General features: G+C 42.0%; 94 protein-coding genes, 2 tRNA genes and 1 other RNA gene (2 of these 97 cut by a window edge). 40 read left to right on the forward strand and 57 right to left on the reverse strand.

Features of this window, described 5'->3' with window-relative positions; translation table 11 throughout:
- Positions 1-702, reverse strand: the 5' portion of a protein-coding gene (locus tag JW872_00835; protein ID MBN1549186.1) for a glycosyltransferase family 39 protein. It extends 693 nt beyond the left edge of the window; the window shows 702 of its 1,395 coding nt (coding positions 1-702); the start codon lies at positions 700-702; its stop codon lies off the left edge, out of view.
- A 1-nt stretch (position 703) separates the two neighbouring features.
- Positions 704-1,714, reverse strand: coding sequence for a UDP-glucose 4-epimerase GalE (gene galE / locus JW872_00840; protein ID MBN1549187.1), 1,011 nt, complete (start codon positions 1,712-1,714; stop codon positions 704-706).
- A gap of 143 nt (positions 1,715-1,857) precedes the next feature.
- On the opposite strand from galE, the gene JW872_00845 reads away from it, so the two are divergent.
- Positions 1,858-3,201, forward strand: a complete 1,344-nt coding sequence (locus tag JW872_00845; protein MBN1549188.1) for a UDP-glucose/GDP-mannose dehydrogenase family protein — start codon at positions 1,858-1,860, stop codon at positions 3,199-3,201.
- On the opposite strand, the gene JW872_00850 is transcribed toward JW872_00845, so the two are convergent.
- The 7 genes from JW872_00850 to wecB form a co-directional block, all read right to left on the reverse strand.
- Positions 3,198-4,457, reverse strand: a complete 1,260-nt coding sequence (locus JW872_00850; GenBank protein ID MBN1549189.1) for an ankyrin repeat domain-containing protein — start codon at positions 4,455-4,457, stop codon at positions 3,198-3,200. The two genes, JW872_00845 and JW872_00850, sit on opposite strands and share 4 nt — an antisense overlap.
- 20 nt (positions 4,458-4,477) lie before the next feature.
- On the reverse strand, positions 4,478-5,995 hold the full coding sequence (locus JW872_00855) for an NAD(P)/FAD-dependent oxidoreductase (GenBank protein MBN1549190.1): 1,518 nt from the start codon (positions 5,993-5,995) through the stop codon (positions 4,478-4,480).
- A gap of 32 nt (positions 5,996-6,027) precedes the next feature.
- The gene (locus JW872_00860) at positions 6,028-7,281 is read right to left on the reverse strand and encodes a glycosyltransferase family 4 protein (GenBank protein ID MBN1549191.1); all 1,254 of its coding nucleotides are present in this window, start codon (positions 7,279-7,281) and stop codon (positions 6,028-6,030) included.
- Complete coding sequence (gene asnB, locus JW872_00865) at positions 7,274-9,238, reverse strand: asparagine synthase (glutamine-hydrolyzing) (GenBank protein MBN1549192.1); 1,965 nt, start codon at positions 9,236-9,238, stop codon at positions 7,274-7,276. The genes JW872_00860 and asnB overlap by 8 nt, the downstream gene beginning before the upstream one ends.
- A 93-nt stretch (positions 9,239-9,331) precedes the next feature.
- Entirely contained in the window at positions 9,332-11,494 is a 2,163-nt protein-coding gene (locus JW872_00870) for a bi-domain-containing oxidoreductase (GenBank protein ID MBN1549193.1), read from the reverse strand.
- Positions 11,491-12,795, reverse strand: a complete 1,305-nt coding sequence (locus tag JW872_00875) for a nucleotide sugar dehydrogenase (GenBank protein ID MBN1549194.1) — start codon at positions 12,793-12,795, stop codon at positions 11,491-11,493. Before JW872_00875 ends, JW872_00870 begins: the two co-directional genes overlap by 4 nt.
- Entirely contained in the window at positions 12,792-13,994 is a 1,203-nt protein-coding gene (wecB, locus tag JW872_00880; GenBank protein MBN1549195.1) for a UDP-N-acetylglucosamine 2-epimerase (non-hydrolyzing), read from the reverse strand. Before wecB ends, JW872_00875 begins: the two co-directional genes overlap by 4 nt.
- A gap of 146 nt (positions 13,995-14,140) precedes the next feature.
- Between wecB and JW872_00885 the strand changes: the two genes are divergently transcribed.
- The 4 genes from JW872_00885 to alaS all read left to right on the forward strand — a co-directional run bounded on the left by JW872_00885 (position 14,141) and on the right by alaS (position 19,404).
- Complete coding sequence (locus tag JW872_00885; GenBank protein ID MBN1549196.1) at positions 14,141-15,616, forward strand: hypothetical protein; 1,476 nt, start codon at positions 14,141-14,143, stop codon at positions 15,614-15,616.
- A complete protein-coding gene (locus JW872_00890) occupies positions 15,613-16,125 on the forward strand; it encodes an HIT domain-containing protein (protein MBN1549197.1) in 513 nt (170 codons plus the stop codon). The genes JW872_00885 and JW872_00890 overlap by 4 nt, the downstream gene beginning before the upstream one ends.
- A 177-nt stretch (positions 16,126-16,302) precedes the next feature.
- Positions 16,303-16,707: a hypothetical protein gene (locus tag JW872_00895; protein ID MBN1549198.1), complete on the forward strand. Its 405-nt coding sequence runs from the start codon at positions 16,303-16,305 to the stop codon at positions 16,705-16,707.
- 102 nt (positions 16,708-16,809) lie between these two features.
- Complete coding sequence (gene alaS / locus JW872_00900; protein ID MBN1549199.1) at positions 16,810-19,404, forward strand: alanine--tRNA ligase; 2,595 nt, start codon at positions 16,810-16,812, stop codon at positions 19,402-19,404.
- Positions 19,405-19,412: 8 nt separating this feature from the next.
- Here the strand turns inward: alaS and JW872_00905 are convergent, their stop codons facing one another.
- The 8 genes from JW872_00905 to JW872_00940 form a co-directional block, all read right to left on the reverse strand.
- Positions 19,413-19,571, reverse strand: a complete 159-nt coding sequence (locus JW872_00905) for a hypothetical protein (GenBank protein MBN1549200.1) — start codon at positions 19,569-19,571, stop codon at positions 19,413-19,415.
- Between the two features lie 84 nt (positions 19,572-19,655).
- Positions 19,656-20,204 carry an aminoacyl-tRNA hydrolase gene (locus tag JW872_00910; GenBank protein ID MBN1549201.1) on the reverse strand — a complete coding sequence of 183 codons (549 nt, stop codon included), beginning with the start codon at positions 20,202-20,204 and terminating at the stop codon, positions 19,656-19,658.
- A complete protein-coding gene (locus JW872_00915) occupies positions 20,201-20,731 on the reverse strand; it encodes an OmpH family outer membrane protein (GenBank protein ID MBN1549202.1) in 531 nt (176 codons plus the stop codon). The genes JW872_00910 and JW872_00915 overlap by 4 nt, the downstream gene beginning before the upstream one ends.
- 66 nt (positions 20,732-20,797) lie before the next feature.
- Positions 20,798-23,467, reverse strand: coding sequence for an HAD-IC family P-type ATPase (locus JW872_00920; protein MBN1549203.1), 2,670 nt, complete (start codon positions 23,465-23,467; stop codon positions 20,798-20,800).
- A 317-nt stretch (positions 23,468-23,784) separates the two neighbouring features.
- Entirely contained in the window at positions 23,785-24,849 is a 1,065-nt protein-coding gene (locus tag JW872_00925) for a hypothetical protein (GenBank protein ID MBN1549204.1), read from the reverse strand.
- A 74-nt stretch (positions 24,850-24,923) separates the two neighbouring features.
- On the reverse strand, positions 24,924-25,613 hold the full coding sequence (locus JW872_00930) for a DNA alkylation repair protein (protein MBN1549205.1): 690 nt from the start codon (positions 25,611-25,613) through the stop codon (positions 24,924-24,926).
- Positions 25,614-25,686: 73 nt separating this feature from the next.
- Complete coding sequence (locus tag JW872_00935; protein ID MBN1549206.1) at positions 25,687-26,115, reverse strand: NUDIX domain-containing protein; 429 nt, start codon at positions 26,113-26,115, stop codon at positions 25,687-25,689.
- Between the two features lie 18 nt (positions 26,116-26,133).
- Positions 26,134-26,529, reverse strand: a complete 396-nt coding sequence (locus JW872_00940) for a hypothetical protein (GenBank protein MBN1549207.1) — start codon at positions 26,527-26,529, stop codon at positions 26,134-26,136.
- 373 nt (positions 26,530-26,902) lie between these two features.
- Here JW872_00940 and JW872_00945 point away from each other — a divergent pair, with 373 nt between their 5' ends.
- Positions 26,903-28,186 carry a dienelactone hydrolase family protein gene (locus JW872_00945; protein MBN1549208.1) on the forward strand — a complete coding sequence of 428 codons (1,284 nt, stop codon included), beginning with the start codon at positions 26,903-26,905 and terminating at the stop codon, positions 28,184-28,186.
- 16 nt (positions 28,187-28,202) lie between these two features.
- On the opposite strand, the gene ssrA is transcribed toward JW872_00945, so the two are convergent.
- Together ssrA and smpB are read right to left on the reverse strand one after the other, a co-directional pair.
- Positions 28,203-28,558: a transfer-messenger RNA gene (ssrA, locus tag JW872_00950) on the reverse strand.
- Positions 28,559-28,623: 65 nt separating this feature from the next.
- Positions 28,624-29,073, reverse strand: a complete 450-nt coding sequence (gene smpB, locus JW872_00955) for an SsrA-binding protein SmpB (protein ID MBN1549209.1) — start codon at positions 29,071-29,073, stop codon at positions 28,624-28,626.
- A gap of 85 nt (positions 29,074-29,158) precedes the next feature.
- On the opposite strand from smpB, the gene JW872_00960 reads away from it, so the two are divergent.
- Positions 29,159-29,845 carry a hypothetical protein gene (locus tag JW872_00960; GenBank protein MBN1549210.1) on the forward strand — a complete coding sequence of 229 codons (687 nt, stop codon included), beginning with the start codon at positions 29,159-29,161 and terminating at the stop codon, positions 29,843-29,845.
- Between the two features lies 1 nt (position 29,846).
- Entirely contained in the window at positions 29,847-30,872 is a 1,026-nt protein-coding gene (tsaD, locus tag JW872_00965; protein ID MBN1549211.1) for a tRNA (adenosine(37)-N6)-threonylcarbamoyltransferase complex transferase subunit TsaD, read from the forward strand.
- Between the two features lie 6 nt (positions 30,873-30,878).
- Here tsaD and rho read toward each other — a convergent pair whose 3' ends face one another.
- From rho to polA, 5 genes are all read right to left on the reverse strand, one after another.
- Positions 30,879-32,168 carry a transcription termination factor Rho gene (gene rho / locus JW872_00970; protein ID MBN1549212.1) on the reverse strand — a complete coding sequence of 430 codons (1,290 nt, stop codon included), beginning with the start codon at positions 32,166-32,168 and terminating at the stop codon, positions 30,879-30,881.
- A gap of 125 nt (positions 32,169-32,293) precedes the next feature.
- Complete coding sequence (gene secF, locus JW872_00975; GenBank protein MBN1549213.1) at positions 32,294-33,157, reverse strand: protein translocase subunit SecF; 864 nt, start codon at positions 33,155-33,157, stop codon at positions 32,294-32,296.
- A gap of 85 nt (positions 33,158-33,242) precedes the next feature.
- Positions 33,243-33,500 (reverse strand): 50S ribosomal protein L27, encoded by a 258-nt coding sequence (gene rpmA / locus JW872_00980; protein ID MBN1549214.1) that lies wholly within the window; start codon positions 33,498-33,500, stop codon positions 33,243-33,245.
- A 101-nt stretch (positions 33,501-33,601) separates the two neighbouring features.
- A complete protein-coding gene (locus JW872_00985) occupies positions 33,602-34,078 on the reverse strand; it encodes a hypothetical protein (protein ID MBN1549215.1) in 477 nt (158 codons plus the stop codon).
- A 70-nt stretch (positions 34,079-34,148) separates the two neighbouring features.
- Positions 34,149-36,869: a DNA polymerase I gene (gene polA / locus JW872_00990; protein ID MBN1549216.1), complete on the reverse strand. Its 2,721-nt coding sequence runs from the start codon at positions 36,867-36,869 to the stop codon at positions 34,149-34,151.
- A 107-nt stretch (positions 36,870-36,976) separates the two neighbouring features.
- On the opposite strand from polA, the gene JW872_00995 reads away from it, so the two are divergent.
- Positions 36,977-37,291, forward strand: coding sequence for a hypothetical protein (locus JW872_00995; protein ID MBN1549217.1), 315 nt, complete (start codon positions 36,977-36,979; stop codon positions 37,289-37,291).
- 36 nt (positions 37,292-37,327) lie between these two features.
- Positions 37,328-39,295, forward strand: coding sequence for a primosomal protein N' (gene priA / locus JW872_01000; GenBank protein ID MBN1549218.1), 1,968 nt, complete (start codon positions 37,328-37,330; stop codon positions 39,293-39,295).
- Here priA and orn read toward each other — a convergent pair.
- The 3 genes from orn to typA all read right to left on the reverse strand — a co-directional run bounded on the left by orn (position 39,292) and on the right by typA (position 42,295).
- A complete protein-coding gene (gene orn / locus JW872_01005) occupies positions 39,292-39,849 on the reverse strand; it encodes an oligoribonuclease (GenBank protein ID MBN1549219.1) in 558 nt (185 codons plus the stop codon). The genes priA and orn overlap by 4 nt on opposite strands.
- A 75-nt stretch (positions 39,850-39,924) precedes the next feature.
- Complete coding sequence (locus JW872_01010; GenBank protein MBN1549220.1) at positions 39,925-40,404, reverse strand: hypothetical protein; 480 nt, start codon at positions 40,402-40,404, stop codon at positions 39,925-39,927.
- 97 nt (positions 40,405-40,501) lie between these two features.
- Positions 40,502-42,295: a translational GTPase TypA gene (typA, locus tag JW872_01015; protein MBN1549221.1), complete on the reverse strand. Its 1,794-nt coding sequence runs from the start codon at positions 42,293-42,295 to the stop codon at positions 40,502-40,504.
- 266 nt (positions 42,296-42,561) lie between these two features.
- Between typA and JW872_01020 the strand changes: the two genes are divergently transcribed.
- On the forward strand, positions 42,562-44,775 hold the full coding sequence (locus JW872_01020; protein ID MBN1549222.1) for a hypothetical protein: 2,214 nt from the start codon (positions 42,562-42,564) through the stop codon (positions 44,773-44,775).
- Here the strand turns inward: JW872_01020 and JW872_01025 are convergent.
- A complete protein-coding gene (locus JW872_01025) occupies positions 44,742-45,356 on the reverse strand; it encodes a Holliday junction branch migration protein RuvA (GenBank protein ID MBN1549223.1) in 615 nt (204 codons plus the stop codon). The two genes, JW872_01020 and JW872_01025, sit on opposite strands and share 34 nt — an antisense overlap.
- Before the next feature lie 97 nt (positions 45,357-45,453).
- Here JW872_01025 and JW872_01030 point away from each other — a divergent pair.
- The 3 genes from JW872_01030 to mnmE all read left to right on the forward strand — a co-directional run bounded on the left by JW872_01030 (position 45,454) and on the right by mnmE (position 47,442).
- Positions 45,454-45,529: transfer RNA gene (locus JW872_01030), tRNA-Gly, on the forward strand.
- A 213-nt stretch (positions 45,530-45,742) separates the two neighbouring features.
- Positions 45,743-46,054 (forward strand): hypothetical protein, encoded by a 312-nt coding sequence (locus JW872_01035; GenBank protein MBN1549224.1) that lies wholly within the window; start codon positions 45,743-45,745, stop codon positions 46,052-46,054.
- 14 nt (positions 46,055-46,068) lie between these two features.
- Complete coding sequence (gene mnmE / locus JW872_01040) at positions 46,069-47,442, forward strand: tRNA uridine-5-carboxymethylaminomethyl(34) synthesis GTPase MnmE (GenBank protein ID MBN1549225.1); 1,374 nt, start codon at positions 46,069-46,071, stop codon at positions 47,440-47,442.
- Here mnmE and JW872_01045 read toward each other — a convergent pair whose 3' ends face one another.
- Together JW872_01045 and JW872_01050 are read right to left on the reverse strand one after the other, a co-directional pair.
- On the reverse strand, positions 47,443-48,066 hold the full coding sequence (locus JW872_01045; GenBank protein MBN1549226.1) for a hypothetical protein: 624 nt from the start codon (positions 48,064-48,066) through the stop codon (positions 47,443-47,445).
- Positions 48,067-48,217: 151 nt separating this feature from the next.
- Positions 48,218-48,832, reverse strand: coding sequence for an OmpA family protein (locus JW872_01050; protein ID MBN1549227.1), 615 nt, complete (start codon positions 48,830-48,832; stop codon positions 48,218-48,220).
- 255 nt (positions 48,833-49,087) lie between these two features.
- Between JW872_01050 and JW872_01055 the strand changes: the two genes are divergently transcribed.
- From JW872_01055 to JW872_01065, 3 genes are all read left to right on the forward strand, one after another.
- A complete protein-coding gene (locus JW872_01055; GenBank protein ID MBN1549228.1) occupies positions 49,088-50,602 on the forward strand; it encodes an Rne/Rng family ribonuclease in 1,515 nt (504 codons plus the stop codon).
- A 33-nt stretch (positions 50,603-50,635) separates the two neighbouring features.
- Positions 50,636-52,096: an Asp-tRNA(Asn)/Glu-tRNA(Gln) amidotransferase subunit GatB gene (gatB, locus tag JW872_01060; protein ID MBN1549229.1), complete on the forward strand. Its 1,461-nt coding sequence runs from the start codon at positions 50,636-50,638 to the stop codon at positions 52,094-52,096.
- 157 nt (positions 52,097-52,253) lie between these two features.
- Positions 52,254-53,975 carry a hypothetical protein gene (locus tag JW872_01065; GenBank protein ID MBN1549230.1) on the forward strand — a complete coding sequence of 574 codons (1,722 nt, stop codon included), beginning with the start codon at positions 52,254-52,256 and terminating at the stop codon, positions 53,973-53,975.
- A gap of 81 nt (positions 53,976-54,056) precedes the next feature.
- On the opposite strand, the gene JW872_01070 is transcribed toward JW872_01065, so the two are convergent.
- Together JW872_01070 and JW872_01075 are read right to left on the reverse strand one after the other, a co-directional pair.
- Complete coding sequence (locus tag JW872_01070) at positions 54,057-54,830, reverse strand: hypothetical protein (protein MBN1549231.1); 774 nt, start codon at positions 54,828-54,830, stop codon at positions 54,057-54,059.
- Positions 54,831-54,844: 14 nt separating this feature from the next.
- The gene (locus JW872_01075; protein MBN1549232.1) at positions 54,845-57,469 is read right to left on the reverse strand and encodes an insulinase family protein; all 2,625 of its coding nucleotides are present in this window, start codon (positions 57,467-57,469) and stop codon (positions 54,845-54,847) included.
- An 80-nt stretch (positions 57,470-57,549) separates the two neighbouring features.
- Between JW872_01075 and JW872_01080 the strand changes: the two genes are divergently transcribed.
- From JW872_01080 to JW872_01105, 6 genes are all read left to right on the forward strand, one after another.
- Complete coding sequence (locus tag JW872_01080) at positions 57,550-58,629, forward strand: ComEC/Rec2 family competence protein (protein ID MBN1549233.1); 1,080 nt, start codon at positions 57,550-57,552, stop codon at positions 58,627-58,629.
- 72 nt (positions 58,630-58,701) lie between these two features.
- Complete coding sequence (locus tag JW872_01085; GenBank protein MBN1549234.1) at positions 58,702-60,006, forward strand: hypothetical protein; 1,305 nt, start codon at positions 58,702-58,704, stop codon at positions 60,004-60,006.
- Positions 60,007-60,076: 70 nt separating this feature from the next.
- Positions 60,077-60,655: a uracil-DNA glycosylase gene (locus tag JW872_01090; protein MBN1549235.1), complete on the forward strand. Its 579-nt coding sequence runs from the start codon at positions 60,077-60,079 to the stop codon at positions 60,653-60,655.
- 462 nt (positions 60,656-61,117) lie between these two features.
- The gene (nusA, locus tag JW872_01095; GenBank protein MBN1549236.1) at positions 61,118-62,218 is read left to right on the forward strand and encodes a transcription termination factor NusA; all 1,101 of its coding nucleotides are present in this window, start codon (positions 61,118-61,120) and stop codon (positions 62,216-62,218) included.
- Positions 62,219-62,223: 5 nt separating this feature from the next.
- Entirely contained in the window at positions 62,224-64,179 is a 1,956-nt protein-coding gene (locus JW872_01100) for a translation initiation factor IF-2 (GenBank protein MBN1549237.1), read from the forward strand.
- 17 nt (positions 64,180-64,196) lie between these two features.
- Positions 64,197-65,183 (forward strand): undecaprenyl/decaprenyl-phosphate alpha-N-acetylglucosaminyl 1-phosphate transferase, encoded by a 987-nt coding sequence (locus tag JW872_01105; protein MBN1549238.1) that lies wholly within the window; start codon positions 64,197-64,199, stop codon positions 65,181-65,183.
- On the opposite strand, the gene JW872_01110 is transcribed toward JW872_01105, so the two are convergent.
- Positions 65,180-66,043: a deoxyribonuclease IV gene (locus tag JW872_01110; protein ID MBN1549239.1), complete on the reverse strand. Its 864-nt coding sequence runs from the start codon at positions 66,041-66,043 to the stop codon at positions 65,180-65,182. The genes JW872_01105 and JW872_01110 overlap by 4 nt on opposite strands.
- A gap of 112 nt (positions 66,044-66,155) precedes the next feature.
- Between JW872_01110 and JW872_01115 the strand changes: the two genes are divergently transcribed.
- The 4 genes from JW872_01115 (at position 66,156) to eno (ending at position 72,136) form a co-directional block, all read left to right on the forward strand.
- Positions 66,156-68,288, forward strand: coding sequence for a hypothetical protein (locus tag JW872_01115; GenBank protein MBN1549240.1), 2,133 nt, complete (start codon positions 66,156-66,158; stop codon positions 68,286-68,288).
- A gap of 258 nt (positions 68,289-68,546) precedes the next feature.
- Positions 68,547-68,975 carry a hypothetical protein gene (locus tag JW872_01120; protein ID MBN1549241.1) on the forward strand — a complete coding sequence of 143 codons (429 nt, stop codon included), beginning with the start codon at positions 68,547-68,549 and terminating at the stop codon, positions 68,973-68,975.
- Positions 68,976-69,053: 78 nt separating this feature from the next.
- Positions 69,054-70,814 (forward strand): aspartate--tRNA ligase, encoded by a 1,761-nt coding sequence (aspS, locus tag JW872_01125; GenBank protein MBN1549242.1) that lies wholly within the window; start codon positions 69,054-69,056, stop codon positions 70,812-70,814.
- Positions 70,815-70,867: 53 nt separating this feature from the next.
- Positions 70,868-72,136, forward strand: a complete 1,269-nt coding sequence (gene eno, locus JW872_01130; protein ID MBN1549243.1) for a phosphopyruvate hydratase — start codon at positions 70,868-70,870, stop codon at positions 72,134-72,136.
- On the opposite strand, the gene JW872_01135 is transcribed toward eno, so the two are convergent.
- The 11 genes from JW872_01135 to tpiA all read right to left on the reverse strand — a co-directional run bounded on the left by JW872_01135 (position 72,126) and on the right by tpiA (position 84,657).
- On the reverse strand, positions 72,126-74,435 hold the full coding sequence (locus JW872_01135) for a hypothetical protein (GenBank protein MBN1549244.1): 2,310 nt from the start codon (positions 74,433-74,435) through the stop codon (positions 72,126-72,128). The genes eno and JW872_01135 overlap by 11 nt on opposite strands.
- A 1-nt stretch (position 74,436) precedes the next feature.
- The gene (locus JW872_01140) at positions 74,437-74,994 is read right to left on the reverse strand and encodes a hypothetical protein (protein ID MBN1549245.1); all 558 of its coding nucleotides are present in this window, start codon (positions 74,992-74,994) and stop codon (positions 74,437-74,439) included.
- Positions 74,991-76,445, reverse strand: a complete 1,455-nt coding sequence (pilM, locus tag JW872_01145; protein ID MBN1549246.1) for a pilus assembly protein PilM — start codon at positions 76,443-76,445, stop codon at positions 74,991-74,993. The genes JW872_01140 and pilM overlap by 4 nt, the downstream gene beginning before the upstream one ends.
- Positions 76,442-78,754, reverse strand: a complete 2,313-nt coding sequence (locus JW872_01150; GenBank protein MBN1549247.1) for a hypothetical protein — start codon at positions 78,752-78,754, stop codon at positions 76,442-76,444. Before JW872_01150 ends, pilM begins: the two co-directional genes overlap by 4 nt.
- A 14-nt stretch (positions 78,755-78,768) precedes the next feature.
- A complete protein-coding gene (locus JW872_01155; GenBank protein ID MBN1549248.1) occupies positions 78,769-79,911 on the reverse strand; it encodes a hypothetical protein in 1,143 nt (380 codons plus the stop codon).
- Positions 79,912-80,108: 197 nt separating this feature from the next.
- Positions 80,109-81,095 carry a MoxR family ATPase gene (locus JW872_01160; protein ID MBN1549249.1) on the reverse strand — a complete coding sequence of 329 codons (987 nt, stop codon included), beginning with the start codon at positions 81,093-81,095 and terminating at the stop codon, positions 80,109-80,111.
- Between the two features lie 127 nt (positions 81,096-81,222).
- Entirely contained in the window at positions 81,223-81,891 is a 669-nt protein-coding gene (locus JW872_01165; protein ID MBN1549250.1) for a pentapeptide repeat-containing protein, read from the reverse strand.
- Positions 81,892-81,977: 86 nt separating this feature from the next.
- Entirely contained in the window at positions 81,978-82,745 is a 768-nt protein-coding gene (locus tag JW872_01170) for an ATP-binding cassette domain-containing protein (protein ID MBN1549251.1), read from the reverse strand.
- Between the two features lie 9 nt (positions 82,746-82,754).
- On the reverse strand, positions 82,755-83,534 hold the full coding sequence (locus JW872_01175) for an ABC transporter permease (protein ID MBN1549252.1): 780 nt from the start codon (positions 83,532-83,534) through the stop codon (positions 82,755-82,757).
- Between the two features lie 28 nt (positions 83,535-83,562).
- Complete coding sequence (gene secG / locus JW872_01180) at positions 83,563-83,883, reverse strand: preprotein translocase subunit SecG (GenBank protein ID MBN1549253.1); 321 nt, start codon at positions 83,881-83,883, stop codon at positions 83,563-83,565.
- 24 nt (positions 83,884-83,907) lie between these two features.
- Complete coding sequence (gene tpiA / locus JW872_01185) at positions 83,908-84,657, reverse strand: triose-phosphate isomerase (protein ID MBN1549254.1); 750 nt, start codon at positions 84,655-84,657, stop codon at positions 83,908-83,910.
- Between the two features lie 83 nt (positions 84,658-84,740).
- On the opposite strand from tpiA, the gene JW872_01190 reads away from it, so the two are divergent.
- Entirely contained in the window at positions 84,741-85,217 is a 477-nt protein-coding gene (locus JW872_01190; protein ID MBN1549255.1) for a hypothetical protein, read from the forward strand.
- Here the strand turns inward: JW872_01190 and JW872_01195 are convergent.
- Entirely contained in the window at positions 85,214-86,464 is a 1,251-nt protein-coding gene (locus tag JW872_01195; protein ID MBN1549256.1) for a GIY-YIG nuclease family protein, read from the reverse strand. The two genes, JW872_01190 and JW872_01195, sit on opposite strands and share 4 nt — an antisense overlap.
- 122 nt (positions 86,465-86,586) lie before the next feature.
- Here JW872_01195 and JW872_01200 point away from each other — a divergent pair, with 122 nt between their 5' ends.
- Positions 86,587-86,937: a hypothetical protein gene (locus JW872_01200; protein MBN1549257.1), complete on the forward strand. Its 351-nt coding sequence runs from the start codon at positions 86,587-86,589 to the stop codon at positions 86,935-86,937.
- 64 nt (positions 86,938-87,001) lie between these two features.
- Here the strand turns inward: JW872_01200 and JW872_01205 are convergent, their stop codons facing one another.
- From JW872_01205 to JW872_01215, 3 genes are read right to left on the reverse strand one after another with little or no spacing between them, the layout of a single operon-like run.
- Complete coding sequence (locus JW872_01205) at positions 87,002-91,033, reverse strand: hypothetical protein (GenBank protein MBN1549258.1); 4,032 nt, start codon at positions 91,031-91,033, stop codon at positions 87,002-87,004.
- Positions 91,030-92,595, reverse strand: coding sequence for a hypothetical protein (locus JW872_01210; GenBank protein ID MBN1549259.1), 1,566 nt, complete (start codon positions 92,593-92,595; stop codon positions 91,030-91,032). The genes JW872_01205 and JW872_01210 overlap by 4 nt, the downstream gene beginning before the upstream one ends.
- 8 nt (positions 92,596-92,603) lie before the next feature.
- Positions 92,604-93,986, reverse strand: coding sequence for a hypothetical protein (locus tag JW872_01215; protein MBN1549260.1), 1,383 nt, complete (start codon positions 93,984-93,986; stop codon positions 92,604-92,606).
- Between the two features lie 148 nt (positions 93,987-94,134).
- Here JW872_01215 and JW872_01220 point away from each other — a divergent pair, with 148 nt between their 5' ends.
- The 5 genes from JW872_01220 (at position 94,135) to JW872_01240 (ending at position 98,241) form a co-directional block, all read left to right on the forward strand.
- Complete coding sequence (locus JW872_01220) at positions 94,135-95,340, forward strand: M23 family metallopeptidase (protein MBN1549261.1); 1,206 nt, start codon at positions 94,135-94,137, stop codon at positions 95,338-95,340.
- A 220-nt stretch (positions 95,341-95,560) separates the two neighbouring features.
- Entirely contained in the window at positions 95,561-95,920 is a 360-nt protein-coding gene (locus tag JW872_01225) for a hypothetical protein (GenBank protein MBN1549262.1), read from the forward strand.
- 19 nt (positions 95,921-95,939) lie between these two features.
- Positions 95,940-96,500 (forward strand): hypothetical protein, encoded by a 561-nt coding sequence (locus JW872_01230; protein ID MBN1549263.1) that lies wholly within the window; start codon positions 95,940-95,942, stop codon positions 96,498-96,500.
- Positions 96,497-96,898 carry a hypothetical protein gene (locus JW872_01235; GenBank protein MBN1549264.1) on the forward strand — a complete coding sequence of 134 codons (402 nt, stop codon included), beginning with the start codon at positions 96,497-96,499 and terminating at the stop codon, positions 96,896-96,898. The genes JW872_01230 and JW872_01235 overlap by 4 nt, the downstream gene beginning before the upstream one ends.
- Positions 96,880-98,241: a hypothetical protein gene (locus tag JW872_01240; GenBank protein MBN1549265.1), complete on the forward strand. Its 1,362-nt coding sequence runs from the start codon at positions 96,880-96,882 to the stop codon at positions 98,239-98,241. The genes JW872_01235 and JW872_01240 overlap by 19 nt, the downstream gene beginning before the upstream one ends.
- A 231-nt stretch (positions 98,242-98,472) precedes the next feature.
- Here the strand turns inward: JW872_01240 and JW872_01245 are convergent, their stop codons facing one another.
- The 5 genes from JW872_01245 to atpD all read right to left on the reverse strand — a co-directional run bounded on the left by JW872_01245 (position 98,473) and on the right by atpD (position 103,540).
- Complete coding sequence (locus JW872_01245; protein ID MBN1549266.1) at positions 98,473-99,324, reverse strand: hypothetical protein; 852 nt, start codon at positions 99,322-99,324, stop codon at positions 98,473-98,475.
- Positions 99,325-99,335: 11 nt separating this feature from the next.
- Positions 99,336-100,946, reverse strand: a complete 1,611-nt coding sequence (locus tag JW872_01250) for a DUF87 domain-containing protein (protein MBN1549267.1) — start codon at positions 100,944-100,946, stop codon at positions 99,336-99,338.
- Between the two features lie 35 nt (positions 100,947-100,981).
- A complete protein-coding gene (locus JW872_01255; protein MBN1549268.1) occupies positions 100,982-101,767 on the reverse strand; it encodes a hypothetical protein in 786 nt (261 codons plus the stop codon).
- 67 nt (positions 101,768-101,834) lie between these two features.
- Entirely contained in the window at positions 101,835-102,074 is a 240-nt protein-coding gene (locus tag JW872_01260) for a hypothetical protein (GenBank protein ID MBN1549269.1), read from the reverse strand.
- 5 nt (positions 102,075-102,079) lie between these two features.
- Complete coding sequence (atpD, locus tag JW872_01265; GenBank protein ID MBN1549270.1) at positions 102,080-103,540, reverse strand: F0F1 ATP synthase subunit beta; 1,461 nt, start codon at positions 103,538-103,540, stop codon at positions 102,080-102,082.
- 131 nt (positions 103,541-103,671) lie between these two features.
- On the opposite strand from atpD, the gene JW872_01270 reads away from it, so the two are divergent.
- The gene (locus JW872_01270) at positions 103,672-104,238 is read left to right on the forward strand and encodes a hypothetical protein (protein MBN1549271.1); all 567 of its coding nucleotides are present in this window, start codon (positions 103,672-103,674) and stop codon (positions 104,236-104,238) included.
- Here the strand turns inward: JW872_01270 and JW872_01275 are convergent.
- Together JW872_01275 and lon are read right to left on the reverse strand one after the other, a co-directional pair.
- The gene (locus JW872_01275; protein ID MBN1549272.1) at positions 104,235-105,338 is read right to left on the reverse strand and encodes a carbohydrate kinase family protein; all 1,104 of its coding nucleotides are present in this window, start codon (positions 105,336-105,338) and stop codon (positions 104,235-104,237) included. The genes JW872_01270 and JW872_01275 overlap by 4 nt on opposite strands.
- Positions 105,338-107,704 carry an endopeptidase La gene (gene lon / locus JW872_01280; protein MBN1549273.1) on the reverse strand — a complete coding sequence of 789 codons (2,367 nt, stop codon included), beginning with the start codon at positions 107,702-107,704 and terminating at the stop codon, positions 105,338-105,340. The genes JW872_01275 and lon overlap by 1 nt, the downstream gene beginning before the upstream one ends.
- A 217-nt stretch (positions 107,705-107,921) precedes the next feature.
- Here lon and JW872_01285 point away from each other — a divergent pair, with 217 nt between their 5' ends.
- The 3 genes from JW872_01285 (at position 107,922) to JW872_01295 (ending at position 110,786) form a co-directional block, all read left to right on the forward strand.
- Positions 107,922-108,608: an ABC transporter ATP-binding protein gene (locus JW872_01285; GenBank protein ID MBN1549274.1), complete on the forward strand. Its 687-nt coding sequence runs from the start codon at positions 107,922-107,924 to the stop codon at positions 108,606-108,608.
- 119 nt (positions 108,609-108,727) lie between these two features.
- Positions 108,728-110,296 (forward strand): murein biosynthesis integral membrane protein MurJ, encoded by a 1,569-nt coding sequence (gene murJ / locus JW872_01290; GenBank protein ID MBN1549275.1) that lies wholly within the window; start codon positions 108,728-108,730, stop codon positions 110,294-110,296.
- Between the two features lie 58 nt (positions 110,297-110,354).
- Positions 110,355-110,786 (forward strand): NUDIX domain-containing protein, encoded by a 432-nt coding sequence (locus JW872_01295; GenBank protein MBN1549276.1) that lies wholly within the window; start codon positions 110,355-110,357, stop codon positions 110,784-110,786.
- A gap of 32 nt (positions 110,787-110,818) precedes the next feature.
- On the opposite strand, the gene JW872_01300 is transcribed toward JW872_01295, so the two are convergent.
- A tRNA-Met gene (locus JW872_01300) sits at positions 110,819-110,895 on the reverse strand.
- Positions 110,896-110,927: 32 nt separating this feature from the next.
- Positions 110,928-111,350, reverse strand: coding sequence for a holo-ACP synthase (gene acpS, locus JW872_01305; GenBank protein ID MBN1549277.1), 423 nt, complete (start codon positions 111,348-111,350; stop codon positions 110,928-110,930).
- 806 nt (positions 111,351-112,156) lie between these two features.
- Here acpS and JW872_01310 point away from each other — a divergent pair.
- Complete coding sequence (locus JW872_01310) at positions 112,157-115,105, forward strand: hypothetical protein (GenBank protein MBN1549278.1); 2,949 nt, start codon at positions 112,157-112,159, stop codon at positions 115,103-115,105.
- Positions 115,098-115,343, forward strand: partial view of a hypothetical protein gene (locus tag JW872_01315; GenBank protein MBN1549279.1) — the start only. 1,062 nt of this gene lie beyond the right edge of the window; 246 of the gene's 1,308 nt are visible here — the first part of the coding sequence; the start codon lies at positions 115,098-115,100; the stop codon falls past the right edge of the window. Before JW872_01310 ends, JW872_01315 begins: the two co-directional genes overlap by 8 nt.

Below are 115,343 nucleotides of genomic sequence, written 5' to 3' on the forward strand. Positions count from 1 at the left end.
TTTCCATATGAGGTAGAGCGCGTAGAGCACAATAGGGGTAAACCCATACAAAAATGCCCAAACCACATCTTTCACACGAATCTTACGCTGTATTATCATCCATATAAACAGAATCCCCATCCAGCTAATAAGAAAGACCGCCTTTTGTAAGAACAAAAATGAACACCCCAATAAGAAACTGCCTATACATAAATCGAGTAACTTATGAGATTTGCTGATATAGCTAAAAATAAAATATAGCGCCCAAATACTACAGGCAATCTGTGGCGTATCAGGACGGATTTCTATAACGGTACTCATAAACATTTGTGACGTCTGCAAAAGAATCACACTAAGCAATGCTCTTTTCCCATCATACAACAACAGACTGAGCTTATAAGTTCCCCAGCACGTAAGAAAAAAGATACCAATCATCAAGTAGCGCAAAGCAAATATAAGATTAGTAGAACACCCACACATCCAAAAAACCGGCTGTACTAGATAATATAAAAATGGGTGGTGGTGCTGAAAGAAATCAAGATAAACTTCATGTCCTTTGAAAATATGATACGCCGAATGAATTGCCTCAAACTCATCAACAGTAAATTGTCTAAACGGCGCAAAGGCTAGTATACAAAGCGACCAGATAACACAAACATATCTTAAAATCGTCCACCACGGCATTCTCTCCAGATATACCAAAACCTTATCGAGAGAATTCATATTATATCTTCTGCATATGTTCTGGCTTTAGACCCCTTGTTTTCTGATGTTCCTTGATATGCCATTGCCAAGCAGTTTCTACTACGGTATCAAGAGCTCCATATCGAGGAGTCCACCCCAAAATGCGTTGTGCCTTTTCGTTAGATCCCACGAGAATCGGAGGATCGCCAGGACGTCGTTCTTGATACACAACAGGAAAGTCACGGCCACTTACTTTCTTCACTGATTCGATGACTTCGTTCACTGAGTAGCCCGAGCCATTCCCGAGATTAAATGAGTCGCTTTGATGTCCTGTCTCCAAGTATTGTAATGCCTTGTGATGCGCATCTGCCAAATCTGTCACATGAATATAATCTCGAATACATGTACCATCCCTTGTAGGATAATCTGTGCCAAACACAGCAATCTTGTCTCGCTTGCCAAGTGCGGCTTCACACACTAATGGAATTAAGTGAGTTTCAGGATCATGTCGCTCACCAACATCGCCATCAAGATCGGCTCCCGCCGCATTGAAATAGCGTAAATTAACATGCCGTATTCCATATGCATGCTCATAATCTTTGAGAATCGTTTCAACCATGAGCTTAGTTCTTCCATATGGATTGATCGGTTTTTGTTCTTCTGTTTCTACAATAGGAAGTTTTTGTGGCATGCCGTATGTTGCACAGGTAGATGAAAAGATAATCTTCTTCACATCATACTCACGCATTACATCCAAGAGATTCAATACGCAGGCAACATTGTTATGATAATACTTTGAAGGATCACTCACTGATTCGCCAACATATGCATACGCCCCAAAATGCACCACCGCATGTATGGGATATTTCGCAAAGCATGTTCTGAGTTGTTCCTTGGAGACCATATCACCTAAGAAAAATGAACCCCATTTCACAAACTCTCTATGTCCATGAACAAGATTGTCAAACACAACCGTTTCATAACCCAAATGATGTAGTAACTTGTTAGTATGGGAGCCAATATACCCGGCACCACCAATGATTAATATCACACGTAACTCCTCTTTAATTGCGTGCGCCAGTTTAGCGAAAAGAATGAGATAATGAAAGAATCTTAGATTGAACCCCTTGTTTGAAAAAAATAAGGAGACATGATATTAATTCATCACATTGAATCAATGTTTAGAAGGTAGATATGAAAGAATCTTCACTTCGCTGTTGCGTTGTTGGTGCAGGTTACGTTGGTCTTGTAACTGGAAGTTGTCTTGCTCGATATCACAATGTAACTCTTGTTGAATCTGACGATGCAAAACTAAAAACACTTCGTCGCAAACGCATTCCCTTTCATGAGCCAGGACTCTCGGAATTACTCCAAGAATCATCAGTACAAAACCACCTCTCCTTCACTAATTCACTCTCAGAAGCCTTACATAAAAATCCCCATGTCATTTTTATTTGCGTTGGCACACCATCGCTAGCAGATGGCAACGCAGATTTATCTGCAGTCTATTCAGTAGCACAAAACATCGGAACACACGTACAAAACGACTGCCTCGTCGTGAATAAATCAACTGTTCCCATTGGTACAGCACAGCGAGTTTTGGATATTATTTGCAACCAAACGAATCATAATGTCACAGTTGCATCAAATCCTGAATTTCTCCGGCAAGGAACCGCAGTTACGGATTTTCTTAATCCTGATCGCATTGTGGTTGGTGTAGATTCTGAATCCTCTAAAACCTTGTTGTTTCAGATATATCAACCATTTTTACAAAATCATGAGCAGTGGATTGTCATGGACATTGCCTCAGCTGAGTTATGCAAATATGCAGCAAATGCAATGCTTGCATCGCGGATAAGTTTCATGAACGAGCTTGCCCGACTTGCAGATGTTGTTGGCGCTGATATTAATCAAATTTCCCGCGGAATAGGAAAGGATCCAAGAATTGGTTCGCTCTTTCTTAAGGCAGGAATTGGTTATGGAGGAAGTTGCTTTCCCAAAGATGTAAAGGCACTTGCATATATGGGAAAACAAAACAATCTTACGATGCCTCTTACACGAGCTATAGACGATGTAAATAACACCCAACTTGACTGGTTCTTTTCAAAATTATTGCATCATTATCAAGGATCACTACGGAATAAACACATTGGAATTTGGGGACTTAGTTTTAAGCCTGATACAGATGACACTCGATCCTCTTCAGCAATCAATTTAATAGAAAAATGTCTAGAATATGGGGCCCATGTCATTGCATATGATCCTATTGTATCAATGCATGTAAAACACTTAGACATAACCCTTGCTCCTCATGCTCATGAAGTATTACACAGCTCTCATTGTCTAGTGGTTCTCACAGAATGGCAGGAATTTCTCACCATTAAACCTCAGGAATTTCTTGCACTCAAAGATCAAATCATTTTTGATGGAAGAAACTGTTTAAATAGCGCTCGTCTTGCAGAATGCGGCCTTAGGTATCATGGCATAGCACACAGTGTATCCCGGCAGCCAATACAAAAAGGATCACAAGAAAATTAATCAACTTTCGGTCGCCTACAACATGATGTCGCTATCATATACTGTCTATAAATCCATTCGGACCAACCTATCGGACGTATAAATGTAGGATCAATGCAACGGACCAAGTTTTGTACTACATCACCCTCTGTAAATGGCTTACGAGCACGTGCAACTTCTTGGAGTATTTGTTGCGCATCACTTTCACCATCTCGCCGTCCAGCCTCCTCATCAAAAAATACTCCGGCATGTACCTTAAATCTTGCCACATAAGAAGCTACCGTACTAGAGAGTGCATTTATCTGAGCAGGATCTTGTACCAGTGCAGCTACTTTTCTGATAGCTCTATCCTTATCTTGAGCTGCTACCCGCTCAAGTATTGCCGCTAATACCGCTCCCCCAGGAACGTGACTACCAAGACCTCTTATTCCCCTAGCAATCGCCTCTGCGGGATGAAAGGAGACATTAGCAACAAGCCCAGAACGTATGGTTTTAGCCGCCAAAATAGTATCAGTCAAACGATCTCTCAACGCTTCTGCGTATGCTCTTACTTTATGATCCTCCATTGTTTGATTAATTTCTGCAAGATCCCGCGGTGTTGAACCCTCGGGCACATAATACCTATGGAAATAGGGTTGCGTAGTCCGACATTTATCAGATGCACCAAGACTTCTTAAGAGCTTTGCAGCATCTTGATAATGATACTCTTCTGCCTTATGGAGTGGCGTCATGCCATCCTCGTCGCCCAGATTTAAGTTAGCACCAGCTTCTTTGAGTAAACGTATCATTGCCAAATGATCTTCTTCAGAAACATCTTGTAGCCGTGGAAACATGCCCAACAAAGGGGTGGCGCCATATGCTGATACCACATTCACATTTGCATTGTGTTCAATTAAGGCTCTGGCTATAGCCTGCAACCCATGTGCAGCTGCAGTATGCAAGGGCGTTCCACAAGGCAGCTCATCACCGGAAACTGTTACGACCGCCTGCACATTAACGTTAGCCCCTCGCCCCAGCAACTCATCGACTACTGTAACCTGCTCTGATTCAACTGCATAATGAAGTGGCGATTTCATGATCCTATTTCCCCAACCACTCCTATCCAGCCCATCTATATCTATCAGACGTCCCCGCCAATCTTTCCCCCGATCTAATAATTCTCTAACTCTCTCAATGTCACCTTTTTGTGCAGCATCATGGAGTGGTCCCGCAAATACTAATAATTGTAATGTAAGTAAATATCCACATATCATTATTTTTTTTACTATCGACATCATAATATCCTGTGTCAGTAATATTATTTTTCTTCGTGGTATTCTTTTTCGGTATTAACGCTCCAGATATGTGACTTACTGGTATCACCAGATATGACAGAATCAACAGCCGTCATTGCGGTTAACATAGAATGATCCTGGTTATTGTATCGATGCATACCATTGCGACCGATGAGGAATAAATTTGAGAACGTATCTAAATAGGATCGCAACTCATCAAATCGATTATAAGTCCCAAAATATGCAGGATATGTTTTTTCAACACGTAAGACAGTCCCATCAAGAACATCTTCTTTATTCAAAATACCGATTTTTTCCATTTCACCTGCACCAAATGCAATCAATTCATGATCCTTCATATTCCAGAGCTCATCACCCTCTTGACAGAAGTACTCCAGACCTATCCATGCTGTTTCTGGATCGGCAACCATGTATGGACTCCAGTTGTTAAAAATCTGCAAGCGCCCTACCGTCACATCAGGCTCTTGTATATAGATCCAATTATCTCGCACACCAACTCGAGATGTATTTCCTTTGTCGCGAATTTTCAACTTGTTGCACAGTAAACCAACAGTAATAAAGTCGCGATACATTAACCCGGAGCCGATCATACGCATTTCATCAGGAACAGTATTACCAAGCGACTCAATCAGTTCTTGAACGGGCATTGTTGAAAAAACATAGTCACCATGAATTGTTTCAATCTCATTGGTCTCGGAATTCAGAACATCCACCCCAGTCAGTTTACCGTCTGAACTATGAATCTTCACAATCTTTCTATGCAGCAATACCTGGCCACCCTGATTGTGCACCTGACGAGCAACCTCTTCCCACATCTGACCTGGACCATATTTGGGATATAAAAATTGCTCAATTAATGTTGTCTCAGTTTCTTTTTGGGCAACATCGGTTGTTTCTTTTGGCAAAAGGCTTTTAGCAAAATGTTTAATCGCTGTAGCAATAGAAAGACCTTTGATTCTCTGAGCCCCCCACTCTGGACTTATCTTATCGCATTCTATTCCCCATACTTTTTCCGTATACGATTTAAAAAATGTCTGGTAAAGCTCGCGCCCAAACCTATTAATAAAAAAGTGCTCTAAATGCTGCTCATTGCGAATAGGAAATGCAAGACTCCTCATATAACTCATGCCCATTTTTGTTGTTTTCACAAATCCAAGTTGCCTTATAGTTGTTGGAGTTAATTTGAGCGGATAATCAAAAAATTGTCGCGTAAAATATATGCGAGACTTACGCTGACGAACCAGCATGAGATCATCACGTTCCGTAGGATCAACATCATGCAATGTTTGAAATGGCAATATTTTATCCCACCATGTCATCACACGGTCAGATTTAGAAAAAAAGCGATGGCCCCCTATATCAATTCTATTGCCCTTATAATTAACTGTCTTTGAGATGCCACCAATGTGACCACTTTTTTCGAAAACAATCGGAGCAACGTCTGTTTTTTGCAATAGTTCATATGCAGCGGTAAGCCCCGCTGGGCCTGCCCCAATAATCAATGCTTTTTTCTTACTCATATCCATCTCACTTATTGTAAATGGGCCAAAATTCATCCTTTAGAGATAAATGATTCTATCGTCGATACATGAGTATTCCAACCATAGTGCGCTTCAATCCGAGCACGGGCATGTAAACCCATATGTGGCACAGATGAATCCGCATGCTCCGCAAGCCAAAGAGCCGCAGTTGCAAATCCTTCCACCGAATCAGGAGCAATACGTATACCTACCACCTTGTCATTTATAGCATTCAATTTATCAATAGTAAGAGCAGGTGATACGATCTCTTTAAGTTGTTCCAGATCAGAGACCAGCACTGGCTTACTCATACTCATATATGCAAATAATTTCGTCGGGGAACCAAAAAATCTTGAACCATCTGCATTAGGCTGCGTCGGCGATAAAAAGGCATCACATGCAGCAAGATAATTTTTTGCACTATTCTGAGGAACAAGACCTACAAATGCTACATTTGCATTCGTAATCCCCAATTTTTGTAGGCTTGTTTTCAGAAATGGATGTAACGGACCATCACCAATTAAGAGAAAAAATGTCTGGGGATTTTTCTCCACAACTCGTGGAATCATATCTGCCAATAATTCGATGCCATGCCATTGCGAGAAAGTACCAATAAATCCAAAGACAAACTTGTCAGTAAGATTAAGAGTAGAGCGAATGCATGCTCGTTGCTCAGTTAGTTTTCCACTATCAAACTCTTCATAATCAACGCCATTTGGAACAACACAGATCTTGTGTGGATCAACGCCTCGCTCACATAACTCATCTTTTAGAACCTGTGAAACCACAATAATAGACTGAGCCTGTGCGAGATTAATTTGTTCTATCCATCGAATAAGCCATAAAAGCTGTAGCGTCGCCTTGCGTGACCAAAATTTCTCTATCCATACTTCAGAGCCATTGTATTCAAGAATCAGCGGAATCTTTTTCAATCTGCTAAGAAGAACTCCTGTTGCATTCAAAACGCTATATCTCTGATAGAGCACATCATACTTTCTATCCTTGAACATTCTCCATGCTTGCCATGTAAAAATAAACGTCGATAGAAAGCAATTCAGCTTCCATCTCAAAAACGATAACCAACGTGGATTTTGCAATTCTTTAAGCTGCGCAAGATTACACTCATGCAACATATCAAGCATCACAGATGACGCGCATGCAACCATATATCCTTTTTTTATGAACCCTTGAACAACACCTAGTGTATGTGCAACCGAACCTCCCGCAACGAGAGGCTCGCTCATGATATCAGTACGCAGATACAAGAGAGATTTTTTTTTATTCATGAAAGGCATCATTCGCTAAAACATTTTGCAACGTCCAAAGCTCTAGAGAGTGCTCCCAATTAGGCCGCATATTCCTGTTATACATACGGCGTATTGACTGAGGCTTTAAGTAAGTCCCAATCGGCACCTCCCGGGCATCAACTAACTTCTTAAAATAATCTTTAAAATAATCACCCTGCTGAAACCAACGCTGTGTTGGCGCTGCAAATCCCATTTTTTTACGATAAATGACATCATAAGGAAGAATTCCCTCACATGCCTTTTTCAAAATATATTTGGTCATACCGCTGTGATACTTCATAGATGAAGGGATCTGCAAGGCAAATTCAACAAACGTATGATCTAAAAACGGCACCCTAGATTCAACTGATGTTGCCATAGTCATTTTATCGACACGCATTAAAAGTAACTCTGAGAGTCGTTGTTTGAATTCGAGATAAATCATTGATTTAAGAAAATCAGCATCAGGATCACGTCGCTTAAGGTCCATGACATGATAATCAACTAACGAATAACTATCTAACTCCTGTCGCAACTCAGGATAAATTTGCGCAACAACATAATCGTGTTCCACAACCTGATCATGATTCCAAAAATCACTTTTTAGAATTTCTGAAAATGCTGTCGCACCACTCCAGAAGAGCTGTCTACCATCAACCCAATCCTTTAGTTTCGCAAGGTGATTTTTTTTTGTAGGAAACGCAGCACACGCACCATAGTACATACATTGTTTCGCCCATTGCGGCACTAATTTTACTGATGGTTTCCAAAATTTATGGTGAACATCAATCACCTTTGCATAATGACTATATCCACAGAATAATTCATCTGAGCCCTCACCCACCTGCACCACAGTCACGCCTGAATCCTTGAGCAACTTAGAAACGAAATAGAGTGGAATACATACACAATCTGCAAGAGGCTCATCCTGGTGATACACCATTTTTTCAAAGAAATCGAAAGCATCTTTTTCGTTAATAACCACTTCATGATGATCGGTCCCAAATTCAGTTGCAACTTTTCGAGCCCATTCTACTTCGCTGAATTCAGGCCCATCCGAGAATGACACATTGAATGTCTTAACGCGATCGGTGAACTCAGACATTAGTGCAACATTTAAACTGGAATCAATCCCCCCGGAAAGAAACACACCAAAGGGAACATCAGACATCATACGCTTCTTGATAGATTCACGAAGCAAATATCGAATATGATCAACTAAAAAATGCTCATCATTAAGCTCGCGTTGTGTATATGTAGGAACAGAGACAATTGGATTGTACCATTCATGAAAGCTATATACACCACGTGCATCGACCATACAGTAGAATCCTGGCGGCAGTTTATAGATTCCTTCATATAATGTGTACGGTGCTGGGGTTACTAAATAGGTAAGATAGTGATATAAACCAGGACGACTGATTTTACGTGTGATCCAGGGACACTCCCATAACGCCTTAATCTCTGATGCGAATGAAAATACTCCACCCTGGACGGAAAAATATAACGGCTTAATTCCAATTCTATCACGAATAAGAAATAGCTCATCTCTAACTACATCATAGAGCGCTATTGCAAACATACCTTCAAATTTATGAATACACTCAATGCCCCACTCTTTATACGCATATATAACGGTCTCTGTATCGGTACCAGATCGATATATATAGCCCTTGCTTTCAAGCTCTTTTCGAATGATTGCGTGATTATAAATTTCACCATTGAATGACACCACAACTGTTTGCTGAGGATCCATCATTGGCTGTGCCCCCGCAGAAGAAAGATCAATGATACTGAGCCTTCTATGAGCAAGTCCACATTGTTTATGGTGAGATATCCACACGCCCGAACCATCAGGACCACGATGTTCCATGCGTTTTTGCATTCTTTCTAAAATGTCTTTTGGTGGATTAAACAAAGATTGAGAAAGATTTTTATATCCGGCAATACCGCACACGCCTTTACCCTCATGCAACGGTGTTATGTGGTTACAGCAGCACCGTTATACCATGCTTGTTAGAAAAACAAAACCTGCATGAAAATGCCGCTGCTATGCAAAATCGTAGGTTCCTCCACCCTGACATGCTAATTGATCAATGGTAAGCGTCAATTCTGCAACAGTGTTGAGGCGATCAAAATTAATTGGCGCAGGGCCACCACTGCGGACACTACTAAAGAACCGATGCAAAAGCGCTTGGTGTCCTTTGTCTTGGGTGAGCGTTTGCTCATCAAAGCCAGGCGTTAATCCATATCCTTTCAACGTACGGTAGTCATCCATAATGATCGACTTAGAATCATAAAAGACTTCCATACGTTCCTTGCCAGAAGCATCGTGTCCTAGTGCAGTGTATAACAATGTACAAATCGAACCATCACTAAAACTAATCTGCGCAGAGAAGTTGTCAGTAGGAAATACGTTATCGTGAGCGGGACGCACTGTTTCTACCGAAACCGATACAGGTTCTGCCTCAGTGAGATAACAGAACAAATCAAAAATATGACACGCCTCACCAATGATACGGCCTGCACCAACATCAGTTTGTACCCAATGATTTTTTGAAATCAGACCTGCATTCATTCGGTAATGTACTGATAACGGACTTTTACGCTTCTCAACTTCTCGCTTAATTTTTTGCATAAACGGAGCAAAGGATCGATTATAGTCGACACAAAATGGCGCATCTGGGTGTGCACGGAGAAAGCCACTCAAGACATCAAGCTGCTTGAAATCAGTCACCATTGGTTTTTCGACAAAAACCGCTTTCCCATGAGTTAAGGCACGCATAATTTGCTCACAATGATACTTATGGGGAGAAGCAATAACCACAGCATCAACGAGGTCTTCACTAAATAACTCGTGATCTCGAATTAATACTTTACGAGCACCACACGCACGCGAGACTTTAATTGCAGATGTAATATCAGAGTCAACAATTGCATTGATCTTTACAGCACCAATTTTAGAAACAACCGGCATCAATTTGGCTTGCGCAAATCCACCAACACCAACAAATCCCACGCGAATATCACGCGCTGCTGGCGTAAATGTAACTGGCAAATCAAGATCAAATGATTCAATCACCTGTGCCGGCTGATAAAGTTCCTCCTCTTTAGGAAGATAATCAAGCACAACCGCAAACGCTTCCTTATTTTTCACCATATCATAGCCGCGCGTAGCATCAGCAATAGGTATGTTCTTCATGAGAAGCTCAGTCTTTAATTTTTTTTGTTTGAGCAAATCAGCGAACGCTTGCATATTACGATTTTCTGTCCATCGAACGTATTGGTATGGATAATCAATACCCTGATTTTCATACTCAGAATCGTAACGACCTGGTCCGTATGAACATGAAATAAGGAAGTCAATTTCTTTTTTATAAAATGGATCACGCTGTAGCTTCAAACCCACATCTCCAACAACAACAACCTTTCCCTTTTTTCTGGTAATCGTCATTGCCTGTTGCACCAAGACATCACTCTTTGATGCCGCAGCAATAATAGTACAATCAACACCATGGTATTGGGTTAGCCGATTCACCTCTTTTTCAAGATCATCATCTACTGCATGATAAACGGCATCGGCTCCTAAATCTTTAGCAGTATCAAGACGATTTTGCATAATATCTGAACCAATCACACGGCATCCAGATAATTTTGCCAATTGCACGGTAATTTGCCCCAACAGTCCAAGCCCAAGAACGCACACCGTTTCTCCAAGGCGCACATCAGCACGACGTAACCCTTGTAATGCAATCGAACCAATCGTTGTCATACTTACTTCTCGCAGAACATCTTTCTCAACAAGAACCACTAGATTCTCAGGAACAGCAACAATATCCGCATGACTTGCTAAACCAGCACCTGCGCACGCTACATAGTCGCCAACTTTAAATCGACGGATTTTACTCCCAACTGCAATGACACGCCCTGAGCATGAGTATCCCAAAGCTTGTATATTTCCTGCAAGCCGTCCCTTTATGAGAGCACGAGTTCCCTGAACACCATTTTTTGCTAGTGATGCAAGAACCTTTTTAACCTTAATAGGAATATTGTTAAAAAGAGGATTTTGACTCGCTCCTGCAATGGTTGCTGACTCGGTGCCGGCACTAATACATGAATAGTGCACAGAAACCAAAACACTGTGTTCATCTAATGAGGGTTGGCAAACTTCCTTGACAGCGATGGCACCTTTTTCCAAAAACACTTGTCTCATGCTGCATGCTCCTTAATCTGGTTTGTGCTAGTGGACATCATCACTTTTTTCTTCTTAGCAAACCTTTTTTCCGACTCTCGTGAAGTAATCCCACAATAATCCAATGTGATTACACTCGCTGCATTCAATGTTTCTATCGTTTTAAAGACTGAGTGACCAACAAGCGCGACAACTATATCGGCAGCTAACACCCCGTCTTTATAAGTCACACATTGATCAGCTTCAAAATAGCGAGACAAGATCGATGGAATAACATGCGGCTCACACACGCTCACTTTGCATGTTTTTTCATGATCTCTTTGTAGCTCAAGCGCGATTTTCAAAGCTGGCGACTCACGAAGATCATCAACATCAGGTTTATACGTCAACCCCAGCAATAAAACTCGTGGTTGCTTTTCATTATGCATTTGGATGTGTTGCTTAATCTCTTGTAGAACATCATACGGTCGCTTATCATTGATCACGCGCGCCGACCTTAAAAGCGTTGTTTCGTTTTTAAACGTATCAATCAAGAACCAAGGATCAACAGCAATACAATGCCCCCCAACACCACATGATGGTTTCAAAATATTGACCCGAGGATGCTTATTCGCAAGCGCAATAACCTGGTATGGATCTCTATTAATTTTTTTTGCCATCGCAGCAACTTGATGCGCAAATGCTATTTCTACATCGCGGGAACTATTTTCAATAAGCTTCACAAGCTCTGCCGTTGCAGCATCTGTCTTATGCAATTCGCCTTTTACAAAAGTATTGTACAAGGATACCGCAGCATCGGTTGACGCTTCATCCATACCGCCAATAATGCGATCATTATAGATCAACTCATAGAAAATTTTTCCGGGCAAAACACGTTCTGGACAATGCGCAACAAAAAAATCGTCACCAGGTATAAAGCCTGTTAAATGTGCCAATGTATCCTCCAGCCGTGCGGTTGCTCCAACAGGAACTGTTGATTCTAATATCACACAATTTCCTGGCCGAAGCGTTCCAGCGATCTCTTTGCTAGCCGCGTGAACATAAGAAAGGTCTGGCTTTTTGTCAGCAATAAATGGTGTTGGAACCGCTATAATAAAATAATCTGCAGCATGCAATGTCGTATCAGCACAAAATAATCCAAGGCCAAGAACAGCTTGTAATCGCTCTTGCAACCCGTCCTCTTTAATAACAGCATGACCCTTATTAATGCGCTGCACTTTCTCACGATCAACATCATAGCCATACGCCTGAACTCCATGCTCAGCAAGCATGATTGCTGTTGGCAATCCAATATATCCAAGCCCTACAACACTTACTTTCATGATGCAGCCTCCTGTTCGCGTTCTTTTGTATAAGCACGCGCTTGATACACCTCTTCATTACGCATTATTCGACGACTTTCTTCAATAATGTGAACAATCTTTTGTGCAGCATAGCCATCACCATACACCGAACTATGTACAGCGGGCCTTTCAGACAAGACACATAATTGCTCAAAGACCTTAGCCATTTGCACAGCGTCAGTACCGACCATGTGCGCCAAACCGGCAGAGACACCCTCCATGCGTTCTGTTTTTTCACGTAGCACCATAACGTGCTTACCAAGGCTTACGCCCTCTTCCTGAATGCCGCCAGAATCAGTCATAATGAAATCAGTCTCGTGAAGCACATAGACCATATCCAGATATGATAGTGGTCGGGCCACATAACAATTTTGCATATCTCTGATTTCAGATTTCTCAATCGCCTCAAGCACATGTGGATTTGGGTGGAACGGATACACAAATAAAATATCATCTCTCTGATCCGCAATACGTTTTACTGTTGTCAAAATACGCTCAATACCCCCATGAAATGATTCCCGTCTATGCGCCGTTAACAATACAATCTTCTGCCCCATCACCTTACCCTGTTCGATAACGTTCTTGATATCTCTTCTCGGCACTAATTGTCCACAATCAAGTCGTTCTTTCACGATGCGTAGAGCATCCACTACAGTATTGCCCACACAATGGACAAGCGATGGATCAATATTTTCTGAAAGCAAATTGCGCTCCGCCAGTAATGTTGGTGCAAAATGGTACTGAGCAAAATGACTCACAATCCTTCGGTTTAGCTCCTCAGGGAAAGGTTGTTCAATATCATACGTTCGCAACCCTGCCTCTACATGACCGATAGGGATATGCATATAAAATGCAGCCAAGCCAGCCGCCATAATGGTTGTAGTATCGCCCTCAACAAGCACTAGCGATGGCTGCACCGCTACATATAATTTCTTACATTCTCTCAACACAGCTTCATTAATATGAAAGAGATCCTGGCCAGCTTTTCCAATCCTAAGATGTACATCAGGCTGTATAGCGAACACATCAAAAACCTCCTGTAGAAGGTCGGTATGCTGATCAGTTGAACAAAGCATTACAGGAATACCTGCTTCTTTAAGCGCGAAATAAACTGGTATCATTTTTATGCCCTCTGGCCGCGTACCAACAACGATGAGGACAGGTTTATCACCTGACATGATTCCCTTGCATATGTTAAAAAGATATGTTGACAAATGACACGGCACAACAATACCATATCGTGAATCGTTGACAAGATCGTAAGCAACGTGCATGCAACAATGAATAGGTTTCTCGAAAAAACCGCTTTGATAAGGCATTTATAATGATTTCAAGAGCAACGCAACCCACCGTTACCAACCTCTCAATCCTTTTTTTTGCAACATTTCTCCTCAGAGCACTCGTTTTCCAGCTCTACATCAGACCAAATAAATATTATCATGCACCAGATTCCTTGGACTATCACTCATGTACACTCGGACTTACGTTCAAAGGATCGTTTTGCTACCTCGATCACCCAACCCCCATTTATTGGAGAACCCCAGGTTATCCCTGGTTCCTAAAACAGTTCTACGCTCATCATAGAGAAACTATCACTTCCATTGATTTTTCTGATGCCGCTACTGCCCAACAAGCGGCCTTATGGTTTCAGATCTTTCTCTGTTCATTTATTCCCCTTATACTTCTTTTTTTGGCACTCGCATTAACACGCAGCTTCTGGATAGCATGGATGCTTGCCTGGATATCTTGTCTTCATGTTGGTTTTATTCTGAATAGTATGACCCTTATGACTGACGGCCTTGGGTCCATTCTCTTTTATCTATTTCTCTACCTATTTTATCTAAGATTTAGCTTGATTGGAGAAACGGCTCGTAACAAATACAATCTTTCCTCTATGATCGGAGCTGCAGCTGCACTAGCACTTTATACATGGCTCAGGCCTATGGGTGAAAAAGTTGACATATTGATGACAATACTCCTTCTATTCTCAGGAGAAAATTGGAAAACAATATGGAAAAAAATCATACTTTTTGGTGGATTATTTTTCGGCCTTCTTTCGCCGTGGTATATAAGGAATTATCATCTGACTGATTCCTGTTTTTTTTGGCCAAGCGGACTTCACCTCAACCTTTTCTCGACATCAAAGATAGTACGTCGTGTCAAAAACATCTCGATTGAAAAAGCCCACCAACAACAATCGGACGCAACAACTCAACTTACCCGCCAGCGATATAAAGAGGCATTTATAAAGAAAACCAAAGTTCCTTGCGGTTATTTAATTCATCAGGAAATTGCGATGCCATGGATACGCAGATACCCAGGTTACTTTTTATACGATTTTTTTGTACAAATACTGTGCACGGCCTTTGACCTCTACTCATTGCAATTGATGCATTTTTTTCACAATACCTATCACTATGAACCATTGGAGCGATACATAACCGAAGACATTCCTGACGCTCTCTATAGCAAACCACTTCCAATTAGCAGTCGTCTAATATGTTGGCTAGAATTCTTCTTCATGCTCCTAATGTGGACTGGCATCATTCTTGGTTTTTGGAAATTCATCATTGCCGAGTTTATTTCCCTATTTAGAAAAAAGTCACAACTTCCCGCAGTTACATTTTTATGGCTCAAGCTTTTGCCACTTGCAGGCGCTGTAATTGCGATGGGAGGGTTTTTTGGTTGTGCAAGATTACGGTTACCCGTTGAACCACTCTTGCTTATATTGTCCTTATCCTTTTGGTATACAGTAATTGTAAAACGTCAACCTCTGTCTTCGGGAAAGATTGCCCTATGAAAAAATTATATGCACCATGGCGTAATACTTATACACAAGAAGAAGCGCTTAAAAATAAGGATGATGACCCGCAATCAGCATGCGTTTTTTGCAAAAAACTCGCTGAAAATGAAGATAGAAAGCACTATATTCTTGAAAGATTCCGCCACTGTACTGTGCTCTTGAATCTCTATCCCTACAATGCAGGCCACCTCTTAATTATCACAAATGAACATCATGCAAATTTAAACTCTCTCTCTCCTGCAGCTCGAACCGAACTCATAGAATTGACCAACTCCTGTATTGAAATCCTAAAAACAGCCTTAGGTTGCCATGGCACCAATGTTGGATTAAACCTAGGAAAGATTGCAGGTGCAGGTATCCCCGCGCATCTTCACATGCATATACTTCCGCGTTGGCTCGGTGATACTAACTTTCTTCCCACTTTAACCGACACCAAGGCTATCTCCTTTGATCTCAATGATATTTATAATGAGCTGAAGCCATATTTCGAAAAAAATATTATCTAAATATAAAAACTCTTGAGCTCGCAAATCACCCTCTGGTACAGTGATAAAGAGAAGAGGAATTACTTCCCGGAATCAGGAGTTTTATTCATGCGAGATGTGCATCTGCGAAGATTGCTCCTCACTTTTTTGATCCCTGTGTGTAGTATCGCTACCAAGACACCTGTTGAGAGCAGACCAATGACTCAACTTGATGATGTCGACTACAACCCTCAGATCGAAAAATGGAGGACAACGTACTACGTTAACGATTTTAACCAAACGTATAAAAATGCGCTGGCTAGCTTTATTGCATATTTACTTGAAGACAAGCCGTCATCTGAAACGTTTAATCGTCAATTCAATGCTCTCCACGAATCTTTTCCCAATCCTATGAGAGACTTCCATTTAGCAACCGTAAAGCTATTTGAGAACGCCATACTCGAAGCGTACAAAACAGGCTCCTGTAATGACAACTCATGGAAACGTATGCTAAATCAGTGCTATGAGTGTGTGTATGGAATGCTTGAACCAGAAAATACCACTTATAATTACGGAAACAAGACGAGTCTAAGTCTTCCAAAGCCAAAGAATAGCAAGAAATAAGCCCTAAAAGAGACCTTCTTTGTACATTGCCTCCCTGACCAAACCTGCTAGAATGATTTCAAAATAAGATTTTTATTCTAGTAGCCAAGAGCAGGGTTTTCCATGAAATCACTCGAGATCCGTAAAAAATTTTTCGACTTCTTTACACAACATGGCCATACCCTTGTCCCAAGCTCATCATTGATTCCCGCCGATGATCCCACATTGTTATTTGCCAATGCAGGAATGAACCAGTTCAAGGATGTCTTTCTAGGCAAAGAGAAGCGCAGCTATACCCGTGCCGTAAGCATTCAAAAATGTGTGCGTGCAGGCGGTAAGCATAATGATCTTGATAATGTCGGATTCACGAGACGGCATCTCACATTCTTCGAGATGATGGGTAACTTTTCATTTGGCGACTATTTCAAAAAAGAAGCTATTCAATTTGCTTGGAACTTTCTCACGAAAGAAATGGGATTACCCGCTGATAAACTGTATCCAACCGTATTTGAGCAGGATGATGAGGCCTATAATCTTTGGCATACTATAATTGGCGTTCCAAAAGAACGTATTTACCGTTTAGGCGCATCAGACAATTTTTGGCAGATGGGGGATACTGGACCGTGTGGTCCATGTTCAGAAATCTTGATGGATCTTGGTCCGGAATTTGGCTGCGGCAAAAAAACGTGTGCACCCGGATGTTCGTGTGATCGCTATTTTGAGATCTGGAACCTTGTGTTCATGCAATTTAACCGACAGCCTGACGGCACCGACCTGCCACTATCTCAAACTGGTGTCGATACCGGTATGGGGCTTGAACGACTTACTCTTGCCGTACAAAAAGTTGGATCGGTATTTGAAACTGATTTATTCACCCCAATCATCAAAAAAATAGAACAACTTACTGGCATAATCTATAAAGATCAGGATGTAAAAGTTAAAGGAGCATTTAACGTTTTGGCTGATCACATTCGATCTTCATCTATGATCATCGCCGATGGAGCCTATCCATCTAATGAGGGCCGTGGATACGTAGTACGTAAAATAATTCGTCGTGCCGCGCTATTTTCTCAAAAATTGTCTGACAAGCCGCTCCTCTCTGATCTAGTTCCTATCGTCGTAAAAGAGCTGGGATCAATTTACCCAGAATTGCGTGATGCCCAAGACCGTATTATCGCCCTCATAGACCAAGAGATTGAGCAGTTCTCATCTAACCTTGTCCGTGGGCAAACAGTTCTCAATCGGTACATGTCAGAAAACACTAAGAAGCAAATTACAGGCGCAGAAGCTTTCACACTTTATGATACCTATGGATTTCCATTGGAGCTCACCCGCGTTATCGCTGAGGAAGCCGGATTTATAGTCGATATAGCAGGCTTCGAACAAGAAATGGAACAACAACGGATCCGATCTGGCAAAAAATCAAACTATGTTCAAGAAGAACTTCACCTTGATGATACTACAACAGAATTCACGGGTTACCAGGAACTTTATACATCATCACCCATTCAAGCCCTAATAGTAGACAACGTGCGCGTACAATCAGCAGAGAAAGGACGAGTCGTTTGGATTATACCAAAACACTCTCCATTTTACGTAGAATGTGGGGGCCAGATTGGTGATCATGGAACAGTAACAATCAAAAACCATACAGCCCAAGTCACACAGCTACGGACCTTTAACAATGCCATTGGCATCGAGATAACTGCACCGACAACCCTTTCCTGCGGCGATATTATTATCCAAGAAGTCGCCAAGAAGCATCGTGCTAATATTATGAAAAATCACACCGCTACCCACCTACTACAGGCAGCGCTTGTTGAGATATTGGGAACAGGGATAAAGCAATCTGGTTCTCTGGTACATCCTGAGTACTTGCGATTTGATTTCACCTATCACAAGCAATTGAGTCCGGAAGAGATCTCCAAAATTGAACGACGCGTTAATGAAATGATCATGGAAAACATTATCGTCACAACACATGAGACAACATACCAACAGGCGCTTGATAAAGGTGTCACCGCGTTTTTTGGCGATAAGTACAACCCTGACAGTGTCCGAGTCGTAGAAGTCCCTGGTTTCTCTGCAGAATTATGTGGCGGAACGCATGTCCGTGCAACTGGAGACATTGGCCTCTTTAAGATTACTGATATATCAGCCCTCTCTGCTGGAAACCGCCGTATTATTGCAGTCACTGGCCCCCACGCGGTACAACTGTTTCAAGAGAGCTATATCACCATTAAAGAGTTGTGCACACTTTTTAAGGTCAAGCCACACGAGCTTATGACAGCCGTAATAAAGCAACAAGACCAATGTAAACAAGCACAACAACAGGCTCGTGCCCTCAAGAAACAACTCATTTCGCTCAACCTTCCGCAGTGGCTTGCGTCCGCAGAAACTATTAACGGTCTTTCAATCGTTTTGCTGGAACTTCAGGGATATGGACTGGATGATCTCAGAATGCTTGCACAAGAATTGCAAACCCATAAACCAGGACTATATTGCATCTTTAATAGTGAAGGGAATAAGACCGCCTTTATAATTTCGCTACATTCTTCATTAGCGCAAAAACATAGCCTCGAGATTCTCAAGGCATTTTTACAAAAATCGTTTAAGCTTCGTGGTGGTGGGACAAAAACCTTACTTCAAGGAGGAGGGCCACTCCTTCCACGAGGATGGGAAGAAACCCTACGAACATGGCTACAGGCACATATATAGTTAGATGATTAATGGGAGATTGAGTCGTACATTTCGCGAGCAGGAATAAATGTAATTTTCTGGTCATCGGATAGCTGCTTTGAGCGACATTCGCATGCAGCATCCAAAGAAGAAAGTTCTAGGGAGCACGCCATACATATGATCATGGTTGTTTCTTTTTTCTGCATAATCTCTCCTGTTGATACGATTGATGGCTCATTTAGAAACCTCACCAGCTTATCAAATAGACATGATCCAGCAACAGGTCGCCCTTACGGAGCAGGCTCAGCAAAAAGCTCCTCAATCATATCACAAGCCTTCTGAATAGCCTGATCAACCTCTGGTCTCGGTTGATTAAATTTAGTTAAAACATAATCTGCCACAGCGTCACGATCTTCTGGTCTTCCGACCCCAAACCTTAGCCTCAAAAAATCTTCGCCGTATGAGGCCATTATGGATTTAAGACCATTATGTCCACGAGCGCTTCCTCCCTCTTTAAGCTTTAAAATACCAAAGGGTAATTCTAGCTCATCGTGAACTACCAATAGTTGGCCTGGCTTAAGCCCCATTTGCTTCAAGGAAGGAATAACAGATCCAGAAGCATTCATGAATGTTTGCGGTTTAACTAGGAGGACATCACAATCTTGGATAGTAACATGGGCAAGTAGCATAGCCCCCTGACGTTCCCAAGACGTACCCAAGTGCTCCGCAAGCGCATCAACAATACGAAACCCTATTGAGTGGCGAGTCCAGTAATAAGATGGGCCTGGATTTCCCAAGCCCATAATAACGGTAATTTTACAGCGAGAGGCTTGCTTCATGCAGTCCTGCTACCACTTTTACCTTCGTATGCCTTGTTCATGTATGCTAATAATTCTTGCGTCTTGTCAGCCTGGCTGCGCATTGCAAGTCCCGGTGATTTTGGGACAACGAGATCGTAATGATGCTCTTGCGCAAACTGTGAAACTTGGCTATCGAGTTTTTGCACAAAACGCAATTCTGCTTTTTGACGTTCTACACGATAATCCTCAAGGGCCCGTTCCGCCTTGGTATCGAGATCACGTTTTTTGCGCACGAGAGTATTTTGTTCAGTCTCTTTGGCTGCCTCACTGAGCAGCGCTACTTTGTTTTGAAACTTAGTAACAGCGTCCTTAAGCTCGCTCTCTTCTTGCTTGATAGTATCAAATAACTTTTGATATGTTGTATCAATTTCCTCTACAAGTGCAGCACGTTCTTTTGACTTTTCCATAATTTCATCTGGATTATAGGCACAAATAGCAAGATCATTTGCACTTAAATAACCCAATCCTAAACAACATAAAACGGCAATAACCTTGTGTCTCTTCATAGACAGACCCTTTTTGATAACAAATGTGATTACAGGGCATCACTGTACTTATTTTCCTGATATGCGTCAACGAGAGTCAACTCGCTGTTCGCGAGTACGAACCACCCATTTACGAGCTTCTTCAAAAAAGAATAATGGAGCTGTAAAGAGCAAGATCAGACCAAACTCTTTTGCGCTCAGCGGCACAGTTTTAAATATCCTTTGTAGCATAGGCATACGGACTACAAGCACTTGTAATACACCAACGAGTACTGTAGCAGCAATAAGCCATCGATTAGAAAACCATCCAATTTCAAAGATTGGTTTGCGTTCTGATCTACAATTCCATGCATTGAACCACTGATATAGCGCCATGGTCACCATCGTAAGTGTCCGAGCTTTATCTAGATCTGTGTGATAATAGAAACTAAAAATAATAAGTGATCCTAACCCCATTGGGATCGCCATATAGAGAGTCTTAATAATCAGTGACTTATCTATGAGATAGCGACTTTTTTTGAACCAATCTTGTCGCAATAATCCGTCTTCCTTAGGTTCCATCGCCAATGCCACGTCAAGAAATCCATCAGTCACAAAATTGAGCCACAAAATCTGTGCCGCCAAAATTGGTAATGGGAAATTCAAGAGCAATGCAAACATCACGACCAAAACTTCACCAAGATTTGTAGTAAAGAAATACAATACAACACGTCGCAAAGCATAGAGAATATGGCGACCCTGCTCTACCGCACTTACAACATGCACAAATGAATCATCAAGCAGTACAACGTCAGCAGCTGCCTTAGCGACCTCAGTACCAATTCCACCCATTGCAATACCGACATCAGCTGCAATAAGCGGCGGTGTATCATTCACGCCATCGCCCGTCATTGCAACTACTTCTCCAAGGTCATGGAATAAACGAACTATGCGCAGCTTATCCGCCGGTGTCACTCTCGCAAAAACAGTGATACGAGCAAGACGGCTCATCAATTCATCATAAGCAAGAGCCTCTAGATCCTTACCTTCGACAACCTCATCGCCTTCACGATAGATACCAACTCGTTTAGCAACATAAAGAGCCGTTTTCTTATGGTCACCTGTTGCCATCACAATATGCAAGCCCGCGTCCCGCGACTGAGAGATCATATCAATGACATCGGGACGAATAGCATCTTGGATTCCAAAGAATCCCATAAATTCAATACTCTCTAATTTGCTTTTAAAAAACGTAAGATCGTTACCATGATTTTCAACTTGATCCAAATTTAATGTAATAGCTCCAACACTTACAATCCGTAAACCTACCGCAAGCATTTTGTCGAGCGATTCTTGTGCACGAGTATCAAAATTGTGACAACGCTCTTTCATAATCTCGGGAGCACCTACAACGAATGCTATACATTTACCGTTATATTTATAAAAACCAGCGTGATACGCATATTCGCGGTCAAAAGGAATCTCGTAAATCAAACTATATGCGTCATACACCTTCTTTTCATCTAACCCAAGTTTTTGAGCAAATATGTACATAGCTGCTTCAAGTGGTTCACCCTTGATCTTGAATATATCTCGCTCTTTCACGTATTCAATCTCAGACCGATTCAATAATGTTCCTGCAAGTGCCAGGGCATCAATATGCGGATTCATGCCTATCATTGTTTCGGTGCCATTACACCTAATTGTCCCCTGTTTAAAATATCCAGAACCAGATATTGAACATAATTGTCCACTTACGTATACCTGAGAAACAACCATCTCATTACGAGTCAATGTTCCTGTTTTATCAAGAACAATTACTTCAGTACGACCCAACGCATCAACAGCGCGTAATCGTTTTACCAATATGTTCTTCTTGGCCATACGATGCGCACCCGTCACTAGTACCAACGTAAGTACAACAGGCAAACCTTCCGGAACCACACAAATAAATAGCGCCGTTAACATGACAAGTAAATCAGTGAAGGTTTTTCCCAATAGCAGCCCTATTCCCAACAGAGCAACACACAGGATAAAAATGAGAACCAGAACACCACGCGCAAGCCGATCAAGTTCATGTTTTAATGGCATATCAGTACGAATACCTTCGATGCTGATATGTAAATGTCCAATTTCAGTATCAGATCCAATCGCAGTTACTATTGCCTTTCCAGATCCTGAGAGGACCGATGTTCCACGAAAAACCATATTAATTTGATCGGCAATAGACGCCTCACGTGAAATGGTGCCACTTGTTTTTATAATACCTTCCGATTCTCCTGTAAGAAGAGCTTCATCGATTTTGAGATTATTGACCTCAATGAGACGAGCATCGGCAGGAATACGCTCTCCCTCGTGAAGCACAATAATGTCCCCAACAACAATATTTTCATCGTGAATAACCTCCTTTTCCCCATCACGCAATACAACCGATGTTGTTGTAATAAAGTGACGAAGGCGATCGAGAATATTTTGCGTTCTCCCCTCTTGGATAGTTCCTAAAATGGCATTAAATGAAAGAACCCCACTGATAATGAATGCATCCATCTTATTGCCTACAAAAAAAATTATCGCTGCAGCGATAAGCAAAATGTAGATAAGGGGATTTTGAAATTGCCGGACAAAGATCAAAAGAAGAGGATCGCGGGGAGGTTCAGGCAATGTATTTGGACCATGTTTTTCTAAACGTTGTCGAACCTCATTTGATGACAACCCCTGTTCAGCACTCGTTTTATATTTTTGCAGTAGCTCATTTATAGTACTTTGATACGCTTTCACACTATACTCCTTCTCCTGCATCTTGGCGTAGCGTTATCATACGAATGTACCGTAAAATCTTCAAGAAAAGAGACTTTTGCGCCGTTGCGTACTGCTATCGCTCTTATTCATAAATCCCTTCAATCTGAATATTGACATGCTGGTAAAATAGAAAAGAACATCTATGAAAAGCTTTAAAAAAATGTTCATACTCCAATTCTTACGATAAAAAAGCTTCCCAATGATAAAAGCGAACACCGTTATCATTGGGAAGCTTTACCCATTAATTTTTAACCTTTACACCTCGATGCTCAGCACACTGAGATGCAGTCGCCATCTCAGGCACGTCGTCTACGACCATCCTGTAGTTCATGAAACGCGGTTTGTAGTCCCGACTTCAGATTGGCAATATCTTCTGCTTTCCAAGTCGCATGATCACTGTGAACAAATGTCGTCTTATCCACACGGTTGTCAAAACGACCTACAGGGATATGAAATGTCTGGCCGCGTGTAGAAACACAAATGGTGTTAGGTTTATCAGAGGTTTGTACGAGATGAGCAATATCATCACATCCATAGTCTGTATACATTACCGCCTGAGGAACACAATGATTAAGGATAGAGCCTGGATCATTTGGATTCGCGCGAGCAAGATTTTTGCGACGTGATTCTGCAGGATCAACCCATATATAAAGCAAAGATGCTTTTTCCAAAATAGCGGGGCTAAGCTGTGATAATGCATATTGATATCCGTATGGTTGAGGCAACGGCATTGGTGAAGATTCTGCACCACCACGCGCAAACTCAATAACAACGGTCTTATCCTTCACACCCTTTTTTGCCTCTTGGTTTTTACTTGCCAAAAGTTTCTGCGCATCCTGCTCTACCGCTTGGGCTATTTCCTTGCGCAATTTTGCATCCATTGAACTAAACACAGGAGCTGCACCGACACTGATACGAGCCTGATCATATCGCTTAAAGAGCCACTCTGAAGCGGAACGAGGTTTATGGGTGCGTTGTGCAACAAGATCATCATAATCGTCATTCAATAATACAGTGAGGGTTCCCCAATCTTTAGGTTCACGGAAGGGATATGCAGGAGATGCGAAAAACGGACCCTCATGTCCACGAGCCGTCATCTCATCACTCACTCTTCTCATAATATGAACATATGGGAAATCATCAAGTTGTACAGTTTCTTTGATCCCAAATTCTGAGCGGCATTCTTGAGGTGTTAAACTAGCGAGATAATGACGCACCTCTGATTTTCCTGACGCAGGAAGTGCTAATAAAAGAAGCACGTCCACATCTTGTGTTTGTGCTTTCGTTGTTTTCTGGCTTTTGGCAGACAGCATCCCCACAGCCGCAATAAGACAGAGTAAAGAATAGAAATATTTTCTCATGACAAGCCCTCACGATAAAAATGTAAAAAACTATCGGGTGGCTAGCTTATAGAAGAGAGAGTTACGTGACAAGCTCAAATATTCAATCGTTGTTTGACAGCATCACTTTGCAGTTCTCGCATAGCATCAGCGCCAATCCATCGTGTTGGTTTTTCAACCGCACTCTTGAGCTCCCGTGCAACACTCACGGCCCGACTATGTAACAATGCATTGCGTTTACCAACTTGACGAAGCGCCCAATTAACGGCCTTCTTTACAAAATTGCGGTCATCATCGGCATGCAATAAAACGGCCCTCAAGAATGGGATAAACTTTTCATCAGAAGCTTCTTTGTCTTTCACAGCAAGCACTGCCATCAAAGCAAAGCCTGCACGTCGAATAAATTCTTCGTCACGAGAGCTCCACAATAATGCCTTATTATAGACATCAGGCATTTTCCAAAAAACATTTAGACATGCCTGGTCACAGACATCCCAGGAATCAAGACCTTTTAGCCAGCGCTCCAGTTCCTTGTTTGTAAATTTATCTGCTTCAGCAACCATTGTTGCTAACAGCCGCGCCTCATGAACCTTTGTATCCCATAACTTCTGTGCAAGCTCATGATCTTTACCAATCTCACAAGCAAGTTTACGCAGTACGGGTACCGAGACGCCATATGCTTTGATTGTTTTAATGCCAAAGCGCGCCATACCTTCTAGTAATTGAGCATCTGAGTGTACTTGGAGAGTTTTGAGAATAGTCTGTATGCGATCTGCAATAGTCATGAACGGCCCTTAAAAAATAACCACTTCATTTCAGATCGAAGTATAAAACAGTTTTTAAAGTTTGACTAAAGGTCTAGTTACCATGAAGCCATTCTTGTATTTTGTGAAACAGATAAGGCTGAATATCGGGATAGGTGAGAGACTCTGGAATCCCATCAAGTAGATGGACGCTACTAATTTCAAAAGGCGGTAATTCACCAAGATCGACAATTTCCGAATAACATAGAAGGCCACGACCCAACTCTACGCCTGCTTTAGACACTACGTATACACAAACAGGAGTTAATCTGAAAGTTCTAGCTCCTGTTTCTTCAAAGAGCTCTCGTCTTGCCGTGAAGAGTATCTTCTCATGTAATTCGCGGGATCCTCCCGGAATTTCGAAGGTATTTCTCTTGTTATGCCTGACAAAAACCCATTTGTCCTTAAATCGCGCAACAATGACCGCAAACTGTAATTTCTGCTCGCACGCCTCTGTGAAAGGCTCAAATGTGACCTTTGTCATTGATTCCAACGCTGCATGTCACTCTAACTCTGATTTCGCTAGACTTGGCACAATTGATAACTCAAGCAGGTAACCTGTTTCATCTGAGATTTGCAAATTAACTGCATCTCCAAATAGTGTGAAGAATTCCGAATCAGAATAAAGAGTGCGTGTATTTTCTTTCAAGCTCCCGCAACGTACATGGAGACAAACTTGATTTTCATTGCGTGTTGCACCAACCTCTACGTATATTCCTGCTTCATCATTCTTTAATTCTATGCACCCAGTTTCTCCCGTAGAAGGAATAATCAACTGAGGATGTGTGATAACCTCGCCATTATCAGTAAGTACCATGTCAAGCATGATATTTTCCTGATTATCGTAGGACATAATTAAGCCGCAAAAAGATAAAGCAAAAAACATGGGATACTTCATAATGAACTCCTTGTATGGAAACATGCATGTAATATGCATTGCATTATATCAATCAGGAGTCTTCTGGGCAATTATAACTTAATCTTATGCAGGTACTGAAACTCCGCAGGCCTTAGTCGGTTTGATACTAAAATACACTAGGATTTCGGTCTGGAGGGTTGTAAGAATATCGTAAACTTAGTCCTCTAAAATCATGAGCAGCCACTTCAAAAATAACCACTTCATTTCAGATCGAAGTATAAAACAGTTTTGGAACTTGGACGAATATTGACAGTCTATTGCCTTTGATCAAAACTTCTTACAAGCTCTGATTCCGCATATCCTCCCTAATTAGGGAATGAATACAGGATCACCACAAAGGAGAAGAAGCAGAATGCCTAAAGTCTTAAAGTTACTTCTATGGACCCTATCAATAATCACTATTTTAACGGGCAGCTCCATCGTATATCTTCTCTGGCTTCAGCCAGCCTTCTATTTTCCAAAACCAGAAGGCCGGTACGCAGTGGGCACAAAGCTCTATCATTGGATCGATACACGTCGTAAAGAAATATTACATCAAGATAAGCAGCACCCTCACCGTGAATTAAATGTAAAAATATGGTATCCAGCCCAGGAGTATTTACAAAACGCACCAACTACTCCCTATGCTCCCTATGCAATCGATTATTTCAAAAAAAAGAACCCTTTCGCTTGGTTGTTGATATTATCTCGCCCTACGTACGTATATGCAATCCCCGATTTACCTATTGCCACAGATGAATCGACTTTTCCAGTCATTCTTTTTTCTCCAGGATTCCGAGGATTTCAGGATTCTAATACGGCACAATGTGAATCATTGGCAAGCCACGGGTACGTGGTTGTTGGGATAACACATCCATATGATAATACTGTTGTTAAATTTTCCGACGACCGTATAGCAGATGGTCTCAAGTCTCTTTCAAAAAGATCCCAGGGAATCCCTCTTGAGCAAAGCTCCATTCTTGATGATTCGGCTACAATATGGCTGGCCGACATAGAATTTGTATTAAACAAACTCGAACAACTGAAACAAGACAATAATTCTTTTTTATATAAACGGCTTGATCTTAATCATATCGGTATGTTTGGACATTCTATGGGTGGTTCAACTGCTTTGCAAATAGCCGCCCATGATTCTCGCATAAAAGCAGCAGTAAATTTAGATGGTGCTTTATTTGGTTATAATATAGCAAAAAAGATTGATAAACCCTGCATGGTATTGCTTGCGGGAAATGGCGTTACGTTCAATGAACGCCCCCTGACTCAAAACGAATGGAAAAGATATAATATTACTTCACAGGAAGAAGAAGCGAAATTGAAGGAAAGTTATTTACCAGCACTTGATAAGCTCGCACAATCAACACATCATAATTTCTACACATTTGTTGTTAAAAATGCAGGGCATCTTGATTTTTCAGATATGGCATTATCAAAGTCCGCAGCCCCGCTTGTTCATCTTATTGCGATGACAAACAGCTCTCTGCTAAGGTTGGGATCTATTAATGGAGAAAAAGTAACAGAAATCGTAAACGCATACCTTCTAAGCTTCTTTAATAAGTATCTGAAGAAAGAAACCTCAGCCCTATTGGATAGTCAAGATGGGCATTACGCAGAAATTGAAACGCGAAATAAAAAATAAAACAAAACATAAGAATTGGTGGAGGCGATGGGAATCGAACCCATGTCCGCACTACAACAGACCCAAAGCGCTACATGCTTATTCTTCGAATATACAAACTTACCGCCTCGAAGACACAGTACAGTAAGTAGGCTTATTCAGTGATACAATCAGGCTACAAAATAAGAGAATCTACCCTGAATGTCCTATCTGGATAATTCGAATCAGGTCAACTGATAGACACGTCTTCCTGATAAGTCGTTTAATCGCGTCGATTAAGCGAATGCTGGAATTTCAGCATTTATTGTTGTACACAATTGTTTTACGAGCACTTGTGAAACGCTCGGCATGCTCCTTAAGTGCATCATAACACGTCGAAGCCTAGACGCCCCCGTATATTTCAATGAACTCTTTTCACTCTTTATCGTACCAATAAAGGCTCTGGACTGTCAAAAACCCTAGTTCCCCCTTTTGAGCTCACGCTCAGTTTCCCTGAGAAGATCCCGTTCTTTCAGGGCTGCCTTTTTGCTTGGGGCCTTTTTATGCTTGGCAAGTCCAAGCTCTACCTTGATCATGCCCTTCTTGGTTGAGTACATCTTTAGGGGAACCACAGTAACCCCCTTCCTGGAAATATCTCCCACAAGCCTGTGTAGCTCCTTCTTGTGCACCAAAAGCTTACGTGGCTGGCGAGTGTCATCTTGCTTGGTATATGCTTGCTCATAAGCCGGAATATGGCAATTGGTAAGAAAGAGCTCTCCCTTATGAATCGTGGCAAAAGCTCCTATTAGGGAAGCCCGGCCCGCCTTAACCGACTTTACCTCGTCCCCTGACAAAACAATACCTGCCTCAAGTTGGTCTAGGATGTCATAATCGTAAAATGCTTTTTTGTTCTGGGCTAAAATCTTCATATGCCTTTTGAAAAAGTACTATGTTTACTCTATAGTAGAGTGACCTGTTTGATTGTAATTCTAAAGAGCGGAGAGGATTATTGCAATGGACCGATACCGTATTTTGACTATCCTCCTGAGCGTAACATGTCTTTCTCACATGTCTCTAGGAAGTTCAAAATTCCAATATCAACCCCACATAAAACGTGTTTATTCTGGTTCCTTACGTTTTCCTGATAGCATTACACCGCCCCCACGCTTGACCGCATATTACAAGGGAATTCGGGTTGATATTCAAAATGGAAACTTTACTGTTCGTGATACAGAAGCGGCCCCCGGATTTTACTTCTTGTTCACACTCAGCCCTGTTACTCCATGTACAGATGCTCATGATCCCAATACTATCCAATTTTTCCAACTAGATCCGGAGAGCCCCTATAAATGCTTCCGTGTCTTGAGAACTCGTGGCGATCGGCCATGGCTAATAGAAGAAACGCCGCTGGAGCAAACACGTCACGCTATGCTTAAAATTCCGGAATCAACCATCATCATTCCCTTGAACCCTGATTATGTTGAGGCTGTTCAAACCGAGGCAGATCCATCACCGTTGCATAGTACGTCCTTGCCAGACATTATCTTTAAAAAAGAGCTTTCACAAAATAAAATCAATGAGATGGTCATACAATCGACGTTTGCTGCACTCGATCTGAATCCATTTCACAGAAAACCAACCATAGTCCAATCCATCGATCGCAATGCGCCACACATAATTATGTCTATGGTAACAGAATAAGATGGCGTACCGCATTCTTGGCATCGAAAGTTCATGTGACGAAACTGCTGCTGCGATCGTAGATAACGAACGAGGTGTGCTCTCGAGCAGGCTATTTTCTCAAATAAAACTACATCAACCATTTGGTGGCGTGGTTCCAGAAATTGCATCTCGATCTCATTTAGACAAAATACCGGTAATCGTTCAAGAGGCTTTGCAAGCAGCAAAGACATCACTTGATGATATTAATGCTCTTGCTGTTACTACAACACCGGGACTCCCGGGATCACTTTTAATTGGTCTGTGTTTTGCAAAAGGAATATCTCTCGCTCGCAACCTACCTCTCATTGGAGTCAACCACCTTGAGGGTCATATATTCTCACCATGCATAGAACATGACGTGCCCTTTCCTCATCTGAGTATTACGGCATCAGGTGGACATACTGCTTTGTACCTTGTGCATAGCTTTGGCAAGTACAAGTTGCTCGGACAAACATTAGATGATGCAGCAGGTGAAGCATTCGACAAAGTCGCAAAGCTGATTGGACTGGACTATCCAGGAGGACCAGCCATTGAAAGATATGCACGTGAAGTTGATTTTAAAGACTTTTTTAAATACCCACGCAACAAACTAAAATCTCTTGATTTTAGTTTTTCTGGTCTCAAGACGGCAGTCTTTTACGATCTGGTGAAAAAAGAATTGTGTGACTTTACAACAAAGAAATTTAACCTTGATGCTCCAAACGCACACGACATACAACACCAAGTAGCAAGTTCACTTCTCGTATGTATCGCCGATATTTTCAAACAAAAGCTCGCACACGCCCTAGCACAACATCCTGAGGTACAGGCGGCAACCTTCGCTGGTGGAGTCGCTTGTAACAAATATATTAAACAACAACTACAAGAGCTGTGTGATAAACATCAGACACAGTTCTTCACCCCATCACCGCAGTATTGCACAGACAACGCTGCAATGATCGCGTTTGTAGGGCAGTACAAAGCACGTAATAAAGAGTTTTCTAATTTAACGTTGGATATTTTCTAACAAATCTTAGTCGTGACTTCCGGTACCATTAGTACCACGTTTGGTAATCGCCTCAAAAAATTCGGCGTTCGTCTTATGACGCTTCATCTTATCGATTAACAATTCCATACCTTCAATAAGGTTCATATTGGCAAGTAACTTACGCAATACCCACATCTTGCTCAATTCATCTTCTGGCATCAACAACTCTTCACGACGTGTACCAGAAATTAGCAGATCAAAGGCCGGATAGAGACGACGATTGGCAAGCTTACGAGTAAGGTGCATTTCCATATTACCTGTTCCCTTAAACTCTTCGTAAATCACCTCATCCATACGCGATCCTGTTTCGATCAATGCAGTAGCAATGATTGTCAATGAACCACCTTCTTCAGTATTACGTGCAGCACCAAAAAAACGCTTTGGATGTTGGAGCGCATTTGCATCAATACCACCAGTCAATACCTTACCTGATGCAGGGGCAGTTGTATTATATGCCCGAGCAAGACGGGTAATAGAATCAAGCAAAATTACAACATCCTTACCTGCTTCAACTAAACGTTTTGCTTTTTCAATTACAACTTCTGCAACCTGAACGTGGCGGTCTGCTGATTCATCAAAGGTCGAGCTAAGAACCTCTGCGTTCTCACCATGCACTGTACGCCGCATGTCAGCAACTTCTTCAGGCCGTTCGTCAATAAGAAGAACAATCAGGTAGACATCAGGATGATTAGTTACAATAGATTGTGCCAACTCCTTAAGAAGAACTGTTTTACCTGCTTTTGGAGGAGCAACAATCAATCCTCGTTGTCCCTTACCAATTGGCGAGAACATATCCATAAGACGTGTTGAGATAAAGCGCGGATCAGCTTCTAAATTGAACTTTTTCTCTGGGTGCAAAGGAGATAGCCGATCAAAAAATGGACGCTCCGCTGTCTTTGCAGGATCTTCTGAATTAACCGCATCAATTTTAAGTAGTGCAAAATATTTTTCACCGTCTTTCGGCTTACGAATAACACCAGTAATGGTATCACCGGTTCTTAGATTGAAACGACGGATCTGCGAGGGTGAAACATAAATATCATCAGGTCCAGAAACGTAATCATAACGAGCAGATCGTAAAAATCCAAACCCATCGGGAAGTCGCTCAAGAACACCAGTTACCTCAATAGGATGATCGGGGTTTTCTCGCGCTTCAGTAATTTTTTCAATCAGCTCTACCTTAGACATAAGGCTTGAACCAAGTATTCCCAATTTTCTTGCTTGGTACTGTAGATCGTTAAATGCCATTTGCTGCAGGTCTTGCTGTTTTTTCATTGCATCGGTTCCTCTTATAAAAATAAAATTTGTTGTCCGGTATCGGGATGTACTTCTAATGATACGTTACGTACCAATCGCCTAGAGAACTATATTTGAATGCTTACTACTCATTCCTAAAACGGCTATGCCATCTTTTTATGTAAGAGCATCATAACCGGGCTCGCAATATAAACCGAGGAATAAGTTCCTACGATAATACCCACGAGCAGTGCCATAGATAAATCACTGAGAACTGCACCACCCAATACCAAAATAGGCAACAGTGCCAAACCCGTTGACACACTGGTCAAGATCGTACGGCGCAATGTCTCATTGATACTTGTATTCACAATAGTTGCTAGTGATCTACCTGCCATCTTATTCGTATTCTCGCGAATCCGAGAGAAGATCACAATCGTATCATTAATTGAGCAACCAAGAATCGTCAATATTGCAACAATAATGTTGGGGGAAATCTCTTTTCCAAGCAATATAAAGAAACCAAGAATACATAATGCATCATGCAACAAAGCAATCACCGCCCCTACGGCAAAAGAAAACTCAAAGCGAATTGCAATATACAGCAACATCGCAAGAAGACCTAAAAGCAATGCATACAGAGCCTTTTGTCGAAGAGATTCTCCAGCTGCTGGGCCAACACTGTCTTTAGATTCAATAGTTATCGTCACATCTTTCATTGCTTTTTGGAGCGCTTCCTTTACCCGTTCTGATTCTCCCTGTGCGTCTCCTGAAAACTCTTTGACGCGAACCATTATCTCCTTATTAGAAAATTCGCGTGTTACAATACCAGGCCAACCCGCTTCATCAAGGATACGTTCTACATCTTGTGATGTTGTTGGTTGTGAGAACGAAAAAAGAATCTGCGTACCCCCCTCAAAATCAACACTATATTTCAAGCCAACAGTAAAATATGAAGTAATAGTGTATGCAAGAAAGGCACCTGAAAGTAAAAAGGCCAATGTTCGGTACTTAAGAAAATTGATCATAAATCCTTCTCCGCTTCATCACGCGTGGCAGACAATTACTGGAATTGAAAGGTATGTAAAACTATGCGTGAGAATAGCAGAACTCTTATATGGCTTCAACTACAGAGACAAACTTGCGACCTTTGGCGCCGTAATGGAACTTTACATAGCCAGGGCTGTTTGCAAATATGGTGTGGTCCTTACCAATTCCAACAGCTTTTCCAGGGTTAATCCTTGTTCCCCGCTGGCGAACAATAATTTCGCCACCGAGCACCTTATGGCCATCAAAAAGCTTAATGCCTAAACGTTTACTCTGACTATCACGACCGTTACTCGTCGAACCACCAGATTTACTCGTTGCCATGTTCGTTATTCCTTACTTAGATATACTCTGGAACCAAAAAGATAGGTAACGGCTTTAGTATCCCAACGCAGCCCTCAAAAGTCAATCCCTCGCTTATAGGATCAGCGAATCTTAGGCTTGTTTGAAGGTGTTTTGCGCTTTGGCGCACACCATCCTTCAGCCCCCGAACCACGATAGTCTAGCGAAGCACTTCTAGCTGGTTTTTCAGAAAGATTTCCGGAGTCTCCTAGCATTACATATCCAAGTTTTGCAAGAGCGGCTTCAAAAATGGGGATTCTGACCGCATATGATTCAATGGATCTAGCATATTCTTCGGGAAGTTCGCTAGGGTATTTTCTTCGTATTGCTCTCTCATATTGGACTAGGTCCATAGTGCCTGTACGTTCAGCAAAATCAACCATTTCCTGAATAACCTGTCGCTCTATCTCCGATAGAGAGCCCCATTGATCGTTTCCCCTAAGCGTATTATGCCATAGAACAAGCTGATCACTTCTTGTTGGAATTGGCTGAAATGAAAATTCATCCATGGCCAACACAAAGTACGGACTCAATAACACTATGAGCAAGACGGAACGCATATCATCTCCCTGTAGAGACTACATTTGAAAGGATATTCCTTGATATGTCTTCAGAATAGCAAAAATTCATCTACTTTGTAACGGCCTGCCAGGTCAATCCCTGCCTAACATCGACAATTAAAGGCACCTCCCATGCAACTACCCCCTCCAAAACAGAAGCGCAGAGGCTTCCAACAGCCCCTGCATATTCTTGAGAAGCAGATACCAACACTTCATCATGTATCTGTAAAATCAGCTTACTATCCGGATACTGACACTGCAGCGCAGACGAAAGGCCTATCATTCCCTGCTTCATAAGCTCTGCGGCTGTCCCCTGGGCTTTAGTATTGATTGCTACCCGGCACGCAAGCTCATATAAAGATCGATTTTTTTCATAAATACCCGGAATATAGCGCCGTCGCCCCCAGTGTGTTGTCACATACCCACACTCCTTCGTTTCCTGAATCACCGATTCCATCCACGCTGAGACACCTGGATACTGTGAAAAATAAGTATCTATATACTGTTTTGCCTCTCCAAATGATATTCCTAGATCCTTGGATAATCCATAGGGAGTGAGACCATACAGAATACTAAAATTAATCCGCTTACCAAGTTGTCGTTGTTCACTAGTTACTTTCTCAAGTGCACTGCCAAACAAATGAGCGGCTGTTTGGGTATGAATATCTCGTCCCTCGTTAAATGCATTCAGAAGAGCCTGGTCCTTGGAAAGATATGCCAACACCCTCAGTTCGATCTGCGAATAATCTGCCGATATGAAAACATGACCCGGCATCGGGAGAAAGGCACTACGCACCTGTGTTGGATATGACTTTGAACCAACAGGAATATTCTGTAGGTTTGGCTCCGAGGATGACAAGCGACCTGTCGCAACCGCCGTCTGCCTGAAGGAAGTATGAATCTTTCCATCCTTTGGATTGACTGCATGCGGTAGTGTATCAAGATACGTACTTTTTAATTTGAAGAGCTCACGATATGTTATGATCATGCCAGGAACAGGATGAATCTTGGCTAATGCTTCAAGCACCTCTTGATCTGTTGAATAGCCAGTCCTAGTCTTTTTCTTAGGTGGTAAATTAAGTTCACGAAATAATAGTTGTTCTAGCTGCCGCGGCGAATTTAAATTGATGGTGTCCCCAATTGTTCCCACCGCAGCTGCAATTTTTCCTTCTATCGTCTTAAGTTCTCGCGTTACATATATATCAAGTACCTTGAGTACATCAACATCTACAATGATCCCCTCTTTCTCCATCTCATATAGTACCTGAATGAGTGGAAATTCAATTGTTCTGTATAGTGTAAGCATGTCATGCTTTTCAAGCTCTTTATGTAAGATCGGAACCAAACGAAACGTCTGGTGTGCATCGGATGCGGCATATTCAGTTGCAAGTGCAATAGGAACCTGGGCAAAATGCTTGTATCCATTCCCAGTAACTGCATCATTGAATGACAACATCGCTTCATCAAGATAATATTTTGAAAGAGCCTTCAGACCAATGCGCTGCCAATCTTCAGACACTAAATGCGCCGCAAGCAACGTATCAAATTCAATCCCACATATCTCAATTCCATATTGGCTCAAAACCAATTGATCAAATTTCGCATGATGCAGATATTTGACGATGGTACCATCGTGCAAAAGATGCCTCAGCTGATCAACAACAAAGTGGCGTGGCAACTGTTCTTCCATAGTCTCATGGCCACATGGAATATAGTACGCAAGCCCAACTTCTGCGCACACAGATACGCCCACCAGATCACAATTAAGAGAATCAAGACCGTTTGTTTCAGTATCAAGCGCAAAGATGCGTTTTTGTTTTAAATAGGAACACAACTCCTTAAATGCCGCCTGGGTAGTTATCGAAACAAAACGATATCCCTTTGTTTCCGAAAGCAACGTTCGTCGTGGAATATCTCCATACCGTGTAATATCTTTTAACAAACTTTTGAATTCGTACTCTTCAAATAGTGGTTGCGCCTGCACCCAGCGTGCTGTTTCAAAACCAGCCTTCTGCTTTGTAAATTCAAAATCATGATATTTTAGAATGAATAACTGTTCACTTAAAAACGCTTTTTCTTTATGTTTTTGCAACGCAGCTTGCGTACGCGTTTTTTCAATTAACTCGAGATTGGCATATAAATGCTGCAAAGAATCAAACCGCTTTACTAATTCAGTTGCACCAACCTTGCCAATACCAGGAACCCCAGGAATATTGTCAGAAGTATCCCCGAGTAAGGCATAGTAAAATGGCAACTTCGCCACAGGGAACCCTCGCTCCTCTAAAAAAGTGGCATCAGTAACAAATGCATCTTTGTGCCAGTCGAACAACGTAATGCCACTGCCAAGCGTTTGCACCATATCCTTATCGGAGGTTACTATTACCACATGACTACCATATGCTTTTTGTATCCAGTCCTGTGCAAGTGAAAACAAAATATCATCTGCCTCAATTCCTGTTTGAGCAACTTGCATCAATCCAATTGCATCGCAAAAATCGATAACACGTTGTTTTTGATCAAATAAATCACTGGGAGGCGCTTGACGCGTAGCTTTATACTCTTCATACAATTCGTGCCGCTCTGTTCTCCCTTTACTGTCCCACGCAACAGCAATGTAGTGCGGCTTAAATTGATCAAGTAATTTTTTAATCATACGGCAGAATGAATAAACTGCCTGAACTGGGATACCAGTCGAAGTATGGAGTGGGCGCATACCATAATACGCACGGTATAGAAATGACGAGCCGTCAATAAGAAAGAGTGTGGATTTCGGATCAAACTGATTCTTCATGCCACAAGCGTACTCCGTTACTCCACCCCTTTCAAGCACCCTCTTGACCAGCATCCTCTTCATGCTTATGGTTACCTACATTACCAACATATCAGAAGGAATTGTAGATGAACAAACCACTGTGCGACGAACAAAAAACCATAACTCTGCACAACAAAACCCATACAACACTCACTGCAAAAAACAAACGCATTGCAACATTTGGTCCGCACAAAGGGAAATGGATTCTTTACAAAGAATATCATCTTGCGCCAGGGGAATCAGTCACAACAGAATTCTTTACTACCGACGAACATCAAATCTCAATTTATACCGGAACTAAAAATGGTCCGGATAAATCGCTCTACATGATTCGCGATTTCGATCTCACCGATGGAGACCATCTTGCACTCAGTGATGAGAGCTATACACTACTTAAATAATAGCTAATATCATTTTGCATAACAGATTTATATAACATGTACATCACGGTTCGCCTGCTCAATGGATTCAAAAAACCACTCACATATCGCGTTCCCGAATCATATGCTGATACCGTGGGTGTAGGATCGTTGGTATCGGTCCCCTTACGCACCCAAAAAGTGTCTGCTCTTGTAACACACATACATACGATCCTGAATGTCATGCCCACATACACCATACAACCAATCGTTGGGCTAGAACGACTTCCAAACGATCAGCACTATCAAACGTTTTTACAAAGGCTAGCATATCTCTATCACACAGAGCCGATGCATTTTATAAAACGATTACAGAGTTTTATCTCGCTGAAACCAAATACTGATGAATCCCTCAAATCAATTGCATGCGAAACTCATATACCCTTTACTCTCACCACAGAACAAGCCTCCTGTGTAGAAGCTATTCGACCCGCGCTTATCACACCTCACTTTATGCCGACAGTTCTTCATGGTGTAACTGGATCAGGCAAGACAGCATGCTACTGCGAGCTGATAAAAACTGCGCATAATCAAAATAAAACCTCATTATTCCTTCTCCCAGAAGTTAGCCTCGCTGTATCCTTTGTACAACGATTACAAACTGTTCTGCCTCATATACCTATTATGAGTTTTCATTCTGCAGTATCTACAAAAGAAAAACGTCTATTATGGCAGATGCTCCTAGATGGCGCACCCATAGTAATAGTTGGTGTTCACTTGCCGATCCTTCTACCAATTGAGAATCTCGGCTTAATCATTGTTGATGAAGAACACGAAGTCGGATTCCAAGAAAAAAAACATCCCAAAATTAACTCAAAGGAAGCCGCACTTGTTAGGGCTGCACACACAAACATTCCCATCATCTTAGGATCCGCAACACCGTCTATAACATCACTTTCGAACATAAAACATAAAAAGTGGCATTATTTTCAATTGACAAAACGTTTTGCTGGGACATTTCCTAAGATCACATTCGCATCATTAAAGGATAAAAAACTGCGGCACCACTTCTGGGTGACATCGCCGCTGCATAATGCGATCCATAAACGTCTCGCCAATCGTGAACAAACAATAATATTCCTGAATCGTCGTGGGTACAGCTTTTTTATGCAATGTAAATCATGCAGTTTTATTTTTTCATGCAATAACTGTTCAGTCAGCTTAACCGTGCATGCAGAAGGTCGTCTTACATGCCATTATTGTAACAGCTCCCGCCCAGTTCCAACGCAGTGTCCTTCGTGTAAAAATACCGAGTTTCTTTCTAAGGGAATAGGAACACAACAAGTCGTTACGGTGCTACAAACATTTTTCCCCCACGCACGGATAGAACGTGCTGATCTTGACACAACTTCACATAAAAAACGCTGGAATGACACTGTTAATCGCATGCTTAATAACAAATTAGACATCCTTGTTGGAACACAAACGATTACTAAGGGATATCATTTTCCCAACGTAACGTTAGTCGGCATTTTATGGGCTGACAGCAATCTTCATTTTCCGCTCTTTAATGCATCAGAAACAGCCTTACAGCAATTGATCCAGGTCGCAGGCCGAGCTGGGAGAAGTGAATTACAGAGTGAGGTAATCGTGCAAACAATGGACGATCACCCTGTTCTGCAATTTGTTGACGAATCAAAATATCTTGATTTTTATGAACGCGAGCTATCTCATCGTCAACTACTTGGCTATCCACCGTGCCAGCGCCTTGTTGAGCTTGAAGTTAAACATAGCAAAGAACAAATTGTTGACCGTGATACGCATACACTTGTGGAACGCTTGAAGGAACAGGCACAAAAAGATAAAGCTTTAATCACCATTTTGGGACCCTCCAAACCTCCACTCCATAGGATCAAAAAAATATATATACGCAAGATCTATATTAAAGGAAAAAGATTTCATGACATACACGCGTGTTATAGCCATCTTAATCTATATGATTTGGACAGCACGGTACATTTCACACTGAATCCCGTAACACTCTAAAGCATACCAGCAGGGATAAAGAAAGTATCGCGATAAAATTTCAACTCATTAATTGACTCATAGATATCTGGTTGCGCACGATGCAACTCTTTTTTGACGAAAGCTGTTTCTGGCTCAATTTGATACCAACGCTTAACCAGTTCCTTAATAGAAGAAACATCCACAATACGATAGTTAGTAAATGCATCAACCTTAGGCATTTCACGCCTTAAGAACATACGATCAGACCAAACGGAGTTACCACATAAAGGAGATATGCGAGGGAAGCAATACTCTTCGAGAAATGCTAACGTTTGCTCCTCAGCTTGTTCTAATGTCGTTTGAGATTGGTGCACATCGTAGATAAGCTCTGATCTCTTGTGTTGTTTTTGACACCACTCACCCATCGCTTCAATAACTGTTTTTGGCTTGTGGATGACTAACGCTGGGCCTTCAGCAACAACATTGAGTTCTGCATCAGTTACCACTGACGCAATCTCTAAGATAGTATCATTCTCGAAATCGAGACCCGTCATCTCGCAATCAATCCAGATCATATTATTTTTGTGTTTCATGCTGCCCCTTTATTTTATGTAAATCATAAGCAAGTATATGGCAGCACATGAAAGAAAAGCTAGAGAACTCTTATTTTAAACAAGACAATCGATATCATGGTCAAACAAAACATCAGGATCATCCTGAGGCTGCCAGTCTCCCGGATCACTCAACTCACTTTCACTACCATCCCCTTTTTGGATAGCAGATGAATCTGCTCTAGCAGGAGCCGCTTGTTTACGCATTTTCACGAAGAAGGCATCTGTGAAAGCTGCATTGGGATCTGAAAACCACCTATTCACCAAGGCAACCAAGCGATCCCACTGTTTCGTACACAGCATTGGTGAGCCTGAAATCTCACATTGGGGAAACATAGTATCTATGTATTTTCGAAGCTCGTCTTGTTCAACGGCCTCAATCAAAGCACAGATAGACTTGACCTCAGTCATTTCCCTATAGCCACCCAGGAGTACAGCTTGGCCAAGTCGCTGCACTCGTAGCACAACATCAGCCTTTACTAAAAAAACACTAAATACCAACGCAAGCGCGAACACCCCACTTGTCTTATTTATCATAATGTCCTCTGCAAAAAAATCGTAAAAATGTGAGAAGGAGGTTACATCATAGTATAAAAAAATCGAAAACCGCAAGCTAGAGGGGCATATAAGCGTTTTAAACTGAACGCTTTCTCATCGTTTCTTTAAGAATTTTCTTGCGCAAATGAATGCTATCTGGCGTTACTTCAATCAACTCATCAGGCTTAATCCATTCCATAGCAGCCTCAAGCTCCATAATTTTTGGTGGAGCCAATTTCACGGATTCATCAGTTCCTGAAGACCGCATATTTGTAAGTTTCTTTTCTTTGCATGGATTAACAGCAAGATCATTTTCTCGTGTATGTTCGCCAATAATCATACCTTCATATACATTCTCTGTTGGAGCAATAAATAAGATTCCGCGAGGCTGTAGTGCATCCAGTGCATAGGCACGGGCTGTTCCGGTTGCCATAGAAACAAGCGCACCTTTTGTTCGGGTCGGAATGTCACCTTTATACGGTTTATAACCATGGAAAATATAGTTCATCACTCCAGATCCGCGGGTATCAGTGAGAAATTGCCCCCGAAAACCAAGAAGTCCTCGCGATGGAATCTCAAACTCCAGTCTAACCCGGTCATCATAATGGTGAATATGTTTCAGTTCTGCTTTGCGCTTACCAAGCTTCTCTATTATGACACCCTGGTGTTCACCCTGCACATCGATAGTAAGTAATTCTATTGGCTCACATCTCACGCCATCAATTGTCTTGTAGACCACTTCCGGGGCAGAAACCTGTAGTTCAAAACCTTCGCGACGCATATTTTCAATCAAAATTCCCAAATGCAACTGTCCTCGACCAGAAACTTTAAATACATCGGGAGATGGCATCTGCTCGACCCGTAACGCAACATTTGTTTTCAATTCTTTTTCAAGTCTCTCTTTGATTTGGCGTGACGTGAGCAACTTTCCTTCGCGACCATTGAATGGCGAATCGTTTACCATAAAATACATGGTCATGGTTGGCTCATCGATTGCTACGGTCGTACGGGGAAGAGGTTTGCCTGGCTCACAAATCGTTGTGCCAATAGCTATATCCTCAGTGAACCCTGTCATAGCAATAATATCACCGCTGTGTGCTTCAGGCGATTCTACCTTATCAAGACCCTCAAATCGATAGATTTTGGTCACCTTCATCGGTCGACTTACATACATATCTTTACAACAAATAAATTGTTGCCCTACAGAAATGGATCCGCTAAATACTCGACCTATTGCAATTGGGCCAAGAAAGTCTGAATATCCGAGCGAGGTTATAAGAAATTGCAGACTTTTCTCATAACCTGTTGGCGCAGGAATTTGCTCTACAATGGTATCAAGGAGAATTTTCATATCACCATGGCGAGCAGAACTATCGTCAGTTACATAGCCATTCTTTGAAGATCCGTAGAGTGTAACAAAATCTAGTTGTTCATCACTTGTTGCACACTCTAAAAATAAATGGTGAACATCATCTTCTGTCCGTTTAATATCGGCATCCTTACGGTCAATCTTATTGATCAGAACGATAGGCTTAAGATTCAAGGCAAGAGCCTTTTGCAAAACGAAGCGGGTCCCTGGCAAGACTCCTTCTGCTGCGTCAACCAATAATAAAAAACCTTCAACCATTTGTAATGTTCGCTCAACTTCACCACCAAAGTCAGTATGCCCTGGGGTATCAACAATATTGATTTTATGGCCAGCGTATTTAATACCAGTATTTTTAGCCAAGATTGTAATGCCACGTTCTTTTTCAAGAGCATCACTATCCATAACTCGATCGGAGTTATCCAATAAAATTGTCCCTGTATATTGCAGGAGTTTATCCACAAGAGTCGTTTTCCCATGATCAACATGGGCAATAATAGCAATATTTCTAATTTTTGATGTCATCATTGATACACACTTGATAGTAAAAGGTCTTATTAACTAACATCACTTCGCTCTCCTCTGAACTATAGAGAACCACAAGGCGGGCGGGTTCTTCACTGATCATCCACACACCTAAAAGCCTCCCTGCCCCTCAGAATGGGTCTACACAGCCCGAGATCTTTTTAAAAAATAGAGAACATATTTGAGGAAAAGGCTTTATCATAGTATAAAAATGGGCGGAACAATACAAGTATCTGGCCATTTCAAAGCCCCTGGAAGGTATGATTATGTCTCGTATACGCGTCGGAGTTTTAATGGGCGGCCGCTCGGTCGAAAAAGAGGTCTCATTTAATTCTGGACGAACTATATGTGACCATCTAGATACAACACGATTTGATGTTATTCCCTTGTTCCAAACAGACACAAACCAACTCTTCATCCTGCCATGGCGCTTTTTGTATCGCGGTAAAATCGTCGACTTTTCTTCAAGATTGGAGGCCGAGGCGCAACGGATTTCATGGGACATACTCCCAGAGCATATTGATTTTGTCTATATTGCAACACATGGCCGTTATGCAGAAGATGGAACGCTTCAGGCGTTTTTGGAGATTTTAGGTCTCCCTTATTTGGGATCGAAGGTATATGCAAGCGCACTCGGAATGGACAAGATACAACAAAAAGCCGTGCTAAAAATGCACAATATTGATGTCCCTCGCGACCTCGTTGTTATGCCCCACGACCTTAAACAACCACTAGAATCATGGGTGAGAAAACTCGAAGAACACGAGCTTACCTTCCCCCTCATTATCAAGCCATACAAGGAAGGCTCAAGCTTGGGAATGACGGTCATACAAAAACCAGATGATCTTATCTCGGCCCTCATGTATGCAAGCACTATCCACCCGGGAACAATGCAGCCCGTTCTGATCGAAGAAATAATCTCGGGTATGGAATTCACATGCATCACTCTAACAAACTATTCAGCAGGCAGGGCTTTTTCTCTTCCGCCAACAGAAATTATAGCCGAGGCCGGCACAGCATTTTTTGATTATGAACAAAAATACATGCCGGGACGAGCTACAAAATACACTCCAGCCCGATGCTCGAAAATTCTACTTACCAAGATACAAGAAACATGTATCAACGTAATGAATATTCTGGGCATGCAAAACCTAGCACGCATTGATGGGTTTGTTACACAAGATAAACGCATTGTTATCATTGATCCCAATACCTTATCCGGCATGGCACCATCAAGTTTCTTGTTTAGACAGGCAGCTGAAGCAGGCATGGGACACGCTGATCTGATTAATCATCTCATCGATACAGAACTGCACATGTACGGAATAAAAACTATGACTACAAATAAACATTCCAATGCACAGGATAAAAAATTGCGCATTGCTGTCATCCTCGGTGGCCGTTCAAATGAAAAGGAAATTTCACTAGAAAGTGGTCGCAACATTACTTACAAACTTGCACCAGCAAAATATGAAGTAATACCCCTATTCCTGAATGACGATATGAAGCTATATCCTCTTTCACAACAATTACTCGTGCGTCATTCAACCAAAGAAATCAAAGATGGCTTATCCGATATGCAACCTATTACATGGGAATCACTCAAAGACTGTGTTGATTTTGCCTTCTTAGGTCTTCACGGAGGCGAAGGTGAAAATGGTACCATACAAGGAACACTTGAATTTCTTGGCATCCCATACAATGGCTCATCAATCATGGCAAGCGCACTATGTATGGATAAATATAAAAGTAATATGATGCTGAAACATCATGGCATTGCTGTCCCCGAAGCGCGCCTAATTGCTCGAAATGAGTGGAATAAGAACACATCACTCATCTTACAACAACTACAGTCATTTCCATACATCGTTAAGCCCCATGATGACGGTTGTAGCGTTTTGGTACATAAAAGTCACAATAAAGCTGAACTATCACATGCCCTCGAAGAAATTTTCCTCACAAAGGACCATGCACTACTAGAAGAATGTATTGTTGGTATGGAGTTAACCGTAGGTGTTATTGGTAATGACATCCCGTACGCACTACCGCCAAGCCGTGCGGTCGCACAGGCTGCAATTCTAAGTATCGAAGAAAAATTCTTACCGGGCGCCGGAGAAAATCAAACACCTGCACCTCTTTCTCCAGCAACTCTTGCATTCATCAAGAGCACAATAGAAAACGCATATACACTCTTGGGATGTAAAGGCTATGCACGAATTGACTGTTTCTATCAAGATGCACAACAAAGTCCTTCAGGCCAAGAACGTGTTATTGTTTTAGAAACAAACACCCTTCCTGCTCTCACACCGGCAACAGTTTTGTTCCATCAGGCAGCTGAAATAGGACTCAAGCCTATGGATGTCTTAGATACGATCATAGAATTAGGACTAGAAGCTCATGTTACCGAATATCAAGCAAAACATTCTCTGCTTACAAAACTCGATAATCAAAGACGTTTAGCTAGAAATGAAAGTGCATGACGTAGTAGCACATCAAATGCTAAATCTTTCTCAGCATACTGTTCGTTAATATGCTGCATTGCTCTCGAAATTTCTTGGCGCGAATAATTTAATGAACTGAGTGCTTCTGCAACTTCATGGCGCTGCAGTGTTGCCTGTGTACCACCAATAGCTATTCCAGACTTAATAAGCGCAGCAATTTTAGGTTCCATGTGCACAATCAACTGTTCCGCTTTTCGCGTCCCGATACCCGGAACACGACTCATTGCTGTTGCATCTCGTGCGGTGACAATCCCTATCAGCTCTTCTGGTTTCATGGCACATAGAACTGCAAGGGCAAGTCGAGGGCCAACGCCCGAGCAACTAACAAGAAGACAAAATAACTGTTTTTCTAGTAAAGTCGAAAATCCATACAATGACGGACCTTGTTCAGCGTTCCAGTGCATAACAACTTCAAGTTCAACCTCAGAACCCTTGGAAAATTGGTGAGCTCGTGCTACCGCTACCTCCCAACCGAGACCCCCTTTTCCATCAATTCCAGGAAGTATCGTGATTGCCTGTTCTCCTACACGTGCAACATGTCCTTTAATATAAGAAATCATTGAAAATCCTCTCGCATGAGGGGCAAGTGTAGCAAAAAATACCTCTTAGTGTACATTGACAGTATGACCATTTCTGGTACCTTTTTCGACATCCTCTGCGGGAATAGCTCAGCTGGTAGAGCGTTGCCTTGCCAAGGCAAAGGTCGCGGGTTCAAATCCCGTTTCCCGCTCCAAAAATCTCAGTATATGAGCAGCTTCAGGTGTTTGAAACTTATCAGGAAACTTGTTACAGTCGAAATCTATATACCCAGAATGGGGTAAAGTATGTGCATTATTGAGAAAGGTCTCGATGAGATCCATTGTTCAAGAAGCGTCCTCCATTGCTAAAGCAATAGAAAAAGGATGGATTAAAGCCGGAAAGCCACGGGATTTCACTATCAGAATCTATGAAGAGCCAAAAAAATGGCTTTTCTGGTTTACCAGCGCCCCTGCTAAGATTGGCATCATTATTCCAGATAGATATCAGGGAGGGCGAGGGCGACGTCCAAGACGTTATAATTCCTTTCAAAAAAGACCCGCCAATTATAGAAGAAACGAGCAAGGCCAACAGGACCCAAGGAGACGAGATACATATAAACAGCAGGATATTTTCTCCAAGGGGTCTCAAGAGGGACGTCCCGCAGGTAGTAGCAGCGATTCAAAGCCGCGACGACCACGCCGATGGTATAAACCATCAAATAAAAAATAGCCTAATTTAAATTAGAAGCATCGCATGTTATACAGCACTGATCAAGAATCAATTATTGCACAATGTACGCCACGTGGTCCCGGCGCCATTGCACTTCTAAGAATCTGTGGAGAAAATGCGCTTAATGTTGCCGCACTCATGAGCAGCCTTGCTAATAAAAAAAGAATCGATACCGTTACATCACACACAATATCATACGGTCACATCATTGACAGTCATAACGACATTATTGACCAAGTATTATTTTTAGTCATGCACGGTCCTGCAACATTTACAGGTCAAAATACCGTTGAGATCACTTGTCACAATAATCAATTGATTATCGAACAGATTATTGACCGTGCAATTGAATGTGGTGCACGTCTCGCTCAACCTGGAGAATTTACTCAACGCGCAGTTCTCAATAAAAAGATTGATATTCTGCAAGCAGAAGGAATTCATGATCTTATTCAAGCTACAACACATGGTGCACGGAAAGCAGCGCTAGCTCAAATAGAGGGCAGCTTGTCACAATGGATTCTTGAAATTGAACACCAACTTCTCAAAATAATTGCACTATGTGAAGGAAGCTTTGAATTTATAGATGAAGAAGTAACATTTGACAGCGAAATCAGAAATAAGATTTCTCTCCTGCTTACACATATTAATAATTTAAAACAAGCACATAATAAGCAACGATATATCAGAGAAGGAATTCGCGTTGCCTTAATCGGAACAGTTAATGCTGGTAAATCATCACTCCTCAATCGCCTGGTCAACCGAAACAGGGCAATCGTAACACATCATGCAGGAACAACTCGTGATACGCTGGAAGTATACGCAACGTACGGTGATTATGCGCTAACACTTGTTGACACAGCAGGTATCAGAAAAACTGAAAATGAAATAGAACAAGAGGGAATAAGCAGATCATATACTGAAGCAAATCAAGCCGATATTCTGCTCGTTATTGTTGATGGATCTCATCCATTAAACGCTGAGGAGAATGCTCTCTACCAAAATATTCTGACCACGTATCAACACAAATGCATTCTAATCCATAACAAGTGTGATTGTGATCCTTTTCACCACACTTTGTATCATGATAAGTCGTTCGAGCTATCTTGCGTAACAGGGCATGGACTAGAAGCACTTCAACAATATCTGACTACCCGCGCCAAAACCATAATGGCAGAATCAGCTCCTTCCTTTCTGATCAACGCACGGCACTATTCTATCCTGCTGCGTTGCGAAAGACAGTTGAAATCTCTACGAAAAAATACTTCTAACCGTATAGATTATGAATTGCTTACACAGGAATTAAAATCCGTACTCAGCTTACTTGTAGAACTCAACGGATCTTCGATAACTCAAAAATACCTGGATTGCATATTCTCATCGTTCTGCATCGGCAAATAATCAAGGGAAATAATCTCTGGAGCCAGAAGCACTACTGTCTTCTGGTGATGACAAACCTTCATCATAATATCCCGCCGGAATATAACCGGGAAACACTAGACTTTCCCGTCTACGCTCACGTCGCTCCATCTTCTCAAAAACATTTTTATAACGAAGAATATCCACTATTTTCTGATCCACCATCTGTGCTAATACACTGGTCTCGACGCCCGAATGCGAGCTTATCAATTGCGCTGCAACATATTGAGACTGTCTCCTTAAATCTACCATATCAGAGCTTATTCTGATCATCTGAGGAGCCGCTTCTTCATACTTCACATTGCTTCTTATATACAAAACAACATGAGATAAAAGTTTAGTTAATCCTACTAATTTTTGACAATTTTCCGCTGCTGATGATGATTGCGTAATAGCTCTTATATCCCCACGTAAAGCATGTTTGATATCGTCAGAGAATCCATGTAGAACCCCAGGAGTCATCCCTACAGGAGGCAACAAGGAAGTTATCTGATCCCTAGGAATGTCTACTGCTGACGGCACACTAACCCCCCTCCGCAGACATAAGGGTGCGTCCATCGCACAGAGAGAATACGAAATAAGCAAAGCAGGAAGAAGTTTTTTCATCTTACACCTCACGACGAAATACTATGGTGTGCGTGCACAAGGCTTGCACTATCTTTTGATATCGTTATGGTACGCGCAGTCCAAAAAATGTCAAAAAAGGCTAGCTAGAAAGCTTCTCTAGCTAGCCCTATACGCTTTTTGAATATTCTATTTACGCTGCAAGAGAGAAAAGTTCTACGCGGCGGTTTGGACTTTGTACATTACGATCGCCACCTAAGACCACCGGCATTTCTGTTCCACGGCCGACAACCCTCATACGCTCACCGGAAACGCCTCCAGATTCAAGCCGATATGCAATTTCCTGTGCACGTTGTTCTGAGATGAGAAGATTATAGGTTTTGGACCCTGCCGCATGGCATGCGTGCCCTTCAACCACAACCGTTCCGCCTAGATTAGCAACCTTCTTTGCCTCCTGAAGATTCAAGCCAACAGAATCCTCTTGATCTGCTCTTACCTTATACCTGTCAAAATCAAAATAGATTGGTTTAAATCCTTTTTCGACGCTTTGTTCAACCCATGAAAGAGATTGCGCGTCGCCGCTATCGGCAGTAATAAGGGTCCCATCACTATCCCAATCAGCATCCGCTAGAACAAATGCATCTACTTGTTCATCAAAGAAACTTCCCTTAGGGTCGTCTGCATCGGCAAGAGGAATTGCAGCCTCCTTGATACCCTGTTCTTCAGTAGTTACTTCCTTCTTTTTCTTCTTCCCACATGCCGGAACCAAAGCTAGAGCACAAAGTGCTAGTATACAGAACTTCTTCATCTTCCCTTCCCATCTGTGTAGAGAGTTAGTATGCCTCAATGGGCTGAACTCTAGCATAGATTGGTCTGCTTTGCTAGTAAGTTTGGCAAGAACATCTGCGAGTACTTCTACCAAAGAAAGAGCAGATACTATATAGTAGTAATAAGAATGAGTATCCTAGAAGGATATTTTTAGAAAATTTCGTAGTGATCGCTGCATGCGATTCCTCAAAAATAGCTGTATAGCACAAAATTGAATATCTCCCCAAGGAGGAGCATGAAAAAAATTCTAATTAACTCGGAACCCTGGCAAACCAGGGTAGCCATAACCCGCAATGGGAATATTTTACAAAATATTTACTTTGAACCACACGCCCACGATAGCCTTGAAAGAGCCTTCTTTAAGGGCCATGTTGCAACAGTCCTTCCGGGAATTCAAACTGCCTTTGTTGATATAGGACAAGAAAAGGCAGGCTTTCTACATATATCAGAAATTGATCGTGAGCTTGCTATAGAAAAAATGGGTCTTCTCAGAGACAGTGAAATCATATCATCTGGGCAGGATACCGAACGGAGAGAGCGCTCCAGAATAGATATCAGCAAAATCCTTCGAGAAGGTGAGCCTATTTTGGTTCAAGTTAGTAAAGAGCCAATCTACGAGAAAGGTGCAAAACTTACTACGTGCTTCACGCTCCCTGGTCGGTTTATTGTGCTCATGCCCAATATTCCTAGAATCGGCATCTCAAAAAAAATTGAATCCCGTGAAGAGCGAGCCCGACTTAAGGAGATCCTTATGCGTCGCCTCCCTACAGGAATGGGTGCCATTGTTAGGACTTCATCCGAGGGCGCAAAAGAACAAGATATCGAACAGGATATCGCATTCCTTGTAAGAACATGGCGCTCTATCGATAAAAAATTCCGCCGTGCCGATATGCGAGAAAAAATTTATGAAGATCTCGACCTCGCCCTTGCAACAGTACGGGATAATCTCGATGACGATGTCGAAGAAATTATTGTGGATGAGCCACAATTACAAAAACGTATTTATCGCTTTGTCAAAAACATTGCTCCAGAACATGCCCAAAAAGTAAAACTGTATACCGGCGAGCAAAGTCTATTTATGCACTACGATATAGATCGCCAGATTGATAGTGCGCTCGAGAAAAAGGTTTTGCTACGTTCAGGCGGCTCTATTGTAATTGAAACAACAGAAGCAATGACTGTTGTTGATGTAAATACAGGTCGTTTTACGGGAAAATCGAATCTTGAAGATACCATCCTAAAAACCAATCTTGAAGCCGCAGAAGAAGTTGCTCGACAATTACGATTGCGAAATATTGGCGGTTTAATTGTGATCGACTTCATCGACATGGCAACAGCAACAAACAGACAAAGGGTATTTAAATTTTTTGAAAAAACATTAAAAGAACGTGATAAATTTCAGTCAGTTGTCCTGAAGATTTCTGAATTTGGACTCGTACAAATGACACGAAAACGCTCAGGAAAACAATTACGTCAGCAGTTAACAGAGGACTGCATCTGTTGCGGCGGCAATGGTTTTTTACCCTCAGTTCGCTCCGAGGCCTTCCGCATTCTTGAGCAATTTGAAGAGGCATTACATCAGTCGAAAAAATCAGGTGATACCACTCTCCGTGTAAGTCCAGAAGTTTTTGAATATCTTTCAACCTATGAGTACAATACGCTGCTGACATTCGAGAAACAATTCCAGCGTAAGATCGTTCTACAAAGTAATACAATGCTGGACCTTAATCAGTTTGAATTCATCGGTTAACAAACCTCTTTGGTTGTCATGAAAGGATGATGCGTGACACGCACCACTTCTATTCTAGATCAGTATCCTGATTACGAAATTAACATTGGCATGGAAGTCCATGTACAACTCACTACAAAATCAAAAATATTTTGCACTTGTTCTAATGCCAAAACAGATAAACCAAATACTAATATCTGCCAGATTTGTGCCGGACACCCAGGAGTTCTTCCTGTGCTCAATAAACAGGTAGTCGAAAAAGCGATATTTGCTGGTCTCGCAACGCAATCATCAATTAGTTCAAAAACTGATTTTGCGCGCAAGCATTACTTTTATCCAGATCTTCCAAAAGGATTTCAAACAACACAAAGTACCCGCCCAATCTGCACTGAAGGGTTGGTGAGAATTCGTCTTGAGAACAACCAAGAAAAGGATGTACGACTCATTCGTATTCATATGGAAGAAGACGCGGGGAAAAATATTCATGCCGGTGATCAAAACGAAAGCTTTGTGGATCTTAACCGTGCAGGAACACCATTGCTTGAAATCGTCAGCTATCCGGATATTGCTAGCACTGCAGAAGCGAAGGCTTATCTCAAGTCACTCCGCAATATTGTTGTGTATCTTGGGATCTGTACGGGAAATATGGAGGATGGGAACCTCCGCGCAGATACCAACATATCAGTGCGCAAAAAGGGAAGTAAACAACTCGGAACACGTTGTGAGTTAAAAAATATCAATTCATTTAAATTTATTGGTGATGCAATTGAGTTTGAGATTGAACGTCAAATTGAGTTGATAAAATCAGGAGGAACTGTCAAACAAGAAACACGACTTTGGGATACCAAAGCAAAACAGACTGTACCAATGCGCTCAAAAGAAGAAGCTGCAGACTATCGCTATTTTACCGAGCCCGATCTCCCAATTCTCAAAATCGACCAAATATGGATAGAACGCGTACGCGCACGAATGCCAGAATTACCTAATCAAAAATATACACGGCTTATGAACGAATTTAGCCTGAGTTCTTACGAAGCAGATATCCTCGTCAATGACCGTCAACTTGCACAGTATTATGAACAAACGGCTAAGATCAATTCAAGTAAGCAAACTATCAACTGGATCCTGAGAGATGTGATGAGTTATCTAAAAGCTCATAAAATGAGTCCGGCGCAGTGTAAAGTAACTCCAACCAAACTAGCGCAAATCATTTCCATGCTTGAAGAGGGTACAATCAATAGCCATGCCGCCAAGACAATATTTGAAACTATAGCTGAAACAGGACAAACTCCTGAAACAGTCATGAATGAAAAAGGACTCAAACAAATCGGCTCTACTGAAGACCTTGAGAAAATTGTAATAGCTATCCTCAAAGAACACCCTGACATGGTCCAAGCGTATAAGGAAGGCAAGGACAAATTATTTGGTTTCTTCGTTGGCCAGGCCATGCAAAAAACCCAGGGGAAAGGTAGCCCTCAAATCATACAAGCCCTTCTCAAAAAACACCTAGTGTAATCGTTCATTTCTATTCTGATCCATTGACATCGAAGAAAATGGTTTTCTACTGTAATAACATGAGTAGGAGAATGAAGAAGTGGGGCATCTCCCCTGCTCAGTCCATGCTATACGCAAGGAGTCTAAAGACGCTTAAGTAACCAGAGGGGGGGGATTGATGAGGCATATTTATCTTATCACAGCCACTGTTATTTTTTCATTCGGAGCTTTGTATTGTCAAGACGATTGGGATCCTGGAAAAGGAAAGGGACCACTAACACCAGAACAACAGGATGAACAGGATCGCTACCGCTATATCCAGGATCATTTCGAAGATTTTGTCGCATTTGTACGATTAACGGCTGAAGACGATGAAGAATTTGATGAGTTTATGAGCAGGCCAGATTTACGAAGAGAACTAGAAGATAGATTTATTCAGGCAGAAGTCGTAGAAGGCCATCAAGGACCAGTACCGGAATCATGGGAAGACCTAGCAAGCGATATAGAAGAGAAGCTTGACCCCGGTTCTGGAAGCGGCGAGATCTTTATCCCACCCACATCTGATGAGGCTGGGCCAGCAACTCCACCGGTAGCCGGGGAAGAGCCATCGTACTTTGAAACCTACCGTGAAGGATTCATGCAAGCCTGGGATCGATGGATGGAAGCAATAAAGTCACTACCAGCTGCTGTATTTACTTCGGTTGGAAGCGGCAAATTATTTGATCTAGTTATAGCCCCATCATCAGGGCATCTCCAACAAGAACTCATAGATACCCTCAAAAGAAATCTTCGTGATCCTGAATTTGATTTAGCAAGAGCACTGGTAGAAGATGCAGGATTTCGCACTGCGCTGGAAGAGTTGCGGCCACAGAATGAAGAGCTTAACGCGCTTTTTCAACAACGACTTGCTCAGATTGGACCGGCGCCAGTAACAATGGCACCTCAAGAATTACCCCCTGCTGTCCTTCCTCCAGCAGAAGATCTTCCGCCCGTCGGCGACCTTGCATTGCCTACTCCAGTAGAAGCGCACGCTGCAACACCTAAAGAATCGCTATCACGTGCAGAAAGCGCCATGTCCTTAGATAGCATCCAACGCCAAACACCACCCTCACGACAAACACTCACACCTGCAGATAGTCTGGCAGAAGAAGAATTTCCAACACTTGCGGCAGCTGCCGCAACCCCTCGAACAAGTAGACGAGATCGGCAACAGAGTAGTCCTATGTCGACATCAAGCGTCGGAACAATAACTCCTACCCGAAGTCCGAATACCCGGCTCACGCCTGAATTGCGCCCAGAGACTCCCGCTGGCACGCAAGGGCAACATGGACCGCTCAACGAAACAGTTCTCAGAAGAGACAACACAACAGCACACCGCACAGAATATGATATCTACGACGCTCAAAATAATGCACAAATAACATTATTCTTTCCTGATCAGCCACTCTGGCCATATGGTCAGCTAGATTTTGCGCACTTCGATTATCCAACGCAAGAAGAATTTGCGCGTGGAGAAGCCGAGGAAGGCCACGTTCTCGACTGGTTTACACGTGGTGGACAAGACGTTCGTACAACACGAGCTTACGCAGGTAGTCCAGAGCACATCAGAGAACAAATTGTTCGACACCGCTGGACAATTACCGTAGACAACTTTATTCCTACACAAGGAAACTGGTTTAATCAGGGACTTGTTTTCCGCCCATCCCCCACCACACGACATGTCTATATCATAGGCCGCATACAAATAGGAGGAGGAATCTTATGGGGAGCATTTCGCTATATTTTTATGCGTAGGGGCAATAACTGGTGGGTCATACAAAGATATTTTGTACTCCCAAATACTCCAGGTCTTTACGGTGTGATAACAAAGGAAATCATCAAGCAACAAGAGCAAACATAAAAAGCACCCCGTAAAGAGAAATATTCAGTCAAGCAGTTACACAAGAGTAATCATTCCATGCTTTTGAATAAGAAAACCTTCTTATTCAAAAGCATGGAGATTTTTTTGAACACAATCCCACGTACTAGGGATCTCTTTTTCTAAATCGCGCTGCGAACAAAATCCCTGCTGCGTAAGGTATCGTAAAATCATTCCTCGAATTTCACGATTAGAACCTTTGAAACTTTTTTGTGTGACATAATGCGCACTGGCACGACTTGGATTTACATATTGTTTTTTTAACATTACACCGTAATCCATTAATGCGTAATACCAATCTCGCGGCCGCTCTTTATCAAGTACTTGCTCAACAATCGGCAATAATTGTTTGTCAGTGACATTGCTTTTGTTGGGAAAAAAATGATGTAACAACACAGAACGTATATTTGTCTCAATGAATACTGTTGCCTTGTTATATGCAAATGTCACCATTGACGCCGCCGTTGCAGGACCAATACCCGGTAAAGCAACCAAGAGTCCAGGGTCACTCGGAAGTATGCCGGCATACCTATCCATGATAATCCGTGCGCCTTTGTGAAGCGCAAGTGAGCGCCGATTATAGCCAAGTCCCTGCCAGTACCTCAAGATTTCACTCAGCGATGCCGTTGTAAGCCGTTGAAATGATGGAAAGGCTTTTATGAATGGTTCAAATTTTTGTTCAACACGAGATGTTTGGGTTTGTTGCAACATAATTTCAGACACAAACACTCTGTACGGAGAAATATCATCTCTCCACGAAAACGCTCTTCTATTCTTAACATAGAAATTATTAATAAAATTCCGAAAATCGACAATCTTGGATTCAGAAATACTCATATTTTGTTTTTATATTATTTAACACGCCCAATTTTGAACGTTGCTAAACGATTAACATCAAGCACTCGTTTCACTGCTTCTTGTACTTCACTGAACGATAGTTTGGTAAAATCTTGCGCCCGTGTATCAAAATAATCTTCAGGTAAATTATACCGATCCATTGCCAAGAATGAAGCCGCAATGCTACTATTTGATGCAAAATTATCCACAAGCGCATTTGCGAGCGCATTCTGCGCTTGTTTAAATTCATCTTGCGTCATTGAATCAGCAACAGTTTCAATTGTTTTACGAATAACATTCTCCGCTTCTTGCAGCCGGTCCAGAGACACTATTGTTCGCACATAGGCCATGCCAGGTTGCTCGTCAGCCCCATAGATTAATGAACCCGCAATAGTATAAAAGAGCCCTGTTTGCTCGCGTAACTGGAAAAGACGAGAACTCATAGAGCCAAGCACCCCACCACCAAAAATCTGATCGAATAATAAAAGCTTGTCGTAGTCAGGATGCAGACGACTAATCGACTTACCCGCGAAGCATAGAACAACCTGATCTCGATTAATATTGTATGCATAATTCTGAGATTGTGTGTCTCGTACTTTAGGGAAATTGAGAGCTGCAACCTCTGGCCCTTGCCACGTGCCCCATGTTTTTTCCAAAATCGATGGAACATCATACGTGCCAACATCACCTGAAATCCCAACACGTGCTCCACATGGAGAGATACTACGTTTGTACCAGCTCCATAAATCATCACGTGTTATGGAGGCAATGGATTCAACCGTGCCCAGTTTACTCTTACTGTACGGATGCCCTTCATAAATATGACGGCGCACAAATTCGGTTGCAAAATCTACTGGACTATCCCAATAATTTCGAACATCAGCCAAAAGCTTTGCGCGCACCCGCTCAACTGAGGCTGTTTCAAATATAGACTCTTCTAATAGCTCTTGCACCAAGGATAGTCCTGTTCCAAAATCAGGTGATAGTGTTGTTAATGATAGCGTCCCTGGCCCAACATAAAGCCCCATCCCAAGATTCTCAAATGCCTGGGCAAGCTCAGACGCAGAATGTTTTTTTGTACCCTCAATTAAGACGGCGCTCATAAAATTACTTAGACCAGGTTTATCTTCAGGATCATAAAAATACTTCGTGCGCAACGACATAATTGCATCAACTTTTTCAACAACATTGCGATCGCACCATAAAACTCGCAATCCATTACCCAACGTTTCCATACTGCGCTTAGGATAGCGAAAAACCTTTGGCATCGCCGGAGTAATAGTGTGTGCATGTTGCGCTGATTCAACGGGAAGCTCGCGTTCCTTACCAGATAAAATTTGCGTATCTTCTTGATCAGAAAGCTGTTGTAATGATGCCCATGATTCACGCTCTGAGTCACGCAACGGAACAAGCTCTCCATAGTGCGTCACACTGTGACGACAGTATAATGCAAGCATGTCGTAGATATCGCCTTCTAACTGCTTGGGATCATAATTACTATATGTGAATAGTGCCTGCTCATCGCCCGTTGCAAGATATAACTTGCCCATGAGATATGCTTGTTTTTGATTATTTTCAAGCAGCGAAAGGAACTCATTATCAACTTGCTTTCTCGCCCGCGTTATCTCCTTATTCCTCAATTTGTTCTTTAGAATATTTTCAATCTCATCGTGTATAAGCTGAATCACACGTTGTGAATCAATATCCTCTTTTGGCTGAAAACTAATAAAAAATAACCCATGGTCAAACAGATCGTAATTAAATGCTTCAATGTCAGTTACAAGATGCAATTCATCAACAAGTTTTTTATAAAGCCGAGAACCCTTTCCAGCAGCAAGAATCCATGTGATGATGTCCAGCACGTAGTCCATCTTTGCCGTAGAACCAGGAACTACCCATGCAAGCATCACTGTTGTTTGTTTGACATCACGGAAAAGTCTTACAGAACGAGACACAATATCACGATTCAAATAAAACGACTCTTGCTGATACTCTCGATCCGCAGAAAGCGGTCCAAAATGTGATTCGGCCTCCTTAAAGACATCTTCGGGAGCAACATCCCCTACAACAATCAATGTTGCATTGTTAGGGATATAATGTTTCTTATAAAAATCGACAAGTCGCTCACGATTTAAGCTCCACAGATCTTGCTTGTAACCAATGATTGGATGATGGTACGGATGATCAGGAAAGATCTGTGATAACATCTCCTCCAACAAAGATGTTTTATAATCATCGCGATACATTTTCAATTCTTGCACCACGGCCTTCAATTCGGAATTCAGCATCTCTGTTTTGAAGGTACAATTGCGCATGCAATCAGCCATAATAGGCAATGCCGCTTTCCAATTCTGACTTGGAAAATCAAATAAATATCCAGTGTAGTCGTATGAGGTAAACGCGTTACAAGAACCGGACAATTTATGGGTAATTTCATTTATATCAGATTCAGTAAGCGAGGTAGTTCCCTTAAAGATCATGTGTTCAATTAAATGAGCCAGTCCCTTCTCTCCAGTCTTTTCGTGTTTTGAACCAACGCTATACCAGAGCTGTGTGGAAACTTTAGGAATTGTATGACACGGACGAACCAATATGGTCAAACCATTCTTCAGAACTTTCTTGAATACTTGTTTATCCATACCATACCTTATCTATGCTTTGTAAACTGTTATGAGTATACTACTCTGCCATGGAAGACCCCTAACTTCAATAAAAGACTATGTTGACGCGCGCTCTGTCCCTACTTAAAACTTCATGGTCACTCCCACTACTCATCGCATTCATAGCGGGCATCCATATCCAAGCACTACAGCCTTCTCCCATAGTCATCTTGGTGTATCTCGCACTGACCCTTATTACTACACCGGAAATAGAATTAAAGGGACTAGCTTTTATCGTGGGAATAGCCTTATGCGGCGCTATTTCATATCTTAGCCATATACAGCCGTATTACGATTTCATCAGGACAACTCAGGACGGGCCCTATGACATTTTAGCAACCGTTTCTGACATACACCCTTATGAGCACCCTTTTCTGCGTACCAAGCTTACACTCACTATGCACGATCTTCGCACAGACGCGGGATGGGCTACTCTGAAAGGGGCGATTGATATCTACCTTCCCTATACACCATATCTCGAAATTGACGACCTCATTCAGGTCAACGCTCTGTACCTTACCCAAAAAAACCTATCGTACTTCTCATTAAGAGAATACTGCTATGCAACGGTATTCCCTCAACATTTGTCATATCTATTAATTGAGAAACAACGATGGTCCCCACGACGCTGGATACAAAAACATAGAAGAAATTTGTATGAGCGAATTAAACAAAAACTTACACCACAAACATTCGGACTTTTTTCTGCGTTATTTCTTGGACATAAAACATCAGAAACACACGAATATGCACCGGCATTTCGCAATTGGGGCATCTCACATTACCTTGCTCGCTCAGGCCTACACCTCATGATTATTATGCTCCTGTGGAATACCCTTCTTTCATTTTTACAGCTCTCTGTGCTTACAGAACTTATTATTATGATAAGCATAGTAGGGATCTATACAATGCTCAGTTGGTCAAGTGTTTCCTTCCTACGTGCTTTATTAATGTGGATGGGGCACAAGCTACTTCGCCTACACCATCTTCCTTATACGACATTGGATTTGTTAATTGTAGTTGCTGGAATAGTACTTATTACCAACCCCATCAACCTCATGTGCTTGGACTTCCAGTTGAGCTTCAGCCTTACTGCAGCACTCATCTGCGCCTACCAGGCCCACGGCCAAAAAAGATGAATTTTTATTGAGAATTGGCAAAACGTTTTTATAAACTAGAAACGTAAAATTACAAACTCAAGGGGGCTATCAATGAAAACAGTACACATACTCCATTACCTTATTTTTTTTTCAATTACATATCTTGCTGGTTCTTCAGAATTATTACCAAAAAAAGAATGGACGTTTATGGTGTATATGGCTGCACGCAACGATCTACACCCGTTTTCTCACACCAATATTCGCCAGATGGCAGACATTGGATCAAATGAATTTCTAAATATCATTGTCAATCTCGATGAGCGAGGCAATGAAAACCCCTACCGACTATATATAGAAAAAGATAATCCCCTTATCGTATGTAAAAACAGCTGCCTAACAAACAGCGGAGACCCTGAGAATCTCATCGATTTTTGTAAATGGGCAATAGAAGCATTTCCCGCACAACACTATGCTCTAATTCTTTGGGACCACGGAACCGGACCAATCGATCCTTTTATAGGAAGAACGCTTTCCTTTGATACACTGCTCACCCCAGAAATATTCGAAATACAATATAAATCATTTTTAGGCCTACTTCCGCAAACAACCCCTCCCCTACAAAAGGGGATCTGCTTTGATGATGAACACAGACAATACATAACAAATGAAGGATTACAACGAGCATTATCAATAATATGCCAAGAATCTCTCAATGGAGGAAAGCTAGACATAATTGGCTTTGATGCATGTCTCATGTCAGACATTGCCATAGCCCACCTTGTCAGAGATTACGCCAATATCATGGTCTCTTCACAGAATGTAGAACTTGGACCTGGATGGAATTATAGACTTACTCTCAAACTATTTACAGAAACCTGCCCAACCCCAAAAGAATTTGCCACCCATATGGTGCAATCATATGGAAACGCATATCAATACATTATTGGCGATTACACGCAATCCGCAATTGATTTACAAGCAATCACACTGCTTGAAAATAACGTGCACCATGTCTCAACGCTTCTCACACAGGCACTCCATGGACAGCACGATCGCACAGTCAAAGATGCAATAAAAATGAGTCGCTCCAGAAGATTATGTACAGCTTTTGATGAACCAAGTTACATAGACCTTCATCATTTATATCTCAATCTCTCAAGAAATTTGCCACTCTTCCAACAAACAACGAGCTCCGAAACCTCTCGGATCCAAACGGCTCTATACGAAGGGCTCACAGATGGCATGAAACTTATTGAATCCATTGTGATTGCCAACACAGCCGGTTCAAAGCTTCCAAACGCAAAGGGCATATCAATTTATTTTCCAGAAGTAAGAGTGCATAGCTCGTACTACAAAATTCCATTTGCCCTTGAAAATAAATGGCTTACATTTGTCAGAACATATCTCAATGGATAGGCACAGTTTTTAGTTCTCTGCAAAAAGACTTATACTCTCCAGACCAGAGCACCACAACAAGAGATATCTTATGAACATTCAAAGCTACAAAAAGAGATTATTAGAAAATCTTTATCTTCCATACCAAAACGGAAAAACCTCACTCGGAAGCCCAATAGGCGCAAACATTGTCTTTGGAGAAGGGAACCCTAATGCCCAGCTCATGATCATTGGCGAAGCGCTTGGAAGAGAAGAAGACGAGAAGAGCCGGCCATTCGTAGGCCGCTCCGGAAGACTACTCACCAAAACCCTCGAAGGCCTTGGCATTCCCCGCGAACAAACCTATATCACCAATGTAGTAAAATGGCGCCCGCCACAAAATAGAACCCCCAACCCTGAAGAGCGCACCCTTGGAATGCCTCTGCTCATCTCACAAATCAAGGTAATCAATCCATCGCGCATCCTCACATTAGGATCCATTGCCACCAGGGCGCTTTTAGGAGACGAGATTCAAATCAGCAAAACCCGGGGAATCACACACGCCTTTGGCAACTACACCGTAACCCCAACCTATCACCCTGCCTACATCCTCAGAAATCCGGCGGCCCTCAAGACATTTGTTGCAGACATCTCTCAAGCGATCCAGGCGCTCGATCAACAAAAAAGTTGACACATAGAGAGCTCCCCCTCAAAAAACATTTCAAATGACACCCTCGAAAACCTCAATCCGCCGACGCTTCTCAGGCAATGTGGATAGATTGTGGATAACTCACCCCAAAATGTGGATAACCTGTGGATAGATTGTGGATAACTTTTTTCAATAATTAGGCTATCCACAACTTATGCACATATTGTCCACAGGTTATCCACATTAAGTTATGGCCAAAAAGTGACCGTTAAATAGGGGTTTTCGAGATTACACTTTCAAGTTATCCACAAATAAGCGGGACACTATTATTATTATTTATAAATTAAATATATAACTACTTATTAATAGGGAGAGAGCATAAAGGGGATCCTTCCTCTTTTTGTATTTCATGGTACACTCTCCGAGTGGGGTCCTTGTGTCCCTTGTGTTACTCTTATTGAAGACAATCCAGTATCATTCACTTCTAAACAACAAAAGGGCAACGTGAAGCTTGCAGGTGTTATTGAAGAGCTCGTTGAAGAGCGGGGTCTAGAGAAATCTCTCTTGCGGTCTATTATTTGTGAAGGGATTCTGGCTGCCTATACAAAGCGTTATCCGGATCTTCCTCTTCATGTTGATTATGACCCAAAAACAGATGAGCTTATTATTTTAATAGAGAAAAATGTTGTGGCGTCCGTGAGTGATTCTGATCTTGAGATTAGTGTGCGGAAGGCTAAAAATCTTGATAAGAAGCTTAAGGTGGGCTCAACTATCAAGGTTCCCTTCGATGGGACGATTGGTCGCATTGAAATTTTGCGTGCTAAGCAGGTCATCGCTAATAAGATTCGGCTTGTTGAGGCTTCGATTATTTATAATGAATTCAAGGACAAGGAGGGAGAGGTTGTTCTGGGTTCTGTGCATAAATGTGAGCGAAATGGGACGGTAGTTAAGATTCAGGACAATCTGGCGTTTTTGCCGCGGTCTCTTACGATTCCAGGCGACAAATGTATCGTTGGTGCACCCATTCGCGCCTTATTAAAAGAGGTTCTTGCTGAGCCACGGAACGAAAATCAGCTTATTCTTGATCGAGTATCTCCAGAGTTTTTGAGGCGTCTCTTTGAGCTTGAGATTCCAGAGGTCTATGAGGGGATTGTTAAGATTAAGAAGATTGTGAGAACTCCTGGCTATAAATCTAAAATCATTGTTTCTTCCAGCGATGCTAATATTGATCCAGTTGGGACCTGTGTTGGTGTTGGTGGGGTAAGAATTAAGCCTATTTTAAAAGAGTTAAGCAACGAAAAAATTGATATTATTGCGGACTCAGATGACCTTGAGCAATTGATCCGCAGATCATTGAAGCCGGCAGAAATTGAGCGCGTCGAGCTTGAAGGTGATGGTAGGGTTAAGGTCTGGCTTGACGAGGATCAGCGCTCCCTTGCTATTGGTAAGATGGGACAAAATATTCAATTAGCGTCTCGACTGACGGGTGTTCAAATCGATCTTGTACAAAAGGGCGATACGCCATTTGAAATTTCAACAGAAGAGTTTGAATTATCTTCGGATTCGTTGAGTAGTTCAGGCGATGATGACAAGAAAGACGAGTAGGTATTATGCGATTATATGAATTTTCTCAGGAAGTTGGTGTTACAAGCAAGGATCTGTTAAAGGTCTTGGACGATGCCGGCTTTCCGGTGAAAAGTCATATGTCTCAGCTTACAGATGAAGCCCTTGTATTTTTGAAGAAAAAATTTTCATCTGAGCCGCAGGTTAAAGAGGTTGTGCAATCAAAGCCTGTGCAAGTAAATTCTACGTATGTCACAAAAGAAGTTGATCCGATTTCTCTTCCTAAAGAGGAGGATTTAGAGGAAGAATCGTCCCACATTATTCTTCAAGAGATGACGGTTGACGCGATTGCTCAGAAATTAAATCGCCCCGTCACTGAGGTGATTCTCTTTTTATTGCGACGTGGTGTTGTTGCTACCAAAAATCAATTGGTTTCTGAAGATTTGATTAAGGCTCTGGCCGATCAGTATGGTTTCGAGGTGAGGGCTCGTCGTGAAGAAAAGCGCGAAACTCATCGTGCAGATGAAACAAAATATGAACATCTGCAGACGCGACTTCCTGTGATTGTTGTTATGGGTCACGTTGATCATGGAAAAACGACGTTGCTAGACTATATCAGAAAAACGCGTGTTGTTGCACGAGAAAAAGGGGGTATCACGCAGCATCTTGGCGCATATCATGTTGATACGCCTCATGGTGGGTTGGTCTTTCTCGATACTCCTGGTCACGAGGCATTTTCACAAATGAGAGCCCGTGGTGCTAAGGCCGCAGATATAGCAATCTTGATTGTCGCTGCAGACGATAGCGTGAAGCCGCAAACTGTAGAGGCTCTTCGGCATGCTGAGGCTATGGGTATACCTATCCTTGTTGCTGTGAACAAAATTGACCGCGTTGATCCGCAACGTATTGATGTTGTAAAACGTGATCTAGCTCAATATAATCTTTTACCCGAGGAATGGGGTGGGCAAACCATTTTTATTCCAATCTCTGCAAAAGAGGGCACAGGGGTTGCTGACTTATTAGAAGTTGTTGCGCTTCAAGCAGAAATGATGGAATTACAAGCAGACCCAACTGTCCCAGCTCAGGGATTTGTTCTTGAGGCTCGTCTTCAAAAAGGGCGTGGTGCCGTTGCAACGGTCATTTGCCATCAGGGAACCTTGAAGATCGGGGATTATTTTATGTGCGGGGCAACACAAGGAAAGGTGATTACCCTCATCAATTCATATGGTAAAAAAGTATCTGCAGTGGCACCGTCAATTCCTGTACTTGTATCTGGATTTGAGCAGCTTCCTGACGTTGGAGCTGTCTTTAGGGTTGTTCCTGAAAAAGAATATCGCAAGGCAAGAACGGAAACAGGGGATACGGCTGCGCAATTATCTACAAGAGCCTTTGATGAAAAAACGATTAATCTCATCATTAAGGCTGAGGGTAATTCATCGCGCGAGGCACTCTTGCATGCGATCAAGCCGCTTTCCAAAAAAACTGACAAACACTTAAATATTATCTATTCAGGAGTTGGCGATATTAATGAAAGTGATGTCGCTACGGCAGTTGATACCGGCGCCCGTATTATTGGGTTCCACGTAAAAGCTGACACAAATGCAGCACGCTCTGCTCACCGATTGGGAGTTGTCGTTGAGCTGTATGATGTCATCTATCATCTTATTGATGCGCTTAAGGATCTTCTTGAAAAAAGTAAAGATATTGTCTTGGTGAAAAAGCGTATTGGTGAAGTTGAGGTTAGGAAGGTTTTTGATATTAAGGGTCTCGGAGTTATCGCTGGTTGTTATGTTAGAGACGGTAAGGTGACTCGAGATTGCACTGTGGTGATTTCCCGTAATGGCTACAAAGTTGGAGAGGGCCCTGTGCGTAGTTTGCAAAGGGATCGCCGCCCTATGAAAGAAGTAGCCGCTGGATATGAATGTGCATTCTTAGTTGATGGCTTCAATGAATGGCAAGTTGGTGATAGGGTAGAGTGCTTTGTTGTAGTTCCGAAAGAATAATTAGACAGAAGGGGTCTATGTTTATTCTTCGCAGTATAAGTGCGTGTATTCTGTCGTTTATTGTAACATTTCTTCTTGTGCCTGTTATGCGATCACTGGCTTATACGTTTGGCATTATCGATGTTCCGGACGGCAAAATAAAAACTCACAAGCAAGCAACTCCATATTTGGGAGGAATTGCAGTTTATGCAGGTTTTCTTTTTGCGCTTGCAGCGACCATGTCATTGTCTACAGATATTATTCCTCTTGTTGTAGGGTGCACAGTATTATTGTTTGTGGGCCTCCTTGATGACATCATAACAATTACGCCCTTACAAAAATTTTTAGGACAACTTGGTGCCGCAATTATCTTGGTCAAGGGGGGCTTTTATCTTAAAGATGAATTTTTTCATACCTATTGGTTCCTTGCTATTCCATGTTCATTGTTGTGGATATTGACAATTACGAACGCAATCAATCTTGTGGATATTATGGATGGACTTGCGGTTACCATTGCGGGAGGAGCGACTTTATCCTTTTTGGTGATTGCATTGTTTGCGCAAAATAGTACTGCAGCACTTATGGTTGCCTCATTATTAGGAGCGCTTATTGCTTTTTACTTGTTCAATAAAATGCCTGCGCGCATTTATCTGGGAGACGCTGGAGCCCTCTTTATTGGGGGAGTTCTTGCCAGTGTTCCGTTTCTTTTCAATTGGAGTCTAATACAAAAATATGGATTGGTTTCTCCTCTTGTAATTTTGGGGGTTCCGATTCTCGAAGTCTGCTCATTGATTGCCATACGAATGAAAAATAATATTCCGTTTTATTTGGGGAGCCCCCACCACTTTGCCCATTATCTCCAACGCAAAAAGTGGATGAATAAGGTTATTTTGTTCTTTGTCTTAGGGGTATCCCTCTTACTTGGTGTGATTGCTGGATTGTTTCTATATGGATATCTAAGTATATGGCACATGTTCTGGGTTCTTGGGGGGGTGCTTGGGTTCTGGTTGGCTATAGTGTACTAGGTGACCAGATTATTCAAGATGGTAAGGTTACGTTCATAATCTTTGAGGCCATGTTGATCTGGAGTCTCGAGTAGCTTAGGAATATGTAAGAAGCGTTCGTCATTCATCAGTAATCTGAATGGCTCGAGCCCTAATTTTCCTTTTCCAATATGTTCATGTCTATCGATTTTGGATGTAAGCGACGTTTTTGAATCATTAAGATGAAAAGCCTTCACATGGTGTAATCCGATTATGTCATCGAAGAACTTCCATGTGTTTTTGTATGTTATCTTCGTGCGAAGATCATATCCCGCTGCAAATATGTGGCATGTATCCACGCAAACACCTGTCTGACTTGGATGGTTGATGTGTTGAAGTAAATAAGCAATTTCTTCGAATGTTGCGCCAACATTTGTTCCTTGTCCTGCCATTGTTTCAATCAATAGCTTTGCTGTTCCATCGTGATGAGATAACGTTTCTTTTATAGCTGATGAGATTTGTTTTAATGCATCATTCAGCTCTTGTTTCCCTCTGGATCCGGGATGGAGCACAAGGTAAGGTATTCCCAATCGGTCGCATCTACTTAATTCTTCCTTTAATGCTTTATGTGATTTTTCAAATGTTTCTTGGGATGTTGCGCCAAGATTAATTAAGTAGCTTGCATGTGCAACAATATGTTTTTTTTGAATGCCTGTTTCTTGTAATGCCTCGTTGAATGCGGCTATCGAATCCTGAATGATTGGTCGCGCATGCCATTGCCGATTACTTTTTGTAAAAATTTGTAATGCTGTACACCCAATAGATGCTCCGCGTTGTACTGCTTTATCAAAGCCTCCTGCAATTGACATGTGTGCGCCACATACAAATGGTTTTTTTCCCATAAAATTCCTGCATTGTAAAAACCGTGAAAGAACCTTTTCATTTTTTCTTGTTTGGGTACTCTGTGTTGAGTGATTTTTATATCCCTTGTATTATCATCCACTGAGGCTTTCCATGCAAATCCTGCGATACGGTCTTCTCTGTAGCTTATTCTGCGCACATTTTTATGTTGTAGCTAAAAAACCAAAAGAAAATTTTGCAAAGGCGCATGATGTTGTGTTACTTGAGCGGCCCAATGCATGCACGTTAGACCAATCATTATATTTTTCAGAAAAACAACCATCTGGTGTGTATAAGAAACAAAATAAAAAAGATAGCATTATTTCTGCGAAAGAGGCTCAGGTGGGGGAGATCCCTCAGGCATCCTTCAATGTCGATACTCCGCCCCCGCAAATGCCTCAACCCCTTTCTCTCAAAGTGCTTGATACGCAACTGATCATGGGTGGCAAATATCGTCCAGAACTTTTTTATGGACAAAACCTTGCTCTTTTAAATCATGTCAACAAAGCCGATCGAGTGTTACCCATACGTCATACATTTGATTTTGTTGGACATGCATTCTTGGGAAAAGAAAAATATGGAAAGCCGGCAGTAGAGTTGCGCTTTGCATTGCGTAATAAAGGAATTTGGGGGAATACTGGTTCTATTATTCCTACGACCGAATCTACGATCAGGGTTGGAAGTGTAACAACTGGTGCACACAGACACAATCTTGGGCGTCATGTATTGTGGTTGAAAGAGTTATGGTTGAAGGGCTCTCTGAGTACCATGTTTGGATCAGAGGATCCAGAAGAACATATATTTAAGTTAGGATTTCACCCGTTTATTTTGGGAAACGGTATCACATTAGGACCTGCATATGCACTGAACCCGGGCTTTCTTGGCTTTTATACAGATAACGTTGTTGATCAGTTTACTCCTGGTTTGCTTTTTAGCGGGGAGGCTTACAAAGATCGTTTAACATATGATGTGTACGGTGCCATTTTAGAAAATCTCAGTGATCGTGTTGCAACCAATGCTGAGGAGATTTATAAAAATGCATTTGGATACCAAGATAATCCATCTCGCGGATTTGGATCGATAAATTGGCTTGTTGCTGCGCGTTTGAAAGCGACGCCATTTATTTTAGAGGATCTGGGTACATTTCGTATAGAGCCTTATCTTTTATATGACCGTGCACCTGAGCAGAGAATTGAATTTCAAGGAGGTGCAGAAAGTAAGTTTGGTTCGGTTGGGTTTAGATTTTCACATTTTATTGGTGACTATGATTTCAATTTTGAAGTTGCCAAAAACTTTGGACATCAAAAAATTTTGGGGTGGGATCGTAACCAGCAAATACTACAAGTGAATAGCTCAACGGGCTCTGTAGAAGCAGTTTATACACATGTCTATAACGCTGACGGGACACCTGCTGCAGTAACATCAGCAAATGCTGCCTACGTTGCTTCACAACGCGCATGTGATTGCCATGTCGATGTAACACAGTGGAATGGAACAACTATACCGGATAGCACCCTAGTAAATGCCAGCAATAGATTCCGTCCATGTTTCCAAAATCAATTTAATGGATGGATGTGTGTGGCAGATGCAAGTTTTACTACCTTTGATAAACAGTTAATGCTTGCGTTTGAATTTGGCTATGCATCAGGGGATGATGATCCAAATCTAGATATGTTTGATAATAGCATCTGTGAAAGAAGTTTCAGTGGATTTGTTGGTCTTCAAGAAATCTTTAATGGAAATAAAGTAGAAAGTGCATATGTTTTGGGACAACGAACATTGGCTCGTCCGTTGACGCTTCCTAATTCTGCAATGAAGCAGGGGCGCTATGCATCGACGGTGGCGTCATTTACAAATGTTTCATATTTAGGTGCTGCATTTCATATTAAGCCAAAGGTGAAGTCAAAGTTGTGTTGGCGGCCAAACATAATGATGTTCTGGCAACCGGAGCCAACGTTAGCATTTGATGCTTCAACAGCAACGACATCAGATATCCAGAAGGCAAACTCATTCCTCGGTATAGAGATCAATAGTTTTGTGGATGCAAATATTTTAGAAAATTTAAAAGCATTCTTTGTGGTGTCTGCGTTCTTCCCAGGAAGCCATTATGATGATATTAGAGGAACACCACTCAATAATGTTCACTTAAAATTACTTGATCGCGCAAGTATTGATCTTGATAATTTACCGCTCCTGGGTACTGATACTGCTTTCTCGTTTAATATGGGGCTTGAATACCAATTCTAAAATACTTGCTGTGGCGCAAGGCGTTGTATTAGACTCTCTAGACATATGGTATATCAAAAAAAGGAGAGTCATATGGGGAGACAACGCTTAGCTTTGTTTGTTGCTTTTATGTTGGGCTGTTGCTCATCGCTAGTACTCATGAGGTACAGGAATCTTGATGCCGAGAATTCTGTTCCTAGACCCACAGGAATTATGCCTAAAGTTGTCAAATACGGATATGCATATCTGGCTCCACTGAGAGGGGCCCCACTTATAGGGGTGAATCCGTCGGGTCCAGCTGAACAGGCATACGTAGCTGCATTCTGGAATAGTGTTGCTACCGGGGTTGGTCTTGGTCTCGTGCCACTCGTGTATAGTGGCGTCGTTCGCCGTGATTTTGACAAAGCGCATCGCATTTCAACGTATCTCAGTCTCTTATGGGCAAGCTATACGGCAGCCATGGCAGGTGCATTTCAGTCCCTTCTTTTTAATCAGCCAGAGCTTTTATCACAATTAGCTGCGGAGATGGATGAAGCAGTTGTCATGATCGATGAGGCGCTGAAAAACAATGATCCCGAGCTTCAGAGGCTGTTAAATCTCTATGAGAGTGGATTGTTTCCAGCAGTTGTACAGACGCCGGGGTTTCCTCAACGGGGTATGTTTACAAGCCAACCTGCTCTTCCTGAAAAACCGGCGCAGGAAGAATAAATCCTTCGTCTTTCCTTTGTGGATATAACAAGATATCCTTTTATTGTATGTGTATGGTTTTAGAGGATATCAGACGGCATGAAGATACAAAGGACGGTCTCCTGTGGCCAGGTAACTCAGGAACATGTTGACAAAAAAATCCAGCTAAGCGGATGGGTCAATAAGCGCCGAGATCATGGAGGATTGATTTTTATCGATCTACGAGATAGAACCGGTCTTATGCAGCTGGTATTTAATCCTGATATTGCCGCTGAGGCACATAAAGCTGCCCATGCTCTGCGCTCTGAATATGTGATCTCTGTTTGTGGTATAGTTTATCCTCGTCCGACAGAAACGGTTAACGAGAAATTACCGACCGGCAAATTGGAGCTCTATGTTACTGAACTAGAAATTCTTAATAGGGCAAAGATGTTGCCATTCTCTTTAGAAGACGCGGAGAATGTTGATGAGGAATTGCGGTTGAAATACCGCTACTTGGATTTGCGTCGTAAGCGCATGTACAGCAATATGGCGCTTCGTAGTGATGTTATATTTCTAATGAGATATTTCCTGCAACAACATGGGTTCCATGAAATTGAAACACCAACCCTTACTAAAGATACTCCCGAAGGTGCGCGTGAGTTTTTAGTTCCTTCACGTCTTCACCATGGGTTCTTTTATGCCCTACCACAGTCGCCACAGTTATATAAGCAGTTACTCATGGCCGGTGGTATTGAGCGATATTTTCAGGTAGCTCGTTGTTTCCGTGACGAAGATCTTAGGGCTGATCGTCAGCCGGAATTTACCCAGCTTGATCTTGAACTTTCTTTTGTAACAGCGCAAGATATCCAGGATCTGATGGAAGCCTTGTTGGTATATATCATGAAGGCGGTCAAAGGCATTGAAATTCCGAGACCATTTACACGCATAGTATATGAGCAGGCATTTGAGGTGTACGGATCAGATAAGCCCGATTTGCGGTTTGAGCTCAAGATTCAGGACCTCAGCACACTCTTTAAAGACACGTCATTAAAATTTCTACAGACTGTTTTGCAGCAGGATGGTCGTATTGGGGCGCTACACGTTGCTGGAAAAACATTTACACGGTCTGAGCTTGATAGTTGGGTAATACGAGCACAAAACCTTGGTGCAAAGGGGTTGTTATGGGTGCGTTTTGATGAGGATGGCAAACCTGAGTCCCCGGTGGCTAAGTTCTTGCCAGATGACTTTCTGTTTCGTGTTGCAAACGTTATTCCATCATGCACCAAGAATGATACGTTATTTATTATTGCAGGGCCGTATAAAGAAGCATGGACATCTTTGGGGCGCTTACGCCTTGAGCTGGGAGAAGCATTGAACTTGATCCCGCATGACGTTTATAATTTTTCATGGATTGTTGATTTTCCTCTCTTTGAATATGACGCGGATGCAAAATGCTGGAATGCGACGCATCATCCATTTACATCGCCAACCGAGGAATGGGAAAATCAGGAGCCTGGTGAGATGCACGCTAAAGCCTACGACGTGATCTTGAATGGTGTTGAGCTTGGCGGTGGATCTATTCGTATTCATGACCAAGCTGTTCAAAAGAAAATGTTTGAGCTGCTAGGGCTATCTACTGAGGAAACCCAAGAAAAATTCGGGTTCCTTCTCGAGGCGCAGGAGTTAGGGTTTCCGCCTCATGGGGGTATAGCTCTTGGCTTGGATCGCTTGATTATGTTATTAACTAATTCGAATTCAATTCGCGATGTCATTGCATTTCCAAAGACACAGCGAGGATTTGATTTAATGATGAGTGCCCCAGCATCGGTTGATGCAGCTAAGTTGCGCGAGTATGGGCTAGTAGTGAAAAAGAAATAATCAAAAATCCCGACAAATGCTGCTTGGTAATCCTTAAAAGGAGGGGAAGTCATATGAAGGTAGCTGATCTACGTGGGCGTGAAATATTTGATTCTCGTGGATATCCCACACTTGAATGTGAAGTGACATTAGAAAGCGGCGCAAGTGTTATTGCGTCCGTGCCATCAGGAGCATCGACAGGAAAAAATGAGGCACTTGAACTCCGTGATGGAGGTTCTCGCCTGATGGGAAAGGGTGTTACCAAATCAATACAAATCATTGAAGATGTTATAGCTCCTGTGTTTATTGGGCAGGAACTGAATGCGCCTGCCATGGATGAGATTTTAGTGCAGTTAGATGGAACTCAACATAAAAGCAAATTGGGTGCTAATACGACATTGGCTGTTAGTATGGCATTGTATCGTGCACAAAGTATTCAGGAGCAGGTTTCACTGTATGAGATTATTGCATGGTGGTGTGGCAGAGAATCGGTTGCTATGCCAATCCCTTTGTTTAATGTCATTAACGGCGGGGCACATGCAGATAATAATCTCTTGATACAGGAAATTATGGTGGTTCCTGTTGGTGCGCAAAATTTTAGGGATGCCCTTGAATGTTCAATTGTCCTTTATCATGAACTTAAAGCTATCTTGAAAAAGAAGGGCAAAAGTATTGCGGTTGGTGATGAAGGTGGTTTTGCTCCCCAGTTTTCTGATGAAATCGAAGCTCTTAATATATTAAATGAGGCGCTCCTAGCTTGTGATAAACAGCGTAGCAATATCTTCTCTGTTGCGCTTGATATGGCTGCATCACAGTTTTATAAACCACGCTTAAAAAAATATGACTGGCATGGTGACCAGGTTACGGCAGACCAAATGATTGAATATTACGAACAGCTGATTGATAACTTCCCTATCTATTCTATTGAAGACGGACTTGCAGAAACTGATTGGGCTGGATGGAAAAAAATGATGAAAAGGCTTGGTGACAGGGTACAAATTGTTGCTGATGATCTTACGGTTACCAATCCTAAATTCATTGAAAAATGCGCAAACGAACAAGCAGCCAATGCCGTGATTATTAAACCAAATCAGATTGGTACAGTGACTGAAACTTTGCAAGCAATGCAGATAGCTGAAGAACGGGATATGAATATTATCGTATCTCATCGTTCGGGAGAAACCGAAGATACATTTATTGCTGATCTAGCAATTGGTGCTATGGCAGGACAATTCAAAGCTGGTGGTTGTGCGCGTGGTGAACGTATGGCGAAATACAACCGCTTATTGCGTATAGAAGATACGTTGATGAATCTTATGATGGATACGAAACTTACAGCGTAAAGGCAGGATTTTTCTGATTCTTTTTTAAAATGCCCGCTCTGCGCTTCAATGATGATCCTGATTGTTGCTTAGGAATGATACTTTTCTCAGGGACTTCCTGTGGGTAGACCTGCTTTGGTTGATCAATACTGGTATCAAGATTTTGATATTGCTTCATAAGATCAGAGCCACCATGTTCAGGAATTCTAAAGAACCAGTGATTGATAGGATCTTTGAGCTGGCCAAAAAGGTCATTTTCGTCGTTTGAAACAAGATTTTTCCCGTATGCAAATTTTCGTTCAGTTGCATCAGACATTCCACCTTCTGCCCGTGGACGAATGATAGTTGGTGAAACAAAGATCATTAGATTATCTTTTTTTGTTGTTTGCACCTTGCCTTTAAAGAGCCACCCGATTATAGGAATCTTGGCAAGAAGAGGCGTTTCTCTGCTCGTATCACTTTCGTGTGTTCTAACTAATCCTCCAAGAACAAGCACTTCACCATTCCCAACGGTTGCATTGGTTCTAACTGTTCGTATGGTTTTTGAGTTATCAGTTGCCGTTCTATCGATAAAGTCTTCAACGTGAATGGCGATGTCGAGATTGATTTTATTGTTTGTGCTAATACGTGGCAAAACATCCACTTCAAGTTTGGCAGGGAAGTTTGTATTTTGAATATTAATGGTGCCATCAGGCTGAGTAACTGCGCGATCACGGATGAGTCGTGTTTCAGAAAGTGTAATACGAGCTTGTTGATGATTTAACACAATGTTATGAGGATGTGACAAAATTTTAGAGTTAGTGTACTCCTTGAGCGTTTGTAATACCCACCAGATTCCACTGCCTATTGTGTCTTGAAAGCTCAGAATGAATGATCCGGGTGTTGCGAATGATGCAATGTTGCCAGTTGTGCTTCCCGACGTAAACAGTGTGAGCAAGTTCGCAGCCACAGTTGTTGGATTGGTAGCGTTGTCAAGAACCGGTGCGGACATGTGAGCTGCTTGAAAATTAGCATTCTTTATCGGTGTATCTTGTTTATTTCGTGTTTGACTTGCCAGAATTTTATCATGATCGAGTGTGACGTCAGCAATTAATACTTCGATTGCGACTTGCGATTGTGGCTTATCTAGGGATGCAATCAATTCTTTAATATGAACCCAGTCTCGTTTGTTTGACGCAATAAGAAGACGATTTCCACCTCTGAGCACTTTCCCTACTTCACCAATGGATGATTGTGTTTGCAGTGTTTTACCTTGTTCTTCTTCGAATGTTTCCACTTCAATAATGACATTTTTAAATTGTTCTTCGAGTGGTGTCGTTCCCTTGGATTGGTCATCTGCTTTTTGTGCAGCAATCATACTCTTGAGCGTTGTCTGTAGTTTTTGTGCATCGAGGTATTGTAGGTCATATACATGAATAAGCGAGTCTCCTGATTCAAGCGGAATATCGACATATTTGTAGATGAAGTCTTTCAGCCGATCGACAGCTTTTTCTTTGCCGAGAATGATCAAAGAATTGGTTCGTGTTAGGGGAACAACCTTTGTGCCTTTAACAAAATACTCCGGAGATTCAATGGTTTGTGCAAAGGTGAACGTTGCTTTCGAATCATTTTGTTTTGTCAGGAGATTGCTATTGATAAAGTTAGATACGAATGTTGCATCGGTATGAGAAAGCTTGATAATTTCAACAACTTCACGAAATCCGATCTTATCTAATTCCGTAATGACAGTCATGCCTGTTTTAATGAGATGTGCTTTCCCTATAATAAGCATAGAGTTGCTTCCAGCGTCAAAACTTACATCAGAAAGCCCAAGATCAGTTAGGATAGTTTTTATCTCATCGGTATAGCGTTTAAGGTTTCCGCTTGGGTCGACCTTAAAGTGATCAAAATAATAGACATATCGAATTCGCTCATCTGTATGTGGGAGTTCTTCTGGAGGTATACCAATGTAGACCTGAAGAGGATCTTTGACAGAACCTGTTTTTGCGTTTTCATCCTTCTTTTTAATGATATAGTCATCCCCGTATGGATTCATGTAATATCCTGCAACATCCAGGATGGTATATAAGAAGTTAAATGCATCTTCAAGGGGAACTTTTTTTTGATTGTGTAATGTAACTTTAAAGGCTAGAGGTATGGCATTAGTATGTATAATGATGTTGACGCGCATTTTCGAGGCGAGGTAATTGATAATCGTATTTACGTCTTCATTCTCAAAATTAAGACTGATTTTCTTATGGGAGCTAGATGAGGCATACATATCAGAAATGCTTAGTCCGACTGTATATGCAAGTAATATTGCAAGAAGCTTCTTCATCATATTACTCCACGGCTTTCGTTTCTAGGGTTCCAACGGTAAGTTGCACGTCGAGCTTATTTGTGTTTTCTTGTTTTGTAATAGCGATGTCCTTTGTGTACACGCGTTCACTTTGTTCTAACTTGTGAAGACACTCGGTCAGTTGTTTCATATCAATTCCTGTTAAGTGAATCGCAACTCGGACCTCTGAATAGCCGGGCATATTCTCAAGGGGCTCTTCGGTTGGCGTCATACTTGCTTTGTACTGAGCAAGTTGGAGAGAGGCGAGGGTATCATTAAGGTAGCCAACAATTTTAAATGTCGGATCTTTGGCAAGAAGCAGCGCGACAGCTTCTTTCTGTTGTTTGACGTGCTCGTACTGTCCAAGAAGTTTTTGAGTTATTTCTCGATTATTATTAATGCGGCGAATTTTGCGTTTCATACTCGTCATGGAGTTATAGTGCCGATACATAATGCCACCGGTGATACCTACGGCGATTGAGAGCGAGCTGATGAGATAGAGCTTGAATTCTCGCGCATCAAGAGAATCAACAAACTGTTTAATAGGAGTGAGAAATTTCATATTGACTCCACATCTTTGCTAAGGGTAATGGTAATATTGAATGCAGGTTCCTGTGGCCGAGATACGGTGCCGAGCTGTGCCTTATTCAGTTCTTCCTCGAATATCACGAGGGCAGGAATGTCTTTGACTTCTCCCTTGAGTGTGATGAGGTCATGGGTTATCGTGAGATTTTTTAGTTTTAGCTCTGTACTCTCTGTATCGATCGCCCCGCAAAGTTTCTCGAGATATGTTAGGAATGAAGAGCGGGTTGAACGTGAAAAGGCAAACCAAATTCGATTCTGTGTTTCAACATAACTTTGTGCTTCTTCGACAAGGCGCTCAACGTTTCGTTCACCAGAAACGTTGAGATTACTTTGGATGGTATTTTTGAGTTTCTGTTCAGATTGTTTAATAGACATTTCTACTTTAGTGAGTTGCATCTGGCTAATTGTAAACAGCATAATAATGGTAGTGATAAAAAGCCCTAGTGCTGTAAATAGTTGTTGTGCAAATAGGTTCATGCTTGGCTTCTCAAATTCCTGGCTCATCAAGGAGCAATATTCAGAGGCATCATTAGGGAGGCTGAGTACGCAACTTATTAGTGCGTCATTTGTTATTTCTATGTTGCCCAGGATCCCTTCTTTATTAATAAACGAAGTCCCCTCTAAGATGGTAACGGGCATATTTAGTTTTGAATGCAGGTCTTTCTGAACATTGATTAGGTTATTTCCTGAACAAATAAAGAGTTCTGTGACCTCTGGGCCAATCCTACCAAAGCTAGTTAACGTTTGGCCTATGCTACTAATAGTTTCTGTAGTGAATTCTGATTGCGTTTTGATAGTACGACAGTCAACGAGTTGTCCATTCTTGATATACCCAATGTTGATATGATTCATGCCGAGAATGATTAATGCAGCGGTAGTTTGTGCTGGGGCATTACATTGTTTCCATATTTCATAAGCTGCAAAAAGGTCGACAATGATACTGGTAGGAGTTAAGCCTCCAGCCTCAAGCTGTGCTATGTGTTCAGCAACGTGTTGCTTTTGTGTAGCGGCGACTAAGATTGTTGAATGATTCGTTCCCTTTTCAGTGATGATAAAATCAAGTAGTGCATCCTGCGTAGAAAAAGGAAGAAGTTTTTCTACCTCATATGGAAGTACCAACTCAATTTTATCCCGGGAAATAAAAGGCAATGTCAGTGAGCGAAATGTTACTAGTGAACTAGGGAATGCTGTCCTTAATATATCATATTTCCCTAGTTTGGCCTTAATGTTTGCGAGTGCAGTTGTTAGTGCTTCCGGTATTTCATTGGGTACTGTTTCTCGAAAGAGTGCTTCGAGCGTTTTGGTTGTCCCATACATATAACTTTTACATGCAATGACTTCGTTAACCCGTATTTCGAGACCAACGGCGCGCTGGGGAAAGACGTAGTAATCATTCACTTTTTCGGGTAACAGTACATTGCGTATCATGATGGCTGCTCTCCTGGCTCTTTGTCAGTCTTTTTGATGTAGTAATCAGGCTGTGCAATATCAACGCGTCGTTCTTGAAAGCGGCGGCTCATAAAATCATCAAATTCTTCTGTTTTATCATCACTGCTCTTGAAGAACCATCTATGAATAGGATCACGTTCTTCTGATCTATCTCGTATGTCATGCATGGTATTGCTCGTATATTTTGCTTTATTTTGTGTATACGAGGAGGCACCACCTTCAGTGAGTGGCTGGATAATTTCAGGAGTGATAAAAATGAGCAGATTTTGTTTCTCTTTGCTCTTAGATTTGTTTTTGAATAACCAGCCAAGTAGTGGGATATCTCCCAAAATGGGAATCTTGGTTTGTGTTTCGGTAATCTTGCTTCTGATCAAGCCGCCTATAGCTAATATTTCTTTATTGGCAAGAATGACCTTTGTCTCAACGGTTTTAATATTACGCGTTGCGTCTGTTGGGTCAGTTGTATTGGTAAACTCGTCAATGCTGATTGATACATCCATCGTAATCATGCCTTCAGAGTTTATCTGAGGTGTGATTACCACCTTAAGCGATGCCGTTAAGCTATCATCACTGCTAGCGGTATTGGAGCCAGAAATAACCTGACCGACAGCAACCCGACGAGTTTCTCCAAGCTCGACAGTTGATTGATATTTATTGGCCGTAACAAGAAATGGATTTGATACTATATTGGTTTGTACCTGTGTTGAAAGCATCTTAAAGATTGCCCAGATATTTCCTTCTTGCCCAAGGGTTAGAAGTGTAGAACCTGCTTCATTGCCCGTAGCAAGACTAATAAGATTAGCCATGATACTGCCAGTTGTTGAATTGATGATAGGTGATGTTCCTGAGCCACTTCTGATGAGGCCTGAATTCTGGAAGTTAACATTTGGATTAATCAAGTCGCTTGTTTTATTTCTCATTTGAGAGCCAAGCACCTTGTTCTTAGATAAGTTGACATCGACAATGAGGACCTCGATTGCAACTTGCGGTTGCATAATATCAAGGCGTTCAATGACTTCCTTTGCTTTCATGTAGTCATCATAGTTGCCCTTGATAATGAGGCGGTTTCCTTCTGGCTCTGCAGTGAAGGAGATCTTATTGAAATATTTGTCGCCATCGCGAACACTACCATGCTGCGCAGGAACGGTACCAATGCCAAATTGTGTAACGTTGTTTAAGATAGTTGCCATGCTTGTAGCATTAGTATGTTGAAGATCGTATACATACAATGGAGAAGGGGAACCGATAACTTCGACATCTACTTTTTTGATAAATTCTTCTAGTTTTTGAATTGATTCCTTATTTCCGAGTAATAAGAGAGCATTTGTTCTTGGTTCTGCAAGTACACTTGTTGATTGCGGGAATAAGAACGACTCTTGGTTTCTTCTGCCGCCAAACAACTGCGCGAGTTTACTTCGCGCTTCTTCTGTTGGTTTGACCAGATCACTGAATAACTTTTGGATATCTTCAGCATGGGCATACTGCAGTTTCACTACTGAGAGCATTTCAGGCATTTGCGTTGTATCAAGCTCTTGAACCACTTTCATGAGAGCCTTGATATTGTATGATTTGTCAGTGATGACCAGTGCTCTTAGATTGATAAATGAGCTTAGTGATGAGGTAACGCCGCGGAGTTGGTCAAGAATAGGGGAAAGACTTTCGACAGAGGTATTTTGTAAGAAGTAGACATATCGAATGCGTGTATCGTTATTTGGTAGATTGCGAGGATCAGTACCAATATATGTTGGAAGGGCAACTTTATTTGCCTTGTCGGCCGATGCAGCAACTATCCGATGAACATCGGGGTATGGCGTTTCTGCCAATGAAAAACCTGCCATATCAAGAAAGACTGTGAACAGGTCCCATGCCTTCTGCCTAGTCATTGGACGCTCTGTTCTAAAAGAAATTTTATGTCCTGAGATGCCGCGACCTCCCTGTGATATTGGGTTGACCGAATCGTCCATGATGAATGAAACATTGAATAGATCAGCCATATAATTGATTACATTACTCAATTCAGCGTCTTGGAAATTGAATTCTATTGTTGCGTCTTCGCCCTCAGCCTGTTCAAGCATGGCATCAATCGTTTTATCAATTTTTTGCTCAGCAGTAAGCGGAGTTGCTTGTGGTTGAGCTGCAGGAGTTATTGCTTTTTTGCGAGACTTTTTCGTGAGTGAAGATTTTATGCGTCGTTCTGGTTTTTGGGCAGAAAGCAACGACGTTCCCATGCCGCATAATATAAGCAGGATTGTGAATGTCGTTGCGATTATGTGTCGTAGACCTTGCATAGTTTACCCCGACCCTATAAATCAAACCGAGCTGGGTGACTGCCAGCACCATGTTGTTCTAGTGATTTTATTTGCTTTAAGATACTACGTTTCTCACGCTTGCGTATAGTATCGAGTGTTGGGGCAAGCGTTTGCTTTTGCCTAAAGAGTTCGAGCTTCTCAGCTTCAATATCTTCTTCTGTTTTCTCAGGTGGTTCGACCCGGGGCAGTTCATTTTCATTATCATATGCTATATATGGCTTGCCCAGGGAATTTAATACTACATTTCTATGAAACTCCGCACCGCCTCGATTTCCTACAACGGAAATCGTTTCGCCAAGGGGGACTTTAAGTACCGCTTGGTAAATCTCTAGGCGATTTTTGTTGGTAGTGATTGGAATACCATTGACAGAAAGGAGGACATCTCCTTGTGTTAATTCAAGTTCCTTACCTAGTGAGCCTGATGTAACTTTACCTATACGGATGCCGGCGCTTCTTCCCTTTTTATAGACTGTTGTAATATCAAGCATCTCAATGAGCTGTGCAAGCGATGGTATAATTTCCTTGAACGCTTGGGGATCAATGATAAAAGTAGAATCTTTAACTTTCTTAATGATGCCATCCCATTGCTCTGCATCGTGAATTTCTGGCCCAAGTTTTGCATCTTCTTTTCTTAGATATAATAATTCTTCTTGCCCGTTTGCTCGAACAAGGAGGGTTCTGTTTCTAAAAATTCTCAGCACACTTGCATCGTCAATTTTGTCACCAATCTTAAAACTTTTTTCTTCCTTTGTACGGTTATTTGCAATAATAGCCCTATTAGTTTCATCTTGGCCGGTGATGATACAACCCTTCAGGGTCAGCTGGAGTGGTTCAACAAATTGCAACGGCTCTGGCTGTGGAATTCTAATTGGCAATGGCTGTGGTGGCGCGGGGAGGGGTGTGACGAAGGATTGTTGTTGTGGTTGAGGAAGTTGTTTGTGGTATGTCAGAAAGATGTCATTGTTATAGATTGATTCAATATCTATTTTGACATCTTCTTTCGTTTGCTCGGTGTAAGAAGTGGGTTCAAGAGAAACCCAACGAGGCGTGCGTTGACGAACTGCTATGAGCACCGTGATTGCCGTCACAAAAAGAATGAGCAATGAACTATTTAAAATCCAAACTGGATGGCGCATTGATACATTCCTCTCGGCAGAGAATCGTCATGTTACAACAAGCATTGTATTCCCTAAAACCGGCTACCACATATTTGACGAATTGACTGTCTAATTCTTACCTGCAACTTTACTTGCTGAGGCCGTTTTTTGTCAAGACAATGCCCAGTTTTAGGGCGATTTTACGCTATTTCTGCTCTATACGTATTGTTTCCATGCTATGGTGTTGGCACTGTCTTTACAATTGTAGTGATAAGATCATCTGTAATGATGTTATCAGCTTCTGCATGATAGGAAAGTGTGATCCTATGTCTCATAACAGGTTTTGCCACTGCCTTTACATCGTCTGGCGTAACAAAATGCCGCTGTTGTATGAATGCATGCGCTTGCGCTGCATGGTAGAGTGCAATTGTTGCACGAGGTGATGCGCCATCTTGTATTGCTTCGGCGAGATTATCCAGTTGATATTTTGTTGGTGTTCGTGTTGCTTCTACAAGTGAAACAATATAATCGACAATATGCTGGTTAACATAAACAGAACGGACGAGTTTTTGTGCAGTAGCAATGTCCGCATGGGAGAGAATATTGGTGATAGATGCAGGATTAAATACGCGCGCTAATATCTCCTTTTCTTGATCTCGACTTGGGTATGTCATATGTAGTTTAAACATGAAGCGATCTATTTGTGCTTCTGGGAGTCGATATGTTCCTTCTTGTTCAAGAGGATTTTGTGTTGCAAATACAAGAAAAGGTGATTCTAGGAGATATGTGTCTGAACCTATGGTCACTTGACGTTCTTGCATGGCTTCAAGTAAAGCAGCCTGTGCTTTTGCTGGGGCGCGATTAATTTCATCGGCGAGAATGAGGTTAGCGAAAATTGGTCCCCGCTTTGTTTCAAAATCATTTGTTTTCTGATTATAGATCATGGTCCCGATGATATCGGCAGGGAGCAGATCAGGTGTGAACTGTAGACGCTTAAATGAAACCCCTAATGTCTGTGCAACTGTTTTAATTAAAGTTGTTTTAGCGATGCCTGGAACGCCTTCGATGAGTAGATGGCCATCACACAGTAGGGCAATCATTGTGAATAAAATCGTATCGTGTTGTCCAACGATTACACGGCTAATCTCGTGGGTGAGCTGCTGAAATGTAATGCTCGCATTCTTGATTGCTTGGGGCTGCTCCTGAGAAAACGCAAGATCCATAGTGACTCATTCCTTTCGTACAGTTCAAGAGCAAAAGTCTATCATGGGTAGGTTGTTTTTCAATAAAGAGCGTAGTACAAAAAAAGAGGCTGCATGTTGCAGCCTCTGCATTTATATTTTATTAGATTTATCCGATTGGATTACTCATTTTGCAGCGAACCCATTCCAAGCCATTTTTGTCTTGGCATATATCGTGTTGTGGATTTAGCCATGGAAGGTTTGGTAAGCCTTGAATTCGTGGAAGAATTTCTTTAAGGCCATTGTCATCTAATTTTACAGCAAGTTGCTCTTGGCTGTACTTTTTCCCATCAGGCATAGTGGTTGTTTCATCAATAAGTGCGCCATCCATGTTTGTATTTTTGAATGAAGCAAGGGTAAGATCGGCTCCTCTTAGATCAGCGCCCTGCAGATTTGCTCCATCAAAAATAGCTTCATACAGTTTTGCTGAGGATATATTTGCCCCTTGCAGCTTTGCACCGGAGAGGTTTGCTTTTTGTCGGTAACTTTTGCAGGTCGTTCCAACGACAGCAGGACACATTTGGGTATATGTTTTGAGAATTGCCCCCTTAAGGTTTGCGGCTTTCAAGTCTTGATTTCGTAGGTCAGCACCGCGCATATCAAGACCGGCGCCATTCTTGGTTTCTAGAAAGGTTTGAATATTGCTGCGGATGGCAGGGGTTAATTTTTCTTTGCCGGGTTTTGCAGGATTAATTGGTTTAAGTTGGGCCTGTTGGGCTCTAGTAGCACTGAAGCACACAGCAAGCAACGACAGCACGATATATTTTTTATCCATCATATTTCTCCCTTTTATGAATGATTGGATGGTATCTACCTTTATCATGACATAAGTGGGAAGAAGACATCAAGAATACGTTGAGGTTCTTAGACTCGAGTAGTGGTGTGTGTTATTTCGTTTTGGATTGGGCCTTCGGATAGTCCGCGAATAAATTGATAAACATAAGGATTATCGGTATCCCAGATGGTTTTTGCGTCTCCAAAGAACTGGATTTTGCCATCATGAAGCAGGGCAACCTTATCAACAAATTTAAAGATTTCTACGTCATGGGAAATCACGATAGACGTAGAATTATTTGCTTGCTGGATATCAACCATGAGTTCATGAATAACACGGGAAGTGATGGGGTCAAGACCTGTTGTTGGTTCATCATAGAGCATATATTTTGGCTGTGAAATTAAAGTTCGCGCTAACCCAACTCGCTTTCTCATACCACCGGAAAGCTCAGCGGGATATTTATCAAGGGTGTCCAAATCAAGATGAACAAGTGCAAGTTTTTCTTCAACAATAGGACGAACTTTATTTTTTGGCATTCCTTGCTCTATGAGCTTGATACCAACATTTTCAAAAACCGTTAGAGAGTCAAGCAGGGCTGCAAATTGAAAAACGTAGCCGAATTTATCAAAATTTGCGTCAAGTTGTTGTTCTGTGAATTGTGCAGTATCTTCGCCATCTATTAAGATTTTCCCTGCGGTTGGTCGCAATAGACCAATGATCTGCTTCAAGAGAACAGACTTCCCCTCACCTGAACGACCAACAATACAGGTGATTTGATTATCAGGAATTTTAAGAGTGACGCCTTTAGTAACTTTCGTATCACCGAAACTCTTTTCTACATTAATCAGCTCTATCACTCTTACTCCTTAGTCCCACAAAATAGCTGTTAAGAAGTAGTTTGCTATCAAGATCATAATCGATCCGATCACCACACTTTGCGTAGTTGCTTTTCCCACACCTCGTGCTCCACCAAATGTGTTGTACCCCTTGAAGGTACCAACCCACGATAAAATAAGCCCAAAGACACTGGACTTAATGAGCCCACCAGTAATATCGGAAAGTTCCACATACTCACGGATATTGGAGACATATTCCTCGGGATTCAGCCCAAGAACATAGGTGCATATAAAGTAACCGCCAACAACACCACAGATCATCGAGATCAAACTTAAAAACGGAAGAATCACAACGCTGGCGAGGATACGAGGAACAACCAAATATTGCTGAGGGTTAATACCAAGTGTTCTCAGTGCGTCAATCTGTTCCGTGATCCTCATAGTGCCGATTTCAGCAGTGATAGCAGATCCTGCGCGGCCAGTTACCATGAGTCCAGTGAGTACTGGTCCAAGCTCACGTGTCATACTGAGTGCAACGATCGTTCCTACAAATTCAGTTGCGCCGAATCGTTTGAAGCCATAATAGCTTTGCATTGCAAGGACCATACCGGTAAAGCTGCCTGTTAGAAAGATAATGGTTGATGAGTTGACACCGATACGCTCCATTTGCTTGAACATTTTGGAGACTTTTAGTTTAGACGTAAAAAGAGTACGAGCTGATGCAAGAAAGAAGATAAAGAATGTACCGACTGTGTTGCATGTTTCTAAGGCAGAAGATCCCAATCTATCTACTAACCTTAAGATCATCATCGCCTCATCTCCTTTTCATCCATACGTCTTACGAATGGCGCTGGCGAGATTGTTTTACTGTATTTGCTGGTTGTGATGGTGTTGTTTGTATTTTACTTACGTACTTAAGCCCCTTGGTTTGTTGCGTCTTTGCGATGGCCAAAATTAGTGAACCGCCCATAAAGATTGCGCCAAGAATCCAGGTTGCTTTTTGAAAAATATCTTGTCCTCCTGATCCACCAAAGAGCATGGTGTTGGTTCCACCGATGCTACCGATGCCCATACTTCCTTTTCCCTTTTGAATAAGAATTAGAAGTACAAGTAGCACACATGCGAAAAAGAAAAGCGTAATGATGAGTCCTAAGAACATACCGGTATCTCCATAAATCCTACATTATTGTGGTGTATAGCAAGAGCGTACTATTTTTTTCAATGCTTGAAAATCTACGCTCGCTCTTCCAATGAGAAACCCATCAATATTAGACAATGAACTCAAGCGTCCCGCCTCGCTAGGGCTGATGCTTCCTCCATAAAGTAATTGTGGGTCAGAAAAGATGTCACTAAGGTGTTTTTTGAGCCACGAACTGGTCTGTTCCAATTCGGTATTAGTTGGGGTCTTCCCTGTGCCAATTGCCCAGATTGGTTCATAGGCCACCCATAGATGGGCTCCTTTGCAGGCGAGTTTGATGGGTTCTAACTGTTTTTCAAGGATGGCATTGGTCTGGCTTTGAGCGCGTTCTTGCTCCGTTTCTCCGATACACACGATAGGGCAGATACCAGCTTTGAGCAGAAGCTGGGCTTGCTCGGCAATATTTTGGTTTGTCTCGTGATGCTGTGTTCGCCGCTCACTATGGCCGACGATACAGTGACTGATTCCAATCTGAGCCAAGGCCGCGGCTGATATATCACCTGTATGAGCCCCGGACCCATATGCAGAACATGCTTGGGCTCCGATTGAGACCTTGGGCGAAGTGGTTATTTTAAGTGCCTCGGGTAATGAAAGGTAGGAGGGACAGATGACCAGTGATGCTTGATCTGGTATTAAAGCGATCAAGTCGGTACTATAATTCGATAAAAATTCTGATTCTTCGTTGGGACTCAAATACATTTTCCAGTTGGCTACAAAGGCAAAAGTCGGCTTCATACGGGACCTTTTGAGAATAAGGGCGGTTTTTGTATGCTCTACCATACCCTAGAATGGTGCACGTTAGAAGGAGGAATCTTCTTATGAGTATGCAGCGGATGGTGGCGTTTCTTCTGTGCCTGATGATAGCACGGCCTGTGCTTGCTGAGTTAACTATATCTGAACCTAATCAAACAGCCCCGGCGGGGGAGTCATTTCAACTCAAAGATACATCTTTACCACAAAATTTTACGATACAACGTGGCATGACGATGCAGAAAGCAAGGGTGCTTGGGCGCTTTTCTCCCTACGTCGCTGCTGCCGCAGTTGTTATGTATATTGTTGGAGCGAAAGCTTTCATCATGGCACCTCCATGGTCGATTGTTATTCTTATTGGATTAACTGCGGATTATATCTTTGAGACACTGATTTTCAGTAATAAATTCAGTTCAAAATTGGCCCCGTTTGCCCTTGTTTCAATGCTAATGAAACAAAATAAACAATTTGGAAAACATGTGGCACAATTCTTGCCTTTACCTAATGATGCAGAAGAGGGTGTATCTGTCGAAGCAGTGAATTAGTGTGCATTTCTATGCAGACGATGGTACGTAATAGCAAAATGGTGAGCGTAGTCGCGCAGTGCGATGAGTAGCTTTTCCGCTTGTTCGTGGATGTCGAGCAATTTTCCTTCTGGATGCCTTTCACTAAATACGCGTTCCTCTCGCTTGGCTAAGCTGATACATGGTCGTGAAATGTTGAGTTTTAGGATGGCGTTTAGTTGTCCCTTGCCTCCATCAATTAGAATCAAATCTGGCAGATCATTATTTTTATAACGACGTTGCACAATCTCTTGAAGTGCCGCATAGTCGTTCTGTTGTGTTAGGCTCTTAATCTTGAATCGACGAAACTTATTTTTGTCTGGGATACCGTTGGCGAATCTAACACACGAGCCTACCAGTGATGTGCTTTGAAAATGTGAAATATCAAAACAATCGATGATACGAGGTGGCTGAGGAAGATCGAGTAACGCTTGTAGGTGTTCTACTGTTGTTTCGTTTTCAACGATGTTTGACGTTGGTGCAGTTGCCCGGATCGTTTCATGGCGATAAGTTTGTTCATGATACTTAGTTTCTAGTGTTGCAAAAATGGTTACGCTGTCTTGAAGATAGGTGTTGAGTTTCTGTGCCTTCTCAAACGCTAAGGCATCATTATGGACCTTAATTTTGTTTCGCAATGTCTGTGTGAATTGTTCCGTATTACCTTGTAATGCTTCGCGTGCAAGCTCGAGTCTTGTGAGGTAGGCATCTTTATCAAAGTCATCTCGACATGAACCAGCACAGATATCGAGGTGGTAGTCGAGACACCCCTGCGGGATTTTGCTTGTACATAACTTTAGACGAAAAGTTGTGGCAAGATATTCGTACACACTACGTGCATCTGATTTATACAGGAATGGTCCAAAGTACCGTCCCTTAGTTTTCTTGGTGCGTACAATCTTCAGAGTTGGCAATGTTTCTTCTGTAAAAAGAAGATATACAAAGGGCTGTCCATCTTTGAGGAGGGTATTGAACTTGGGCTGATGCTCTTGAATGAGCTGCGCCTCAAGTAGGGCAGCTTCTGTTTCTGTAGGAGTTGTGATGACCGATACATCATGTACAACCGCCTGAAGAGCCTTTAGCTTGAGATCATCCTTTGGTTCTTGAAGATAGGATTTTACGCGAGTACGGAGTGAGGTTGCCTTGCCAATGTAGACAATTCGGCCTTGATCATCCTTAAACAGATACACGCCAGGAGATAAGGGTAAGGTTTTTATATGCAGATGCTTCATGTTCTCATGATAAACTGACCAAAGCCTCTCAGCAAGCGCCAATGGAGCGTTTGCTTTGACGTTTCGCTACATTTGGACTTATACTTTCGAACTAATTATTACTTTCAGATAGGGATGCTTCTATGCGGCGGTTTCTGTTTTCTTGTATGACTATGATCGTAGCTCTTATTACCCTTGCCGACCAGCAGGTTTCTCAGGAACTACCAGCTCTACATGAACGGCTCTTGCTTTTTATTGAACGTAATAGCTTGTTTATTGGTGCCTTGGTATACCTCATGACCTATGATCATTTTGGTGATTGGTGGGGAAATGCCCTGCAAAAGCTTTTTGCTGTGAGATATCTTATGGTGTTGTTTGGCTCCAGTTGCCTGGTAAAATATCTCACCAAGTACATCTTGGGAGCGGTCCACATACCAGAGATGGATGAGGAATTAGAGGACGTGGCGAAAAAGCTCTTATATTATACGGCTTAAACATAAGCGCAGGTATACCACAACGCTTAGGTGAAAAGGGCGGAAAACATCCGCCCTTTGTTATTTAAAATCCATCATTATCGTCAGCCCACTCTAGGACAATACCAGAACTGACGGGTTCGGTTCCTGAGGCGTTTGCCTGTTGTTCATTGAGACTTTGTTCAGGTGCTCCCGTTTCACCAACGTTACCTTCGCCAGAGCCCGTATCGGATGTGGGCGGTTCTGATACATTTTGGGAGTTGGTTGGTACAACAGTTGGCAATGCATCAGTTGTTTGTTCTTGCGCTGGTTGTGCTTGATATGCTGCTTGTGAAGCTTCGATTTTTGTTTTGAGATTAGTAGATACAATGGATTGATAATGCAGAGAATAGATTCGTGTGAAGCCTGTTTGGACCGGTTCTTCTTGTGCGGCTGTATAAGCGCTTCCGCTAACCAGGCTAATGATCCCATTGATATCAGATGTATATGGCATACCAAACTCGGCAGGCATATTGCTTGCATCTAGGTGTGCCATCACAACATAATCTGCATCAGCTGTGGTATCTGGTTTGATGGCAGTATAGATAAATACATTATTACCAAGATCAACTAGGCTGCTTGCCTGAAGTCGGTAGGATCCAAAATCAAACGGACCTTGTACAGTTGCAGTATATGCTTGTTGTAAGGTTACAATGCTTGAGCGTGTGGTATCGTCAATATGGCCATATCGTTGTTCGTATGAGTTGAGCACGGTACTTACCGTATCTGTCACTGTTCCTCCGGAATCATAAACCTTACCGGTTACTAAACTGACAACACAGTTGCCATCAGTTGGCAGGCACCCAATATCGTTGATCTCGCCAGCGCGTCGTCGATTAGCAAATACCACATAATCTTGTGTGGCTGCACCCTGTGCGTCGTTGAGTTGTGTACTTGGTGTTGTGTACATGAATTGGCTTAACATGAGATCAGTATCACTTACCGCGGTCAGTACGAATGAGCCAAATTGTGGCGATTTACTTTGTGCACGCGCAGCACGCCTGTCTAGTTCACGATCAATTTCATTTTGTTCACGATCCTGACCGCGAAGCTTTGGTATTGTTTGTGCGGTTATTTCAGGCGATAAGAAGTCAAATTCTACGGATGCTCCTGAGGCAATAAATCCTAAGGTTGTTTCATTGGTAGGGGTTACGGCTATGGATGAAAATCCTGGTTCTGTTTCTCCTTCTTTCCATATTTTGACTTGAAGTGTTGAACCGCTAAGTTGTGCCTTCATGCGATACCATGCACCGACTTCAAATGCAGGGCCTGATAGAGTTCCTTGATACCAGTTGTCGTTGAAAGTTTCTAGCGTGGTGTCATGTTCATACAATCCTATGGTTGATGGGGATTCGGCCAGTGTTTTTTTATATACAAACATTTTAGCCAAATGTGCATGGTTGATGATTGTGTCAGATGATGCATTTAGTTCTTCAACTGTTTCAAATGGTTCTCCACCCAGATATAAACCAATGTGATACGTGCTGAGCACATACTGTGCTTGCCAACGAACCTCCACCTCTGCAAGACTAGATACAGACGTTACGACCTTCTGAAGGAACCAGTATTTGGATTCAGGTGAGCTTGATGCAGTGTCATCGGCCGGTTCTACCGTTGAAGGAGATACTGCAATTTCTTGGCTATATGACTTCCTGCCGTCATTATAGACCGTGAATCCTTGCCCTGGATTCAAATCATTGACTCTTGTTCTAAATCCATAAAGTGAACCGACATCGGCTGGGATTGCGCCGGTATTTTGATCAGCCGTTAATAACGCAATGTTATAAGCACGAAGATTCTGTGCGAGCTGGCCCTTCGTGCTTTCATAGCGGTTTCCAAGAAATCCTTGATAGAAGCCAAGAGATCGTTCCATGTTACTGATTTGTGCGCCATATTTTTTATCAAGTTCATCTGCCATCACCTGTTGCAAATGAATCATGGTGCTCTCAGTATTGTTGATGAACGTTTCATAATTGGCGACAAATGCATGCTGTTCTTGTTTGCGCTCTAATGCGGCTTCATCTTGTTGTCCTCCACCGATTGCGCCAAAAACGCCAAAGGCTGCATCAAGTGTAAGGCCGATACCAAGGATCAGTGGGCCTCCTCCAAGTGCGATCGTAATCACTGCGAATTCTATGCCAAGAACAATATTGAAAAGTAGGCGCCTGTGGTCTGCTGCCCAGGCGGCAGATTTAGATCGCTGCCACGCATCTACAATATTTTGTCCCTCTACTACAGTGTGATACAAAGTCTCCAAGCCCCTTACGACGTCTAGAATGACATCTAAGATATAATTTGTAAGGTAGGCGATAAACTTGATTGCATCCTGAAGAATATCTAATAACTTATCTCCTATGAACGTGAGACTGCTGAGAATTGCGACACCCATGTCTTCGACAATATTTTTAAAATTATTTCCCCATTCGCCGAGGCTTTGTTCGCCAATTATGACTTCAATTCCTCCAACTAGTAGGTTATTAACGATGCGTATAGTGTCAAAGCCAAGCCTAAAAACCGTGCCGTGAAGTTTCATGACGCCACCCGTTACACCCTCAATGGCGTCTACGACTATATCAGCTGCACTATTGAAAAGAGATTCAAATTCTGCCTGTAGAGTTGGATCTCCAAAGCCTAAAACAAAGCTTAAGCCTGCACCAACGGAGTGTAGCGCTCCTCGCTCAGCTTCCCCAAGATCATTAATAATGGCAACAATGCTATCATTTGCTTTGCCAAACGCTTTGGATGCCTCATCCATAAGTGCTTGATTGCCGGTGAAAAATCCAACTGTTCCCTTGCTAACGCCCTCCCAAGTGTCAGTAGCCCAATTTGCAATATCTCCTGGGACATCGGAAAGCGCGTCAACTGCTTCCTTTCCTCCCTCTACTATGCCATCCCAGACATCACTTAAATAGTTTTGTGGAACAACTGTTTCGTTTCGTGATGTAGATACTGATGAAAGGATAATGTCCTCATTTTCATCATCTTGGAAGGTAATAGGCTGTAGCGTTTCAGTATCATACGCAGCAATGGATCGGCGGGTGTCATTAAGCTCGCTAAGGTACACATAGTCATCGAGAGTGTAGGGCAAGATGGATGGTGTGGGGCTACTAGCTGCAAGTGCGGTCATGGTTTGCGAGAATTTATCGCGATTAAAGAGTGGATTTAATTTTTTTTGTAATGCTGCTGCCATATGAATGGCTGTAATATAATGGGCTTCGATAGCCGTCAGAGCACCAAGAGTTGCGTGGTCCGCATTTATTGAATCATCCGACGTTGTCACAAATTGTTCTGGTTGGGAAGCTGCTTGGTAGAATGGTGTTGCTATATAAACTTTGATCTGATTTGAGAGAGCCGCAAAATTATTTGCGGTTGTTGACCAGGCATCATCAGCGCAGCTTGCTGCAAGGCGTTGTGTTACTGATCGAAGCAGGACGAGATAATGTCGCATAAAGTCGATCGTATACCATGTATTGCGGCAGTCTGTTTGATGTATGGCAACATCAAGGTCGGGGAGATATTTATAGGTGCCAAGCTGAAACGAGTTTGCATTAGAGGCAATTGATTCCATTTGATTAAATAGCTGAGCAAGCGTGTATTTGATATATGTTTGCCATATAGCTGATGCTTTTACCTCATCGGCGGTGATGGTTAATTGCGCAAGCGTAGTATTGAGTTGTTGTTGCGCAGTAGAGATAGCCTCATTCCAAGTTGTTTGTTCTGTAGCGGCCGAGTTGTTTTTACCAATTGTAGCGATTTTAAGTGCACGCAAAGTGGTTAAAATTTCCTGTTTTTGTGACTCAGACCCTTTTTCATATTTAGCCAGTGTTTCTAAAAAAGCATAAAACGATTTTACATACATTACTGTGATGGGATCGGTCGCGGCAAGATTAACTCCTCCTGATCCAAAAAACTGGTCGAGTTTATCCGCGTTGAGCGAATCTGAAAGTTGAGTATATCCAGCAAATGCTGTATTCAGAGCATTATTGAGAGTTGCGTCAGATAAAGAAAGATCTTGGTTTTCTTGTGAAAATAACAAAAGCGTGCTGGCAAGCGGTATTATAAGGGATAGTTTTTTCATGACGAGCTCCTTTGCTGTAGCTTCGTTGTTACCAGCGTCTTAAAGGTATCAAGTTGATTTTGCGTATAGCGAAGCTCTTCTGGTTTTTTTACTGTGAATTCTGCTACACAACCGGGCGCCATAAATCCTATACCTCCATACAAAAATCCAAACTGTTCTAGGTTGTTGATGGTTGTATATTCAAGCGGTTCATTTGCTTGGGTTTCTTGTTCTGTGGCTCCCTGTTCCCACACTTTAAACGATACTTGGTTTGCTGCAGTTCGTATTTTGAAGATAAGTCGTAGAGTTCCTTCGTTTAATTTTTGTAATTGTTCTTCAGTGAGGACCTGGAAAGCTTGTGACTCAGGTTCGACTAATTGTTTGATTGGTGTGGTTATAGATAACCCGTCTGCAGTGTTACGAATAATTGTTTGCGCAAAATGAACCGATGCTGCTGGAACATTGTTTATGTTGGTTCCATATAATCCGAGTAGTCTGTATTGACGCATACGCTCTGGGCTTCCTGATAACCAACGAGCTTTATTGAACATTATGCCGAGGCAGAATGGATATGAGACGCGATGCGGGGTGCATGCAATTTCAATCTCATAGCCGTTAGATGCTGTGACATATTCTGAAAAGATCGAATTATTTTGCGCGTATTCTGGGCTCTTAGGATCACTTTGATCAAAGAACGTTTGTAGTTGTGTTTGTATAAATGAATTTGTTGATTCATTAAATTGCCAGTCTCCACAACGTGATACGTTATACCAGCTATAACGACCGCTTGGAGTAAACATTGGTGAGTGTGCAAACGCTTTATCCAAATTGATTTGATCGATCAACATCATTTGTTTTGGTAGAGCGATATTGAGAGACTTATCTAATGTCATAAGTTGTCGTTCTACTGTAGAACCGCTAGCTTCGTATTGTGCTTCAAGCTGTTCTTGTGCTGCTGCAAAATTACCTGCAAGTTGAGCAAATATCGTTTCTTGTTCAACCTGTGCATCATCTATGAACGTGTCGAAGTTTTCTTCGAGGGTTTTACGTTTTTCATCTATGACAGCAAACTCATCCGCGTCTTTTTGATCTTCCCATTGTGTTAGCATGCCAAGAGCCATTCCAACAGGGAGATACGCTATGATGATGCTAATGGGATTATGAAGAATCTTGCTCATAAGGGTTGGCATTGCTTGAGTAGCTACATCTCGAATTATTGTTCTTTGGAGAGCTTTTTCAACCCAGCTTGTTCCCATATGTTCAAGTGCAGCTTCTACCGATGTTCGCATCTCGGCAATTGCTGCGGATCTGGCAAGTTGTTTTGCTGCTACTTTCTCCGCGACTTCCTTTGCGGCTTCTCGCGCGGCAGCGTATGCCGCCTTTAGTACGGTTCTTCTGATAGCAAGTTCTCCTACAAATGCAGCAATTTTCCCCGCGGCTTCAACCAGAATTGCTCCTATACCCTGTACAATCACGATCTCATTGCGTGGTGCGATAGGCGTTTCTGGAATGGTATAGTGATAAACAAAAAACGATGTTCCAAGGACTACGGTGAGGGATGCAGCTAGTACTTTTTTCTTCATCTATGTTCCTAACTACTCATACGTAAGATAATGCCTTCAGTTTCCGGCTTGAGAATATTGAGGCCGATCAGTGCGGTGAAATCTCCAAGACATCCACGGGTTACCTTAATAATGTCGTCAGGAGAGTTGAGCCATGTAGGCTGTCTTAATAACTCTTGTTCGAAGATTGCATTTCCAGAAGGCATGTTAACAAATAAAGCTTGTGCTCCTCCTTGACTACTTATTTCATTTCCTTGACTGTCCTTAAAGAAGGCAACCCTAAATGGCAGTTCGGCATTTGTTGCTGCATTCCGTGCATGTGTTCCTTGAACAGCAGCGGTGACGTATTGTACGGGCCAGTCTATGAGTTGAGATGTTGTAGGAATATTTTCAATAAGCAGAGGAATGACTCGTACGGCACGGATAGTTCCTTGTGATGGAAAGAAAAATTGAGGTACAATTGGTTTATTTTGTTCTTGATACGATTTGACTAATGTTCTCATGGATGTCATATCGCGTACTAGTTCATTTTCTCCAAGATATGCTTGCGCTGTCGGTTTTTGTAAAATGAGATTGGTGTAGGTTCTAAAGAGGTTGAAGTAAGTGCCAAAGATTTGTTTATAAGCCGCCTGTTTATTTTTAACTGCTTCTCGTGTTGGAGCATCTAAGTTAAGGCCCGTTTCCATAGTAGCATCGTCGATTGTAAGAAGTGTCAGGTTCACATTTGTGTCATTGTGAAGGATGGTTTTGCCTGTAAAAGCCGCGATCGATTTTGGAAGAGCTGAAAAGAGCGCTTGAGAAAATTTATATGACTGTGCATCAACAATGTTAATTAAGTGCTCAACAATAAGAAATTTTTCGTTGAATGCGTATTGTTGTTCATAGGTAACGAATGTATCAAGAGTATCAATTTTGGTGAGGATAAAAGTTGCAAGTATTTTTTTTAGATGACTGTATAGTTGGCGCAAAACAGTTGTATACATCTGCTTTAGATACACATAAAAAATTGGATCTTGAGCAACACTTGTTTGCAGTGATGAGAATGATGATGCAAGCGAGCCGTTATTTGGGAAAAATTGTGATGCGGACGGGTAATTATTTTGAAACAGGTTTGGAATATCTGAAATGCAAAATCCACCCCCAATGGCCATCATACCAAACTGGGCGGCAAATGGAGTATTGTATCGGTTATCGTCATTTTTCTTTTCTAAGGTTCCATCGGGACGTGCAAGTGCATTCAGTAGTTGAGCATCAGTGAATGCTCGCGTTGTGCTGCCCGCCTGCTCTTCTTGTTGATCAGTTGGAGTAATGTCATTTGTATCAATGTCGTCCATCGATGGACCGTCATCGAGTGCTTGTATTAGGGCACCGTGCAATGCACAGTAGGCAAGCACGAAAATCCATCGCTTCATGTATATCTCTCCTTATGCGGAAGAAAAATCACACATAGGGTAGCCAATGATCTTTTTAAGAATCAATAGCTGTGTAAATTTACCTCTCCTTCAAAAAATATTATAGTTGCCTCAACATATCAGGAGACATCATAGATGTGGAGTATTCATGGTTAATAGATTCAGATTAGTTTTCATGATGGGTGGATTACTTCTTACAGGATGGGTTGGATATCGTACGTATCATTATTTTTTTGATGATACCACGCCTGCGGTGATCCTCGATGGAATAGATGCAGAAAAATATTGCGCCGGCAATCTACAATGTATTGTTAAGGGTTCAGACAGCTATAATGTTGCTAATCTTTCTATATGGTTAGATGATGTTCCATTGGTAACTAAGTTTCGTATTAATAAAAAAGCATTTGAGCACCCATTTACCATTAATACACATGCACTCAATAATGGAGTTCATAGATTGCGGGTTGAAGCAGTAAACGGAACGTACCGTCACAATCGGAGCGTTCATGATTATTCCTTTAGTGTTGATAATCAACCTCTCCAGGCAGCGTTTGTTCGTCCCGAATCGGACCTAAAGGTATTTCAGGGAAGAACGCTTCATCTTCAATTTCAAGTCAACAAGCCTATTAAAGATGCTCGCGTGAAGCTCCTTGCTCAAGAGTTCAAGTGTTATCCCGAATCACAGGGCTCTTCAATCTACGAGGCCTTCATTCCTATTGATTGTGAAGAGCAGCCTAATGAATACTTACTTGCCCTTGAGATTGAGGATCATGTTGGTAACTCGCAGACGCTGGAAAACAAATTTCAAGTGCTCATGTTTCCATTTAAAAAGCATACCGTTCGCGTTGACTCAGGCAAGGTTCAGCAGGAGGAAAAGTTAGGTAAGGATGATAAAGAACTTCGTGAACTGATTGCACAATGCTGCTCGCAGTCACCACAAGAAAAACTGTGGCGAGGTGCGTTTATTACACCGCTTGAGATGACAACACAGACAGCAGATTTTGGCTCGATTCGCACTACAGTTGAAAAGGGTCGGTACATGCATAAGGCTGTCGACATCATTGGCCAACCTAAAACGGTGGTTTGGGCATCGCAAGATGGTATTGTTATTGCCAAAGATCGTTTCGTTCAATCAGGTAATACCGTTGTGGTCGATCATGGATGTGGTGTAATGTCCTTATATTGTCATTTAGACAAATTTGCGACTCTTAATGTGGGTGACCACGTGAAGAAAGGTAACCCACTAGGTATTATGGGAAAGACAGGTTTTGCGACGGGTGATCATCTCCATTGGGAACTCGTTATTAACGGTATTCCGGTTGATCCGATGCAGTGGACGAAGCAAAATTTCTAAAAATTTCACACGGTTTAGATCTGATAATTCCATCTCTTAGGTATGGGGGTGGACAAAGATCTTTTTTCAAGTTAAGACTAGTTGTAAGCGATTCGGCATAAGACGGGTGTGGTTATGCAGATGTTTTTCGTACTTAGGGTTCTCAGGGAAATCACCTTCAAATTATAAGTAGGGAAGCATGTATAGCGACGGCGTTTGTGCGGGAATATTATGAGGACACATGATGAGATATCAACCCTTTCTTTTTGTTGCATTGTTAACTGGTGTTGCATGCGCTGATCGAATTATTGAGGTTGATACTAATATTGAGACAGACCTTACATTGGCGCACCAACAGCAGTCCCTGTTTCAATGTGTGTTTTCTTCTATTGTTCCAGAGGAAGAAGTGCCGAATTTTTCACCGACAGACTGGTCGTTCTTGTCAGAATATATGAGCTGTCTTTCAGAGAGCGCACTTGAAGAAGTGGTGGGTAACGCTTATGCGGAAGTAAGGGAGTTTGTTTCAGTTATTACTGAATCATATGAGGCGAAATGGAGACGCATGCTCATGCAGCAGGCGTATGCCATTATGGTGAGGTAGCGAGGATAGTAGTGATGTTATGTATTTCATATCTCAAAATAACAGAGTGTATTCATATCTCATTCGAATGTCACAGCCAGTATGGTATGTGTTAACAATCGGATGTGGTCTTCTGTTGAGCTTGGTGTGGTGGAAGAGTTGGTATGAGCCGCTTTCGTCTAAAGAGACAAGGTTCCACGGAGAATATAAAACGCTTTTACAGCAACAAGATGCCTTTGCACGTATTCAGCATGCGAATAAAAAGCTCAAAGATGAAGTTACTTCCTTAGAGGTTTCGATTACTGATTATCTTGCCCATGTGCATCCTCATGAAATTACTCTCAAAAAATTTATCGACAAAGCACTTGAAGCAGGGCTAACTTTGATTTCCTATGCCCCGAAGGAAAGTATTGCGACCAAGTGGTACATGATTCATGAAGTCGAGGCTGGGCTTATTGGTTCATATGAAAATATCGTGCGGCTTTTGCATGTTCTTTCTATTCGCCAAGATTTGCTGGTAATCAAGTCGTTTTCTATTCGTAATGATGGCGACAAGTTGTACTTGTATTGTACCATTCGTGTAAGTGAGGGGTTAGTATGAAGTATCGGATAGTCCTGGTGTGTTTCATGAGTGCAGCTATTGCTTGTAGTGATATGAAAGAGCATGTATTGCCGCTTGAGCTTGGTAATACACAGCGGGATCCGTTTGTATGGTCTACGGCTAAAGGAAAAGAGTCTTCCAAAGAAATCATACAAGAGGAACCTATTGTTAATGCGCAGCTTGAGCCGGAGGTAAGGGTTATTGAAAAACCAGCATGGCGCGTGTTCGGAGCTGCTACAACAAAACGAGATGCATACGCGTTATTGCGAGATGGTGATCACCAGCGGCTCGTAGAAGCCGGTGCAGATGTTGGTGGTGGATGGAGGGTATCGGAAATTACCACTCATAAAATCATGTATGTACATGAGACAGGAGAGCAATGGATCGTTGGAGTCTAATTGTTATAGCATGCTCTATCGGTGTAGGAGTGCATGCTTCCTCAGAAAAGACCTATGATGCGGAAATCATCTGCCAGCTGTCTAACATATTCAAGCATAAAGGCCTGGCAGATTGTAGGTTGACCTTGGTATCACAGCCGGGAAATATCAATGAATGTTTGACCCTACTACGTGCTGCATCTGGTCAGGATATTATGATAGACCAGCATCTTGCAGGAGAGTGCGGGGCATTTCACTTCTCTGATAAGACGGTAGGCGAAATACTAGACGTGATTTGTTCAAGTTACTCACCGCGTCTAGCACTGGTATCACAAAGTGGCGTATGGCGCTTGGTTGCATACGATGCTGCATATGAACACTTGAAATCGCAACAAAAAACACAACTGATTCAAAGAGTGTTTTCGTTAAAACATGCACGATGCGATGATGCATTTATCGAGAAAGTGCAAACAATCTGGAATCTTATTATTAGAGAACAAACTGATGTTGATGCGGCATATTGTACGATTGATACAGAGAGCAAGAAAATCTTTGTCAAAGCGCCTAAGAATGCATTAGCTGAATTTGAAAATTTCTTAAAAGAGATTGATTGTGCAAAACCACAGGTTCGCATCGATGCACTTGTAGCCATTGCAGACAAAAATTACGAGTATGGTCTTGGTATGAATTGGTCAGGTATCTATGACCGGCAAGCAAGTATGAATGGCAAGTTTGATCTTGCGACCGTTGGTGCAACCGCTGAAAATTATGGCATTAATTTAGTACGAAAGCATGACAGTCCTTTGACGCTTCCGCTTACGTTTGGTGGTCCGGATCTCAATATTTTGAAACTCAATGTTGAACTACATGCAGCTGAAAATGAAGATCGTGTTCGTATTTTATTAAAACCTTCAGTACTTACTAGTCATGAAGAAACTGCAGAGATTCTTATTGGTAAAAGCTTTCCTATCAAAAATATTATAAAAAAGGGCGATGATAAGGCCCCGCCAATTCATACTATCGAATACAAGGACATTGGCACTATCTTGAACGTAAAACCATCTGTGAGCCCGAACCAACAAACAGTTCTTTTGGATATTTGGGTTGAAGACTCTGCTGTAGCCAGTCTTGCCTCTGCTGATCAGGCTCCTATCATCAAAACCATTCGAACAAAAAATAAAGTATTGCTTAAGAGTGGGCAAACGACAGTAATCGGTGGTTTGATGTTGAATAAACAGGAGCATACGAAGGTTGCTATCCCGGGGCTTGGTAAAGTTCCGTTACTCGGGTGGATGTTTAAGCATGATAAAAAAATAAAAGAAGATAGCGAGCTGTTGATTTTTATTACACCAACAATTGTGTAACTAAAAAATGGGTTTGAAAAAAAGCCCTTCAACTTAAGAACTAAGCTGAAGGGTTAGGGGGGTGAACAATACTTTTTGTGGTATTGTTCGTTCAGGGACTTTGTTAAATTTTTTCAAATCTGGGAAATCCTAGCAACCGCGATATGGGTTGTCAAGCATGCAGCTTGGGGGGGTGTGTCAGGGTGTAGATGTGCCCCCTGGGAGCTTTTTTTTAAGGTTAGCCTGCCCACATTATTCAAGTGCATCCAGGTTTGAAAAGTTTATAATTTCATTATGGAACCATGAGCAAAAGCGTCTTACGGTTTTTTGTAAATTGATACGTTCATGGGAATCATGCAATTGTGGTTCTACTGTGGTAAAAAATCGATTCATGTCTCGCCTCATAGTATCTACGGCACGTCGCTTGTAATGATTATTCCCACCGCGATAATACATATAGCCCAGTAGGTATTCACATTGACGTTCAAGATGCTGAAGCGTTTTAGCTAATGATTCCTGACAGTATGATTGGTCAGCCTCAGAGATGTTGTACTGTGCGTAGCATGATGTGTAGTGATCGAGGGTACCAAGCAATTTATTGATGCGAGTTTTTTCTTCAAGAAACAATGTTACTGCATCGTACGGACTACATTTGCCAAGCAGTTCTCGATATAACTCAGATATGCCAAAACGGTAAGCAATTGTAGCAATGGCGGTTCCCAAAGCAAATTTTCTAAGGGCAGTGCGTGTTTCATCAGTACTCCAAAACCAGGGTGTAAATTTACGTCCAGATGGATCAGAGGCATCAAAAATAGCTACCAATTTTCTAAGATATTCGACCATAAGATCTTGGGCATTATCATGATGATGAACGTTTTTTGTTGTTGTATCTCCGGCATTTCCAAAAATACTTTCATATCCTGCATACAAAACAGCAGTGACCATGGCGGTATTGAAGCTTGTTTTGAGCAATGTTTTCGTTAAGACGATTAACCGGATTTTTTCTTGATGTGCACGAATTGAGCGCATGTTAATGCGTGCATTCGCTTGTTGTGTACACAGAGAGGCAAGGCATACAGTAAGGATTAAACTTCGTTTGATCATCCCGATTCTCCCTAAAAAAGCTCATTAATTAAAGAATTGATTTCTTTTGTCGTAATGGGCGACATTGCTCGATAGAATGTTTCGTCATATTCGCGTGTTTGGACCACAACCGGCATTGCAGCGGCATGTCCAAGGATCAGTGCTTGTTTCTTGGTATCCAACGACGACAAGATAGATCGTAGATTTGATGCATTATTAACACCACTTAGCACGCCTTGTATGTCTTTTTCGTCATTGAGTTGCGCAATGATCTTAGTTCCGATTTGCGATAAGACCTCCTCATCGATACCAGAAGGCCGCTGATCAACGATTAAAAGCGATACGTAATACTTTCTCATTTCACGAGCAATGGTGCCAAAGATAGTTTGGCGAGCTGCAGATGGGCTCAAAAATTTGTGTGCTTCTTCTATACATATCATCAATTTTTTCGGCTCATCACTTTTATTTTGTGAACCCAAGAACTTTTCGGTTCGTTCAATGTATTCACTATGGATTCGTCGTGTCAGAATATTGGCAATTAACAAATAACAGAAAGTTGAAGTATAGTTGCCAAATTCCACAATGATGTTGATGCCTTTATTGATATAATCCATCATGCGATCAATAACAGATTGGTCTTTATATGCTCCACCAGGATGCATTGGCTTGAAGAAGGGAAATCGTTCAATGCGTTTTAATTTTCTATACAATGCAGCAATTGATTCTGGATGTGCACCAAGTTCTTGTGCAAATTCCTTTAGATTGTCTCCCTGTTCGAGTAAAACTTGTAGCCAATCTTTTTTATAGCGTGTTGCGATCAGATAGGCTGCTTCAAATGCTGTCGAGTGAAGGTTGAGTTCATTTTGTAGAGAAAGAATATCTTCAACATGAATGGCTTGGTACGGAATTACAATTTCAAAATCAGGGCTTCCACCGCGGCGACGTGTTGATTCTGGATCTAAAGAAAAAATGGCAACACGATCAGGAAAGAGTGTTTTGAGTCCCTTTACGAAATGCTGAGTAGGCCCTTCTTTGCGTGCTTGTAATCCGTATTCACTGTGCATGTCGAAAATAAGATTGACTGCTTTTTCGTTTTTAATAAGACCTGCCAATACCAAGCGCGTTAAGAATGTTTTACCTGTACCAGTCTTTCCGAAAATACCATTGCTGCGTTCAGTTAGTTTTTCTAAATCAAGACAAACAGGAGTTGTCATATCTAATGGACATCCAATATTGAAATAACGCTGCGATGGATCTGCTTCATCACCAAAGATGAGAGCGACGTCCTGATGGGTTGCTTCGTATACATGAGAAAAATGTGGAGGAATTGTCTTAACAGGCATCTTTGTATTTTGTTGATCGAGCATCAGCATTGGTTTAAGAGTTGCCGTTGCATAAATGTCTTTTTTATACAAAATATTTTTTAATAATGGTTCATCAGGTTCTGGCGGGAATAGTAAAATATCGGGAGATGAGACTTCAAGACGCAGGTCTGTAATGAGCGAAAAGAACCGATGTGTGCTCCCAGAGACGCACACAAATTTTCCTGTTTTGATATCTTCAAGATGTGTTTCAGGACTAATGCGAATCACAAACCCTTCGGTTAATGATCCAGATATGACATGACCTACTACCTTTTTCATGCAGGAAAGCATAAATCAAAGATAGACAATTGCAACTACGTAAGATAGGTATCTAATCGCTTAAACCAACCGGGTATAAATTGTTGTTCGTTTCGTGTCGGAGGAGCATGGACGACGCGTTCTTGTAAAACATCTTTAGCATTGGTTACAAAGTCTTGGAGCGCCGTTTTTGTGTTTATGCCATTCATTTTTTGAAGAATCTGTAATAAGCCCCATCCATGTCCGTGATACTGCTCTTTTAGTTTAATACCGATACCTTTAAAATTTACGTAGTCAACAAGGGCATAGATTCCATTTGGTGCTTGTGCTACACGGTAAAATTGTTGTTTGATATGAGCGCGTTTAGCGCGAGGGAGACTTTCGATCATGATAGGTACTGCATCGATCATACGTTGCACGATAAATGCTGCCTGAGCTTCAAATGTGTTTTTTAAAAATACTCGCAACTCTTTCATGCGCTTGCTATTGAAGTCTCGCATAAATGCATCACGTGTTTTCCAGGGGCAGGGGGTTTGTGGTGTAAGCCACGATGGTAGACTAATGCCCTTATTTTGCATGAAGGATAAGACAAGTGGAAATCCTTCAGAAAACGGACATGATGTCCCTTGGGGGCACCAAATAAAATGTCCGATGCCAAGCGATGGGAATTCTTCAGCCTGATGCCAAAAGGTGAGATTATCCTCTTTTCCGCCACACTCATTCTGCCAAATCTTATAGCCAATGTTGCGAGCTTGATCTTTCGAAATAATGAGTTGTTCTCCATGTATTAGGGGGGACGCAAGCATAGTTGTTGCGTAGAAAAGAGTAAGCTTATACTTCATCACTGATTCTCCTTAATATCAGCATGTAGTGTAAAAAAATGGAATAGAGGAATACAAGGATTCTGGTTTATTGGTCGAGTAAAACCATGGCGTTCTCACGAGTTATTTTTATGACCCCGCTAGTGATATCAATAATTTCTTGTTTACCACTGTTGAGCCATATAATGAATCGTGATTTCTCTTTGAGGGTAAGTACTTCGGGAACGTGATCTTTTTTGACAACAAAATTACCTACAGGTGTATCGAATTCTATCCATGCAGCATGATAGGTTTGTTGTATGGTTGGGCCAAGAATAATGACTTTCATGATGACTATTCCTCAAGCATTTTTGCTTTTTGGATTGCATCTTCAAGCGTGCCAACCATATAAAACGCTTGCTCAGGAAGATGGTCAAATTTCCCACTTAGAATTTGCTCAAAATCCTTGACGATTGTTTCTCGGTCGAGGAACGCGCCAGGAATACCACTGAATGTTTCCGCAGTAAAGAGAGGTTGTGTTAAGAATTTTTGTATGCGTTTTGCTCGTTTAACAACTATTTTATCTTCTTCGGCAAGTTCATCAACGCCAAGAATGGCGATGATATCTTGAAGCTCTTTGTATCGCTGAAGAATGTTTTGTACTTTGCGGGCGACATTGTAGTGACGATCTCCAACAACCTGAGGATTTAACCCCTTTGATGTTGATGCTAATGGATCAATTGCCGGATAGAGTCCAAGTTCAACAAGTTTTCGTGATAAAACAGTACTTGCATCAAGGTGCAAGAATGTTGTTGCGGGAGCAGGATCAGTGATATCATCCGCAGGAACGTAGACTGCCTGAATAGAGGTAATTGCACCGTTAATTGTGTTGGTAATGCGCTCCTGAAATATTCCCATTTCTGATGCGAGGGTTGGTTGATATCCTACCGCAGATGGCATACGGCCTAAGAGTGCTGAGACTTCAGAACCTGCTTGCACAAATCGGAAGATATTGTCTACAAATAGCAGCACGTCTTTTTTTTCCTGATCTCTGAAATATTCCGCCATAGTGAGCCCTGTGAATCCAACGCGAAGTCGTGCTCCGGGCATTTCTCCCATTTGGCCAAATACCAGGGCCGTTTTATCTAGTACCTTGCTTTCCTTCATGGAAAGCCATAATTCATTCCCTTCACGGGTCCGTTCACCAATACCCGTAAAGACAGAAACGCCGCCATGTTCAATAGCAATATTTCGAATAAGTTCCATAACTAGAATGGTTTTCCCAACGCCTGCGCCGCCAAAGAGACCAATCTTTGATCCTTTGATATAGGGGCACAAGAGATCAATAACCTTGATACCTGTTGTTTGAATTTCATTTTCAATTTTTTGTTCAATAAATTTCGGTGCATCTCGATGAATGCTCCACCGTTCTTTTGTGATAACCTGTGCGCCATTATCAATTGTTTCTCCCAGCACATTAAAAATGCGGCCTAGTGTTTTAGGCCCAACGGGGACTTTAATAGGGGATCCCGTATCTTTAACTATAAGGCCCCGTCTAATACCAAAGCAGCTTTCTAAGGCAATGCACCGGACAATGCCGTCACCCAGTTGTTGGGCAACTTCTACGCTAATACGATCTTTCTCTGGCATATCGTGTGGAGGAAATTCAACATGTAGTTCGTTTAAAATGGCAGGAGTCTTATCTCTCGGAAATTCAACATCAATAATGGTTCCGCTGATGCGGATGATTTTGCCTTCTGTGTAAGGAGGTGATGATGGTCGAGGAGAGCTTGTTACAGAGGTGGGAGTTGTCATACAGTTTTCCCTTTACGCATTCTACTGACAAAAAGGCTAATTCAATTGCGCATCTTTCGCAAGAACATTGTGTTTCAACAGTGCCATACGGTACACTGCAGGCATCGTTATTCAATAGGAGTGAGGGTAGCATGAATAAAAAGATTGTTCCGATTTTGATTAGTATTGTTCTTAGTCTCTGCGGTATTTTATATGTAACACGATCGTGGCGCAAAATAGAAGTATGCCCTTCTCCGGGAGCATCTATTGGAACCGTGGTCATTTGGAATAAAACCGATCAGCAAGTCGAACTTTCTCTAAAACAGATTCGTCATGAAGCACAAACTATTGTGGTTAATAAATGTATTCGCGCGTGTATGACGGTTCTTACCAAGGATGAGTCATCCAGCGAGGTGGATCCGATATCTCATTTATATGTGACCTATGATGGCAAAAAGTACCGATTCAATGACACAGATATGTTGAATGCATTTCCCAATAAGAAAGGTGACAAACCAGATACCAAAATTCCTACCCGTAATTTTGTTCTTTTTGTTATCTCTGCGGGTGTTGGCGAATGGGAAAATGTAAAAAGACGTCTTGAGGCTGATGGAAAAGAATTGAGCGAAAAATTAAACTACCTCGTACTCAGCAACTATCATAAACTTGCCCATCCTTGGGATGACGATGCGGTTCTTTCTATTGTAAAATTACACTAAGAACGCCGGAAAGCTTGTAATAGGTTGCAATCTACCGTTTGCGCTCGGCGCTCGAGTTCATCCATGGTTAGTAGGCCCGTTTTTGCATCCATGTGCTCTACAGTCGAAGCGGCGTTGATAACGCCATGTCGGATGGCTTCTTCAAGCGATTTTCCTGCTGCTAATGTTCCTACAAAACTTGAACCAAATGCGTCGCCAGAACCCAATGTATTTACGACAGGCACAGGAATGCTTGGATGAAAATATATCTTGGCATCGTGTGCCACATAGACGCCTTCGGCGCCGTTAGTAACAACAACAGTATGAGGTCCTAGGCTTAGTGCTTCAGTGAAGAAGTCTTGTAGACTAAAAACATTTTCTCCAATCCGATGATGCGAAAGAAGGGTGGGCAATTTGTTTGAAGATGCTTCTTTGAGTTTAATAAGTCGTTGTTTGAGCTGATTATTGTTTTGTGCCATAGAAGTAAGGAGCAGTTGAGCCTCAGACGCATTTAGAATCAAAATATCTATATACGGGAGAGATTTTCGGAGCATGTGTGCACCTGCTGTTAGCTGGCTTCCTCCAGGATTATTTGCGACAGGAATGTTATGCCGTTTTGCTTCCTGAACAATCGTTATAAGGTGGTGTGCTGAATCTCCACTCAACGAGGTGATATAGAGCTGATCACATGTCTTTAACAAAGAGAGTGGGAGCTCTTGATTTGTTATATGAGCATTGGCTCCACGGTATGCAAAAATGATCCGATCTCCTGATGGAGCAGGAATGATAAATGAGACACCTGTCCCATATTGATCTGTTTGGACTATATGATCTGTGGGGATACCGGCGGATGTTAGTCGATTAAGAACGTAGGCGGCCTGTGTATCGCAACCTAATTTGAAAAAAGGGGTGACATCGAAGCCCAAGGTTTTAAAGGCAAAGGAGGCGTTATTTGCGCCGCCTCCTGTTTCATAGGCTATACGTTCTACTTCGATTTTGCTTCCCTCTTTGAGCATGATGTACTCAAAGAGACCTTCGGGCGTAGCAATATTTTGTGTTTCAGCTCCCGTGTGAAGGATGAACACATCTTGCGTTGCGCCACCAATGGTTACTATGTTCATTACTTAGATTTCGACTTCTTTTCCTCAGGCCCAGGATTCAATACTCGTTTTATAACTTCTTCGGCAGTGTTGACAAAAATGACCTCTATATCTTGTACGATATCTTCCAATCCGACAAGATCATTTTTGTTTTTCAATGGAAGAATGATATGAGGTACGCCATTACGTTTTGCTGCGAGTATTTTTTCCTTAACGCCACCAATTGGCATAACATCACCGCGTAAATTAAGTTCGCCAGTCATGGCAAACTTTGCATTAATTGGTCGATTGGTGAGTGCGGAAAGAATTGACGAAAGCATCGTGATACCGGCGGATGGACCATCTTTTGGTACCGCTCCTGCAGGGACGTGAATATGCAGATCATTGTGCGTGAATGTTTTTAGTTCGATGCCAAACTCTTTTGCGTGGGCTCGAGCATAGCTGAGCGCTGCTTGAGCTGACTCTTTCATGACATCCCCAAGCTGACCCGTGAGGATGAGTCGTCCGCGACCCGGCATTAATACAGCTTCGATACGAATCATTTCGCCACCAGCAGATGTCCAAGCAAGGCCATTGGTGATACCAACAAGATCAGTATGGTTTACATCGTCTTCAATAAATTTTCTTGGTCCAAGATACTTTTCGATATTTTCTTTATTGAAGGCTGGATTGTTTTTTGTTTCAACATAGGAGCGGGCTGCTTTTTGGAAAAGTTTACGCACGGTACGTTCGAGCTGTCGTACGCCGGCTTCTCTTGTATAGTTCATAATCAAATCTAGAAGTACATCATCTGCTACATCTATGTTCCCTTTGAGACCGGAGTCCTCAAATGCTTTTCTGACAAGATGCTGTTTTGCGATTTGCATCTTTTCTTCATGCGTGTAGCCAGAAAGATGAATTACTTCCATACGGTCACGGAGAGGATCTGATACGGAATCAATATTATTTGCTGTGGCAATAAAGATTACTTTAGAAAGATCAAATGGAACACCAAGGTAGTTGTCATAGAATGATTTGTTTTGTGCAGGATCAAGGACTTCGAGCATTGCTGCTGAAGGATCGCCTCTAAAGTCGGAACCAAGTTTGTCAATTTCATCGATGAGAATAATAGGGTTAAGCGATCCTGCTTTCTTAATGGCCTGGATGAAGCGTCCTGGCATTGCGCCTACGTACGTTCTTCTGTGTCCACGGATTTCTGCTTCGTCTTTTACACCACCAAGGGAAATACGTGCGAACTTTCTTCCCAAACTGCGTGCAATGGATTTACCAAGTGAAGTTTTACCGGTTCCCGGAGGACCTGCAAAACACAAGATTGGAGTGTGTCCGTCTTGGTTGAGATTTTTTACTGAAATAAAGTCCAGAATTCTATCTTTGATATCTTTGAGACCATAATGATCCTCATCAAGAATTTGCTTAGCATTGTTGATGTCCAGATTATCTTTCGTTGATTCATTCCATGGGAGTGAAACGACGAGCTCAAGATAATTTCGTGTGACAGCTGCCTCCATCGAGTCACTTGCCATTCGTTCAAGGCGGTTGATTTGCCGTTTGATTTCTGAAGAAACTTCTTCTGAAAGCTCGAGTTCTAATATTTTCTCACGAATCTTGTCGATTTCTTCATCGTCGTCTTCACCGAGTTCCTTTTTGATAGCCTTAAGTTGCTCCCTAAGATAGTATTCTTTTTGTGACTGATTCATGGAATCGCGTGCATGATTTTTAATGCGCTCCTGTACTTCTGCAACTTCAATTTCACGAGTTAATTGTTGATAGATTTCTGAGAGAAATTCTTTTTGACTTTCACATTCAAGGAGTTCCTGTGCTCGCTCCACGGATATATTCAGGTGCGAAAGGATAAAGTCAGCTATCTTTGCAGGATCTTGTATCTTGGAGAGGATTACATGAAAATCAGGACTAAATGATTTTCCTGATGCAGCCATACGCTCAGCTAGTTCTTTAATGTTTTTAATTTGGGCATCAAGTTCCGGATCTTCATGATTTTCATCAAAAGGAAGGGCCTTGATTTCTGCAGAGAGAGTGTTTTCATCAGCACTAATATTTTGAACCTCTGCTTTGCAGATACCTTGTACCAAAATCTTTATGCCGCCTTCGGGAATACGGATCATACGCATAATGGATGCTACTGTACCGACCGAATAGAGATCCTGTGTTCCGATAGCTGCCTGTTGATCAGTAACTTGTTTTTGCGCAGCTAAAAGAAGCACCATCTTTGACTGGTCGAGTGCTTTATTGATTCCCTCGATAATGCGCTCATCAAGAACAAGGAGCGGTACTATCATGTGAGGAAAAACAACGACATCCATCGTCGGAATTACAGGTAAATGGGTTGGCAAATTCTCGTGACTTAACGCGTTTGCAACCGTTTTCATAAGATGGCCCCCTTTTTCATTCAGCTATTGTATTCTGATACTCTCTATGCGTGATGGCATAGGTACTGTGGTATTGTGTCCCTCTATCCTTAGTGTAGAGAAACTTTTTTGCGAAAAACAAGGAACTTTCATACAAGTAGGTTTTTTTTCAGAAACAGCTATTATTTTTGGATCGTTCCTTTGTCATATGCTTGAATTTTCAATCTGAGGATGATTCGTGAAGGACACAGTTTTAGAGCTTTCTCGTGTTTCCAAGTCCTTCCAAGAAGGTAAGACAATATTACGTGTTCTGGAAGAGATAAATGCGAAGTTTTTTCAGGGGAATTCATATGCAATCTCTGGAGTTTCTGGTTCGGGGAAATCGACCTTAATGCATATCATGGCGGGAATTGAATCTCCTGATGGAGGAACAGTTTTCTTTTCAGGGAAATCTCTTTCAACATTTTCTTCTCTAGAACGTTCACAGCTGTTAAATAAGCAGATGGGGCTAGTGTTTCAGAATCCATACTTAATTAAAGAACTTACTATTCTGGAAAATACTGCGCTTAAGGGACTCATTTCCGGAGAATCTCGCGATGAGAGTTATCAACGAGCACGCGTGTTGCTTAAACAAGTTGGTCTTGCGTCAAAAGACCATACATATCCTGGCGCATTGTCAGGAGGACAGCAGCAACGGGCGGCTCTTGCAAGGGCGCTCTTTCATAGGCCGACAGTAATTCTGGCAGATGAACCAACGGGCAATCTTGATAAAGCTACTGGAAAATCAATAATTGACCTTCTGGTTGAGCATCAAAAAAGCGATGGTTCAGCACTCGTTATATGTTCTCATGATCCATATGTTCTTGATACTATGGAGCATGGGTATGTCTTGAGCGGAGGGTTATTGCAAAAAATTAAAGGTTAGCTTGATGTAATGCTAGTTACCATGATTATGATCATATGGTATAACAAGTAGCATTCTATCGTGGGGGTATGAGGCGCATCTTTTCATGTTCTTAAATATGGCATCAGCAAGGAGTTGCAATGAGCAATGTACTGCATAAAAATTCAATTGTGCAAAAGACGATGGAAGTGGCCGGATCTACGTTGTTAAGTCGAGTCTTAGGCCTAGCGCGGAGTGTGCTTCTTGTGCGATATTTGGGGGCAGATGTTGTTGGTGAAGCCTTCCGTGCGGCGTACAAATTACCCAATATGCTTAGACAGATTTTTGCAGAGGGAGCATTAAGTGCTGCGGTCGTTCCTACCTTTGTTGCAAACCTTAAACGCGGGGATAACAAGGAAAAGCTCGGCAGCTTAATGTCATTATCATTTTTAGTCTTTGAGGGGACTGTATTATTGCTCTGTGTTCTTGCCATGTGGAAGGCGCAGTGGGTAGTGCATTTTTTTGCACCCGGATTCCCCGAGGCGAAGATGGAGATTGCGATTCGGCTCTTTCGCATCTTGATGCCGTTTATTTTTTTTATTTCCAGCAGTGCGTTGCTTGCAGGTGCGTTGCAGTCGCTACATCATTTCTGGGTTCCAGCTCTATCGCCGGCATGGCTTAATGTGGTCTTTATTACTGCGCTTTTGTGCGGCATTTATGCAGGGTATTCAGTTGAATTCTTATGTGGTGCGATTCTATTTGGAGGATTTATTCAATTGCTGGCCCATGTAGTGGTGTATTTCCGCTTAGGAATGGGTTTTTCTGGAATAACAGATTACGCTTTGAAGAGTTTTAAAACTCTTCTCGCTAAATTTGTTCCTGCGATGTTGGGAATGAGCGTCTTGCAGTTCAGTGTTATCGTAGATAGTCGTTTTGCTTCATATTTACCTCATGCGTATACCTTAATGGAGATTGCTTCAGGATTTTTAAGAATACCCGTTGGTGTCTTTGCGGTTGCGTTTTCAACCATTCTTTTGCCACATTTTTCTAGAGTGCAGACCTATGCCCCTAAGCGTCTTAGTTTTTACCTACTAGAGTCTACGAAATTGGTTTTCTGGGTTACGGTTCCAACCGCAATATTATTGAGCTTCTTCTCTGAGAAGATTTTTGTGACGCTGTACTTGTCAAAAAAATTTCCCATGGAGTTGGTCATGGAGGCAAAATATATTCTGTCAGCATTCTTGCTTGGGTTGTTCTTTTTGTCACTCAATAAGATTTTGATGAATATTTTTTATTCACTTCATCAGCAATGGATTCCTGCGATTGTGGTGGTATGTGGTACGTGTGTGAATTATGCATTGAATATGTTGATGGTTGGGACATGGAAAGCGACTGGTCTTGCTCTGGCAACATCAGCATCTGTTGCTGTGCAGGCCCTCCTCTTTTTCATTATCTTGAAATATGGATTTAACTTTAAACTATACTTAGGTGTACTGCTTTCATTTTGTGTCCGTTACATCGTACAGGTAACTATTGTGTTTGGGCTCTTTTATGGGGTATACATCGGTATAGTTGGTTGGATTGCTTACTTTATTCCTCAGGCAGAGATGCTTCTTACAAAGACTCTGTGTGTATGGGTTTGGGTCGCTCCGTTATGTGGTGCCGCAATGTATGTGCTTTATAGAACACGGACATGGTTTAGGGTAAGGATTCATTTCCTTAATAGTTAGGATCTTGCAGGGGAAAGATTCCTTTTACAAATGGTTGTTATAATTACAAGGAGGTTTTGTGAGAGAGCAATATTCTGCGGGTATTGTGGTCTTTCGCCAAATGGACGGTGAAAGAGAGTATCTGTTACTTCATCATGGTGGAGGTCACTGGGATTTTCCTAAAGGCAAAATGGAGCCAGGAGAGTCCAAGCGCGAGACAGCTCTTCGTGAGCTCAAAGAAGAGGCAAATATCACAGCTGAAATTCTCGACGGTTTTGAACAGAATCTATCCTATTATTTCAGCGCTCCAGATGGGGAGCGGATTCATAAAACGGTCTACTTTTTTGTAGGAGAAGCAGGCAGTCGTGCCGTCGTGTCCATCTCTAATGAACACCAAGATTTTATTTGGCTTTCATATGCCGATGCGATTCAGAAGGTTACCTATAAGAATGCAGAGCAGATCTTAATGTATGCCGATGCTTTCTTGGAGGCTCGGAACAGATATTCCTAGACAAGACTAATCGTGTAATAAGGGGGGGAATTTGGTTGCGGGGGTTGGATTCGAACCAACGACCTTTGGGTTATGAGCCCAACGAGCTACCAGGCTGCTCCACCCCGCGTCATTTCAATCATTAGTGCTATTGAGTGTAGGTTAAATAAGAGCTTTGTCAACGAAGGCTAAGAGCGGGTTGGCTCTTTCTGAGCTGTCTAGTATAACGATTGCCGATGCAATGGTGCGACTGTGTGTGAGGCTGATAGATATGGTAGGAGATCCAAGCTTCCTATAATAGGAATCTAAGATAGTCATACGTGCTTGACCGTGGTGATCGTGGTGTACGTTGCTCATCTTACACAGATGCAGAAACGAAATTGAAGCAACAGTATTAGCTGCTTTAAAAAGTGCTTCTTTCGCTGCGAATCTTACTGCAAATCGCTCAGCTGAAGTGGTTTGGTATTGGAGACAATAGTCGATTTCCTCTTTCGAGAAAATACGAGCAAGTTGTTTACGTTTATACGTGTGCCACTTTTCAAAGCGTTCGATTTCTACTGTGTCTAAACCTAGCCCAATGATCACAGGTAACCTTTTGATAAGCGTTTAATTGTAAATACACTTTAATAAAATAGTACTCAAATCAAAAGACAATCCTGAAGATTAGCTGGTTTTTAAATCGCAGCACATACAATTTGAGAAGTATGATTGAAGTATCTCGTAGGAATGTCTCTAAGGAGTCCAGATGCACGGTGTTACTACTCTCAGGATGATGACAGTTTTGGTGCTACTTAGTTTTTCACGAGATGCTTTAGCTCAGTATATTTGGGTGCAAGAGCGTACGAGGCGCTTTAATTATTTGACAGAGCGTTATGAGGCACGAGTCGTGGACCGGACGGAGCCTCATCCAAGTGTTCTTACAGAGCCGGGGGGGACAGAAGCGGGTCTTAAGTTTTTCTACCTTATATCGTGTGTTAGTGTACTTGCTTGTTGTTATAAGGGAGCGGTTGCCTGGATATCTTGTTTAGCCGGAAGAGCATACAATGCATGTGAACTTTGTACTATTCCCTTCTGCTGCTGTTTATGTTGTTGTCTTCTTTGTAGACATGAAAAATGCCAAAAATGTTGCGAAAGACTTCAAAATTCTTCAAGTGGAGAAGAGCGACTTTTGGACCATGGAGTATCACCACAGGTGTCGGATGTGTAATAGTGTGACCATTTTCCAAAGTGATATTCAGAGCCATATTGTGTTTTAGGGTCGTTTCTATCGATGGACTCTGAATGATTATAGTCTTTTGATCACTGGTACTTTTTCAAAATTTGCATACACTAATTGGCCTAATTATCAGGAGTGTATATTCATCGGATTGTTCTCGAAAAGGATGTATTGTATGAGGTTGGGAACATGGTCCTCTTTTTGTAGCGCCTTGCTTTTTTCACTTTCACTCCATGCTGCAGTGAAAATTTCGGGTGATGGAACTGATACAAGTTTTACGTTCACCATAGGATCTCATGCCTATGATCTTGTGGGAGATCTCTTTTATATTGGAGCAGGAACAGCTGTCACTGGTAACACGTATGCCATTGCACAAGCTCCATCAAAAACAAACGATGGCGACCCTGGTTTTTTTTCGCCAATTACTCCTGCGACAGGAACTGTGAATGGGGTGAATGGTCAAGTTAATCCATTGTATGCGCAGAAAATCCCATATTTAGGGCTTTCTACTTATAGGCCATATAGACCGTTTGCCGTTACGGCTAGTGCACCTAGACAAGTGCATTTTATGAGCGCTATCTCAACGAATGCTTCGGAAGCAGAGTTGCTTTCAACTCCAATAGTTAGTGATGCCGGAGGAAATGAGACTGATGGTATTGTGGCATTATGTGCGGGACATTACGGAACAACTAATAACGAAAATCAATATTGTTTTGTAGCAGTGAAGCCTAACGGTGGAAGTTTTGGAGAGGCAGATGGGGGTATTGCCGCAATCAAGCTTTCGACAACATATCTCGATGTGCTGAATGCGAATACAGGCATATCACAAGATAATATTGCGCGCGAACTAGATACAACTGCGACTGTTCTTAGAATTTCTGAAGATCTTTCATCAATACAAGCTAATACAGTTGATATGCATTTTAATACTGATTTGCAGAGACTGTATGTTGCCTTACAAGTCACTGGTAGCACTAAGTCGACAGCTGGTGTGCGCGCAGTGACTGTGGGTCGTATGAATAATGATATTCTTACATTCGATCCAATTGGACTTGATGCGGTATTTGCAAATGAGGACAAGATTGTTGGAGGGATAGGATCGAGCGCTCAGGTATCTATACATAAAGTGAGGACGTTAAAAACATCTACGCATTTGCACTACTTGATTATAGTTGGTGGAAATGGTGCGCCGTCAGCAACAGGGAATACGGTATATGCATTGCCGCTTGTTAATAAAAAGCCTGCTGGTATTGGGACGACTGATACTGCACTGGCCGAGGCACTGACAAATCCAGAACACGGAACGCTTGCATTGAATTCAAGCGATATTACTGAGAAATATGCCATGAACGGCGTTTTTGTTGATCGTGGATTTACTACAACGGTTCAAAATGCTTCAGACATGTTGACTACGACGAGTACTGCGGCGCAAGTTGGTGGTGGCGCATTGCCGTTGGCCGCAAGTCAAACGGTTTCTGATATTGTTGCTCGTCGAGATATAGTGATGGTGACAATAGGTGATGCATATGATGCAACAACACAGTCGGGTGCTTTCTCATCGCATGCATTGTTTGATTCTCAGGGGAGAATCAAGGGATGGACGCCATGGGAGAGGATTACAGGTACTGATGAAAAAATATTCGGTATCGAATCTGTTAACGGTGTGGGAACGTACTGGATGCTAACGGGAACAAATTCTGAACTTGTGTATACCGCAAGTGTTACCCAGTGGAGCGGTAACGATAGCGATGGCCTTCTTGGAGGTACAGCAAGTGATGCAACTGTTGGGCTTTCTCAACAACTTGGAATTGAGTGCCCTGTGGCAACTGGTGGAATTCATAATGTATTTGATTTTGCGCGAACAACATCTGGATTTGGTGATCTTGTTGGAACACCAAATAATCAACTTTCTATGATTGCGGTTGTTGGTTTCGATAAAGTTGTGCTTGCGGAAACAGGTCGTAATTCAGCGGCGAATGTTTTTAGGGCAAATACTGGTGATTTTTATACCGCTAAGCAATCGTTTACTGATGGCACATTGACAGGATTTGTTGTCGATGATGATACACATATGCTCTCTATTTCAGGCGGAATTTTAGATTCTATTGGTCCACTTACATCGGCAGAAGTATCACGCACGCCATTGAGCGGCATAACCAGTAGTGGCTATTTGTTTGTTGGTGGTGCTGGTGGCGTTGCTGTGTTATCAAAGGCGGATAATAGCGGTTGGGATACCTCTGCGGCTGGCGGTGGTTTACATGCGCGGTTCTCGGGTCTTACTTCTGGCATGTCATTTAAGCAACTCGGTTCATATTCCTTTGTGCAAAAATTAATCAGTGATGGGACTTACTTGTATGTGCTTATGCACAACAAGTTAGATCGCATCACACTGTCAACAATTGCATCTGGATCTCCAACGATTGTGACACTAGCTGATGCATCGGGAATCCATAATCCTGACTATGTTGTGTTTACTGACTTTGGTGTCTCAAATAAATTGGGTTTGTTGGCAACAAGTGTTGGATTATTCAGGGTGGGAAATGGGCTTGATATAACGGATTCAAGTGTTGCTGATTCTGATGATCTTAATTGGACGCGTGTGAATATTCCAGAAGGTCTTGGTGCGGTAAGTCGTTTACTGTTTTTTTCTCCGTCGGGGCATGAAACAGGGTTTGCACTTGGTGGCATGGTCTATGTGCTGAGTGGTTTTGTGGGTTATGATCAGGCGCGAATTAATAGATTCTCTGTAGCTGATATTAGTAGTTCTTCGATCAGTGATACAACTGTACAGCCACTACCAGATCGCTTCTTTACGGGTGTCGATTCTTTCTTGATTGAAATGGGAACGTACCGTAATTTCATTGCAACTGATGGTATCAATACATTTAATTCTCGTTCCAAATCCTACGAGAATCCTGACTCATTCTTATATTCATATTTTAATCTTAGAAGTGGCTCGAATTATCTGACCTCACTACCTTTGTTCGTGGTTCAAAATAACGCGGGAAATGCAATCGCCTCTTTTCCGAACACTAATGTGACAACCATTCGTCCTTTAGTGCTGAACTCAGCCGCAGGTGGATGGTTATTAAGTGGAAGTTTTGGGTGTATGACCAATGAATAGACAATATGTTGCGAAGAGTACGAGTTTTGTTACAGCAGCGATTTTTTTACTTAGTTGTATGACAAGTACAGTATCTGCATTTTTCCCGATTAATATTTTTCAACCCTATGATCAGAATACATATCGGCAGTATCGTTGGAAAGATCTTAAATTTGCTACGGGCTTAACAGGAGAGTTTGGATATCATACGGTGGGCCGAAGTGAGGTAACAACATCTGACGATCGTACAAAATCCAGT

It is taken from the genome of Candidatus Babeliales bacterium, assembly GCA_016929235.1.
Taxonomy (GTDB): domain Bacteria; phylum Babelota; class Babeliae; order Babelales; family JABCYS01; genus JAFGJD01.

Excerpts from the sequence above, each read along its gene's own strand:
- rho (MBN1549212.1), bottom strand. The coding sequence starts at position 32,168 with ATGAAAAAACAGCAAGACCTGCAGCAAATGGCATTTAACGATCTACAG.
- JW872_01055 (MBN1549228.1), top strand. The coding sequence starts at position 49,088 with ATGAAAAAAATTCTAATTAACTCGGAACCCTGGCAAACCAGGGTAGCC.
- JW872_00870 (MBN1549193.1), bottom strand. The coding sequence starts at position 11,494 with ATGAGACAAGTGTTTTTGGAAAAAGGTGCCATCGCTGTCAAGGAAGTT.
- JW872_00910 (MBN1549201.1), bottom strand. The coding sequence starts at position 20,204 with ATGAAGCAAGCCTCTCGCTGTAAAATTACCGTTATTATGGGCTTGGGA.
- JW872_01255 (MBN1549268.1), bottom strand. The coding sequence starts at position 101,767 with ATGAAGTATAAGCTTACTCTTTTCTACGCAACAACTATGCTTGCGTCC.
- murJ (MBN1549275.1), top strand. The coding sequence starts at position 108,728 with ATGAGCAATGTACTGCATAAAAATTCAATTGTGCAAAAGACGATGGAA.
- JW872_00855 (MBN1549190.1), bottom strand. The coding sequence starts at position 5,995 with ATGAGTAAGAAAAAAGCATTGATTATTGGGGCAGGCCCAGCGGGGCTT.
- pilM (MBN1549246.1), bottom strand. The coding sequence starts at position 76,445 with ATGATACGCAATGTACTGTTACCCGAAAAAGTGAATGATTACTACGTC.
- JW872_00895 (MBN1549198.1), top strand. The coding sequence starts at position 16,303 with ATGACTCAACTTGATGATGTCGACTACAACCCTCAGATCGAAAAATGG.
- JW872_01105 (MBN1549238.1), top strand. The coding sequence starts at position 64,197 with ATGTTTATTCTTCGCAGTATAAGTGCGTGTATTCTGTCGTTTATTGTA.
- JW872_01230 (MBN1549263.1), top strand. The coding sequence starts at position 95,940 with ATGTATTTCATATCTCAAAATAACAGAGTGTATTCATATCTCATTCGA.
- JW872_01240 (MBN1549265.1), top strand. The coding sequence starts at position 96,880 with ATGGATCGTTGGAGTCTAATTGTTATAGCATGCTCTATCGGTGTAGGA.
- JW872_00875 (MBN1549194.1), bottom strand. The coding sequence starts at position 12,795 with ATGAAAGTAAGTGTTGTAGGGCTTGGATATATTGGATTGCCAACAGCA.
- JW872_00905 (MBN1549200.1), bottom strand. The coding sequence starts at position 19,571 with ATGCAGAAAAAAGAAACAACCATGATCATATGTATGGCGTGCTCCCTA.
- JW872_01085 (MBN1549234.1), top strand. The coding sequence starts at position 58,702 with ATGAAAACAGTACACATACTCCATTACCTTATTTTTTTTTCAATTACA.
- mnmE (MBN1549225.1), top strand. The coding sequence starts at position 46,069 with ATGTTATACAGCACTGATCAAGAATCAATTATTGCACAATGTACGCCA.
- JW872_00940 (MBN1549207.1), bottom strand. The coding sequence starts at position 26,529 with ATGAAGTATCCCATGTTTTTTGCTTTATCTTTTTGCGGCTTAATTATG.
- JW872_00860 (MBN1549191.1), bottom strand. The coding sequence starts at position 7,281 with ATGAATAAAAAAAAATCTCTCTTGTATCTGCGTACTGATATCATGAGC.
- JW872_00960 (MBN1549210.1), top strand. The coding sequence starts at position 29,159 with ATGGACCGATACCGTATTTTGACTATCCTCCTGAGCGTAACATGTCTT.
- secG (MBN1549253.1), bottom strand. The coding sequence starts at position 83,883 with ATGTTCTTAGGACTCATCATTACGCTTTTCTTTTTCGCATGTGTGCTA.
- JW872_00845 (MBN1549188.1), top strand. The coding sequence starts at position 1,858 with ATGAAAGAATCTTCACTTCGCTGTTGCGTTGTTGGTGCAGGTTACGTT.
- JW872_01225 (MBN1549262.1), top strand. The coding sequence starts at position 95,561 with ATGATGAGATATCAACCCTTTCTTTTTGTTGCATTGTTAACTGGTGTT.
- JW872_01065 (MBN1549230.1), top strand. The coding sequence starts at position 52,254 with ATGAGGCATATTTATCTTATCACAGCCACTGTTATTTTTTCATTCGGA.
- JW872_01190 (MBN1549255.1), top strand. The coding sequence starts at position 84,741 with ATGAGTATGCAGCGGATGGTGGCGTTTCTTCTGTGCCTGATGATAGCA.
- JW872_00850 (MBN1549189.1), bottom strand. The coding sequence starts at position 4,457 with ATGATGTCGATAGTAAAAAAAATAATGATATGTGGATATTTACTTACA.
- secF (MBN1549213.1), bottom strand. The coding sequence starts at position 33,157 with ATGATCAATTTTCTTAAGTACCGAACATTGGCCTTTTTACTTTCAGGT.
- eno (MBN1549243.1), top strand. The coding sequence starts at position 70,868 with ATGAAGGTAGCTGATCTACGTGGGCGTGAAATATTTGATTCTCGTGGA.
- JW872_01175 (MBN1549252.1), bottom strand. The coding sequence starts at position 83,534 with ATGATGATCTTAAGGTTAGTAGATAGATTGGGATCTTCTGCCTTAGAA.
- JW872_01050 (MBN1549227.1), bottom strand. The coding sequence starts at position 48,832 with ATGAAGAAGTTCTGTATACTAGCACTTTGTGCTCTAGCTTTGGTTCCG.
- JW872_01250 (MBN1549267.1), bottom strand. The coding sequence starts at position 100,946 with ATGAAAAAGGTAGTAGGTCATGTCATATCTGGATCATTAACCGAAGGG.
- alaS (MBN1549199.1), top strand. The coding sequence starts at position 16,810 with ATGAAATCACTCGAGATCCGTAAAAAATTTTTCGACTTCTTTACACAA.
- JW872_01160 (MBN1549249.1), bottom strand. The coding sequence starts at position 81,095 with ATGGATCTTGCGTTTTCTCAGGAGCAGCCCCAAGCAATCAAGAATGCG.
- JW872_01310 (MBN1549278.1), top strand. The coding sequence starts at position 112,157 with ATGAGGTTGGGAACATGGTCCTCTTTTTGTAGCGCCTTGCTTTTTTCA.
- JW872_00915 (MBN1549202.1), bottom strand. The coding sequence starts at position 20,731 with ATGAAGAGACACAAGGTTATTGCCGTTTTATGTTGTTTAGGATTGGGT.
- JW872_01195 (MBN1549256.1), bottom strand. The coding sequence starts at position 86,464 with ATGAAGCATCTGCATATAAAAACCTTACCCTTATCTCCTGGCGTGTAT.
- JW872_00930 (MBN1549205.1), bottom strand. The coding sequence starts at position 25,613 with ATGACTATTGCAGATCGCATACAGACTATTCTCAAAACTCTCCAAGTA.
- JW872_01155 (MBN1549248.1), bottom strand. The coding sequence starts at position 79,911 with ATGCGCCATCCAGTTTGGATTTTAAATAGTTCATTGCTCATTCTTTTT.
- JW872_01275 (MBN1549272.1), bottom strand. The coding sequence starts at position 105,338 with ATGAACATAGTAACCATTGGTGGCGCAACGCAAGATGTGTTCATCCTT.
- JW872_01080 (MBN1549233.1), top strand. The coding sequence starts at position 57,550 with ATGTTGACGCGCGCTCTGTCCCTACTTAAAACTTCATGGTCACTCCCA.
- JW872_01010 (MBN1549220.1), bottom strand. The coding sequence starts at position 40,404 with ATGATAAATAAGACAAGTGGGGTGTTCGCGCTTGCGTTGGTATTTAGT.
- JW872_01110 (MBN1549239.1), bottom strand. The coding sequence starts at position 66,043 with ATGGGAAAAAAACCATTTGTATGTGGCGCACACATGTCAATTGCAGGA.
- tsaD (MBN1549211.1), top strand. The coding sequence starts at position 29,847 with ATGGCGTACCGCATTCTTGGCATCGAAAGTTCATGTGACGAAACTGCT.
- atpD (MBN1549270.1), bottom strand. The coding sequence starts at position 103,540 with ATGACAACTCCCACCTCTGTAACAAGCTCTCCTCGACCATCATCACCT.
- JW872_01070 (MBN1549231.1), bottom strand. The coding sequence starts at position 54,830 with ATGAGTATTTCTGAATCCAAGATTGTCGATTTTCGGAATTTTATTAAT.
- polA (MBN1549216.1), bottom strand. The coding sequence starts at position 36,869 with ATGAAGAATCAGTTTGATCCGAAATCCACACTCTTTCTTATTGACGGC.
- JW872_01035 (MBN1549224.1), top strand. The coding sequence starts at position 45,743 with ATGAAGAGCCAAAAAAATGGCTTTTCTGGTTTACCAGCGCCCCTGCTA.
- JW872_00890 (MBN1549197.1), top strand. The coding sequence starts at position 15,613 with ATGAAAAAATTATATGCACCATGGCGTAATACTTATACACAAGAAGAA.
- JW872_01115 (MBN1549240.1), top strand. The coding sequence starts at position 66,156 with ATGCAAATCCTGCGATACGGTCTTCTCTGTAGCTTATTCTGCGCACAT.
- JW872_01270 (MBN1549271.1), top strand. The coding sequence starts at position 103,672 with ATGAATAAAAAGATTGTTCCGATTTTGATTAGTATTGTTCTTAGTCTC.
- JW872_01165 (MBN1549250.1), bottom strand. The coding sequence starts at position 81,891 with ATGATGGATAAAAAATATATCGTGCTGTCGTTGCTTGCTGTGTGCTTC.
- JW872_01135 (MBN1549244.1), bottom strand. The coding sequence starts at position 74,435 with ATGATGAAGAAGCTTCTTGCAATATTACTTGCATATACAGTCGGACTA.
- JW872_01075 (MBN1549232.1), bottom strand. The coding sequence starts at position 57,469 with ATGGATAAACAAGTATTCAAGAAAGTTCTGAAGAATGGTTTGACCATA.
- JW872_01150 (MBN1549247.1), bottom strand. The coding sequence starts at position 78,754 with ATGCAAGGTCTACGACACATAATCGCAACGACATTCACAATCCTGCTT.
- JW872_01245 (MBN1549266.1), bottom strand. The coding sequence starts at position 99,324 with ATGATCAAACGAAGTTTAATCCTTACTGTATGCCTTGCCTCTCTGTGT.
- orn (MBN1549219.1), bottom strand. The coding sequence starts at position 39,849 with ATGAAACACAAAAATAATATGATCTGGATTGATTGCGAGATGACGGGT.
- JW872_00935 (MBN1549206.1), bottom strand. The coding sequence starts at position 26,115 with ATGACAAAGGTCACATTTGAGCCTTTCACAGAGGCGTGCGAGCAGAAA.
- JW872_00995 (MBN1549217.1), top strand. The coding sequence starts at position 36,977 with ATGAACAAACCACTGTGCGACGAACAAAAAACCATAACTCTGCACAAC.
- JW872_01215 (MBN1549260.1), bottom strand. The coding sequence starts at position 93,986 with ATGAAGCGATGGATTTTCGTGCTTGCCTACTGTGCATTGCACGGTGCC.
- JW872_01140 (MBN1549245.1), bottom strand. The coding sequence starts at position 74,994 with ATGAAATTTCTCACTCCTATTAAACAGTTTGTTGATTCTCTTGATGCG.
- JW872_01210 (MBN1549259.1), bottom strand. The coding sequence starts at position 92,595 with ATGAAGAAAAAAGTACTAGCTGCATCCCTCACCGTAGTCCTTGGAACA.
- wecB (MBN1549195.1), bottom strand. The coding sequence starts at position 13,994 with ATGTCAGGTGATAAACCTGTCCTCATCGTTGTTGGTACGCGGCCAGAG.
- JW872_01260 (MBN1549269.1), bottom strand. The coding sequence starts at position 102,074 with ATGAAAGTCATTATTCTTGGCCCAACCATACAACAAACCTATCATGCT.
- JW872_01220 (MBN1549261.1), top strand. The coding sequence starts at position 94,135 with ATGGTTAATAGATTCAGATTAGTTTTCATGATGGGTGGATTACTTCTT.
- lon (MBN1549273.1), bottom strand. The coding sequence starts at position 107,704 with ATGAAAACGGTTGCAAACGCGTTAAGTCACGAGAATTTGCCAACCCAT.
- aspS (MBN1549242.1), top strand. The coding sequence starts at position 69,054 with ATGAAGATACAAAGGACGGTCTCCTGTGGCCAGGTAACTCAGGAACAT.
- JW872_01045 (MBN1549226.1), bottom strand. The coding sequence starts at position 48,066 with ATGAAAAAACTTCTTCCTGCTTTGCTTATTTCGTATTCTCTCTGTGCG.
- JW872_00885 (MBN1549196.1), top strand. The coding sequence starts at position 14,141 with ATGATTTCAAGAGCAACGCAACCCACCGTTACCAACCTCTCAATCCTT.
- JW872_01100 (MBN1549237.1), top strand. The coding sequence starts at position 62,224 with ATGCGATTATATGAATTTTCTCAGGAAGTTGGTGTTACAAGCAAGGAT.
- JW872_01205 (MBN1549258.1), bottom strand. The coding sequence starts at position 91,033 with ATGAAAAAACTATCCCTTATAATACCGCTTGCCAGCACGCTTTTGTTA.
- JW872_00945 (MBN1549208.1), top strand. The coding sequence starts at position 26,903 with ATGCCTAAAGTCTTAAAGTTACTTCTATGGACCCTATCAATAATCACT.
- JW872_01020 (MBN1549222.1), top strand. The coding sequence starts at position 42,562 with ATGTCTCGTATACGCGTCGGAGTTTTAATGGGCGGCCGCTCGGTCGAA.
- JW872_01090 (MBN1549235.1), top strand. The coding sequence starts at position 60,077 with ATGAACATTCAAAGCTACAAAAAGAGATTATTAGAAAATCTTTATCTT.
- JW872_00925 (MBN1549204.1), bottom strand. The coding sequence starts at position 24,849 with ATGAGAAAATATTTCTATTCTTTACTCTGTCTTATTGCGGCTGTGGGG.
- priA (MBN1549218.1), top strand. The coding sequence starts at position 37,328 with ATGTACATCACGGTTCGCCTGCTCAATGGATTCAAAAAACCACTCACA.
- JW872_01235 (MBN1549264.1), top strand. The coding sequence starts at position 96,497 with ATGAAGTATCGGATAGTCCTGGTGTGTTTCATGAGTGCAGCTATTGCT.
- tpiA (MBN1549254.1), bottom strand. The coding sequence starts at position 84,657 with ATGAAGCCGACTTTTGCCTTTGTAGCCAACTGGAAAATGTATTTGAGT.
- JW872_01200 (MBN1549257.1), top strand. The coding sequence starts at position 86,587 with ATGCGGCGGTTTCTGTTTTCTTGTATGACTATGATCGTAGCTCTTATT.
- JW872_01025 (MBN1549223.1), bottom strand. The coding sequence starts at position 45,356 with ATGATTTCTTATATTAAAGGACATGTTGCACGTGTAGGAGAACAGGCA.
- typA (MBN1549221.1), bottom strand. The coding sequence starts at position 42,295 with ATGACATCAAAAATTAGAAATATTGCTATTATTGCCCATGTTGATCAT.
- JW872_00985 (MBN1549215.1), bottom strand. The coding sequence starts at position 34,078 with ATGCGTTCCGTCTTGCTCATAGTGTTATTGAGTCCGTACTTTGTGTTG.
- rpmA (MBN1549214.1), bottom strand. The coding sequence starts at position 33,500 with ATGGCAACGAGTAAATCTGGTGGTTCGACGAGTAACGGTCGTGATAGT.
- smpB (MBN1549209.1), bottom strand. The coding sequence starts at position 29,073 with ATGAAGATTTTAGCCCAGAACAAAAAAGCATTTTACGATTATGACATC.